Annotated in this window: 122 protein-coding genes, 4 tRNA genes and 3 pseudogenes (1 of these 129 running past the window's edge); 75 read left to right on the forward strand and 54 right to left on the reverse strand. The window is 68.3% G+C overall.

The features are described 5' to 3' along the window. A partial coding sequence (locus A5787_RS28070; RefSeq protein ID WP_231993897.1) for a hypothetical protein occupies window positions 1-98 on the reverse strand: 98 nt, incomplete at its 3' end. A 452-nt stretch (window positions 99-550) separates the two neighbouring features. Between A5787_RS28070 and A5787_RS07880 the strand changes: the two genes are divergently transcribed. The 7 genes from A5787_RS07880 (at window position 551) to A5787_RS07910 (ending at window position 9,319) form a co-directional block, all read left to right on the forward strand. After that, entirely contained in the window at window positions 551-1,519 is a 969-nt protein-coding gene (locus tag A5787_RS07880) for a DMT family transporter (RefSeq protein WP_066964177.1), read from the forward strand. Window positions 1,520-1,548: 29 nt separating this feature from the next. Next, on the forward strand, window positions 1,549-2,232 hold the full coding sequence (locus A5787_RS07885; protein ID WP_066964180.1) for a hypothetical protein: 684 nt from the start codon (window positions 1,549-1,551) through the stop codon (window positions 2,230-2,232). After that, window positions 2,229-3,182: a tRNA (adenosine(37)-N6)-dimethylallyltransferase MiaA gene (gene miaA / locus A5787_RS07890; protein WP_066964183.1), complete on the forward strand. Its 954-nt coding sequence runs from the start codon at window positions 2,229-2,231 to the stop codon at window positions 3,180-3,182. The genes A5787_RS07885 and miaA overlap by 4 nt, the downstream gene beginning before the upstream one ends. Before the next feature lie 4 nt (window positions 3,183-3,186). Then, window positions 3,187-4,059: a diaminopimelate epimerase gene (gene dapF / locus A5787_RS07895; RefSeq protein ID WP_066964186.1), complete on the forward strand. Its 873-nt coding sequence runs from the start codon at window positions 3,187-3,189 to the stop codon at window positions 4,057-4,059. 46 nt (window positions 4,060-4,105) lie between these two features. Then, window positions 4,106-5,533: a GTPase HflX gene (gene hflX / locus A5787_RS07900; protein ID WP_066964189.1), complete on the forward strand. Its 1,428-nt coding sequence runs from the start codon at window positions 4,106-4,108 to the stop codon at window positions 5,531-5,533. Between the two features lie 93 nt (window positions 5,534-5,626). Continuing rightward, on the forward strand, window positions 5,627-6,787 hold the full coding sequence (locus A5787_RS07905) for an acyl-CoA dehydrogenase family protein (protein WP_066964192.1): 1,161 nt from the start codon (window positions 5,627-5,629) through the stop codon (window positions 6,785-6,787). A 444-nt stretch (window positions 6,788-7,231) separates the two neighbouring features. After that, window positions 7,232-9,319: an LGFP repeat-containing protein gene (locus tag A5787_RS07910; RefSeq protein ID WP_066964195.1), complete on the forward strand. Its 2,088-nt coding sequence runs from the start codon at window positions 7,232-7,234 to the stop codon at window positions 9,317-9,319. A gap of 6 nt (window positions 9,320-9,325) precedes the next feature. Here A5787_RS07910 and lexA read toward each other — a convergent pair whose 3' ends face one another. Further along, complete coding sequence (gene lexA, locus A5787_RS07915) at window positions 9,326-10,015, reverse strand: transcriptional repressor LexA (RefSeq protein WP_066964197.1); 690 nt, start codon at window positions 10,013-10,015, stop codon at window positions 9,326-9,328. Window positions 10,016-10,307: 292 nt separating this feature from the next. Between lexA and A5787_RS07920 the strand changes: the two genes are divergently transcribed. From A5787_RS07920 to A5787_RS07930, 3 genes are all read left to right on the forward strand, one after another. Then, window positions 10,308-10,805, forward strand: a complete 498-nt coding sequence (locus A5787_RS07920; protein ID WP_066964200.1) for a LysM peptidoglycan-binding domain-containing protein — start codon at window positions 10,308-10,310, stop codon at window positions 10,803-10,805. Window positions 10,806-10,872: 67 nt separating this feature from the next. After that, window positions 10,873-11,352, forward strand: coding sequence for a transcriptional regulator NrdR (gene nrdR / locus A5787_RS07925; protein ID WP_066964202.1), 480 nt, complete (start codon window positions 10,873-10,875; stop codon window positions 11,350-11,352). 10 nt (window positions 11,353-11,362) lie between these two features. After that, entirely contained in the window at window positions 11,363-11,848 is a 486-nt protein-coding gene (locus A5787_RS07930; RefSeq protein WP_066964205.1) for a peroxynitrite isomerase, read from the forward strand. 8 nt (window positions 11,849-11,856) lie between these two features. Here the strand turns inward: A5787_RS07930 and A5787_RS07935 are convergent, their stop codons facing one another. The 3 genes from A5787_RS07935 to A5787_RS07945 are packed head-to-tail and all read right to left on the reverse strand — an operon-like array spanning window position 11,857 to window position 14,626. Continuing rightward, a complete protein-coding gene (locus tag A5787_RS07935) occupies window positions 11,857-12,543 on the reverse strand; it encodes a PhzF family phenazine biosynthesis protein (protein ID WP_066964207.1) in 687 nt (228 codons plus the stop codon). 33 nt (window positions 12,544-12,576) lie between these two features. After that, the gene (locus tag A5787_RS07940) at window positions 12,577-13,608 is read right to left on the reverse strand and encodes an alpha/beta fold hydrolase (protein ID WP_066964210.1); all 1,032 of its coding nucleotides are present in this window, start codon (window positions 13,606-13,608) and stop codon (window positions 12,577-12,579) included. 46 nt (window positions 13,609-13,654) lie between these two features. Then, a complete protein-coding gene (locus A5787_RS07945; RefSeq protein WP_066964214.1) occupies window positions 13,655-14,626 on the reverse strand; it encodes a proteasome assembly chaperone family protein in 972 nt (323 codons plus the stop codon). 155 nt (window positions 14,627-14,781) lie between these two features. Between A5787_RS07945 and A5787_RS07950 the strand changes: the two genes are divergently transcribed. After that, window positions 14,782-15,606, forward strand: coding sequence for a serine protease (locus A5787_RS07950; RefSeq protein ID WP_066964218.1), 825 nt, complete (start codon window positions 14,782-14,784; stop codon window positions 15,604-15,606). A gap of 1 nt (window position 15,607) precedes the next feature. On the opposite strand, the gene sthA is transcribed toward A5787_RS07950, so the two are convergent. Continuing rightward, a complete protein-coding gene (gene sthA, locus A5787_RS07955; RefSeq protein WP_156763828.1) occupies window positions 15,608-17,014 on the reverse strand; it encodes a Si-specific NAD(P)(+) transhydrogenase in 1,407 nt (468 codons plus the stop codon). Between the two features lie 114 nt (window positions 17,015-17,128). Here sthA and A5787_RS07960 point away from each other — a divergent pair, with 114 nt between their 5' ends. Beyond that, window positions 17,129-18,184 carry a DUF4192 domain-containing protein gene (locus A5787_RS07960; protein ID WP_066964225.1) on the forward strand — a complete coding sequence of 352 codons (1,056 nt, stop codon included), beginning with the start codon at window positions 17,129-17,131 and terminating at the stop codon, window positions 18,182-18,184. A gap of 15 nt (window positions 18,185-18,199) precedes the next feature. On the opposite strand, the gene A5787_RS07965 is transcribed toward A5787_RS07960, so the two are convergent. The 3 genes from A5787_RS07965 to A5787_RS07975 all read right to left on the reverse strand — a co-directional run bounded on the left by A5787_RS07965 (window position 18,200) and on the right by A5787_RS07975 (window position 20,622). Beyond that, the gene (locus tag A5787_RS07965) at window positions 18,200-18,895 is read right to left on the reverse strand and encodes a metal-dependent transcriptional regulator (RefSeq protein WP_066964228.1); all 696 of its coding nucleotides are present in this window, start codon (window positions 18,893-18,895) and stop codon (window positions 18,200-18,202) included. A 188-nt stretch (window positions 18,896-19,083) separates the two neighbouring features. Then, the gene (gene sigB, locus A5787_RS07970) at window positions 19,084-20,043 is read right to left on the reverse strand and encodes a sigma-70 family RNA polymerase sigma factor SigB (protein ID WP_066964231.1); all 960 of its coding nucleotides are present in this window, start codon (window positions 20,041-20,043) and stop codon (window positions 19,084-19,086) included. Between the two features lie 150 nt (window positions 20,044-20,193). Continuing rightward, a complete protein-coding gene (locus tag A5787_RS07975; RefSeq protein ID WP_156763817.1) occupies window positions 20,194-20,622 on the reverse strand; it encodes a DUF3099 domain-containing protein in 429 nt (142 codons plus the stop codon). A 45-nt stretch (window positions 20,623-20,667) separates the two neighbouring features. Between A5787_RS07975 and A5787_RS07980 the strand changes: the two genes are divergently transcribed. Beyond that, window positions 20,668-20,907: a DUF3039 domain-containing protein gene (locus tag A5787_RS07980; RefSeq protein WP_066964237.1), complete on the forward strand. Its 240-nt coding sequence runs from the start codon at window positions 20,668-20,670 to the stop codon at window positions 20,905-20,907. Here the strand turns inward: A5787_RS07980 and A5787_RS07985 are convergent, their stop codons facing one another. Continuing rightward, on the reverse strand, window positions 20,908-21,891 hold the full coding sequence (locus tag A5787_RS07985) for a YihY/virulence factor BrkB family protein (RefSeq protein ID WP_066964241.1): 984 nt from the start codon (window positions 21,889-21,891) through the stop codon (window positions 20,908-20,910). 65 nt (window positions 21,892-21,956) lie between these two features. Then, window positions 21,957-22,142 carry a hypothetical protein gene (locus tag A5787_RS07990; RefSeq protein ID WP_066910155.1) on the reverse strand — a complete coding sequence of 62 codons (186 nt, stop codon included), beginning with the start codon at window positions 22,140-22,142 and terminating at the stop codon, window positions 21,957-21,959. A 133-nt stretch (window positions 22,143-22,275) separates the two neighbouring features. On the opposite strand from A5787_RS07990, the gene A5787_RS07995 reads away from it, so the two are divergent. Further along, a complete protein-coding gene (locus tag A5787_RS07995; RefSeq protein WP_066964244.1) occupies window positions 22,276-22,641 on the forward strand; it encodes a DUF952 domain-containing protein in 366 nt (121 codons plus the stop codon). Here A5787_RS07995 and A5787_RS08000 read toward each other — a convergent pair. Then, window positions 22,587-23,003 (reverse strand): RidA family protein, encoded by a 417-nt coding sequence (locus A5787_RS08000; protein ID WP_066964246.1) that lies wholly within the window; start codon window positions 23,001-23,003, stop codon window positions 22,587-22,589. The two genes, A5787_RS07995 and A5787_RS08000, sit on opposite strands and share 55 nt — an antisense overlap. A gap of 91 nt (window positions 23,004-23,094) precedes the next feature. Between A5787_RS08000 and A5787_RS08005 the strand changes: the two genes are divergently transcribed. Beyond that, on the forward strand, window positions 23,095-23,517 hold the full coding sequence (locus tag A5787_RS08005; RefSeq protein ID WP_197506985.1) for a nuclear transport factor 2 family protein: 423 nt from the start codon (window positions 23,095-23,097) through the stop codon (window positions 23,515-23,517). Between the two features lie 3 nt (window positions 23,518-23,520). Here the strand turns inward: A5787_RS08005 and A5787_RS08010 are convergent, their stop codons facing one another. Both A5787_RS08010 and ppgK read right to left on the reverse strand, forming a co-directional pair. Continuing rightward, complete coding sequence (locus A5787_RS08010) at window positions 23,521-25,080, reverse strand: RNA polymerase sigma factor (protein ID WP_082977118.1); 1,560 nt, start codon at window positions 25,078-25,080, stop codon at window positions 23,521-23,523. 178 nt (window positions 25,081-25,258) lie between these two features. Beyond that, entirely contained in the window at window positions 25,259-26,065 is an 807-nt protein-coding gene (gene ppgK, locus A5787_RS08015) for a polyphosphate--glucose phosphotransferase (protein ID WP_066964255.1), read from the reverse strand. Window positions 26,066-26,178: 113 nt separating this feature from the next. On the opposite strand from ppgK, the gene A5787_RS08020 reads away from it, so the two are divergent. Then, a complete protein-coding gene (locus tag A5787_RS08020) occupies window positions 26,179-27,063 on the forward strand; it encodes an inositol monophosphatase family protein (RefSeq protein ID WP_066964258.1) in 885 nt (294 codons plus the stop codon). Between the two features lie 7 nt (window positions 27,064-27,070). Here A5787_RS08020 and cei read toward each other — a convergent pair whose 3' ends face one another. Beyond that, window positions 27,071-27,721, reverse strand: coding sequence for an envelope integrity protein Cei (gene cei, locus A5787_RS08025; protein WP_066964261.1), 651 nt, complete (start codon window positions 27,719-27,721; stop codon window positions 27,071-27,073). A gap of 181 nt (window positions 27,722-27,902) precedes the next feature. On the opposite strand from cei, the gene A5787_RS08030 reads away from it, so the two are divergent. Next, window positions 27,903-28,205 (forward strand): DUF4193 domain-containing protein, encoded by a 303-nt coding sequence (locus tag A5787_RS08030; protein WP_066964264.1) that lies wholly within the window; start codon window positions 27,903-27,905, stop codon window positions 28,203-28,205. A gap of 4 nt (window positions 28,206-28,209) precedes the next feature. Here A5787_RS08030 and A5787_RS08035 read toward each other — a convergent pair whose 3' ends face one another. Then, window positions 28,210-28,695 (reverse strand): DUF3093 domain-containing protein, encoded by a 486-nt coding sequence (locus A5787_RS08035; protein WP_066964267.1) that lies wholly within the window; start codon window positions 28,693-28,695, stop codon window positions 28,210-28,212. Between the two features lie 25 nt (window positions 28,696-28,720). On the opposite strand from A5787_RS08035, the gene dut reads away from it, so the two are divergent. Both dut and A5787_RS08045 read left to right on the forward strand, forming a co-directional pair. After that, window positions 28,721-29,197: a dUTP diphosphatase gene (gene dut / locus A5787_RS08040; RefSeq protein WP_066964270.1), complete on the forward strand. Its 477-nt coding sequence runs from the start codon at window positions 28,721-28,723 to the stop codon at window positions 29,195-29,197. Then, window positions 29,197-29,940, forward strand: coding sequence for a DUF3710 domain-containing protein (locus A5787_RS08045; RefSeq protein ID WP_066964273.1), 744 nt, complete (start codon window positions 29,197-29,199; stop codon window positions 29,938-29,940). Before dut ends, A5787_RS08045 begins: the two co-directional genes overlap by 1 nt. Window positions 29,941-29,943: 3 nt before the next feature. Here A5787_RS08045 and A5787_RS08050 read toward each other — a convergent pair whose 3' ends face one another. Further along, on the reverse strand, window positions 29,944-30,642 hold the full coding sequence (locus A5787_RS08050) for a hypothetical protein (RefSeq protein ID WP_066964276.1): 699 nt from the start codon (window positions 30,640-30,642) through the stop codon (window positions 29,944-29,946). 136 nt (window positions 30,643-30,778) lie between these two features. Between A5787_RS08050 and A5787_RS08055 the strand changes: the two genes are divergently transcribed. Beyond that, window positions 30,779-31,147, forward strand: coding sequence for an OB-fold nucleic acid binding domain-containing protein (locus A5787_RS08055; protein WP_066964279.1), 369 nt, complete (start codon window positions 30,779-30,781; stop codon window positions 31,145-31,147). Window positions 31,148-31,161: 14 nt separating this feature from the next. After that, on the forward strand, window positions 31,162-31,821 hold the full coding sequence (locus tag A5787_RS08060; protein WP_066964282.1) for a DUF3159 domain-containing protein: 660 nt from the start codon (window positions 31,162-31,164) through the stop codon (window positions 31,819-31,821). On the opposite strand, the gene A5787_RS08065 is transcribed toward A5787_RS08060, so the two are convergent. Together A5787_RS08065 and A5787_RS08070 are read right to left on the reverse strand one after the other, a co-directional pair. Further along, entirely contained in the window at window positions 31,818-32,492 is a 675-nt protein-coding gene (locus tag A5787_RS08065) for a TrkA family potassium uptake protein (protein ID WP_066964285.1), read from the reverse strand. The genes A5787_RS08060 and A5787_RS08065 overlap by 4 nt on opposite strands. After that, complete coding sequence (locus A5787_RS08070) at window positions 32,489-33,172, reverse strand: TrkA family potassium uptake protein (RefSeq protein WP_066964288.1); 684 nt, start codon at window positions 33,170-33,172, stop codon at window positions 32,489-32,491. Before A5787_RS08070 ends, A5787_RS08065 begins: the two co-directional genes overlap by 4 nt. Before the next feature lie 131 nt (window positions 33,173-33,303). Here A5787_RS08070 and A5787_RS08075 point away from each other — a divergent pair, with 131 nt between their 5' ends. Together A5787_RS08075 and A5787_RS08080 are read left to right on the forward strand one after the other, a co-directional pair. Beyond that, a complete protein-coding gene (locus A5787_RS08075) occupies window positions 33,304-35,298 on the forward strand; it encodes an APC family permease (RefSeq protein WP_066964292.1) in 1,995 nt (664 codons plus the stop codon). Continuing rightward, window positions 35,295-36,476 carry a class I SAM-dependent RNA methyltransferase gene (locus A5787_RS08080; RefSeq protein ID WP_066964295.1) on the forward strand — a complete coding sequence of 394 codons (1,182 nt, stop codon included), beginning with the start codon at window positions 35,295-35,297 and terminating at the stop codon, window positions 36,474-36,476. The genes A5787_RS08075 and A5787_RS08080 overlap by 4 nt, the downstream gene beginning before the upstream one ends. Before the next feature lie 7 nt (window positions 36,477-36,483). Here A5787_RS08080 and A5787_RS08085 read toward each other — a convergent pair whose 3' ends face one another. Then, window positions 36,484-37,773 carry an SLC13 family permease gene (locus A5787_RS08085; protein WP_066964297.1) on the reverse strand — a complete coding sequence of 430 codons (1,290 nt, stop codon included), beginning with the start codon at window positions 37,771-37,773 and terminating at the stop codon, window positions 36,484-36,486. Window positions 37,774-37,790: 17 nt separating this feature from the next. After that, window positions 37,791-38,234, reverse strand: coding sequence for a CBS domain-containing protein (locus A5787_RS08090; RefSeq protein ID WP_066964637.1), 444 nt, complete (start codon window positions 38,232-38,234; stop codon window positions 37,791-37,793). A 184-nt stretch (window positions 38,235-38,418) separates the two neighbouring features. Here A5787_RS08090 and dxs point away from each other — a divergent pair, with 184 nt between their 5' ends. Next, on the forward strand, window positions 38,419-40,332 hold the full coding sequence (gene dxs / locus A5787_RS08095) for a 1-deoxy-D-xylulose-5-phosphate synthase (protein ID WP_066964300.1): 1,914 nt from the start codon (window positions 38,419-38,421) through the stop codon (window positions 40,330-40,332). On the opposite strand, the gene A5787_RS08100 is transcribed toward dxs, so the two are convergent. The 3 genes from A5787_RS08100 to A5787_RS08110 form a co-directional block, all read right to left on the reverse strand. Then, window positions 40,329-41,615, reverse strand: a complete 1,287-nt coding sequence (locus A5787_RS08100) for a ribonuclease D (protein ID WP_066964304.1) — start codon at window positions 41,613-41,615, stop codon at window positions 40,329-40,331. The two genes, dxs and A5787_RS08100, sit on opposite strands and share 4 nt — an antisense overlap. A gap of 1 nt (window position 41,616) precedes the next feature. Next, entirely contained in the window at window positions 41,617-42,153 is a 537-nt protein-coding gene (locus A5787_RS08105; RefSeq protein ID WP_231993899.1) for a DUF3000 domain-containing protein, read from the reverse strand. Window positions 42,154-42,317: 164 nt separating this feature from the next. Continuing rightward, complete coding sequence (locus A5787_RS08110) at window positions 42,318-43,124, reverse strand: enoyl-CoA hydratase/isomerase family protein (protein ID WP_066964309.1); 807 nt, start codon at window positions 43,122-43,124, stop codon at window positions 42,318-42,320. Window positions 43,125-43,188: 64 nt separating this feature from the next. On the opposite strand from A5787_RS08110, the gene hemE reads away from it, so the two are divergent. The 5 genes from hemE to A5787_RS08135 all read left to right on the forward strand — a co-directional run bounded on the left by hemE (window position 43,189) and on the right by A5787_RS08135 (window position 48,033). Continuing rightward, entirely contained in the window at window positions 43,189-44,262 is a 1,074-nt protein-coding gene (hemE, locus tag A5787_RS08115; protein WP_156763829.1) for a uroporphyrinogen decarboxylase, read from the forward strand. After that, window positions 44,259-45,614, forward strand: coding sequence for a protoporphyrinogen oxidase (locus A5787_RS08120; protein WP_066964316.1), 1,356 nt, complete (start codon window positions 44,259-44,261; stop codon window positions 45,612-45,614). The genes hemE and A5787_RS08120 overlap by 4 nt, the downstream gene beginning before the upstream one ends. Window positions 45,615-45,619: 5 nt before the next feature. Next, window positions 45,620-46,315 (forward strand): hydrogen peroxide-dependent heme synthase, encoded by a 696-nt coding sequence (gene hemQ, locus A5787_RS08125; RefSeq protein ID WP_066964319.1) that lies wholly within the window; start codon window positions 45,620-45,622, stop codon window positions 46,313-46,315. Window positions 46,316-46,359: 44 nt separating this feature from the next. Further along, complete coding sequence (locus A5787_RS08130; protein WP_066964643.1) at window positions 46,360-47,067, forward strand: class I SAM-dependent methyltransferase; 708 nt, start codon at window positions 46,360-46,362, stop codon at window positions 47,065-47,067. A 117-nt stretch (window positions 47,068-47,184) separates the two neighbouring features. Beyond that, window positions 47,185-48,033: an endonuclease domain-containing protein gene (locus A5787_RS08135; RefSeq protein ID WP_066964321.1), complete on the forward strand. Its 849-nt coding sequence runs from the start codon at window positions 47,185-47,187 to the stop codon at window positions 48,031-48,033. Between the two features lie 63 nt (window positions 48,034-48,096). Here A5787_RS08135 and msrB read toward each other — a convergent pair whose 3' ends face one another. From msrB to A5787_RS08155, 4 genes are read right to left on the reverse strand one after another with little or no spacing between them, the layout of a single operon-like run. Next, a complete protein-coding gene (gene msrB / locus A5787_RS08140) occupies window positions 48,097-48,507 on the reverse strand; it encodes a peptide-methionine (R)-S-oxide reductase MsrB (RefSeq protein WP_066964326.1) in 411 nt (136 codons plus the stop codon). Window positions 48,508-48,516: 9 nt separating this feature from the next. Then, the gene (aftC, locus tag A5787_RS08145) at window positions 48,517-49,869 is read right to left on the reverse strand and encodes an arabinofuranan 3-O-arabinosyltransferase (RefSeq protein ID WP_066964329.1); all 1,353 of its coding nucleotides are present in this window, start codon (window positions 49,867-49,869) and stop codon (window positions 48,517-48,519) included. 19 nt (window positions 49,870-49,888) lie between these two features. Continuing rightward, window positions 49,889-51,448 carry an alpha/beta hydrolase gene (locus A5787_RS08150; RefSeq protein ID WP_066964332.1) on the reverse strand — a complete coding sequence of 520 codons (1,560 nt, stop codon included), beginning with the start codon at window positions 51,446-51,448 and terminating at the stop codon, window positions 49,889-49,891. A gap of 14 nt (window positions 51,449-51,462) precedes the next feature. Then, window positions 51,463-52,206, reverse strand: a complete 744-nt coding sequence (locus tag A5787_RS08155) for a pyrimidine reductase family protein (RefSeq protein WP_231993892.1) — start codon at window positions 52,204-52,206, stop codon at window positions 51,463-51,465. 3 nt (window positions 52,207-52,209) lie between these two features. Here A5787_RS08155 and zapE point away from each other — a divergent pair. Further along, window positions 52,210-53,281, forward strand: a pseudogene (gene zapE, locus A5787_RS08160) (cell division protein ZapE). Here the strand turns inward: zapE and A5787_RS26485 are convergent. The 3 genes and pseudogenes from A5787_RS26485 to A5787_RS08170 all read right to left on the reverse strand — a co-directional run. Then, a pseudogene (locus tag A5787_RS26485) lies at window positions 53,265-53,756 on the reverse strand (GNAT family N-acetyltransferase); the annotation flags it as partial. The pseudogenes zapE and A5787_RS26485 overlap by 17 nt on opposite strands. After that, window positions 53,744-54,253, reverse strand: coding sequence for a hypothetical protein (locus A5787_RS08165; RefSeq protein ID WP_066964349.1), 510 nt, complete (start codon window positions 54,251-54,253; stop codon window positions 53,744-53,746). The gene A5787_RS08165 and the pseudogene A5787_RS26485, both read right to left, overlap by 13 nt. A 21-nt stretch (window positions 54,254-54,274) precedes the next feature. After that, on the reverse strand, window positions 54,275-55,012 hold the full coding sequence (locus A5787_RS08170) for a Clp protease N-terminal domain-containing protein (protein ID WP_066964352.1): 738 nt from the start codon (window positions 55,010-55,012) through the stop codon (window positions 54,275-54,277). 119 nt (window positions 55,013-55,131) lie between these two features. Between A5787_RS08170 and A5787_RS08175 the strand changes: the two genes are divergently transcribed. The 5 genes from A5787_RS08175 (at window position 55,132) to A5787_RS08190 (ending at window position 59,006) form a co-directional block, all read left to right on the forward strand. After that, window positions 55,132-55,443, forward strand: coding sequence for a DUF732 domain-containing protein (locus A5787_RS08175; protein ID WP_066964650.1), 312 nt, complete (start codon window positions 55,132-55,134; stop codon window positions 55,441-55,443). A gap of 112 nt (window positions 55,444-55,555) precedes the next feature. Further along, window positions 55,556-57,040, forward strand: coding sequence for a sodium:alanine symporter family protein (locus A5787_RS08180; protein WP_066964355.1), 1,485 nt, complete (start codon window positions 55,556-55,558; stop codon window positions 57,038-57,040). A gap of 105 nt (window positions 57,041-57,145) precedes the next feature. Further along, window positions 57,146-57,283, forward strand: a complete 138-nt coding sequence (locus tag A5787_RS27660; RefSeq protein WP_197506986.1) for a hypothetical protein — start codon at window positions 57,146-57,148, stop codon at window positions 57,281-57,283. Window positions 57,284-57,659: 376 nt separating this feature from the next. Beyond that, entirely contained in the window at window positions 57,660-58,598 is a 939-nt protein-coding gene (locus A5787_RS08185) for a cytochrome c oxidase assembly protein (RefSeq protein ID WP_066964358.1), read from the forward strand. 48 nt (window positions 58,599-58,646) lie between these two features. After that, window positions 58,647-59,006: a DUF732 domain-containing protein gene (locus A5787_RS08190; RefSeq protein WP_066964361.1), complete on the forward strand. Its 360-nt coding sequence runs from the start codon at window positions 58,647-58,649 to the stop codon at window positions 59,004-59,006. Between the two features lie 5 nt (window positions 59,007-59,011). Here the strand turns inward: A5787_RS08190 and A5787_RS08195 are convergent, their stop codons facing one another. Next, window positions 59,012-60,034 (reverse strand): methyltransferase, encoded by a 1,023-nt coding sequence (locus tag A5787_RS08195; protein WP_066964365.1) that lies wholly within the window; start codon window positions 60,032-60,034, stop codon window positions 59,012-59,014. 118 nt (window positions 60,035-60,152) lie between these two features. Here A5787_RS08195 and A5787_RS08200 point away from each other — a divergent pair, with 118 nt between their 5' ends. Together A5787_RS08200 and A5787_RS08205 are read left to right on the forward strand one after the other, a co-directional pair. Continuing rightward, window positions 60,153-60,761 carry a hypothetical protein gene (locus tag A5787_RS08200; RefSeq protein ID WP_082977125.1) on the forward strand — a complete coding sequence of 203 codons (609 nt, stop codon included), beginning with the start codon at window positions 60,153-60,155 and terminating at the stop codon, window positions 60,759-60,761. Window positions 60,762-60,817: 56 nt separating this feature from the next. Then, window positions 60,818-61,696 (forward strand): alpha/beta fold hydrolase, encoded by an 879-nt coding sequence (locus A5787_RS08205; protein WP_231993893.1) that lies wholly within the window; start codon window positions 60,818-60,820, stop codon window positions 61,694-61,696. Here A5787_RS08205 and A5787_RS08210 read toward each other — a convergent pair. Beyond that, on the reverse strand, window positions 61,690-62,616 hold the full coding sequence (locus A5787_RS08210) for a cation diffusion facilitator family transporter (protein WP_066964374.1): 927 nt from the start codon (window positions 62,614-62,616) through the stop codon (window positions 61,690-61,692). The two genes, A5787_RS08205 and A5787_RS08210, sit on opposite strands and share 7 nt — an antisense overlap. Before the next feature lie 89 nt (window positions 62,617-62,705). Here A5787_RS08210 and A5787_RS08215 point away from each other — a divergent pair, with 89 nt between their 5' ends. The 8 genes from A5787_RS08215 to A5787_RS08245 all read left to right on the forward strand — a co-directional run bounded on the left by A5787_RS08215 (window position 62,706) and on the right by A5787_RS08245 (window position 69,347). Then, on the forward strand, window positions 62,706-63,872 hold the full coding sequence (locus A5787_RS08215; protein ID WP_066964377.1) for a glycosyltransferase: 1,167 nt from the start codon (window positions 62,706-62,708) through the stop codon (window positions 63,870-63,872). Between the two features lie 448 nt (window positions 63,873-64,320). Beyond that, a complete protein-coding gene (locus tag A5787_RS08220; RefSeq protein WP_066964380.1) occupies window positions 64,321-64,821 on the forward strand; it encodes a hypothetical protein in 501 nt (166 codons plus the stop codon). 154 nt (window positions 64,822-64,975) lie between these two features. Next, window positions 64,976-65,269 (forward strand): hypothetical protein, encoded by a 294-nt coding sequence (locus A5787_RS08225; protein WP_066964384.1) that lies wholly within the window; start codon window positions 64,976-64,978, stop codon window positions 65,267-65,269. Window positions 65,270-65,689: 420 nt separating this feature from the next. Beyond that, complete coding sequence (locus A5787_RS08230; RefSeq protein WP_066964387.1) at window positions 65,690-66,844, forward strand: PPE family protein; 1,155 nt, start codon at window positions 65,690-65,692, stop codon at window positions 66,842-66,844. A gap of 165 nt (window positions 66,845-67,009) precedes the next feature. Beyond that, a complete protein-coding gene (locus A5787_RS27250; protein WP_197506987.1) occupies window positions 67,010-67,153 on the forward strand; it encodes a hypothetical protein in 144 nt (47 codons plus the stop codon). A gap of 183 nt (window positions 67,154-67,336) precedes the next feature. Beyond that, complete coding sequence (locus A5787_RS08235; RefSeq protein ID WP_066964389.1) at window positions 67,337-68,449, forward strand: site-specific integrase; 1,113 nt, start codon at window positions 67,337-67,339, stop codon at window positions 68,447-68,449. A 176-nt stretch (window positions 68,450-68,625) separates the two neighbouring features. Continuing rightward, window positions 68,626-68,796: a helix-turn-helix domain-containing protein gene (locus A5787_RS08240; protein ID WP_369829093.1), complete on the forward strand. Its 171-nt coding sequence runs from the start codon at window positions 68,626-68,628 to the stop codon at window positions 68,794-68,796. Between the two features lie 8 nt (window positions 68,797-68,804). Beyond that, a complete protein-coding gene (locus A5787_RS08245; RefSeq protein ID WP_156763820.1) occupies window positions 68,805-69,347 on the forward strand; it encodes a hypothetical protein in 543 nt (180 codons plus the stop codon). A gap of 858 nt (window positions 69,348-70,205) precedes the next feature. Here the strand turns inward: A5787_RS08245 and A5787_RS27255 are convergent. Both A5787_RS27255 and A5787_RS08250 read right to left on the reverse strand, forming a co-directional pair. Next, window positions 70,206-70,976 (reverse strand): hypothetical protein, encoded by a 771-nt coding sequence (locus A5787_RS27255; RefSeq protein ID WP_156763821.1) that lies wholly within the window; start codon window positions 70,974-70,976, stop codon window positions 70,206-70,208. A 79-nt stretch (window positions 70,977-71,055) separates the two neighbouring features. Beyond that, the gene (locus A5787_RS08250) at window positions 71,056-71,373 is read right to left on the reverse strand and encodes a hypothetical protein (protein ID WP_066964397.1); all 318 of its coding nucleotides are present in this window, start codon (window positions 71,371-71,373) and stop codon (window positions 71,056-71,058) included. A 322-nt stretch (window positions 71,374-71,695) separates the two neighbouring features. Here A5787_RS08250 and A5787_RS27260 point away from each other — a divergent pair, with 322 nt between their 5' ends. The 8 genes and pseudogenes from A5787_RS27260 (at window position 71,696) to A5787_RS08280 (ending at window position 76,856) form a co-directional block, all read left to right on the forward strand. Further along, window positions 71,696-71,917 (forward strand): hypothetical protein, encoded by a 222-nt coding sequence (locus A5787_RS27260; RefSeq protein ID WP_156763822.1) that lies wholly within the window; start codon window positions 71,696-71,698, stop codon window positions 71,915-71,917. 257 nt (window positions 71,918-72,174) lie between these two features. Next, entirely contained in the window at window positions 72,175-72,519 is a 345-nt protein-coding gene (locus tag A5787_RS27265; protein WP_156763823.1) for a hypothetical protein, read from the forward strand. A gap of 207 nt (window positions 72,520-72,726) precedes the next feature. Continuing rightward, window positions 72,727-73,032: a hypothetical protein gene (locus tag A5787_RS08255; protein ID WP_066964401.1), complete on the forward strand. Its 306-nt coding sequence runs from the start codon at window positions 72,727-72,729 to the stop codon at window positions 73,030-73,032. Continuing rightward, the gene (locus A5787_RS08260; protein WP_156763824.1) at window positions 73,025-73,534 is read left to right on the forward strand and encodes a hypothetical protein; all 510 of its coding nucleotides are present in this window, start codon (window positions 73,025-73,027) and stop codon (window positions 73,532-73,534) included. The genes A5787_RS08255 and A5787_RS08260 overlap by 8 nt, the downstream gene beginning before the upstream one ends. A gap of 537 nt (window positions 73,535-74,071) precedes the next feature. Continuing rightward, window positions 74,072-75,058 (forward strand): annotated as a pseudogene (locus A5787_RS28075) (phage major capsid protein). A 783-nt stretch (window positions 75,059-75,841) separates the two neighbouring features. Beyond that, window positions 75,842-76,228 (forward strand): hypothetical protein, encoded by a 387-nt coding sequence (locus A5787_RS08270; RefSeq protein WP_066964410.1) that lies wholly within the window; start codon window positions 75,842-75,844, stop codon window positions 76,226-76,228. Continuing rightward, window positions 76,225-76,467 (forward strand): DUF4258 domain-containing protein, encoded by a 243-nt coding sequence (locus tag A5787_RS08275; protein ID WP_066964413.1) that lies wholly within the window; start codon window positions 76,225-76,227, stop codon window positions 76,465-76,467. Before A5787_RS08270 ends, A5787_RS08275 begins: the two co-directional genes overlap by 4 nt. A 35-nt stretch (window positions 76,468-76,502) precedes the next feature. Beyond that, window positions 76,503-76,856, forward strand: a complete 354-nt coding sequence (locus A5787_RS08280; protein WP_066964416.1) for a DUF2283 domain-containing protein — start codon at window positions 76,503-76,505, stop codon at window positions 76,854-76,856. Window positions 76,857-76,988: 132 nt separating this feature from the next. Here the strand turns inward: A5787_RS08280 and A5787_RS08285 are convergent. The 3 genes from A5787_RS08285 to A5787_RS08295 form a co-directional block, all read right to left on the reverse strand. Beyond that, a tRNA-Val gene (locus A5787_RS08285) sits at window positions 76,989-77,063 on the reverse strand. Between the two features lie 13 nt (window positions 77,064-77,076). Beyond that, window positions 77,077-77,150: transfer RNA gene (locus tag A5787_RS08290), tRNA-Cys, on the reverse strand. Between the two features lie 28 nt (window positions 77,151-77,178). Then, window positions 77,179-77,251, reverse strand: a tRNA-Gly gene (locus A5787_RS08295). Between the two features lie 177 nt (window positions 77,252-77,428). Here A5787_RS08295 and A5787_RS08300 point away from each other — a divergent pair. From A5787_RS08300 to A5787_RS08310, 3 genes are all read left to right on the forward strand, one after another. Continuing rightward, window positions 77,429-77,500 (forward strand) — tRNA-Val (locus A5787_RS08300). Window positions 77,501-77,685: 185 nt separating this feature from the next. After that, window positions 77,686-77,979, forward strand: a complete 294-nt coding sequence (locus A5787_RS08305; protein WP_066964420.1) for a hypothetical protein — start codon at window positions 77,686-77,688, stop codon at window positions 77,977-77,979. Window positions 77,980-78,028: 49 nt separating this feature from the next. Next, window positions 78,029-78,856 carry an enoyl-CoA hydratase/isomerase family protein gene (locus A5787_RS08310; RefSeq protein ID WP_066964422.1) on the forward strand — a complete coding sequence of 276 codons (828 nt, stop codon included), beginning with the start codon at window positions 78,029-78,031 and terminating at the stop codon, window positions 78,854-78,856. Between the two features lie 40 nt (window positions 78,857-78,896). Here A5787_RS08310 and A5787_RS08315 read toward each other — a convergent pair whose 3' ends face one another. Continuing rightward, the gene (locus tag A5787_RS08315) at window positions 78,897-80,438 is read right to left on the reverse strand and encodes an AMP-binding protein (protein ID WP_066964425.1); all 1,542 of its coding nucleotides are present in this window, start codon (window positions 80,436-80,438) and stop codon (window positions 78,897-78,899) included. A gap of 117 nt (window positions 80,439-80,555) precedes the next feature. Here A5787_RS08315 and A5787_RS08320 point away from each other — a divergent pair, with 117 nt between their 5' ends. The 3 genes from A5787_RS08320 to A5787_RS08330 are packed head-to-tail and all read left to right on the forward strand — an operon-like array spanning window position 80,556 to window position 83,095. Continuing rightward, the gene (locus A5787_RS08320; protein WP_197506988.1) at window positions 80,556-81,353 is read left to right on the forward strand and encodes an SDR family NAD(P)-dependent oxidoreductase; all 798 of its coding nucleotides are present in this window, start codon (window positions 80,556-80,558) and stop codon (window positions 81,351-81,353) included. Between the two features lie 17 nt (window positions 81,354-81,370). Continuing rightward, complete coding sequence (locus A5787_RS08325) at window positions 81,371-82,288, forward strand: catalase family peroxidase (protein WP_066964436.1); 918 nt, start codon at window positions 81,371-81,373, stop codon at window positions 82,286-82,288. A gap of 36 nt (window positions 82,289-82,324) precedes the next feature. Then, entirely contained in the window at window positions 82,325-83,095 is a 771-nt protein-coding gene (locus A5787_RS08330; protein WP_066964438.1) for a sulfite exporter TauE/SafE family protein, read from the forward strand. Here the strand turns inward: A5787_RS08330 and A5787_RS08335 are convergent. Further along, complete coding sequence (locus A5787_RS08335; RefSeq protein WP_066964443.1) at window positions 83,082-84,197, reverse strand: glutamate--cysteine ligase; 1,116 nt, start codon at window positions 84,195-84,197, stop codon at window positions 83,082-83,084. The genes A5787_RS08330 and A5787_RS08335 overlap by 14 nt on opposite strands. Window position 84,198: 1 nt before the next feature. Continuing rightward, the gene (locus A5787_RS08340) at window positions 84,199-84,642 is read right to left on the reverse strand and encodes an anti-sigma factor antagonist (protein ID WP_066964447.1); all 444 of its coding nucleotides are present in this window, start codon (window positions 84,640-84,642) and stop codon (window positions 84,199-84,201) included. 152 nt (window positions 84,643-84,794) lie between these two features. Between A5787_RS08340 and A5787_RS08345 the strand changes: the two genes are divergently transcribed. After that, a complete protein-coding gene (locus A5787_RS08345; RefSeq protein ID WP_066964450.1) occupies window positions 84,795-85,418 on the forward strand; it encodes a TetR/AcrR family transcriptional regulator in 624 nt (207 codons plus the stop codon). Here the strand turns inward: A5787_RS08345 and A5787_RS08350 are convergent. Both A5787_RS08350 and A5787_RS08355 read right to left on the reverse strand, forming a co-directional pair. After that, window positions 85,415-86,080: a DedA family protein gene (locus A5787_RS08350; protein ID WP_066964453.1), complete on the reverse strand. Its 666-nt coding sequence runs from the start codon at window positions 86,078-86,080 to the stop codon at window positions 85,415-85,417. The genes A5787_RS08345 and A5787_RS08350 overlap by 4 nt on opposite strands. Then, window positions 86,077-86,916: an SGNH/GDSL hydrolase family protein gene (locus tag A5787_RS08355; protein WP_066964498.1), complete on the reverse strand. Its 840-nt coding sequence runs from the start codon at window positions 86,914-86,916 to the stop codon at window positions 86,077-86,079. Before A5787_RS08355 ends, A5787_RS08350 begins: the two co-directional genes overlap by 4 nt. Before the next feature lie 71 nt (window positions 86,917-86,987). Here A5787_RS08355 and A5787_RS08360 point away from each other — a divergent pair, with 71 nt between their 5' ends. Both A5787_RS08360 and A5787_RS08365 read left to right on the forward strand, forming a co-directional pair. After that, the gene (locus A5787_RS08360) at window positions 86,988-88,625 is read left to right on the forward strand and encodes an acyl-CoA synthetase (RefSeq protein WP_066964501.1); all 1,638 of its coding nucleotides are present in this window, start codon (window positions 86,988-86,990) and stop codon (window positions 88,623-88,625) included. A gap of 189 nt (window positions 88,626-88,814) precedes the next feature. Then, on the forward strand, window positions 88,815-89,612 hold the full coding sequence (locus tag A5787_RS08365) for an IclR family transcriptional regulator (protein ID WP_066964502.1): 798 nt from the start codon (window positions 88,815-88,817) through the stop codon (window positions 89,610-89,612). Here the strand turns inward: A5787_RS08365 and A5787_RS08370 are convergent. The 6 genes from A5787_RS08370 to A5787_RS08395 form a co-directional block, all read right to left on the reverse strand. Next, window positions 89,600-90,430: a polysaccharide deacetylase family protein gene (locus tag A5787_RS08370; protein WP_066964656.1), complete on the reverse strand. Its 831-nt coding sequence runs from the start codon at window positions 90,428-90,430 to the stop codon at window positions 89,600-89,602. The two genes, A5787_RS08365 and A5787_RS08370, sit on opposite strands and share 13 nt — an antisense overlap. Before the next feature lie 85 nt (window positions 90,431-90,515). Beyond that, window positions 90,516-91,229, reverse strand: a complete 714-nt coding sequence (locus A5787_RS08375; RefSeq protein WP_066964654.1) for a class II aldolase/adducin family protein — start codon at window positions 91,227-91,229, stop codon at window positions 90,516-90,518. Then, the gene (hcaB, locus tag A5787_RS08380; RefSeq protein ID WP_066964504.1) at window positions 91,222-92,019 is read right to left on the reverse strand and encodes a 3-(cis-5,6-dihydroxycyclohexa-1,3-dien-1-yl)propanoate dehydrogenase; all 798 of its coding nucleotides are present in this window, start codon (window positions 92,017-92,019) and stop codon (window positions 91,222-91,224) included. The genes A5787_RS08375 and hcaB overlap by 8 nt, the downstream gene beginning before the upstream one ends. After that, the gene (locus A5787_RS08385) at window positions 92,003-92,245 is read right to left on the reverse strand and encodes a dihydrodiol dehydrogenase (protein ID WP_066964506.1); all 243 of its coding nucleotides are present in this window, start codon (window positions 92,243-92,245) and stop codon (window positions 92,003-92,005) included. Before A5787_RS08385 ends, hcaB begins: the two co-directional genes overlap by 17 nt. Next, window positions 92,242-92,757 carry a 3-phenylpropionate/cinnamic acid dioxygenase subunit beta gene (locus A5787_RS08390; protein ID WP_066964508.1) on the reverse strand — a complete coding sequence of 172 codons (516 nt, stop codon included), beginning with the start codon at window positions 92,755-92,757 and terminating at the stop codon, window positions 92,242-92,244. Before A5787_RS08390 ends, A5787_RS08385 begins: the two co-directional genes overlap by 4 nt. Beyond that, the gene (locus tag A5787_RS08395) at window positions 92,754-94,031 is read right to left on the reverse strand and encodes an aromatic ring-hydroxylating dioxygenase subunit alpha (protein ID WP_066964510.1); all 1,278 of its coding nucleotides are present in this window, start codon (window positions 94,029-94,031) and stop codon (window positions 92,754-92,756) included. The genes A5787_RS08390 and A5787_RS08395 overlap by 4 nt, the downstream gene beginning before the upstream one ends. 285 nt (window positions 94,032-94,316) lie before the next feature. Here A5787_RS08395 and A5787_RS08400 point away from each other — a divergent pair, with 285 nt between their 5' ends. The 5 genes from A5787_RS08400 to A5787_RS08420 are packed head-to-tail and all read left to right on the forward strand — an operon-like array spanning window position 94,317 to window position 98,265. Continuing rightward, window positions 94,317-95,255 (forward strand): Rieske 2Fe-2S domain-containing protein, encoded by a 939-nt coding sequence (locus A5787_RS08400; protein ID WP_066964513.1) that lies wholly within the window; start codon window positions 94,317-94,319, stop codon window positions 95,253-95,255. Then, complete coding sequence (locus A5787_RS08405) at window positions 95,252-95,737, forward strand: hemerythrin domain-containing protein (protein WP_066964514.1); 486 nt, start codon at window positions 95,252-95,254, stop codon at window positions 95,735-95,737. The genes A5787_RS08400 and A5787_RS08405 overlap by 4 nt, the downstream gene beginning before the upstream one ends. A gap of 59 nt (window positions 95,738-95,796) precedes the next feature. Further along, complete coding sequence (pcaH, locus tag A5787_RS08410) at window positions 95,797-96,537, forward strand: protocatechuate 3,4-dioxygenase subunit beta (RefSeq protein WP_066964518.1); 741 nt, start codon at window positions 95,797-95,799, stop codon at window positions 96,535-96,537. Next, window positions 96,530-97,057, forward strand: a complete 528-nt coding sequence (pcaG, locus tag A5787_RS08415) for a protocatechuate 3,4-dioxygenase subunit alpha (RefSeq protein ID WP_066964657.1) — start codon at window positions 96,530-96,532, stop codon at window positions 97,055-97,057. The genes pcaH and pcaG overlap by 8 nt, the downstream gene beginning before the upstream one ends. After that, window positions 97,054-98,265, forward strand: a complete 1,212-nt coding sequence (locus A5787_RS08420) for a lyase family protein (protein WP_066964525.1) — start codon at window positions 97,054-97,056, stop codon at window positions 98,263-98,265. Before pcaG ends, A5787_RS08420 begins: the two co-directional genes overlap by 4 nt. On the opposite strand, the gene A5787_RS08425 is transcribed toward A5787_RS08420, so the two are convergent. Next, entirely contained in the window at window positions 98,252-98,899 is a 648-nt protein-coding gene (locus A5787_RS08425) for a TetR/AcrR family transcriptional regulator (protein ID WP_066964528.1), read from the reverse strand. The two genes, A5787_RS08420 and A5787_RS08425, sit on opposite strands and share 14 nt — an antisense overlap. Before the next feature lie 205 nt (window positions 98,900-99,104). Here A5787_RS08425 and A5787_RS08430 point away from each other — a divergent pair, with 205 nt between their 5' ends. Then, complete coding sequence (locus A5787_RS08430; protein WP_066964531.1) at window positions 99,105-99,386, forward strand: DUF1876 domain-containing protein; 282 nt, start codon at window positions 99,105-99,107, stop codon at window positions 99,384-99,386. A 25-nt stretch (window positions 99,387-99,411) separates the two neighbouring features. Continuing rightward, window positions 99,412-100,215: an HPF/RaiA family ribosome-associated protein gene (locus A5787_RS08435; RefSeq protein WP_066964534.1), complete on the forward strand. Its 804-nt coding sequence runs from the start codon at window positions 99,412-99,414 to the stop codon at window positions 100,213-100,215. On the opposite strand, the gene A5787_RS08440 is transcribed toward A5787_RS08435, so the two are convergent. Both A5787_RS08440 and A5787_RS08445 read right to left on the reverse strand, forming a co-directional pair. Beyond that, window positions 100,208-102,049: a long-chain fatty acid--CoA ligase gene (locus tag A5787_RS08440; RefSeq protein ID WP_066964537.1), complete on the reverse strand. Its 1,842-nt coding sequence runs from the start codon at window positions 102,047-102,049 to the stop codon at window positions 100,208-100,210. The genes A5787_RS08435 and A5787_RS08440 overlap by 8 nt on opposite strands. 81 nt (window positions 102,050-102,130) lie before the next feature. Continuing rightward, window positions 102,131-102,394 carry a hypothetical protein gene (locus A5787_RS08445; protein WP_066964539.1) on the reverse strand — a complete coding sequence of 88 codons (264 nt, stop codon included), beginning with the start codon at window positions 102,392-102,394 and terminating at the stop codon, window positions 102,131-102,133. A gap of 214 nt (window positions 102,395-102,608) precedes the next feature. Between A5787_RS08445 and A5787_RS08450 the strand changes: the two genes are divergently transcribed. From A5787_RS08450 to A5787_RS08460, 3 genes are all read left to right on the forward strand, one after another. Beyond that, a complete protein-coding gene (locus A5787_RS08450; protein WP_066964542.1) occupies window positions 102,609-103,586 on the forward strand; it encodes a GNAT family N-acetyltransferase in 978 nt (325 codons plus the stop codon). A gap of 125 nt (window positions 103,587-103,711) precedes the next feature. Next, window positions 103,712-104,962, forward strand: coding sequence for a S9 family peptidase (locus tag A5787_RS08455; RefSeq protein WP_066964544.1), 1,251 nt, complete (start codon window positions 103,712-103,714; stop codon window positions 104,960-104,962). Window positions 104,963-104,972: 10 nt separating this feature from the next. Beyond that, a complete protein-coding gene (locus A5787_RS08460) occupies window positions 104,973-106,382 on the forward strand; it encodes a wax ester/triacylglycerol synthase family O-acyltransferase (protein ID WP_066964546.1) in 1,410 nt (469 codons plus the stop codon). Here A5787_RS08460 and A5787_RS08465 read toward each other — a convergent pair. Then, window positions 106,379-106,585 carry a hypothetical protein gene (locus tag A5787_RS08465; protein ID WP_369829096.1) on the reverse strand — a complete coding sequence of 69 codons (207 nt, stop codon included), beginning with the start codon at window positions 106,583-106,585 and terminating at the stop codon, window positions 106,379-106,381. The two genes, A5787_RS08460 and A5787_RS08465, sit on opposite strands and share 4 nt — an antisense overlap. Before the next feature lie 331 nt (window positions 106,586-106,916). On the opposite strand from A5787_RS08465, the gene A5787_RS08470 reads away from it, so the two are divergent. Genes A5787_RS08470 through A5787_RS08480 form a run of 3 tightly spaced genes read left to right on the forward strand, consistent with a single transcriptional unit; the run spans window position 106,917 to window position 109,345 of the window. Further along, on the forward strand, window positions 106,917-107,369 hold the full coding sequence (locus A5787_RS08470) for a hypothetical protein (protein ID WP_369829094.1): 453 nt from the start codon (window positions 106,917-106,919) through the stop codon (window positions 107,367-107,369). Window positions 107,370-107,408: 39 nt separating this feature from the next. Then, on the forward strand, window positions 107,409-108,557 hold the full coding sequence (locus A5787_RS08475) for a site-2 protease family protein (RefSeq protein WP_066964550.1): 1,149 nt from the start codon (window positions 107,409-107,411) through the stop codon (window positions 108,555-108,557). Then, window positions 108,554-109,345, forward strand: coding sequence for a universal stress protein (locus A5787_RS08480; protein ID WP_066964552.1), 792 nt, complete (start codon window positions 108,554-108,556; stop codon window positions 109,343-109,345). The genes A5787_RS08475 and A5787_RS08480 overlap by 4 nt, the downstream gene beginning before the upstream one ends. Before the next feature lie 18 nt (window positions 109,346-109,363). Here A5787_RS08480 and A5787_RS08485 read toward each other — a convergent pair whose 3' ends face one another. Next, window positions 109,364-109,466, reverse strand: the end of a protein-coding gene (locus tag A5787_RS08485; RefSeq protein ID WP_066964554.1) for a universal stress protein. The gene runs 779 nt beyond the window's last position; only the last 103 of its 882 coding nucleotides appear in the window; its start codon lies beyond the right edge, outside the window; the stop codon is at window positions 109,364-109,366.

Raw genomic sequence — 109,466 nt, forward strand, 5'->3', positions numbered from 1 at the left:
GGTCGTGGCCCCGGGCTCACCGGGCGGGGGCCGGGACGTGGTCCCGGTCGCGGCACCGGCCTGGGAACGGCGGTGCTGCCTGGCTCGTCTGCCGTCATCCCCTCGTCACCACCCTTCTTTCGCGCGGACAGTGTCCCGCGCGCCTGCCGCGCGTAGCGGCGCCTTGTCAACCGGTTCCCACAGTATTCAAGCAGCTTGGCGGGCGGCGCGCGCCTACCAGTTCTCGGGGACCCCGCCCCCGGGCCGCCGGATGCATAACAGTTCGATTCCACCGCCGCTTCGGCCGTAGGGCACCGCGGCGCCGCCCGGTAGCGTGGCGGAAGCGAGTGGAGTTTCTGGTGGGATGAGCGGGGGGCGATGGATGCCACGGCCAGCCGTCGTTCGGCTGTACAACGGTTTGCTGCGGGCGCAGTATTGATGGACCGCCAGGGCCGCTGAGGGCCTCAGCCCGGCGCCGTCGCAGTACAGTGGTCGCTGAATTCTGATCGAACAGCGCGTGTACACGCAGCGTCAAGGGAATGCTGCCCGGAACGCCGGAGAGGGGGTTCGCATGACGAAAGTGGATGTCGCGGCGCTGATTGCCCTGTGCGCGGCGCTGGCTTCCGCCGTCGGTGACGTGATCCGGCAGCGCTCGGCGCAGGAGATCACCGACAAGGAAGTCGGGCACCTCGAGCTGTTCCGGATGTCGTTGCGGGACAAGCGGTGGTGGCTCGGTGGCCTCGCGGCGATCGTCAACTACAGCTTGCAGGCCGCCGCCCTGGCGTGGGGCTCGGTGGTCTTGGTGACGGCGCTGCAGGTGACCGCGCTGCTGTTCGCGCTGCCGATCTATGCGCGGCTGACCAACATCCGGGTGACCCGCTGGGAGTGGGTGTGGGCGCTGGTGCTGGCCGCGGCGCTGGCGGTGGTGATCATCGTCGGCGATCCGCGCTCCGGTCACGAACGGGCCTCACTGTCGACGTGGCTGATCGTGGCCGCGGTGATGGGCCCCACGCTGGTGCTGTGTGTGCTGGGGGCCCGGATCTGGAAGGGCCGTCCGGTCGCGGCGACACTGCTGGCGGTGGTGGCGGGTTCGTCGCTGGCGCTGTTCGCGGTGCTGACGAAGGGCGTCGTCGAGGTGGCCGAACGCGGCCCCGGCGCCGTGGTGCGCATGCCGGAGTTCGTTCCGTGGTTGCTGGTGGCGCTGTGCGGGATGGTTTTCCAGCAGTCCGCCTTCCGCGCCGGCGCGCTCACCGCGTCCCTGCCCACCATGACCGTGGCCAAGCCCGTGGTGGCCGGTGTCCTCGGGGTCACCGTGCTCGAGGAGACGTTGCGGGCCACCGGACCCGCGGCGCTCGCGCTGGTTTCGGCGGTCGCCTTAGTCATCATCGCGACGGTGGCGCTGGCCCGGGGCGAGGCCGCCTCGATGGCGGCCGGGACCGGGCGAGACCTGCACAACGACCCGCTGCCCGGCGACCCGCCGGCCCAGGAGTCGATTCCGGTTGCCCCGGCGGCGCCGGACCCGACCCAGACGATTACCTAGTCCGGTCCGCGTCCCGTTAGTTTTGTGGCGTGCTGGGCGCCATCGCGATCGTTCCCTCCGCGCCGGTGCTCGTTCCCGAGCTCGCCGGGGCGGCCGCCGCCGAGGTGGTTGAGCTCACCGCGGCGGTGCTCGCGGCGGCGGCCTTGCTGCCGCCGCGCTGGGTCGCGATCGCAACGGGCCGAGCCGACGACGTACTCGAGCCGGAGTCCCGCGGCACCTTCGCCGGCTTCGGGGTCGATGTCCGGGTCGGGCTGTCGCCGCGGGCCGACGCCCCCGCCGACCTCCCCGTGTGCGCGCTGCTCGCCGGGTGGGTGCGCGGGCAGGCGCGCCCCGACGGCGGCGTGCAGGTCCGGGTCTACCGCGGCGACCACGACGTCGACACCGCGCTGGCCCGCGGCAGGCGCTTGCGCGCCGAGCTGGACCGGACCCCGGACCCGGTCGGGGTGCTCGTCGTGGCCGACGGCGCGAACACCCTGACGCCCGCCGCGCCCGGCGGTCACCATCCAGGCGACGCCGACGCGCAAGCGACCCTGGACGACGCCCTGGCCAACGGCGACGTCGCCACCCTGGCCGAGCTGCCGCCGCAGATCCTGGGGCGGGTCGCGTTTCAGGTGCTCGCCGGCCTGGCGGGGCCGGGGCCGCGATCGGCCAAGGAGCTCTACCGGGGAGCGCCGTTCGGCGTGGGCTACTTCGCCGGCTTTTGGCAGCTATGAACCAAGGTGGGCGGCCGCTCGCCATCATCGGGCCGACCGGCACCGGCAAGTCGCAGCTGGCGCTCGACGTCGCCGAGCGCGTGGGCGGGGAGATCGTGAATGCCGACGCGATGCAGCTGTATCGCGGGATGGACATCGGCACCGCCAAGCTGCCGGTGCAGGCGCGCCGCGGCATTGCCCATCATCAGCTCGATGTTCTCGACGTCACCGAGACGGCCACCGTCGCCCGCTATCAGCGGGCCGCCGCGGCGGACGTCGAGGCGATCGCGGCCCGGGGCGCCGTGCCGGTGATCGTGGGTGGCTCGATGCTCTACATCCAATCCCTGCTCGACGACTGGTCGTTTCCCGCGACCGACCCCGCGGTGCGCACGCGCTGGGAGCGGCGGCTCGCCGAGGTCGGGGTGGGGCGGCTGCACGCCGAGCTGGCGCGCCGCGACCCGGCGGCGGCCGCGGCGATCCTGCCGACCGACGGCCGGCGCACGGTGCGCGCGCTCGAGGTCGTCGAGCTCACCGGGCAGCCGTTCGCCGCCTCCGCCCCGCGCATCGGCGCCCCGCGCTGGGATACCGTCATCATCGGATTAGATTGCGACACAACAGTTCTCGACGAGCGATTGGCCCGGCGCACCGACGCGATGTTCGATCAGGGCCTGGTCGACGAGGTCCGGGGGCTGCTGGGCGACGGCCTGCGCGACGGGGTCACCGCCCCGCGCGCCCTGGGCTACGCGCAGGTGCTGGCCGCGCTCGACGCGGGCGGTGCAACAGGCCCTAGCCCGGACCAGCTGCGCGACGCGCGGGAGCAGACCTATGTCGGCACCCGGCGCTACGTGCGACGGCAGCGGTCGTGGTTTCGCCGGGACCACCGCGTGACCTGGCTGGACTGTGAAAAAGGGGGAGCCGAGGGCCCCGGGCTCGTCGACGACGCGTTGCGGGCCTGGCGACAAGTACCCTGAACAGGTGATCTTCGCCAAGGGCCACGGCACGCAGAACGACTTCGTGCTGCTGCCCGACCTCGACGCCGAGCTGGCGCTGACGGCCGCCCGGGTGGCCGCGCTGTGCGACCGGCGCCGGGGCCTGGGCGCCGACGGGGTGCTGCGGATCACCACCGCGGGCGCCGCCGTGCGGGTGGGTGTGCTCGAGCGCCTGCCCGACGGCGTCGGCACCGGCGACTGGTACATGGACTACCGCAACGCCGACGGGTCCACCGCGCAGATGTGCGGCAACGGCGTGCGGGTCTTCGCGCACTACCTGCGGGCCTGCGGCCTGGAATCGCGCGACGAGTTCGTCGTCGGGTCGCTGGCCGGCCCGCGGCCGGTCACCCTGCACCACGCCGGCCAGACCAACGCCGACGTCACCGTCGACATGGGCAAGGCGAACCGGGTCGGCAGCGGGGAGGCCACGGTCGGGGGCAGTCGGTTCACCGGCCTGGCGGTCGACGTCGGCAACCCGCACTTGGCCTGCGTCGACCCGCAACTGGACGCCCAGGCGCTGGCGGCCCTGGACGTGGGCGCGCCCGTGCAGTTCGACCGCGCGCAGTTCCCGGACGGCGTCAACGTCGAGGTGCTCACCGCGCCGGTCGGGGGAGTGGTCCGGATGCGCGTCCACGAACGCGGCGTGGGTGAGACGCGCTCCTGCGGCACCGGAACGGTCGCGGCGGCCGTCGCCGCGCTGGCCGACGCCGGGGCCGACACCGGGACCCTCACCGTGCGGGTGCCCGGCGGCGACGTCGTGGTGACGATCACCGACGCCACGAGCTACTTGCGCGGACCGTCGGTGCTGGTGGCCCGCGGCGAGATCAGCGAGGAATGGTGGCGCGCCCAGGAGCGTTAAATCGGATGCGCTGCACCGATTTAACGTGCACTATTGCTAATTGCCTATGACACATCCCAAATCTCCCTTTTACGATCGGCCGGATCTCGAGCCCAGTGCGGGCGAACTCGCCCTCGAAGACCGATCGGCGCTGCGCCGGGTCGCCGGGCTGTCCACCGAACTCGCCGACGTTTCCGAGGTCGAATACCGCCAGCTGCGCCTGGAGCGCGTGGTGCTGGTGGGCGTGTGGACCGAGGGCAGCGCGGCCGACAACCAGGCCAGCATGTCCGAGCTGGCGGCCCTGGCCGAGACCGCCGGCTCGCAGGTGCTCGAGGGGCTCATCCAGCGCCGCGACCGGCCCGACCCGTCGACCTACATCGGGTCCGGCAAGGCCGCCGAACTGCGCGAGGTGGTCCTGGCCACCGGCGCCGACACCGTGATCTGCGACGGCGAGCTGTCCCCGGCGCAGCTGACCGCGCTGGAAAAGGCCGTGAAGGTCAAGGTCATCGACCGCACCGCGCTGATCCTGGACATCTTTGCCCAGCACGCCACCAGCCGGGAGGGCAAAGCGCAGGTGTCGCTGGCCCAGATGGAGTACATGCTGCCCAGGCTGCGCGGCTGGGGCGAGTCGATGTCGAGGCAGGCCGGCGGCCGCGCCGGCGGCAGCGGCGGCGGCGTGGGCCTGCGCGGTCCCGGTGAGACCAAGATCGAGACCGACCGTCGTCGCATCCGCGAACGGATGGCCAAGCTGCGCCGCGAGATCAAGGACATGAAGCAGGCCCGCGACACCCAGCGCAGCCGCCGCCTGCACAGCGACGTCCCGTCGATCGCCATCGTCGGCTACACCAACGCGGGCAAATCCAGCCTGCTCAACGCGCTGACCGGGGCCGGGGTGCTGGTGCAGGACGCGTTGTTCGCCACCCTGGAACCCACTACCCGGCGCGCCGAGCTCACCGACGGCCGGCCGGCCGTGCTCACCGACACCGTTGGGTTCGTCCGGCACCTGCCCACCCAGCTGGTCGAGGCGTTCCGCTCGACGCTGGAGGAGGTCGTCGACGCCGATCTGCTGGTGCACGTGGTCGACGGCTCCGACGCCAACCCGATGGCCCAGATCAACGCGGTTCGCCAGGTGATCTCCGAGGTGATCGCGGACCATGACGGCAGCCCGCCGGCCGAGCTCCTGGTGGTGAACAAGGTCGACGCCGCGAGCGATCTGACGCTGGCCAAGCTTCGCCACGGCCTGCCCGGCGCGGTGTTCGTCTCCGCGTGCACCGGCGAGGGCATCGAGGACCTGCGGCGGCGGATGACCGAGCTGGCCGCGCCGACCGATACGGCCGTCGACGTGGTGATCCCGTACGACCGCGGCGACCTGGTCGCCCGGCTGCACGCCGGCGGGCGCGTCCAGCAGGAGGAGCACAGCGCCGACGGCACCCGGATCCGGGCGCGCGTCCCGGTGGCGCTGGCGGCCAGCCTGCGCGAGTTCGCCGCCCGCTAGCCAGGGCCCGCCCCGCCGACTGCCGACCAACCGGCTGGTTGGTATATCTTGGGCGGCAGAGTCCCATTCGCCGACGGTCAGCGGAGGTTGTCCATGAGCGGTGCCATCAAGTACGAGCGCACTCTTTTCGAGCCCGAGCACGAATTGTTCCGTGAGTCCTACCGCGGCTTCCTCGATCGCCACGTGGCGCCGTACCACGACGAATGGGAGAAGGCCAAGATCGTCGACCGCGGCGTGTGGCTGGAGGCCGGAAAGCAGGGTTTTCTGGGCATGGCGGTGCCCGAGGAGTACGGCGGTGGCGGCAACCCCGACTTCCGGTACAACACGATCATCACCGAGGAGACCACGCTCGGTCGCTACAGCGGGATCGGCTTCGGCCTGCACAACGACATCGTCGCGCCGTACCTGCTGTCGCTGACCAACGAGGAGCAGAAGCAGCGCTGGCTGCCCAAGTTCTGCACCGGCGAGATCATCACCGCGATCGCCATGACCGAGCCGGGCACCGGCAGCGACTTGCAGGGCATCAAGACCCGCGCGGTCAAGCAGGGCGATCACTACGTCCTCAACGGCGCAAAGACGTTCATCACCAACGGGATCAACTCCGACCTGGTCATCGTGGTCGCCCAGACGGATCCGGACAAAGGCGCGCAGGGCTTCTCGCTGCTGGTCGTCGAGCGCGGCATGGAGGGATTCGAACGCGGCCGGCACCTCGACAAGATCGGGCTCGACGCGCAGGACACCGCCGAGCTGTCGTTCAGCGACGTGCATGTCCCGGCCGAAAACCTGCTCGGCGAGGAGGGCATGGGATTCATCTACCTCATGCAGAACCTGCCGCAGGAACGGATCGGGATCGCCATCATGGCCGCCGCGGCGATGGAAGGCGTGCTGGAGCAGACCCTGCAATATACGAAGGAGCGCAAGGCCTTCGGCAAGCCGATCGGCAGCTTCCAGAACAGCCGCTTCGTCCTCGCCGAACTGGCCACCGAGGCCACCGTGGTGCGGATGATGGTCGACGAGTTCGTCCGCCTGCACCTCGACCACAAGCTGACCGCCGAGCAGGCCGCCATGGCCAAGTGGTACTCCACCGAAAAGCAGGTGCACCTCATCGACCGGTGCCTGCAGCTGCACGGCGGCTACGGCTACATGCGCGAATACCCGGTCGCCCGAGCCTATCTCGACGCCCGGGTGCAGACGATCTACGGCGGCACCACCGAGATCATGAAAGAGATCATCGGCCGCAGCCTCGGCGTCTAGGAATCATGTTGCGGCGCAAGGCAATCGCGGCTTCCTGCGCGGCCAGGACGCCGCGACGCGGGTGCCGCCGGCTAGCTAGTCCGCCAAATAATGAATGGCCTGATCGGCCATTTCGCCGGGTAGTTCGCTGACCAGCTAACGGCCTCGCGTACCGTCGGCGCATGTGTTTCTCGTATAGCGACTGCGTAGTCACACATCGCCACATCGGCGATCGCGGTGCTGGTGAGCGGGGTCGATTGCAATCCGGGCGCGCTCCGGCATCATTTCGACATCGGCGCGGTCTCCGTTTCCGTACTATTTCCAATTTGACTTCGCATTGCATGTCGGCCGGGGCAAAGTTATGCGAGCCCGGCGATAATGCGGTTCGTCACGGGTTTAGGTGCGGTCATGACCGGGGATAGGGGCCTATCCATCGGAGGCTTGGTGAACGGGCAGAGAGGTCGAATGCGCAAGCTGGTCGGGCGCGCGCTGGTCGGGATGGCGACCGCGGTGCTGGCGGCCGCACTGCTGGCGCCGTCCGTGTCCGCGTCGCCGATCGGCGACGCCGAGGCCGCCATGATGGCCGCGTGGGAGAAGGCCGGCGGCGACACCTCGCCGCTCGGTGCCCGCAAGGGGGACGTCTACCCCGCCGGCGACGGGTTCGCGCTGGACTTCGACGGCGGCAAGATGTTCTACACCACCGACACCGGTGCCAAGTTCGTCTACGGCCCCATCATGGACAAATACGAGGCGCTGGGCGGTCCGGTCGGCAGCGACCTGGGGTTCCCCACCATCAACGAAGTTCCCGGCCTGGCGGGACCAGACAGCCGGGTGGCCACCTTCTCGGCCAGCGACAAGCCGGTGATTTTCTGGACCCCCGACCACGGCGCCTTCGTGGTGCGCGGCGCGATGAACGCCGCCTGGGACAAGCTGGGCAGCTCGGGCGGCGTGCTGGGCGCGCCGGCCGGGGACGAAACCTACAACGGCGAGGTCACCTCCCAGAAGTTCAGCGGCGGCGAGATCTCCTGGAACAGGAAGACCAAGGAGTTCGCCACCAACCCGGCGCCCCTGGCCGACCAACTCAAGGGCCTGCAGGTGGCGATCGATCCGGCCGCCGCCATCAACATGGCGTGGCGGGCGGCCGGCGGGGCCAGTGGGCCGCTGGGTGCAAAGCAGGGCGCAACGTATCCGATCGGCGGCGATGCGATCGCCCAGAACTTCGCCGGCGGCAAGGTCTTCTTCAACCCGGCCACCGGCGCAAACGCCCTCGAGAGTGACATCCTCGCCAAGTACGAGTCGCTGGGCGGGCCGGCGGGCAGCGACCTGGGTTTCCCGACCGCCAACGAGTCCGACGGGGGCATCGGCCCGTCCAGCCGGATCGCCACCTTCGCGGCGGCCGACAAGCCGGTGATCTTCTGGACACCCGACCACGGCGCGTTCGTGGTGCGCGGCGCGATGAAGGCCGCGTGGGACAAGCTGCGCGGCCCCAGCGGCAAGCTGGGCGCCCCGGTCGGCGATCAGGCCGTGGACGGCGACGTCGTCTCGCAGCAGTTCACCGGCGGCAAGATCTCGTGGAACCGGGCGAAGAACTCGTTCGCCACCGAGCCGTCGAACCTGGCTCCGTTGCTGTCCGGCCTGCAAGTGTCGGGGCAGAATCAGCCGAGCACCGCGGCGATGCCCACCCACGGCAAGAAGTTCGCCTGGCAGCGGTGGTGGTTGCCGGCCGCCATCGGGGTCCTGGTGCTGATCCTGCTGTCGGGGTTGCTGACATTCGGATTGCGTCGGCGTCGCGCCCGCCGCGGCGCCGGCGACATCGCCGGGGCCCCCGCCTACGAGCCCGAGCGCGACGTGCACGTCGGCTACGAGGCCCCGGCCGACGCGCACTGGGGGCATGACGACGCTGGGCTCGCGACCGACCACTTCGCGGTCGAGGAGCAGCCGGCCCCCGACGCCGATTCCGTGGGGCGGGTCAGCTGGAGCCGGGGCCCCGAGGGCCCGGTTGCCGAGGAAGAAGATCCCGACGCGGTGGACACGGATTCCATCCCCATCGTCGCGGTGGCCGCCCTGTCGGAGGGGGGCTATCCCGGAGTTGACGACGAGGGCGTCTACGAGGACGCCGCCTACGACGACGTCGCCTACGAGGACACGGGCTACGAGCAGGCCGACTACGAAGAGCCCGGCTACGAGCGGGCCGGCCACCCGGACGCCGCGGAAGACGCCGAGCTACCCGAGACCGTCGGTCCCGAAGCCGCGGAGGCCTTGGCGATGAGCGCCGAGTCCCGCATCGGGCGGCACCACGCGGCCGCGGACGAAGAGGAACCGTCGGAGGGCGGGGAAACGGCCGCCGCGGCGCCCGTCGTCGGCGGGCGCCCGACGATCCGCATGCCGCTGGACGATCCTTACCAGGTGCCCGACGGCTACCCGATCAAGGCCAGCGCGAGCTTCGGCCTGTACTACACGCCCGAGAGCCCGCTCTACCACGACACCCTGGCCGAAATCTGGTTGGCCAGCGAAGAAGTCGCGCAGGCCAACGGCTTCGTCAAGGCCGACTGAGCGGCGCTAGACCTTGCGGATCACCGTGACGACTTTGCCGAGCACGGTCGCGTCGTTGCCGGGGATCGGGTCGAACGCCGGGTTGTGCGGCATCAGCCACACCTGACCGCCCGCGCGCTTGAACGTCTTGACGGTGGCCTCCCCGTCGATCATGGCCGCGACGATGTCGCCGTTGTCGGCGACGTGCTGCTGGCGCACCACCACCCAGTCGCCGTCGCAGATCGCGGCCTCGACCATCGACTCGCCCACCACCTTGAGCAAAAACAGCGTGCCCTCGCCGACCAGCTCGCGGGGCAGCGGGAAGACGTCCTCGATGGCCTCCTCGGCGAGGATCGGCCCCCCGGCGGCGATGCGTCCGAGTACCGGGACATAACTGGGTTCGGGCAGCGCGTCCGACCCGGCGACCTCGGTGACCGGCGCCGCGGCGCCGACGTCCTCGGCGCCCCGGACGTCCACGGCCCGCGGGCGGTTCGGGTCGCGGCGCAGGTATCCCTTGCGCTCCAGCGTGCGCAGCTGGTGGGCCACCGACGACGTCGAGGTCAGGCCGACGGCATCGCCGATCTCCCGGATGCTCGGCGGGTAACCGCGACTGGTGACCGAGGCGCGGATGACGTTCAGAATGGTGCGCTGCCGTTCGGTCAGCGAGGAGTCCACGGGGTGCGAGCTGCTTGATGGGGTGGCGTTGCTGTCGCTCATGCACCGAATGTAGCGGCACCGCGTCGAAGAATCAAACATGTGTTCGAGTAGCGTGTCGCGGTGGTGCGAATCCGGCCGGCGGCACGCGCCCGCCGGCGGAATAACAAACGTGTAACTCTTCGATCGATCGGGTACTTCAAGGCCATGTCAGTGGTCACGCCCACAAAGTTGTCGGTGGGGTGCTCTAGCGTTTTGCTCGGCCGACACGCTTCGCTCAAATGTTCGGGTATCGAACACACGAGCGACTATAGTCGAACACACGAGCGAGTATGAGTTGACCGGAGGAACGCAGATGACCATCATCCACACAGTCGCGCCGCGTACCGGCGGCGTTCGGCACCCGGTCAACGGGCCGGTGCCGGGGCTCCGCTACGGCCGGGATGGGCTGGCCCGTTCCCGCAGGCCGGGTCCGTCCAGGCCGGCGGGCGCGCCGCCGCGCTACCACGGCACGGGCGTCGCGATGTCCGTCGCGCCGCACCGCCCGCGTCGGCCCGTCACGCTGGCGACGACGGTCGGGCTGGCGCTGGTCGCCGGGATCATCACGCTGTGGCTGGGGCTGGTCGCCAACATCGGGCAGGCGGTCAACGGCGAGTCCCCGGGATCGGCCGCCGCCGTACCGGATCGGCTCGCCGTCGTGCGGGTCGAACCCGGCGAGTCCTTGCAGGATGTCGCCCACCGGGTGGCGCCGGACGCGCCGACCCGCCAGGTGGCCCAGCGGATTCGCGAACTCAACGACCTGAACTCGCCGTCCGTCGCCGCGGGTCAGACGCTGATCGCGCCGGTCGGCTGACCCGCCGAGGCGGGTACGCTCGGGGTGTTCTGCGACCCCGGGATGTGAGCACGGCGAAGGAGCGGTCATGCACTGTCCGTTCTGCCGCCATCCCGACTCCCGGGTGATCGATTCGCGGGAAACCGATGAAGGCCAGGCTATTCGGCGCCGCCGATCGTGCCCCGAGTGCGGGCGGCGCTTCACCACCGTCGAAACGGCGGTGCTGGCCGTCGTCAAACGCAGTGGTGTCACCGAGCCCTTCAGCAGGGAAAAGGTCATCAGCGGGGTCCGTCGGGCCTGCCAGGGCCGCCAGGTCGACGACGACGCGCTGAATCTGCTTGCCCAGCAGGTGGAAGACAGCGTGCGCGCCGCCGGGTCGCCCGAGGTGCCCAGCCACGAGGTCGGCCTGGCCATCCTGGGCCCGTTGCGCGACCTCGACGAGGTGGCCTACCTGCGGTTCGCCTCGGTGTACCGCTCGTTTTCGTCCGCGGAGGACTTCGAGCGCGAGATCGAGGCGCTGCGCGCGCACCGCAACGCGCCGACCGACCCGGAGCCGGCCACTCGCTAGGCTGGCGCTCATGCCGCCTGACTTGCATCCCGATCTCGAGGCGCTGGCACCCCTGCTGGGCACATGGGCCGGTCGGGGCACCGGTAAGTACCCGACGATCGCGCCCTTCGAGTACCTCGAGGAAGTCGTGTTCTCCCATGTGGGCAAGCCGTTTCTGGCGTATGCGCAAAAGACCAGAGCGGCGAGCGACGGCAAACCCATGCACGCCGAGACGGGATACCTTCGCGTGCCGCGGCCGGGCCACGTCGAGCTGGTGCTGGCCCATCCGAGCGGCATCACCGAAATCGACGTGGGCACCTATTCGGTGACCGGCGACCTCATCGAATTCGAGCTATCGACCACCGAGGTCGGGCGGACCCCGACCGCCAAAGAGGTGACCGCTCTTGGCCGTTCGCTGCGCATCAACGGCGACGAGCTGTCCTACTCCGTGCGGATGGGCGCCGTGGGGCAGCCCCTGCAGGACCACCTCGACGCCGTCCTGCACCGGCAGCGCTGAGCCGCGCGTCAGTCGACCTGCCTGGCACCGTCGTCGACGACACGCCCGGCCACCCCGACCCAGCCCTCGGCGTTCCACGTCGTTTCGATGACGGAGCCCTTGCCCTGGGTGATGCGCAGGTCGCGGCTGAGGTAGTCGGTGAGCCGCATCGCCGCCGAGCCGGTCGCCTCGTCTTCCGGCACACCGAGGTTCGCGAAAAATCCCCGGGAGCGCACGGCGCCGGCGGCCCGATCGATCCAGGCCCACAGGTAGTGCGCGGTGTCGTCCGGAAAGTCCCCCGGATCGGCGGCGAGCACGTCGTCGGCCGAACCGAATTCGTGCAGGGCCAATTCCGGCGCCCATTCCGAGCGCGCGCTGATGCCCGTCACGTCGCCCTGATAGCTCACCTGCACCAGGCCGGGCGGCACCTGCAGCGTCTTGATCGGCCAGCCGTTCTCGCGCAGCCACCACGCGGCGCCGACAGTGGGGTGCCCGGCGAACGGAAGTTCGGTGCGGGGAGTGTAAATCTTGGCGTGCGCGGTGGTTGCGCCGGCGGCCGGAAGATCGATGAATACCGTTTCGCTGTAACCCAATTGGGTCGCGAGCCGCTGCCGGTCCCCGGGCCCCACCCGGGCCGCATCGACCACGCCGAGCGGATTACCGAAATTGCCGTCCGCGTCGGTGAACACCCGCAGCACCGTCACGTCGATACCCATGACCCGACTGTACGGGCCGGGTCAAAGCAATTGTCAGGTGGCGCTGCGCTCGTCGGAACCCATGGCGTTCAACACCGCGACGCGGGTGTCGGCCGGGCCGGTGACGGTCTTCTCCCCGCCCCCGGTGCGCAGCAACGCGCGCAGGGCGGCCTGGTCGTATTCGGCGGGTTGGGTGCTGTCGATGAAGCGCTGAACGACGTCGATGAAGCGGGCCGGGTCGTCATGGAACGGGAAATGGCCCGACCCTTCGAAGATCTCCAGGCGCGAGCCGGGCATTGCGGCGTGCGCCATCCAGGCGTGCCGGACGGGGACCACCACATCCTTGGTGCCCCAGACGATCTGCACCGGGATGGCCTCGGTCAAGTAACATCGGTCCAGCATCGTCACGATCTGCCCGCGCCAGTCCACCACCGCCCGCAGGGTCCTGCTGAACGCCGCCGAGGCCGTCGGCTCCGGCAGGTCGTCGAGGATGCGCAGCACGTTGGGCAGGTCGTGGCCCAGCGCGGTCGATCCGATCGCCAGCCCGGCCAGCTTCCCCGCCAACTGAACCGCCGGCAGCACCAGCGGCAGCCGCAGCAGGGCCAGCGCCTCGCTGCCCATCGGCAACGAGGCCAGCCGGAACACGACGTTGACGTCCTTGGTGACACCGCCCGCGGCGACCAGGATCAGCCGGTCAACCAAATGCGGGAACTGGTAAGCGAATTGCATGGCCACTCCGCCGCCCAGCGAGTGGCCGATGATCGTCACCCGCTCGATGTCGAGCACGGACAGCAGGTCACGCATCCCGTTGGCATAGGCGGCCGCCGAGTAGTCGGCGCGCGGCTTGTCGGATTTACCGTGACCCAGCAGGTCGGGGGCGATGACCGTGAACCGCTGGGCGAGCTTGGCCTGCACGGCATTCCAGGTGGTGGAGTTGTCGCCGATGCCGTGCAGCAGCAGGATCGCCGGGCCGGAACCGGCGATCCGGTAGGCCCGCTGGTAGCCGTGAATGGTGCGGAACTCGAGCGTGGGGGCCGTCACCTCGCGCACCGGGCGAAGGTTGCTCTTGCGCTTGCGCTCGGTCATCTCGCCAACCTTGGTGTCGGCCCGGGCTATGGGCGTTTTAAGAGTCTCAAGTTTGGTCGTCGTCGTTCTTCTTCTCTGCCTGCTGGGCAAGGAATCGCTCGAATTCGGCGCCAAGCTCGTCGCCGCTAGGCAGATCCTCGTCGTGAGTTAGTAACGACCTGTTCTCCTGAGCGTCGATGAAGGCATCGTACTGGCGCTCGAGCGCGGCCACCACTTGAGCGACTTCCGCGCTCGCCTGGACCTGTTCGTCGATTTTGGTCCGGATCTCTTCCGCGGCCTCGGTCAGCGCCGACAGCGGCAGCTCGAGCGATCCGCTCTTGGCGACCTGCTCGAGCAGCGCCTGGGCGGCGGCGGGGTAGTCGGTCTGGGTCAGGTAGTGCGGGACGTGCACGGTGAAGCCGACGACGTCGTGGCCGTGCTGGGCCATTCGGTATTCGAGCAGGTTGGACGCGCTGCCCGGAACCTGGATCTCCGAGATCCAGGGCTGGAAGTCGGAGATGAGTTCCTTGTTGTTGGAATGGGCCGTCAGCGTGATCGGGCGCGTGTGCGGGACGGCCATCGGGACGGTGCCCAGGCCGATGGTGCGCCGCACACCCAGCCGCTCGGCCAACAGGCGCACCGCGGTGATGAAACGCTCCCACTTCAGGTCCGGCTCCATGCCGGCCAGCAGCAGGAACGGGGTGCCGACGCTGTCGCGCAGCGCGTACAGGCTCAGCTCCGGGTCGTCGTAGTGGGTGAAGTGATCGGTCTTGAACGTCATCAGGGGCCGCCGCGAGCGGTAATCCAGCAGCTCGTCGATCGCGAACGACGCCACCAGCTCGGCGTCCAGCGCCGCCTTGAGGTGGGTGGCGGCCAGCCGGATCGCGTGACCCGCGTCGGAGAAGCCCTCCAGGGCGTGCACCATCACCGGGCCCTGGCCGTCGGCCGTCGACAACTGGGGCGCCGGGAACTCGAGCTCGTACATGCCGGGCTGGCCCGGCTGATAGTCGTCGTCGTCCGGACTGTGATGGCGCGCCATCGGGCTTCCTCCTCTCGGGAATCTCTCCAGGGTGCCCTAACCAAGTGTCCCCCGGATCAACGGGCACCCCTAACGAAACACCAAAGCGCGCGGAGAGCGTCCCCGGCGGGTTCAACCCTGCCCGGCGCCCCATGGTCGGGCATGATGGACCCCAAATGCGCATATCGAGGGTGTTGCTGTGCTCGGGGGTTGGCCTGGCGGCGTTGCTGACGTCGTGCACCAGGCCCGCCGACCCTGCCGCGCGCCCGGTCGTGTCCGCCGACGTGGCCACCGCGCCGGTGCAGCGCCTCAGCCAGCCCCAACAGAAGACCGTCGCGCGCCCCGTCGAGCCGGACCGGCGCGTCGGCGCGATCTTCATCAACGACGGCCCGCTGCACGTGTGCACGGGCGCGGTGGTGCATTCGGGGGCCGGGAACCTGGTGATGACGGCGGCGCACTGCCTGGCGGGAGCCGCCAAGATCACCTTCGTCCCCGGGTTCGCCGGCGACTCCGCGCCCCCGCCCGCGGACGTCTGGAAGGCCGACGCCGTTTACGTCGATCCGCGCTGGACCGCCGGCAAGGACCCGCACGCGGATTACGCGATCGCGCGGGTCAGCAACGACGCCGGTGGTTCGGTCGAGTCGCACGTCGGGTTGGCGCTGACGCTGGGCATCGCACCGCCTCCGGGCAGCCACGTCACGGTGCTGGGGTACGCGGCCGGGGTGGGCGGCTCGCCCATCGGCTGCCAGGCCACCACCTCGGTCAACGACAGCGGATTCCCGTCGTTGACGTGCGAGGGGTTGGTCGACGGCACCAGCGGCGCGCCGTGGGTCAGTGGCACGACGCTCACCGGGGTGATCGGCGGTTTCGAGCGCGGGGGATGCGCCGCCAACGTGTCGTACTCGGCGCCGTTCGACGCCCAGACCGCGCAGTTGCTGGCGCGCGCCGAGGCCGGCGGTCCCGGCGACCCGGTGCCCAACGACCTCGACGACAGCTGCTGAGTCAGCGCCGGAACTGGGACAGCGCCCGCATCTTGTTGGTCACGTCCAGCGCGGCGACCTTGTAGGCCTCGGAGAAGGTCGGATAGTTGAACACCGCGTCGACCAGGTAGTCGACGGTGCCGCCGCAGCCCATCACGGCCTGCCCGATGTGCACCATCTCGGTGGCGCTGGTGCCGAAGATGTGCACCCCGAGCAGCTTGCGGTCCTCGGTGGACACCAGCAGCTTGAGCATCCCGTAGGAGTCGCCGGCGATCTGGCCGCGGGCCAGCTCCTTGTACCGCGCGACGCCCACCTCGTACGGGACGGCGCTCTTGGTCAGTTCCACCTCGGTGGCCCCGACGTAGGAGATCTCGGGGATCGAGTAGATGCCGATCGGCTGCAGGTCGGTGATGCCCTCGCAGGCTTCCCCGAACGCGTGGTAGGCCGCCAGCCGGCCCTGCTCCATCGAGGTCGCGGCCAGCGCCGGGAAACCGATCACGTCGCCGACGGCGTAGATGTGCTCCACCTTGGTCTGGAACTTGTCGTCCACCCAGATCCGCCCGCGGCCCTCCACCTCGATGCCGGCGTTGTGCAGGTCGAGGTGATCGGTCTGCCCCTGGCGTCCCGCGGAGTACATGACCGTCTCGGCGGGGATCTGCTTGCCGCTGGCCAGGGTGGTGACGGTGCCCGAGGAGCCGACGTCGACCGCGGTCACCTCCTCGCCGAACCGGAACGTCACCGCCAGGTCGCGCAGGTGGAACTTCAGCGCCTCGACCACCTCGGGGTCGCAGAAGTCCAGCATGTCGTCGCGCTTCTCCACCACGGTCACCTTGGTGCCCAGCGCGGCGAACATCGAGGCGTACTCGATGCCGATCACCCCGGCGCCGACGACGACCATCGAGGCCGGCAGCGACTTGAGGTCGAGGATCCCGTCGGAGTCGAGCACGCGATCTTCGTCGAACTCGACCCCGGACGGCCGGGCGGGCCGGGTGCCGGTGGCGATGACGATGTAGTCGCCGGTGACGGTCGTCGTCTCCCGGCGGCCCGGGTCCTCGACGACGATGGTGTGCGGGTCGACGAATCGGCCGTGGCCGACCAGCAGGTCGATTCGGTTGCGCATCAATTGGTTGCGCACCACGTCGACTTCCTTGCCGATCACGTGCTGGGTGCGCGCCAGCAGGTCGGCCGGCGTGATCCGGTCCTTCACGCGGTAGCTGGCCCCGTACAGCTCGCGCTGGGCCATCCCGGTGAGGTAAAGGACCGCCTCGCGCAACGTCTTCGACGGGATGGTGCCCGTGTTGACGCACACGCCGCCCAGCATCCGGCCGCGTTCGATGATGGCGACCGATTTGCCCAGCTTGGCCGAGGCGATGGCGGCCTTCTGGCCGCCCGGTCCCGAACCGATGACGACGATGTCGTACTCCTGCATCGAACCCATGAGATAGACGATAAGGCCCACAGTCCAGACTTTCTCCACAGACGAGCGGCGGGATCTCGTTACGGGGGCACGGCCTGACGGTGCCGGCCGTCAGCGTGGGTGCCCATGACGACGCATCGAGCTGATTTCGAACTCAACCGCCCCGGCGCGCTGATCGCGGCGCTACCGGCCGTTCTCGGCTTCGTTCCGGAGAATTCATTGGTCTTGGTGTCTCTGGACCGCGGCGAAATGGGGTCCGTGCTGCGGGTCGACCTGTCCGAGGAGGTGACCGACCGGGTGGGGCACCTGGCCGAAATCGCCGCCGCCGCCGAGCCCGAGGCCGCGATCGCGGTGATCGTCGACGCCGACGGCGCGCACTGCCCGGGCTGCAACGAGGAACACCGGCTGCTGTGCGCGGCACTCGCAGACGCGTTGGCGCAGCACGACATTCAGCTGTGGGCCGCGCACGTGGTGGACCGGGTTGCCCTCGGCGGCCGCTGGCATTGCGTGGACCGCTGCGGCGCCGGCGGCGCCATCGACGATCCCTCGGCGTCGCCGCTGGCCGCGGCGGCGGTGCTGGACGGCCGGCGGCTCTACGCCCGGCGGGCCGACCTGCAGGCCGTGATCGCGGTCGACGCGGCGCGCAGCGCGGGGCTGGCCGACGCGCTCTGGCGCCAGGCGACGAAGCGGGAGGCGGCGCAGCGCGACGATCCCGTGGGTTGCGCCCGCCGCGACGTGCGGCGCGCGCTGGCCATCGCGAAGCGCGTCGCCGCCGGCGAAACGCCGTCCGCCACCCAGCTTGGGGCGCTGGGCTGCGCGCTGGGCGACGCGCAGGTGCGCGACACGCTGTATGCGCTGGCGGTCGGCGAGCGCGCCGACGACGCCGAGTCGCTGTGGGCGCTGCTGGCGCGCTCGCTGCCCGAGCCGTGGCGGGTGGAGGCGCTGGTGTTGCTCGCGTTCAGCGCGTACGTCCGCGGCGACGGCCCGCTCGCGGGCGTGTCGCTGGACGCCGCGCTGCGCTGCGACCCCGAGCATCGGATGGCGGGGATGCTGGACAGAGCCCTGCAGTCCGGTCTGCGGCCCGAGCGCATCCGGGAGCTGGCGGACACCGGCTACCGGCTGGCCAAGCGGCTGGGGGTGCGGTTGCCGCCGCGGCGGTCGTTCGGGCGCCGGGCGGGGTAGGTCAGACGGATAGGGTCAGACCTTCTCGACCTTCACGGCATGGGCCATCTCGTGCGGCAGGGTGACGTTCTCGTGGCCCGGGATGAGTATGGTGACCCCGACCCCGCCCGGGCTGGTCTCGACGGTCACCCGCGCGTTGGGCACCACGCCGGCGTCCTTCAGGCGGGTGATCAGGTCGATGTCCCCCTGGACGTGTTCGGTGAGCTGCCGGACGACCACCGCGACCGGCGACCCGGCGGGCAGCTCGGTCAGCCGGACCAGGTTGACCTCGCCGGAGGCGGAATCCGGGCCGACGCCGAGGTCAAGCAGACCCGGAATCGGGTTGCCGAACGGGGACGTGGTCGGGTGGTTGAGCACCTTGACGAGCCGGCGTTCGACTTCCTCGCTCATCACGTGCTCCCACCGGCATGCCTCGGCGTGCACTTCCTCCCACGGCACCCCGATGACGTCGACGAGCAATCGTTCGGCCAGGCGGTGCTTGCGCATCACGGCGATGGCCAGCGCCCGGCCCTTGTCGGTGAGCTCCAGGTGGCGGTCCCCGGCGACGTGGAGGAGCCCGTCCCGCTCCATGCGGGACACGGTCTGGCTGACGGTCGGACCGCTCTGCTCGAGACGTTCGGCGATCCGGGCGCGCAGCGGCGTCACGCCCTCTTCCTCGAGGTCGTAGATGGTTCGCAGGTACATCTCGGTGGTATCAACCAGCTCGTTCATCCAGCACCCTCCATTGACGCCGAGTCTACTTGGCAAGCTGCGCGAATGGGTGTAACGCGTCCCCGGCAAGCAGTATGCCCGCCGCGTGACGCGGCGGGCATACCGTCTTGCTACCTGGCTCTGGCGGCGATCGCACGCGCGGCGTGAGCCGGGCGCCGCGGGTCGCCGCGATCTATCTGGTTGGGACCTCAGCTGGCATACGACCGCAGCCGGTCGGCGCGGTCGCCGTTGCGCAGCTTGGACATCACGTCGCGCTCGATCTGGCGGACCCGCTCGCGGGACAGCCCGAACAGCTTGCCGATCTGGTCCAGGGTGCGCGGCTGGCCGTCGTCCAGGCCGAAGCGCAGCCGGATCACCTGATGCTCGCGCTCGTCGAGAGTGGCCAGGACGCTGCGGATGTCGGTGTGCAGCAGCTCGGCGATCACCGCGTTCTCGGCGGACATCGCCTCGGCGTCCTCGATGAAGTCGCCCAGCGGGGCCTCTTCCTCGGAGCCGACGGGCATGTCGAGGCTCACCGGGTCGCGGCTGTGCTCCAGCAGGTCGTTGATCTTCTCGATCGGGATGCCGGATTCCGCGGCCAGTTCCTCGTCGGTGGCCTCACGCCCCAGGTTCTGGTGCATCTCCCGCTTGATCCGCGCCAGCTTGTTGACCTGCTCGACCAGGTGGACGGGCAGGCGGATGGTGCGGCTCTGGTCGGCCATCCCGCGGGTGATCGCCTGACGGATCCACCACGTCGCGTAGGTGGAGAACTTGAATCCCTTTGTGTAGTCGAACTTCTCCATCGCGCGGATCAGGCCCAGGTTGCCCTCCTGGATGAGGTCCAGCAGGGGCATGCCGCGGCCCGTGTAGCGCTTGGCCAGCGAAACCACCAGGCGCAGGTTCGCTTCCAGCAGGTGGCGCCGGGCGGCCTGGCCATCGCGGACGACGGCTTCGAGATCGCGTTTGCGGTTCTCGCCGAGGCGCTTACGGGTCTCGAGCAGATGCGCGGCATACAGACCGGCCTCGATGCGCTTGGCCAGTTCGACTTCGCCCGCCGCGTTGAGTAGCGCCGTCTTACCAATGCCATTGAGGTATACGCGCACTAGGTCCGCTGCGGGGCTCTGAGCATCCAGATCGCCGTCGATCCTGCTTGTGCCGGCATTCGCCATAGCGACCCTCCCGTTCGGCTTTGTACTGTCAAGTCGTTCAACGACAGACCCAGCCTGGGAGTTCCCGCCCCGTCGCGATCTCACACGCTTTGACGTGCAGAAATGTGCCGACGACCTGAGAATGTCCTGAGAAGTGCGGGTAGCGGGGACTTATCGGGAACCGGGGTCGGGGTGGTCCCAGCTCGGCGAGTGCGTTTGCGGCTCGGGGGCGCGGCGCGGTTCGAGCGCCCGCTGCCCGGCCCGGGGGAACAAGGGCGTCCGCCGGCGGCCCTCGTCGAAGCGCCGCGGTTCGTCGTCGCGGCGCGGTGGGCGGTCGTTGGCGATCAGCACCGCCATCCACGGCAACGGCACCGAGACCGCCACGATCGCCACGGAGATCAGACCGTTGTGCCAGGCGCCGTACGCAACGGCGGCCAGGATCAGCGCCGGAATCCGAAACGCCATCAGGGTCAGGTACTTACGCACCCGCGCGCGGTGCTCCTCCTCGTACGAGGGGGCGGCGGAGGTGATCAGGACCGGACGGCCCGCGTCGTCGAAACCCAGCTGGTCGCCGCGCTTCATACCTCCACTGTCCCACACGTCATCGATTCCGGTAACGGCGAGTCAGGAGGCACAATGTGAGGCATGCGCACCCAGACGATCGAACGCACCGAGACCGACGAACGCGTCGACGACGGGACCGGTAGCGATACCCCGAAGTACTTCCACTACGTCAAGAAGGACAAGATCGCCGAGAGCGCGGTCATGGGCAACCATGTGGTGGCGCTGTGCGGCGAGGTGTTTCCCGTCACCCGGGCGGCCAAACCGGGCTCGCCGGTCTGCCCGGAGTGCAAGCGGGTCTACGAGCAACTCAAGAAGGGCTGATCAGGCCGGCGGGTCCGCCGTCGCGACGGCGGGTGGTGCGGGGTTAGCCGGTGTGTCCACCGTGTGTCTGGGGCCACGCGTGCGCGCCAGCACCCAGTTGCGCAGCCGGTGGGCGTGCGTCTTCGGCGCGGGGAACTCCTCCTGGATGGCCGCATTGAGTTCGGCGCCGATCATGATCGCGAAACCGCCGAAAAACGCGAACAACAGGAACGCGATCGGCGTGGACAGCGCGCCGTAGGTGTAGCCGGTGCTGGTGATCCACGTCAGGTAGAACCGCAGGCCCAGTGTGGCGATCACGAAGACCGCGGTCGCCAGGATCGCACCGAAGATCAGGCGATGCGACGGCAGCGGCACGGGCAGCGACACCCGGTACAGGATCATCACCGCCAGCGTCAGACCCAGGATCAGCGCCGGGTAGTACCCGTAGCGCAGCACGTTGGCCAGCCCGACCGGGATGTGCTCGGAGATCTTGCGCGGGCCCACCGCCACCAGCGGCGCGGTGACCACCACGACCACCAGCCCCACCACATAAAGGAACAGCGCGAAGAACCGCTGCCGCACCGGATGACGCAGCGGGGTCTGGTCGTGTGCCTCGACGACGGAATCCACCAACGCCGAGATCGCCGACGACCCCGCCCACAGCGAGATCAAAAAACCCAGCGAAATCACCTCACCGCGAGCGTTGTTGGCGATGTCGCGGATGGTCGGCTCGATGATCTCGTTGACGACGCTGGGGGAGAACACGCTGTGGGCCATCGAAATCACCTGGTGCTCGATGCTGGGCAACATGTCCGGCCCGAACAGCGGCGCCACGTAGGCCAGGACGCCCAGCAACCCCAGCAGCAGCGGGGGCAGCGACAGCGCCGACCAGAACCCGGCCTGCGCCGACTCGGAGAAGATCGAGTCGTCCCAGCTTTTGCCCAAAGTCCTCAGACTGATTCGCCAGATGTGGTGGCGGGACGGCTTTGCGACCTGATCGCTCATACCCGTCCAGCATTACCGATGACTGCCCGCACCGCCCACATTGCCGATGGGTGAGTTCGGTGAAACTAGCTGGCGCTGGCCTCCAGCACGGCGTCCTGCTCGGTCAGTTTCGCCTCGTGCTGGTTCGCGTGGTGCTGGCAGAAGAGAAGCTCAAGTCCGGAAGACAGCTTGGCGCGGACTCGAGCCGCGGCGCCGCAGCGATCGCAGCGGTCCGCCCTTGTCAGCTCGGGACTGGTCAGAGTTGCATTCATGGCTTCTCCGTTCTCGTTCATTCACTCTCTCAGACGTATGGGGTTTTCGCCTTGTTCCCCGATCGTTCTCGGGTGTGTCGTTTCTCACGAGCCGCAGCGGTTTGTGCGGCGGGCCCGGTTAGGGTGGCCGACTGTGGCCTTCGCTCCCGGCGTCTTAGTGCACTTATGCGGGCGCCAGGAGTGGTCCCGGGCCCGCGATCGCGGCGGAATTTACCCCGGCGCGCCCGGCGCGGAATTCATCCATCTGTCGACGCCCGGTCAGGTGCACCTGCCGGCCAACCGGCTCTACCGCGGCCGCGACGACCTAGTGCTGTTGCACATCGATCCGGCCGTGCTGGACTCACCCGTGCGTTGGGAGCCGGGGGTGGCAACGGATCCGGACTCGATGCTGTTCCCGCATCTGTACGGCCCGCTGCCGGCGAGCGCTGTGGTCGGCGTCACCGACTATCCGCCCGGACCCGACGGCACCTTCGGCCCGGTATCCGGGTCCGCGACGTAGGCGTCGGCCTCGATCTCCACCATCAGCTCGGGTGCGATCAGCGCCGACACCTCCACCATGGTGGCCACCGGCCGTATCTCGCCGAAGATCTCCGCGTGCACCGCCGCAACCTCCGGCCAGCGTGCGATGTCGGTGACGTAGATGCGGGTGCGCACCACATCGGTGAGCGCCGCGCCCGCCTGCTGCAGCGCAATCTCGATGCGGCGCAGGGCGTCTCGCGCCTGCGCGGCGATGTCGCCGGCGGGTCCCGCGCCGGTGGTTCCGGCCACCGCAACGTGGGGGCCGACCCGCACCGCGCGCGAATATCCCACCGCCGACTCGAAGTCGGACCCGGACGAGACCACTATGCGGTTGGCTGGCATGCGGCCACAGTACGACGGCGGCACGGTACGGCACACCCGAATTTGCCTCGACTTGACTTGGGCACCAACGCGTTCGGTTAGCATGCTGTCGATGACCACGCCCGGCATCTCCGAGGACGCGCTGCGCGCACAAGAGGAGTGCTTCACGCGGGCGTTCGCGGCCCGCGATCCGGCGCTCGCGCGCGACCTCTATCGGCCCGACGTGGTGTACGTGAGCCCGACGGTGCGCCTCTTCGATTGGCCCGACCGGATCGACGGCATCGAGCGCACGCTCGAGTTCATCGCGCTCACCATCCGTGGTTGCGACGACATCCGCTACGAGGCGACCGACCTTGCCGTCACGCCCGGCGCCGACGCGGCGTTCGTGCGCGTGCAGTTCGACTGGACCCAGGGCGGGCGGCGCATGCGTTCGACGTACGTGGTCCGCTACCGCTACCGCGACGGCCAGATCGCCCGTCAGGAGCTGTATTACGACCCGAGCGGACGGCTGGAAGTACTCGGCGTCGAGGGCTGAATCTCAGTCGAGGTAGTCGCGCAAGACCTGGGAACGGCTGGGGTGGCGCAGCTTCGACATCGTCTTGGACTCGATCTGGCGGATGCGCTCGCGGGTCACGCCGTACACCTGCCCGATCTCGTCGAGGGTGCGGGGCTGGCCGTCGGTGAGCCCGAAGCGCAGCCGTACTACGCCGGCTTCGCGCTCCGACAGCGTCTCCAGCACGGACTGCAGCTGATCCTGCAGCAGGGTGAACGACACCGCGTCGACGGCCACCACCGCTTCGCTGTCTTCGATGAAGTCGCCGAGCTGGCTGTCGCCCTCGTCGCCGATGGTCTGGTCCAGCGAGATCGGCTCGCGCGCGTACTGCTGGATCTCGAGGACCTTCTCGGGCGTGATGTCCATCTCCTTGGCCAGCTCCTCGGGCGTGGGCTCACGGCCCAGATCCTGAAGCAGCTCGCGCTGGATGCGGCCCAGCTTGTTGATCACCTCGACCATGTGGACCGGGATGCGGATGGTGCGCGCCTGGTCGGCCATGGCCCGGGTGATGGCCTGGCGGATCCACCATGTGGCGTAGGTGGAGAACTTGTAACCCTTTGTGTAGTCGAACTTTTCGACCGCGCGGATCAGGCCCAGGTTGCCTTCCTGGATGAGATCGAGGAACGCCATGCCGCGGCCCGTGTAGCGCTTGGCCAGCGAAACCACCAGCCGCAGGTTGGCTTCCAGGAGATGGTTCTTCGCGCGGTCGCCGTCGCGGCAGATCCACATCATGTCGCGGCGCTGGGCGGCGGGCAGCTTGTCGCCCCGCTCGGCGTGCTCGCTCATCAGCTGCGTGGCGTACAGGCCGGCTTCGATCCGCTTCGCGAGTTCGACCTCTTCCTCCGCGTTGAGCAGCGCCACCTTGCCGATCTGCTTCAGGTACGCGCGAACCGAGTCCGCCGACGCGGTGAGCTCGGCGTCCTTGCGGGCCTGCCGCAGCGCCTCGGACTCGTCCTCGTCCCAGACGAAATCGCCGGAGGCCTTGTCCTTTTCGGACGGCTCGGCGATGTCCTCGTCCTCTTCGACCGGCGTCGCGGCCTTGGCGGCGGGCTTCGCGACCGCGTCCTCCTCGCCGTCGGCGTCGCCCGCCTCGAGTTCGGGGTCCTCGGCTTCGGCGACCACGTCGTCTTCGAGGTCGTCGAGATTGAGTTCCTCGGCGTCGATCTCGAGATCTTCGCCGGGCTCACCCTCGAGGTCGGGTTCGGCGTCGAGTTCCTCGACCGCACCGTCGGTGTCGAGGACCTCCACGTTGCCGTCGGCTTCGTCCGGAGCGGCTTTGGCCGCCTTCGTTCCGCGGGTGGACGGCGCCTTCGCGCCCGGGGCCTTGGCGGGGGTGCGGGTCTTCTTGGTCTCGGCCGCGGCGGCGGGGGCCTCGTGCGCCTTGGTGGCCTTGGTGGCCCGCGGCGCCGTCTTGGTGGCACGTTTCGCGGGGGCGGCGCCGTTGGCGGCCTTCGCGACCGGTCGCTTAGCGGGGGACGACGGAGACTTCGTGGCGGTGCGCTTCACCGGCTGGTCGGTTGCCGCACTTGCCTTGCTCGGTGCCACTTACACCCCTTCGTTTGGACGCACTTTCGTGGGTATGGGCATGGAGAACCGAAAGTGTCTGCTATGTCGAATGTCGGCGTTGATATCGGCGTGTGTGTGTTTGCACGCTTTCAGTCGGGCGGTCGCCGAGCACCATTGTAACGACAGCGGCCGCCCGTACCCGGCTACCGGCCAAAATTCAGTGGGTCACATCCGAAGTGGCCGCCATCGCCGCGCCCACGATGCCGGCGGTGTTCTGCAAGGCGGCGGCCACCACCGGGGTCCGGTTTTCCAGCAGCGGGAGCCACTTGTCGGCCTTGCGGCTGATCCCGCCGCCCGCGATGAACAGGTCCGGCCAGATCGCGTTCTCGATGGCCACCAGCACCCGTGTGACCTGCTTGGTCCACTTTTCGTAGCTCCAGCCGTTGCGCTCCTTGACCGACGATGCCGCCCGCAGTTCGGCCTCCTTGCCGCCCACTTCGAGGTGACCGAACTCGGTGTTGGGTATCAGGGTCCCGTTGTGAATGACCGCGGAGCCGATCCCGGTGCCGAACGTCAGCAGCACCACCAGGCCGGACTGGTTCCTGCCCGCGCCGTAGTGCTCCTCGGCGAGCCCGGCCGCGTCGGCGTCGTTGAGGATCACGACCTCCTGGCCGCCCAGTTCGGCGCTGATGACGTCGCGCGCGTTGGTCCCGATCCAGGCCTTGTCGACGTTGGCGGCCGTCTGCACGACGCCGTGGGTGACGACGCCGGGATAGGTCACCCCCAAAGGACCGGTCCAGTCGAACCCGCGGACGACCTCGGCGATGGTCTTGGCGACGGCCGACGGGGTGGCCGGTTGCGGGGTCAACAGCTTGATCCGTTCGCCGATCAGCAGCCCGGTGTCCATGTCGACGATGCCGCCCTTGATGCCGCTGCCCCCGACGTCGATGCCGAACCCGCGCCGCTGCGGCTTGCCGGTGACCGGTGTGGGTGGCGCGGCCGTGGTCGAGTCGGTGCTGGTCATGGAAACTCCTCGGCGAGAGTTGGCCTGTCCGCCCACCTTAGCCCGGCCGGGCCAGGCGACGACGCCGGTTGCGGGTGTCTGCGGGGTCGTGGCGTCTGTGATGCGATGGACCGGTGACGCGACCCGACAACGACCCCGCGCAGCTGCGTTCGGTGGCCGAAGAACTGGCCGTCGAGGCCGCCGAGTTCGTGCGGCGCCGCCGCGCCGAGGTGTTCGGTGGCCGGGCGGCGAGCCTTTCGGCGGCGGGCAGCGGCGCGGTGCGGTCGAAGACCACCCCGACTGATCCCGTGACCGTGGTCGACACCGAGACCGAGCGGCTACTGCGGGATCGGTTGGCCCAACTGCGCCCGGGTGACCCGATCCTCGGCGAGGAGGGCGGTGGGCCCGCCGGTGCGGGGGGCGCGCCCGCCGGCGCGGTCACCTGGGTGCTCGATCCCATCGACGGCACAGTGAATTTCGTTTACGGCATCCCCGCCTACGCGGTGTCGGTGGGCGCCCAGATCGACGGCGTGTCGGTGGCGGGCGCCGTCGCCGACGTCGTCGGCGGCCGGGTGTATTCGGCCGCGACCGGCCTTGGTGCGCACGTCAGCGACGAGCGGGGGACGGAATCGTTGCAGTGCGCCGCGGTCAACGATTTGTCGATGGCGTTGCTGGGCACCGGTTTTGGCTACTCGCGACGGCGCCGCGTGAGCCAGGCGGCCTTGGTGGCGCAGCTGCTGCCGGTGGTGCGCGACGTCCGCCGCATCGGTTCGGCGGCGCTGGACCTGTGCATGGTCGCGGCGGGCCGGCTGGACGCCTTCTACGAACACGGGCTGCAGGTGTGGGACCGCGCGGCGGGCGCGCTGATCGCGGCCGAGGCAGGGGCCCGCGTGGTGGTGACCGAGCCGGACGGCCCGTCGGGCAGCGCCGGGTTGGTGGTGGCCGCCGCCCCCGGAATCGCCGACGAGCTGCTGGCGGCCCTGGATCGGTTCGGCGGCCTGCAGCCGCTGCCGGAGTGAGCGGGTATCAGCAGCTGCTGGAGTGAATCTTTTGCAGCAGTGCGGGATCCGACGGCTCGGTGGCACCGGGCTTCAGGCTGGCGAGCACCGCATCGACGTCGTCGCTGTGGGCCAGCGCGCTGAACTCGGTGCCGACGGCCAGGTCGACGGAATCGTCGGCGCGGTTGTCGTTGAACAATTCCGTGCACGGCGCCACCAGCCAGACCGCGGCCGCGGTGGCCTGCCCGGCCGTGCCGAAGCGGATCTGCCCTTGGCAGTTCAGCCTGGTGCCGGCGTAAACGGGGTCATTGGCTGCGGTGGGCTGCGCGAAGCCCAGGTCCTTCATGGCGCCGGCGACATCGCCGGCCTGGCCACCGCGACCGCTGGCGTTGAGGACGCGGACCTTGGTGTCGGCGAGTTTGGCGGGGGTGACGTCGGTCATGGCGCTGCGCGACACCTGCTCACCGAGTTGCGGGGCCGTCGACCCGGGCGGCTGCGGCGGCGGGTTGCACACGACGGCCTCGTGCACCTTCGCCGGTCGCGTCAGCGCCACGGTCCACACCACGCCGGTGGCTACCACCAGGAGGGCGAGCACCACGAACGCGGGCCGGGGATTGCGCCGCCGGAATGGTCTACCGTGCTTGTCAAAAGCGGTACCTTCGGTAATCTGTGCGACCACATGTGCACTCTAAAGGCACTGTTTAAGACTCGAGGCAAGTGTCAATCCGCCGGTGTGACGTAAATCACACACTAATGGCGCGCGATACGGGCACGAATCGTTTGGTGGATGCGTTCGACGCTGGTACAAAGCGTTGCTTGGGATAAACGAGGCCTGTTAGAGGGGATGGGGCAGGGGAGATATGCCTACCGACTACGACGCTCCGCGGCGTACCGAGACCGACGACGTCTCGGAAGACTCGCTGGAGGAGCTCAAAGCACGACGCAACGAGGCGGCCTCGGCCGTCGTCGACGTCGACGAATCCGAAACTGCGGAGAATTTCGAACTGCCCGGCGCCGACCTTTCCGGAGAAGAGCTGTCCGTACGCGTCATCCCGAAACAGGCCGACGAGTTCACCTGCTCGAGCTGCTTTTTGGTGCAACACCGCAGCCGTCTCGCCAACGAGAAGAACGGCGTGATGATCTGTACCGACTGCGCAGCCTGATCGGTCAGCTGCGCAATGCCGACAGCACCCGCTCCGGGTGACGGCAGCTCACCAGCCAGTACGGCGTCGGGTCGTCTGGGTCATCGAGGACCACCAGCACCATCGGGCCGACCCATGCCCGGTGCAGCACGTAGGCGGCCGGGTCGAGCTGACGGCCCAGGGCTGCCGACTTTGCCGACGGAGCTATCTCGGCGGACCGGGCGATCACGTTGACCGGTAGATGCGCGTCGCCGGCCCACAGCTCCACCCCGCCCGGGGCGGACGGGTCCGCGGCGACGCGGATCTCGACCCGGCCCAGCCACAGCAGCGCACCGGTGGCCACCACGAACAGCGTTGCGTACGGCAGCCAGTCGGGCAGGGAGCGAACGCCGAGGTTGACTTCGAACGCGATCAGCGCCGCCAGCCCGAAAGCCAGTGGCCACCACCACCATGGCACCCACAGCCGTTCGCGATATCGCACGCTGTGCGGCGCGACGCGCGTTGCAGACACGCGGTCAAGGGTAGTCTGTGGCCCCGTGTCGACCAGTCTGGCCTCGCAAGTCAAAGTTGTCCGCCTCGATCCCGAACTGCCGCTGCCCGCCCGCGCCCACGACGGCGACGCCGGGGTCGATCTTTTCAGCGCCGAAGACGTCGAGTTGGACCCGGGGCGGCGCGCCCTGGTGCGAACGGGCATCGCGGTGGCCATTCCGTTCGGGATGGTGGGTCTGGTGCACCCGCGCTCGGGATTGGCTGCGCGCGTTGGGCTTTCGATCGTCAACAGCCCGGGTACCATCGACGCGGGCTACCGCGGCGAGGTCAAGGTCGCGCTGATCAATCTCGACCCGGACGAGCCGATCGTGGTGCACCGCGGCGACCGGATTGCCCAATTGCTGGTGCAGCGGGTCGAGTTGGTGGAGCTGGTCGAGGTGTCGTCGTTCGACGAGGCCGGGCTGGCCGAAACATCCCGTGGCGACGGTGGTCACGGTTCCTCCGGAGGACATGCGAGTTTGTGATGGCGGCATTCGGTAAGCGCTCAGACAAAGGCGACGGCGACCCCACGGACGACGTCGAGGCCCAGGGTTCCCCCGAGGAGTCCGAAGAGCTCGAGGGTCCGTTCGACATCGACGACTTCGACGATCCCGCGGTGGCCGAACTGGCGCGCCTCGACCTGGGTTCGGTCCTGATTCCCATGCCGGAGGCAGGCCAGCTGCAGGTCGAGCTGACCGAGACCGGCGTGCCCAGCGCGGTGTGGGTCGTCACGCCCAACGGTCGTTTCACGATCGCCGCCTACGCCGCGCCCAAGACGGCCGGCCTGTGGCGCGAGGTGGCCGCCGAGCTCGCCGACTCGCTGCGCAACGACTCGGCCAAGGTCAGCATCAAGGACGGCCCGTGGGGCCGCGAGGTGGTCGGCACCGCCACCGGCGTGGTGCGGTTCATCGGGGTCGACGGCTACCGGTGGATGATCCGCTGCGTGATCAACGGCGCGCACGAAACCATGGAAGCGTTGGAGCAGGAGGCGCGTGCGGCGTTGGCGGACACCGTGGTCCGCCGCGGCGACACCCCGCTGCCGGTGCGGACGCCGTTGCCCGTGCAGCTGCCCGAGCCGATGGCCGAACAGCTGCGGGCGGCCGCGGCCGCGCAGCAGGCCCAGGTGCCGGGGGACCAGCCCCAGGGGGAACAGCCGCCCGAACCGGCCGCGCGCCGCAGCGCCGAGGGATCGGCCATGCAGCAGCTGCGCACCACGACCGGCGGCTGACTCCTACAGCTCGGCGAGGGCGGCCAGGCAGGCCGCGCCCAGCGCGGCGGGGTCCGCGCCGAGCTGATCGAGCGTCACCGTCCGCAGTGCCGCACGCGGCGCGGCGGTGACCCAGTCGACCGCCACCTGCAACGGGTGGATCGGATCATCGACCGCGGCGGCCACCGCCAGCGGCGTGTCCAGCCCGGTCAGGTCCGCGTAGCTGGGCGCGACGTAGGCCGCCGCCTCCTCCATCGCGTCCGGCAACTGCGGCCACTGGGCGCGCCACGACCGGGTCAGCTCGTCGGCCAGCCACGGCGGGCTGGAGGCCCGCATCTGCGTCGTCGTCGCCGCCAGGCCGTCGGCGCGAAGCTGGCACGCCGAATACCGCGCGGCCAGCGCCGCGGGTGCGGTACCGGGAGCGCCGGCCCAGGCGGGCAGCGCGGCCAGGACGGCGACGGCGCGGTCGGGATGGGTCAGGGCCCACGCGGCCGCCACCGCGGCGCCGATCGAGACGCCGCCGACGCCGATCGGGCCTTCGCGCGCGGCGTCGTCCAACGCGGACAGGTAGCCGTCGATCAACCGATCCGGCCGGGGCGGCGGGGCGACCAGCGTGGCGCCGACCTCGCGCAGCGGGTGAGAAAACGCCCGGTAGACGTAGTCGTCGTCGGAGCCGGTGCCCGGCAGCAACACGGTCGCGACGCCCCGCAGATCGACAGCCATCCCTCGATAGTGCCCGGCCCCCGGGAGCGGTCCAACATCACGTTTCATTCGGTTGGCGCCAGGGAACCAACAGGTCTACGGTGTCCGTTGGCATGGAGGAAGCACCGAGGCTTTAACAGCACTGTCAGGAGTGGCCATGGGGGCCCAAGGATATTTGCGCCGGCTCACCCGTCGGTTGACGGAGGACCCGGAGCAGCTCGACTCCGAAGAATTGTCCGACGAAATCGCGAGTACCGGCGCGCAGCGCGCGATCGACTGCGAACGTGGCCAGGAAGTCACCATGGTCGGCACGCTGCGCAGCGTGGAAACGAACGGCAAGGGTTGCTCCGGCGGGGTCCGCGCCGAACTGTTTGACGGCACCGACACCGTCACCCTGGTGTGGTTGGGCCAGCGCCGCATTCCCGGTATCGACTCGGGCCGCACGCTGCGGGTCCGGGGCCGGCTGGGCAAGCTGGACAACGGCACCAAGGCGATCTACAACCCGCACTACGAAATTCAGCGGTGACGTCCCCCCGCCGCATGGGGGGCACGCCCGAGACCACTAACCGCATGAGCCCGGAGCGCCTGCTGGAACAGGTGGGCGGGCTCAGTGGTGTCATCTACTCGTCGCTGCCCGTGGTGATCTTCGTGGCGGTTTCCGGCCTGTCCGGGCTGCTGCCCGCCATCGGCGCCGCGCTGGGCGCGGCCGCGCTGGTCTTGCTGTGGCGCCTGATCCGGCGGGAGTCCACCCAGCCGGCGTTCTCCGGGTTCATCGGCGTCGCCGTCTGCGCGCTGATCGCCTACGCGGTGGGGCAGTCCAAGGGCTACTTCCTGGTGGGCATCTGGATGTCGCTGCTGTGGGCGGTGCTGTTCGCGGCGTCGGTGCTGATCCGTCGGCCGCTCGTCGGCTACGCCTGGAGCTGGGCCACCGGGCGCGATCGCGCCTGGCGCGACGTGCCGCGGGCCGTCTACGCGTTCGACATCGCCTCGCTGTGCTGGGTGCTGGTGTTCGGCGCCCGGTTCGTGGTCCAGCGCATCCTCTACGACGCCGACCAGACCGGTTGGCTGGGCGTGGCCCGCATCGGGATGGGCTGGCCGCTGACGGTGCTGGCCGCGCTGGCGACATTCGCGGCGATCAAGGCCGCGCAGCGCGCGATGCCCGCCGGACAGAGCGCCGGCGCCGACACCGTGACCGACTAGTCGCCGGGCTCGCTGGCCGGCAGCAGCAGCTTCTGCAGCTCCTCTTCGGCTTCGGCGACCGCCACGAAGAGGAGTTCGTCACCGCCCTCGAGCGGCTCGTCGGCCTCCGGCACGATGACGCGCGGGCCGCGCAGGATGGTCACCAGCGTCGCGTCCCGGGGCAGCTGCAACCGGCGCACCGGCTTGCCGCCCCATGGCGTGTCGTCGGGCAGGGTGATCTCGACCAAGTTGGCCTGACCCCGGCGGAATTCCATGAGCCGCACCAGATCACCGACGGCGACGGCCTCCTCGATGAGCGAGGCCAGCATGCGCGGCGTGGACACGGCGACGTCCACCCCCCACGCGTCGGTGAACAGCCATTCGTTGCGGGGATCGTTGACCCGGGCGACCACCCGGGGCACCGCGAACTCGGTCTTGGCCAACAGGCTGAGCACCACGTTGACCTTGTCATCGCCGGTCGCGGCGACCACCACGTCGAAGCCCTCCAGGTGCACCGACTGCAGCAGGCTCAGCTCGCAGGCGTCGCCGAGGCGCCAGTGCGCGGCCGGGATGGCGTCGACGTCGACGTGCTCGGGGTTGCGCTCGATCAGGGTCACGTCGTGGCCGTTGCCGACGAGTTCGCGGGTGACCGATCGGCCGACGGCGCCGGCCCCGGCGACAGCTACCTTCATTTGCGCGGTCCCGACTCGAGGTCCTCAGCCGGGGGCAGCGCCGCGATGGCGACCGCCTCGGCGGCGCGGCCGGATATCGCCGCGATGTAGACCTTATCGCCGGCCTGGATCACGGTCTTCGGTTCGGGCAACACCCCGGTGCCGAACCGGATCAGAAACGCCACCCGCGCGCCGGTGGCCTGCTCCAGGTCGGTGGCCCGGTGCCCCACCCAGTCCTCGTGCAGATCGACCTCGGCCACCGCAACGGTCCCGGTCGGATCGCGCCACTTGGCGGTCTCGCTTTCCCGGGTGAGGGTGTTGAGCAGGCGGTCGGTGGTCCAGGGGACGGTCGCGATCGTCGGGATGCCGAGGCGCTCGTAGACCTCGGCGCGCTTGGCGTCGTAGATCCGGGCCACGACGCGCTGTACGCCGAAGGTCTCCCGCGCCAGCCGGGCCGAGATGATGTTCGAGTTGTCCCCGGACGACACCGCGGCGAAGGCATCGGCCCCCTCGATGCCGGCGCTGAGCAGCACGTCCCGGTCGAATCCCTGGCCCAGCACCCGCTCGCCGGAGAACTCCGGACTCAGCCGGTTGAAGGCGGTGCTGTCGCGGTCGATGACGGCCACGTCGTGGCCGATGCGGGAGAGCGCGTCGGCCAGCGAAGAGCCCACCCGCCCGCAACCCATCACAACCACGCGCACTTGGGGTCCTCTCGGCTGCGTCCTGCGCTGTTCAATCGGCAACCCGGGGCTGGCCAGCCGATTCGGTCCGTCCGCGAACATTCTTGCCTACGAAACGCTAGCAAGCCCGGGTGGGCTTACTCTTGGCTCTCGTGTCCAAACTTTCGACCGCTGCGCGCCGGGTGCTCATCGGCCGGCCGCAACGCAGCGACCGGCTGAGTCACACCCTGCTGCCCAAGCGGATCGCCTTGCCGGTGTTCGCCTCCGACGCGCTGTCCTCGGTGGCCTACGCGCCCGAGGAAGTCTTCCTGATGCTCTCGGTGGCGGGGGTGAGCGCGTACGCGCTGACGCCGTGGATCGGCCTGGCCGTGGCCGCGGTCATGTTGGTCGTGGTGGCCAGCTACCGGCAGAACGTGCACGCCTATCCGTCGGGCGGCGGCGACTACGAGGTGGTCACCACCAACCTCGGCGATACCGCGGGCCTCGTGGTGGCCAGCGCCCTGATGGTGGATTACGTTCTCACCGTTGCCGTTTCGACGGCGTCGGCGATGTCGAACATCGGCTCGGCGATCCCGATCGTCGCGCACAACAAGGTGTGGTTCTGTGTCGCCGCGATCCTGTTGGTGATGGCGTTGAACCTGCGCGGGGTCCGCGAGTCCGGGCTGGCGTTCGCCATTCCGACCTACGCGTTCATCGTCGGCGTGCTGGTCATGATCGGCTGGGGCTTGTTCCGGATCTTCGTGCTGGGCAACCCGCTACGCGCGGAATCGGCCGGTTTCGAGATGCACGCCGAGCACGGCCAGATCGTCGGCTTCGCTTTGGCTTTCCTGGTGGCGCGGTCGTTCTCGTCGGGGTGCGCGGCGCTGACCGGTGTCGAGGCGATCAGCAACGGCGTGCCGGCGTTTCAGAAGCCCAAGTCGCGCAACGCGGCAACGACCCTGCTGATGCTGGGTGGCATCGCGGTGACCCTGCTGATGGGCATCATCGTGCTGGCCGAGAAGATCGGGGTCAAGCTCGTCGAGGATCCCGCGCGCCAGCTGACCGGCGCCCCGCCGAACTACTACCAAAAGACGTTGGTCACGCAGTTGGCGGAGACGGTGTTCGGCAGCTTTCATGTCGGGTTCCTGCTGATCGCCACGGTGACCGCGCTGATCCTGGTGCTCGCCGCCAACACCGCGTTCAACGGGTTCCCCGTGCTCGGCTCGATCCTGGCGCAGCACAGCTACCTTCCGCGCCAATTGCACACCCGCGGTGACAGATTGGCGTTCTCCAACGGAATCCTGTTTCTGTCCGGGGCGGCCCTGTTGGCGATCATCGCGTTCCGTGGCGAGGTCACCGCGCTGATCCAGCTGTACATCGTCGGCGTGTTCATCTCGTTCACGCTGAGCCAGATCGGCATGGTCCGGCACTGGACCCGGTTGCTGCGCACCGAGACCGATCCGCGGGCGCGGGGCAAGATGATGCGCTCGCGGGTGGTCAACACGGTCGGATTGCTGTCCACCGGCGCCGTGCTGCTGGTCGTGCTGGTCACCAAGTTCGCCGCGGGGGCGTGGATCGCCCTGTTCGCGATGAGCTTGCTGTTCATCATCATGAAGATGATCCACCGGCACTACCACACCGTGAGCCGGGAATTGGAGGAGCAGGAGGCGGCCGAGCACGACGTGGTGTTGCCCAGCCGCAATCACGCCTTGGTGCTGGTGTCCAAGCTGCACCTGCCGACCCTGCGCGCGCTGGCCTACGCGCGCGCCACCCGTCCCGACGCGCTCGAGGCCCTCACGGTCAGCGTCGACGACGCCGAAACCCGCGACCTGGTGCACAGGTGGGAGGAAAGCGATATCAGTGTGCCGCTCAAGGTCATTGCGTCGCCGTATCGCGAGATCACCCGGCCCATACTCGATTACGTCAAACGGGTCAGCAAGGAGTCACCGCGCACCGTGGTGACGGTGTTCATCCCCGAGTATGTGGTGGGCCACTGGTGGGAGCAGGTGCTGCACAACCAAAGCGCGCTGCGGCTCAAGGGCAGGTTGCTGTTCATGCCCAATGTGATGGTGACTTCGGTTCCCTGGCAACTGAATTCGTCGGAACGACTCAAGGCCTTCCAACCGCACGCGGCGCCCGGCGACGCCCGTCGCGGCATCTTCGATTGAGCACCGAACTGACGCTGGTCACCGGCCCCCCGGCCAACGGGGGGAGCTGCGTGGCGCACCACGAGGGCCGGGTCGTGTTCGTCCGCTACGCGCTGCCCGGCGAGCGGGTCCGCGTTCGGGTCACCTCCGAGCGCGATTCCTATTGGCACGCCCAGGTTGTCGAGGTGATCGAGCCGTCGGACGACCGCGTCGCGTCGCTGTGCCCTATCGCCGGGCCCGAGGGCGCGGGCTGTTGCGATCTGGCTTTTGCCGCCCCCGAGGCGGGGCGGGCGCTCAAGGCCCACGTCGTGGCCAACCAGCTGTCCCGGCTGGGCGGGCATGACTGGAGCGGCGAGGCGGAGCCGCTTTCCGACGCCGGGCCCGCCGGCTGGCGCACCCGGGTCCGGCTGGAGGTGGGCCAGGACCGTCGGCCCGGCTTCCACCGCTATCACAGCGACGAGTTGGTCACCGACCTGCGTTGCGCGCAGCTGGCGCCCGGCATGCTGGACGGACTTTCCGGGGCCGAGTGGCCCCCGCGGGCGCAGCTGCACGTCGCCTTGGACGACGACGGCGAGCGCCACGTCGTGTGCGCCCTGCGGCGGGGGCGGCGGACGGAGACCACGGTGGTCGAGGGCGGCTACGAGGCGGTGCAGCGGGTGGGCGGGCGCAGCTGGCGGGTACCGGTCACCGCGTTCTGGCAGGCGCATCGGGATGCGGCGCGCGTCTACAGCGGCCTGGTGGTCGACTGGGCGCAACCGGGTGCGGGCATGACCGTGTGGGATCTCTACGGCGGCGCAGGGGTTTTCGCCGCCGCGTTCGGCGACGCGGTGGGGTCCTCGGGGCGGGTGGTGACCGTCGACACCTCGCGCTCGGCGACGCGGGCCGCGCGCGCCGCGCTGGCCGACCTGCCCCAGGTGAGCGTCATCACCGACTCGGTCCGGCGGGCGCTGACGGCGCAACGCGCGAGCGCCGGGGTCGCCGTGCTGGATCCGCCGCGGGCCGGCGCCGGGCGCGAGATCATCGACCTGCTGGCCGCCGCCCAGGTGCCGCGAGTGGTCCACATCGGTTGCGAGGCGGCGTCTTTCGCGCGCGACATCGGCCTCTATCGCGCGCACGGCTACGCCGTCGAGAAGATCAAGGTGTTCGACGCGTTCCCGCTGACCCATCACACCGAATCCGTCGCGCTGCTGACCTGTTAGGGGCGGTTCAGCCAAAGACGAAGTAGCGCAACCAGAGATAGGCCGCGGCCAGCCCGGCGGACATCACGGTGACGATCGCGCCCTTGCGGGTGAATTCCCCGAATGAGATGGGATTGTCGGAGCGCGCGGCGATCCCGAGCACAACGACGTTGGCGCTGGCGCCCACGGCGGTGAGGTTGCCGCCGAAATCGGTGCCGAGCGCAAGCGCCCACCACAGGGCGCCGGGATTGACGTGGTCCCCGAGAGCCGGGACCAAGTCCGCGACGACCGGTGCCATCGTGGCGGCGTACGGAACGTTGTTGACGACCCCGCTGATCACCAGCGACGCGGCCAAGATCACCATGGTGGCCAACAGGGTGTTGCCGCCGGTAGCGGTGATCGCCAGATGCGCCAGTTGCTTGACGACGCCCGTCTTGACGAGCGCCCCGACCATGATGAACAGACCGGCGAAGAACAGCAGCGTCTCCCACTCGACGCTGGACAAGTAATCGTCGTGCTCCAGCCGCGACACCACGATCAGGATGCCTGCCCCCAACATCGCCACGATGGAGGGCGCCATGTGCAGCGCGGAGTGGGCGATGAACGCGGCGAATACTGCCAGCAACACGACGCCGCACGCGATGAGCAACCGGCGATCGCGAATCGCCTCCTTCTCTTCCAACGACATGACGTCGGCGACCCGCTCGGGGTCGACGGCGAAGGAACCACGAAACAGCCGCGGCAGCAATGCGATCAGGACGACCATCACGATGATCACGATGGGTGCCAGATGGATCAGGAAGTCGTTGAAGGTCAGACCGGCCTTGCTGGCGATGATGATATTGGGCGGGTCGCCGATCAACGTCGCCGTCCCGCCGATGTTGGACGCGAACGCCTCGGCCATCAGGAACGGCGCGGCGTTGATCGCCAGCCGATCACACACCAACAGGGTTACCGGGGCGATCAGCAACACCGTGGTGACGTTGTCGAGCAGGGCCGACGCGATGGCGGTGACCAGCACCAGCAGGATCATGACGCGCAGGGGGGAACCGCGGGCACGTTTGGCGGACCAGATCGCGACGTACTCGAACACACCGGTTTGGCGCAGCACGCTGACGATGATCATCATGCCCAGCAGCAAAAAGAGGACGTCCCAGTCGATTCCGGTCTCGTGCGAGTAGAAGACATCATCGGAATTGATGACCGGCAACGCGACGACGATCGCGGCGCCGGTGAGCGCCACCAAGGTCTTGTTGACGCGGTCGCTGGCGATCAGCGCATAGGCGACGACGAATACAACGATCGCGACGACGCTCATCTATTCACCTGTGGGAATCAATGCCGTAGCGCCGCCTCGAGCACACGCGATGCCGTGATCACCCCGATCAACTTGCCGCCCTTGACGACCGCGACGAGCGGGCTTCTCTCGCGCGCCATGAGGGCCGCGACCTCGATGATGGTGTCGTCGGCGTCGGCCGGCGGCACGTCGAGCAGGTGCTCAGGCAGCACGTCACGCACCTTCTTGCCGCTCAATTTCTCCGCGCACCGGTCGGCCGTCGATTCGTTGAGCACCCCGGCCAGCGAGGGATCGTCCTGCACGTAACGGGGCACGATGAAGCGGACGACCTGCGAGGCGGGCAGTACCGCGTAAGGATGCCCCGAGGTATCGGTGACCAAGAGGCCTGGCAGCCGGTGCTCGGCGAGCAACCGGGCGGCGTCCAGCGCGTCCCCGTCGATGCTGACGATCGGAAAATCTTCGGCGATCTGCTCGGCGCGCATAGTGCGAGAATACGGTGGCGCGGTCAACGCGAAGCGGTCGACGGCGATGAGCACGGTGAGCTCCGGGGTCGGGGACAACCAGGGACAACTTGCCGACCAGGCTTCCCGGCACACCGCGGTCCGAGGTTACCAAAGTCTCGTCGCGGACTCTGATCTCCGCGGCGGTGCTGCGTAGACTAACGGGATGCTGGAACAGATCCGCGGGCCCGCTGATCTGCAGTACCTCTCCCAACCGCAGCTCCGGGATCTGGCGACCGAGATTCGCGAGTTCCTGATCCACAAGGTGGCTGCCACCGGGGGGCATCTGGGGCCCAACCTGGGCGTCGTCGAGCTGACGCTCGCGCTGCACCGCGTGTTCGACTCACCGCACGACCCGATCGTCTTCGACACCGGCCACCAGGCCTACGTCCACAAGATGCTGACGGGCCGCTCGCACGACTTCGAGAGCCTGCGCAAAAAGGGCGGCCTGTCGGGGTATCCGTCGCGCGCGGAGAGCGAACACGACTGGGTGGAGTCCAGCCACGCCAGCGCGGCGCTGTCGTACGCCGACGGGCTGGCCAAGGCGTTCGAGCTGAGCGGGCACCGCAACCGGCACGTGGTCGCCGTCGTCGGCGACGGCGCGCTCACCGGCGGCATGTGCTGGGAGGCGCTGAACAACATCGCCGCGTCGCGCCGGCCGGTGATCATCGTCGTCAACGACAACGGCCGCAGCTACGCGCCCACCATCGGCGGGGTCGCCGACCACCTGGCCACGCTGCGGCTGCAGCCGGCCTACGAGCACATGCTGGAACGGGGTCGCGACGCGGTGCGCTCGCTGCCGCTGTTCGGCCAGATCGCCTACCGCTTCATGCACAGCGTCAAGGCCGGCATCAAGGACTCGCTCTCACCGCAGCTGCTGTTCACCGACCTCGGCCTGAAGTACGTCGGCCCGGTCGACGGCCACGACGAGCGCGCGGTGGAGGCCGCGCTGCGCCACGCCCGCGGCTTCGGGCGGCCGGTGATCGTGCACGTCGTCACCCGCAAGGGCATGGGCTACGCGCCGGCCGAGGACGACGAGGCCGAGCAGATGCACTCCTGCGGTGTGATCGACCCGGCCACCGGCCTGGCCACCAAGATCCCCGGCCCGGGCTGGACGGCGACCTTCTCCGACGCGCTCATCGCCTACGCGCGCAAGCGCCGCGACATCGTGGCCATCACCGCCGCGATGCCCGGCCCCACCGGGCTGACCGCGTTCGGGCAACAGTTCCCGGACCGCCTGTTCGACGTCGGCATCGCCGAGCAACACGCGATGACGTCGGCGGCCGGGCTGGCGATGGGCGGCATGCACCCGGTGGTGGCGATCTATTCGACGTTTCTCAACCGGGCCTTCGACCAGATCATGATGGATGTCGCGCTGCACAAGTTGCCCGTCACCATGGTGCTCGACCGGGCCGGGGTCACCGGTTCCGACGGCGCCAGCCACAACGGGATGTGGGACCTGTCGATGCTGAACATCGTGCCCGGCATCCGGGTGGCCGCGCCCCGCGACGCGGCCCGGCTGCGCGAGGAGCTCGGCGAGGCGCTCGACGTCGATGACGGTCCGACGGCGATACGGTTCCCCAAAGGCGATGTGGGCGAGGACATTCCGGCGCTCGAGCGGCGCGACGGTGTGGACGTGCTGGCGGTCCCGGCCGACGGGCTGAACCACGACGTGCTGCTGGTCGGGGTTGGCGCGTTCGCGCCGATGGCCCTGGCTGCGGCCAAGCGGCTGCACAACCAGGGCATCGGGGTGACGGTGATCGACCCGCGCTGGGTGTTGCCGGTGGCCGGCGGCGTGCTCGAGATGGCGGCGCAGCACAAGCTGGTCGTCACCCTCGAGGACAACGGCGTCAACGGCGGGGTGGGGTCGGCGGTGTCGGCGGCGCTGCGGCGCGCCGAGATCGACACGCCCTGCCGCGACGTCGGGCTGCCGCAGCAGTTCTACGACCACGCGTCGCGCGGTGAGGTGCTCGCCGATCTGGGTATGACCGACCAGGACGTGGCCCGCCGTGTCACCGGATGGGTCGCGGCCCTGGGGTCGTCGGTTCCCGAAGCCGAGATCCGGGAGCACCTGGACTAGTCGCCGTCCTCCGGCGGCTGCAACGCCCGGGCCAGCACCGGGTCCACGAGCTCCCGCTGCCACGCGCGCGCCTGTCCGGCGCGCAGGAATTCGTCGACGGCCCCGTCGGGGTCGCGCGCGGCCTGCCAGTCCCAGCACAGCCGCCGCACCAGGTCGGGCGAAACCAGGTTCTCCGTCGGGACGCCGACCCGCTCCGACACGTCCCCCAGCGCCGCGCGGGCCGCTTCCAGGCGTGCCGCGGCCTCCGGTTTGCGCCTGCTCCAGCGCGCCGGCGGCGGCGGCCCGTTCGGCGGTTCGGCGTCCTCCGGCTGATTGCGGCTTTCGCGGGCCGCTTCCAGCGCCCCCAACCACACCGCGGCGCTGCGGCGCTGGTTGCGCCCGCCGAACACCGGCAGCTTGACGAGTTCCTCGACCGTCTTCGGGTCGGCGAGGGCGGCGTCGATGATGGCCGAATCCGGCAGAACGCGTCGGGGCGCGATGTCGCGGCGCTGCGCGATGCGGTCGCGCGCCGTCCACAGTTCGCGCACCGCGGCGAGGCCGCGCCGGTCGCGCACCCGATGGATGCCCGATGTGCGACGCCAGCGGTCCCGTCGTGCGGCCGGGCCCAATTCCCTGACGCCCGCGTTTCGCAGGTAGTCGAATTCCTCTGTGGCCCAACCGGTCTTGCCCTGCCCGGCCAGCACCTCGGAGATCGCCGAGCGCAGCTCGATCAGCAATTCGACGTCCAGGGCCGCGTAGTTGAGCCAATCGGGGGGCAGCGGGCGCTTGGACCAGTCCGCCGCGCCGTGGCCCTTGGCCAACCCGAACCCCAGCAGCCGCTCGACCATGGTGGCCAGGTTCACCCGGTCGAACCCGGCCAGCCGCCCGGCGAGCTCGGTGTCGTACAGGGCGGGGGGCCGCATGCCGACCTCGGCCAGGCACGGCAGGTCCTGATCGGCCGAGTGCAGAATCCACTCGTCGGAGCCCAGCACGTCGGCGACCGGCCGCAGCGCCGTCACCGGGTCGGCGCCGTGGCTGACCGGGTCGATGAGCACCGTGCCGGCGCCCGCCCGCCGGATCTGAATCAGGTAGGCCCGGTTGGAGTAGCGGAAACCCGACGCCCGCTCGGCGTCCACCGCGAACGGTCCGCGCCCACGATCCAGGAGCCGTGCGGCCGCCTCGATCTCACGCACGCTCACGGCGAGATCGGGAACTCCGTCGGCCGGGTGCAGCAGCGGGCAGGGTTCGGGCGGGTCGCTGCCGGGCACGGCGCTGTCGGGCCCGTCGGCCCCAGCTTCGCCCATGTCAGGCGCGTGACCGGGAGCTCAGGTCGGTGACCCCGGTCGGCGGTAGGCCCGCGGCGTGCTCGAGCACTTCGCAGAACGCCTCGACGTGCGCGCCGACTTCGGGGGTGGTCGCCGTCCACGACGCCCGCAGCTCCAGCTGGTGTGCGCGGGGCGGCCCGGAGATGTCGCCGTAGCGCACCGACGTGGTGGCGGTCACGGTGCCGCCCAGCGCGGTGGTGTGTTCGAGGCGCGACTCCAGCGCGTCGACCAGCCAGCTCCACGCCACCTCAGGCAGCAGGGGGTCGACGGCCTCGGTGGGGTCCAGGTCGGCCTGGATGTAGGCGACCAGGCGGATGGTGCCGTCCCAGGCGTCGGCGCCGTCCGGGTCGTACAGCAGGATCAGCCGGCCGAACGCGTCGCCCTCGGATCGCTCCGGGACGATCTCGAGGTCGGGGTGCTTGACCTCGGCCCCCAGCGCGTAGCTGAAGGGCGCCAGGCGCTGCGGCGGTCGGATCGGGCCCAGCTCGATTTCCGGCCGCACGGCGACGGCGTTCATCGCCGCTACCGCCTCGCGGAAGGGGGCCGGTTCAGCTGACGTCACAGCGTTCGACGCTAGACCCATCACCCGACACGCCGAAACAGGCGCGCCGAATTTCGCGCCCGTCGCGACCAAGCCGTTACCAGCGCCGATCGGGGCCCGCACCGGGCCGTCTTGCCTGCTCAGGGCGCGGTTCCCCCGTCGAATCGGGCCGGCCGCTTCTCCCGGTGCGCGGCGAGGCCCTCCCGGACGTCGGGGCCGCCGAAGCTGAGGAATTCCAGGCCGAGCGACGTTTCGAAGGTGGGACCGAACATGCGGTACCAGTAGTTGAGGCTGTGCTTGGTCCAGCGGATGGCGGTTTGCGCGCCCTGGGCCAGGTTCTCGGCGATGCGGGTGGCCGTCGCCAGCACGTCGTCGTCGTCGACGCAGGTGGAGACGAGGCCGATGCGTTCGGCCTCCTCGCCCAGCAGGGTTTCGCAGGTGAGCAGGTAGTACTTGGCCTTGGCCATGCCGACCAGCAGCGGCCAGCAGATCGCGGCGTGGTCGCCCGCGGCCACCCCGAGCTTGGTGTGCCCGTCGATGAACCGCGCGGTGCGGCCCGCGACCGAGATGTCGGCGAGCAGCGCCACCACCAGGCCGGCGCCGACGGCGGGGCCCCGGATCGCCGAGACGACGGGCTTGTCGAAGTTGACCATGTTGAGCACCAGGTCGCGGGCCTCCCGCATGATGCGGATCCGGCCCTCGTAGTCGCCGATGGTTTCGTCGATCAGGTCGAAGCTGCCGCCGGAGGAGAAGGCCTTGCCCTCGCCGCGGACCAGGATGACGCGCACGGCGGGGTCGCGATCGAGCACCGGCCAGACGTCGGCGAGGTCGCGGTGCATCTGCGGCCCGACGGAGTTCAGGCCGGGGGAGTCGAGCACCAGTGTCAGCACGCCGTTTTCTGCGGGTTCGAAGCGAAGGCTGGGAAATTCGTCGTAGCTGATCGGCACGGGCTCGATGTTACGCAAGCGCCGATCGGCACTCGTGGCAGCATTGAGGCTGATGAACACCCCTGTGCGTGCCCGCCGTGACCTGCCCGAGTCGCCGTATCTGGCCGCCGTCAGCGGACGCAAGCCCGGCCACGTGCCGGTGTGGTTCATGCGGCAGGCCGGGCGCTCGTTGCCCGAATACCGGGCGCTGCGGGAACGGCACAGCATGCTGGCGGCCTGCTTCGAGCCCGAGGTGGCCTGCGAGATCACCCTGCAGCCGGTGCGCCGCCACGGCGTCGACGCGGCGATCCTGTTCTCCGACATCGTGGTACCGCTGCGCGCCGCGGGCATCGAGCTGGACATCGTCGCCGACGTCGGGCCGGTCATCGCGCACCCGGTGCGCACCGACGCCGACATCGAGGCGATGAAACCCCTTGAGCCGCAAGCGATTCAGCCGATCACCGAGGCGGTCTCGCTGCTCGTGGGGGCGCTGGGCGACGTCCCGCTGATCGGTTTCGCCGGCGCGCCGTTCACGCTGGCGTCCTACCTCGTCGAAGGCGGCCCCAGCCGCAACCACGCCCGCACCAAGGCGATGATGCTGGCCGAGCCGCACAGCTGGCATGCGCTGATGTCGAAGCTGACCGACCTCACCGTCGCGTTCCTGCAGGGGCAGCTCGAGGCCGGGGTGGACGCGATCCAGGTGTTCGACTCGTGGGCGGGGACGCTGTCGCTGGCCGACTACCGCCATTACGTGCTGCCGCACAGCTCGAGGGTGTTCGCCGCGCTGTCCGACTACGGCGTGCCCATGACGCATTTCGGGGTGGGGACCGCCGAACTGCTGGGGGCGATGTCGTCGGCGCTGAAGTGCGGCATGAAGCCGCGGCAGGCCACCGCCGTCGGGGTGGACTGGCGCACCTCGCTGGCCGACGCCGCCGCCCGGGTCGAGCCCGGCACGGCGCTGCAGGGCAACCTCGACCCGGTGGTGCTGCAGGCGGGCTGGCCGGTGGTGGAACACGCCGCGCGGGTCGTCATCGACGACGGACGCCGCGCGGTCGACGCCGGCGCGACCGGCCACGTGTTCAACCTGGGCCACGGGGTGCTGCCCGAGACCGACCCCGCCATCCTGACCGACCTGGTTGCGCTGGTCCACTCGCTATGACGGGCCGCTTGTATTGCGTTGTGGGCGGCGGTGTTTCGGGGCTTACGGCGGCGTACCGGCTGCGCGCGGCCGCCGGTGACGACGCGACGATCACGTTGTTCGAGCCCGCCGACCGGCTCGGCGGCGTGTTGCGCACCGAGCAGGTCGGCGGCCAGGCGATGGACGTGGGCGCCGAGGCGTTCGTGCTGCGCCGGCCCGAGATGCCGGCGCTGCTGGCCGAACTGGGCCTGTCGGATCGCCAACTGGCCACCACCGGAGCCCGGCCGTTGATCTACAGCCAGCGGCAATTGCACCCGCTGCCCACCGGGACCGTCGTCGGGATTCCGGCGTCGTCCGCGTCGGTGGCCGGATTGGTCGACGCGGCGACGGTCGCGCGCATCGACGGCGAACCCAGCCGAAGTCTGGCATGGCGGCCCGGCAGCGATCCGGCCGTCGCCGGACTGGTCGGCGACCGGTTCGGCGCGCAGGTGGTGGCGCGGTCGGTGGATCCCCTGCTGAGCGGGGTGTACGCGGGCTCCGCGGCGACCATCGGCCTGCGCGCGGCGGCCCCCACCGTCGCGGCGGCCCTCGACCGCGGCGCCACCAGCTTGACCGAGGCCGTCGCCAACGGGCTGCCCGCGAACACCGGCGCGCCGGTGTTCGGGGCGATCGACGGCGGCTACCGGGTGCTCGTCGACGAGCTCGTCGCGCGCGGCCGGCCGAACTGGGTGCGCGCCGCGGTGCAACGGCTCGAACCCGCCGGGCCCGGCTGGGCGCTGCTCGACGACGCCGGCGCGCGCTGGCACGCCGATGCGGTGGTCTTGGCCATCCCGGCCCCGCGGCTGGCGGCGCTGGTCGCCGAGGTGGCGCCGCACACCGCCGCCGCCGCGCGCCGGATCGAGAGCGCGTCTGCGGCGGTGGTGGCGCTGGCGGTGCCCGCCGACACCGCGTTCCCGCACTGCTCCGGCGTCCTGGCCGCCAGCGGGGAACCCCTGCGGGCCAAGGCGATCACGCTGTCGTCGCGCAAATGGGGCGGCCGCGGCGACACCCAGCTGCTGCGGCTGTCATTCGGGCGCTTCGGCGACGACGTGGCCGCCGGCACCCCCGATGACGAACTGCTGGGATGGGCGTTGAGCGACCTGGTCGACGTGTTCGGGCTGACCGTCGACCCCGTCGACGCCCGCGTGCAGCGCTGGATCGACGCGATGCCGCAGTACGGTCCCGGCCACGCGGACGTGGTCGCCGAGGTACGGGCCGGGCTGCCGCCGGGGCTCGCGGTGGCCGGCAGCTACCTCGACGGGATCGGCGTGCCGGCGTGCGTCGGGGCGGCCGCCCGGGCGGCCGAGGCACTGCGGGCGGAAGTGGCACGATAGATGCCATGGCCAAACTCGATTACGAGGCGCTGAACTCGCAGCTGCGCTACCTGATGTTCTCGGTGTTTTCCGTGCGGCCCGGCGAGCTCGGTGACGAGCGCGATGCCGTGATCGAGGACACCGCCCGGTTTTTCAAGGAGCAGGAGGCACGCGGCGTCGTGGTGCGCGGCCTCTACGACGTGGCGGGTCTGCGCGCCGACGCCGATTTCATGATCTGGACCCACGCCGAGCGCGTCGAGGCGCTGCAGGCGACCTACGCCGACTTCCGGCGTACCACCACCCTGGGGCGGGCCAGCGCGCCGGTGTGGAGCAGCGTGGCGCTGCACCGGCCCGCCGAGTTCAACAGGAGCCACATCCCGGCGTTTCTGGCGGGCGAGGAGCCCGGCAACTACATCTGCGTGTATCCCTTTGTGCGGTCCTACGAGTGGTACCTGCTGCCGGACGAGGAACGGCGGCGCATGCTCGCCGAGCACGGCATGGCCGCGCGCGAATACAAGGACGTCCGCGCCAACACCGTCCCGGCGTTCGCCCTGGGCGACTACGAATGGATCCTGGCCTTCGAGGCCCCCGAGCTGGATCGCATCGTCGACCTGATGCGTGAGCTGCGGGCCACCGACGCGCGCCGCCACACCCGCGCCGAGACGCCCTTTTTCACGGGGCCGCGGGTGCCCGTCGAGCAGTTGGTGGCGGCGCTGCCGTGACGACCGCACCGTTCGACCCGACCGACCCCGCCCGCTTCGAGGAGATGTACCGCGACGACCGGACGTCGCACGGCCTGCCCGCCGCCACGCCGTGGGACATCGGCGGTCCGCAGCCGGTGGTTCAGCGGCTGGTCGCGCTGGGCGCCATCAAGGGCGAGGTGCTCGACCCGGGCACCGGCCCCGGTCACCACGCGATCTACTACGCCTCGAAGGGCTACTCGGCGACCGGCATCGACGGGTCGGCGGCTGCCGTGGAACGGGCCCGGGAAAACGCCCAAAAGGCCGGTGTATCAGTCAATTTCGAGCTGGCCGACGCCGCCAAGCTGGAGGGGTTCGACAACCGGTTCGACACCGTCGTCGACTGCGCCTTCTACCACACCTTCAGCACCGACCAGGACATGCAGCATGCGTACGTGCAGGCGCTGCACCGGGCGACCAAGCCGGGGGCGCGGCTCTACATGTTCGAATTCGGCGAGCACGACGTCAACGGCTTCAAAATGATGCGGTCGTTGTCCGAGGACGACTTTCGTGACGTGCTGCCGGTCGGCGGGTGGGAGATCACCTACCTCGGCCCGACGACCTATCTGGTCAACATGAGCACCCAGACGATCGAGCTGATGGCCGCGCGCAACCCGGACATGGCGGACCAGGTGCAGGCGCTGCTGGACCGCTTCCGGGCGATGGAGCCGTGGCTGGAGGGCGGCCGGGTGCACGCCCCCTTCTGGGAGGTGCACGCGACGCGGGTGGACTAGTGGACTAGCGCCGTGCGGCGTTTCGCGACACATAAACGTCTGCGACGACACGCCGAGATGTGTCGCAACGGTTTATGTCTGGGGGATCCAGTCGCCGGGTAGCGACGTCTTCCGTTTGTGGACGAGGTGTTCATCGGCAGCGAGGCGGTGCGCCAGGGGCGGCTAAGTCCCTACCAATTGCGCACCGAATTCCGCGCGATCTATCCCGATGTTTACCTGCCGGCCCACGCCGCCCCGTCGCTGCGAACCCGATCGGTCGCGGCGTGGCTGTGGTCGGGCCGGCGCGGCGTCGTGGCCGGCCTTGCCGCGGCGGCGCTGCACGGCGCGCGCTGGATCGACGACGACGTGCCCATCGAGTTGATCTGGCGCAACCAACACGCTCCGACCGGCGTGATCACCCGTAATCAGCGAGTTCGGCCGGATGAGGTCACCCGCGCCGTGGGTCTGCCGGTGACCACTCCTGCGCGCACGGCGTTCGACCTGGCCAGGCAATTGCCCACGGGCGAGGCGGTGGCGCGACTCGACGCGTTGATGCGGGCGACACCGTTTTGCGCCGAGCAGGTGTGGCTGCTGGCCAAGCGGTACCCGGGTGCGCGCGGCCTGCGACGGCTACGCACCGCGCTTCCGCTGGTCGATGCGGGCGCCGCGTCGCCCAAGGAGACGTGGCTGCGCCTCTTGCTGATCGACGCCGGGCTGCCGGCTCCCGAGACACAGATACCGGTAAATGAGAATTGGCGAACCGTCGGCGTACTCGATATGGGCTGGGAGAGATACAAAGTGGCCGCCGAGTACGACGGTGACCAACACCGCACCGACCGCCGCCAGTATGCCCGTGATCAGTGGCGGACACGCAGGCTCGAGGCACTCGGCTGGATCGTTATCAGGGTGATCGCCGAGGACAAGCCGGCGGAAGTCGTGCGATGCGTGCGCGAAGCGCTCGCCCGTAGGGGGTTTCGCGAGACGTAAACGATTGCGATGCGTGTCGGCGTGTCGTCGCAACTGGTTATGTGTCGCGGACCGGGAAACGCGCTAGGCGCCCGTCGGCACCAGCCGCAACGAGATCGAGTTGATGCAGTAGCGCTGGTCGGTCGGGGTGGGGTAACCCTCGCCGGCGAACACGTGGCCCAGGTGGCTGTGGCAGTTCGCGCACAGCACCTCGGTCCGCGTCGTCCCCATCGAATGATCGGGGCGCAGAATCACCGCGTCGGAGTTCGCCGGGTCGAAGAACGACGGCCAGCCGCAGTGCGACTCGAATTTCTCTGTGCTGCGGAACAATTCGGCGCCGCACGCCCGGCATTGGTAGACGCCCTCGGTCTTGGTGTCGGTGTACTCGCCGGTGAACGGCCGCTCGGTGCCGGCGCGGCGCAGCACGTCGAACTCCTGCGGGTTCAGCTTTCGGCGCCACTCGTCGTCGGACAGTTGCACCTTCGGACTCGTCATGCCTCCACGCTAGCTCGGATGGCGCTGACCCGCTGCGCCCGGCTCCGCCGCGTTTGCGATCAGCGCGTCGTCATCCGGCTTGGCCGTCAGCCACGCCGGGTCGATGCCCTCGTCCAGCCGGTTCTCGGCCTTGGCGTCCAGATACCGGAAGTAGAGCACGGTGAACGCCACGATCAGCAGCAGCGACCAGCCGTAGGTGATCTTCAGGTAGTGCAGCGCGCGGCCATACCTCATGTACCGGTAAATCAGCCAGTCGTCCAGCGCCAGGAAGCCGTAGATCCCCAGCCACGCCGGCCAGTTGCGGATCAGCGAATTGGGCAGCACGACAGTCATCAGGAACGGGAACAGCATCATCGAGTAGTAGCCCTGGGCCAGCGGCAGCACCAGCCAGGAACACAGCAGCAGCACGCCCGAGGAGCTGGTGTACCAGAGCAGCGGGTCGCGGGTGCGGTAGTAGCGGTAGAGCAGCCACAGCGCCGCGATGGCCAGCACAGTGAAGAGGATCCGCAGGAACACGATCAGCCAGGTGGGCAGCCCGAAGTACACGCCGTTGCCCTCGATCGAGCTGTTGAAATAGTCGCGGACGCCCCCGATGTAGGGCAGCGTGCGGGTGACGAAGTCCATCGGGTCGCTGACCAACGGCCACGCGGCCGCGTTGATGACGATCGGGACGACCAACGCGGGCACCAGCGTCCGCCACTGGCGGTTCAGCAGCGGCAGCAACAGCAGCGGGCCGAGCACCGGTTTGAGCGTCAACGTCAGCCCGATGACGAGGCCGGCCCACCACTGGTGCCCGACTTTCCCGTCCAGCAGCCAGCGCAGGAACAGCACCTCCGCCAGCAGTACGCAGCCGTTGATGTTGGTGAACACCAGCGTGCTGGTCACGCTTTCCGTGCAGAACATGGCCAGCAGCAGCGCGGGGGCGGCCACCGAGGACAGCGTGTAGTTGAACAGCCGCAGCAGCAGGTACCAGGCGATCAGGATGGCCACGGTGTTGATCAGGATGAACAGATAGCGCGACGGCGTGAAGGACAGGTACCCGAAGGGCGCCATCAGCAAGGTGCCGCCGGGCGGGTAGAGGTAGTGCGGGTCGACGTAGTCGAAGTGCTCGTTGTAGATGTCCCAGCCCTGGCGGAAGTTCAGCACCGCGCGGTACACCGGTTTGAAGTCGTCGGTGATGTTGCCGTTGAGGGTGAGGATGATGCTGCGGTGCAGGACCGACATGATGGCCACCGGCCACAGCACCGATCGCAGTATCGTCGCGGTGCTCGGGGCGCCGGTGCGGGGACGAAAGGCGGCCAGGATCCCGTCGCGCAGGCCGGTTCGGGGCGAGTCAGCTGCGGTCACCAGCGCACCGTACACCGGGACAAGCCGCGAAGTGTCAGGCGGGACAGTAGGTGTCGGTCCCGGGCAGCTTGCCGCTGTTGAGGTAGCCGATCAGCGGCGGGACCGCACAGGGCGAATAGATGCTGGCGCCGTGACCGATGCCCTGCCACATCACCCGCTTGCTGGCCGCGTTGGCGTTGATGATGGTGGCCGCCGTCTGAGCCACCCCCTCGGTGCCGACGATCGGGTCGTTCTGCACGCCCGCCAACAGGATGTCGACCTTGAGGTTCTTCGGCGGGGCCGGCGGCGCAATCGTGGGCCAGTGCACGCATTTGACCAAGCTCAGTGCGGCGACGGTGCCGAACTGGGGATAGAGCTTCGCCCACGCCACGACGAGCTCGCGCACCCGGTCGGGGGTGGGGCGGTTGACGGCGTCGCTGCAGGAGCTGACGAACTGGCCGTCCGAGTCGGTGACGGCGTACGCGTGGTTGATCAGGTTGTTCAGCTGGTTGGCGTCGCCGGAGCGGGCGGCGGCCAGCGCGTTGGCCAGGCTCGTGGTGGCGCCGACGCGGCCGCCGGACGGGAAGCCCAGCGCGACGGTGAGGGCGTTGGCGATCCCGGCCACCGGCGCGCCGCCGGGTCCCTTGCCGCCGCGCGCGTCGGCGAGCAGCGCGCTGACGGCGCCCTTCGGGTCGGGACCCAGCGCGCAGTTGACGGCGACGCACTGGGCGGCGAACGCGTCGAGCGCGGCCTGCTGGCCCTTGACCTGTTGCTCGGCGGCCGCTTCGGCGTTGACGCCCAGGGCGATCGGGGAGTCGAGGATCAGCCGGGCGACCCGGTCGGGCCGCGACGCGGCGTAGGCCAGCGCCACCTGGGCGCCGTTGCCGACCCCGATCAGCGCGACCGCGGGCACGTCCCACAGCGAGCGCAGCCGCTCGATGTCGGACGCGGCGTGCGAATTGTCGTAGGAGGACGCGCCCGGAGAGATGGCGTCGGTGCAGTTCGTGGTGGCGGTGTTGGAGATGTCGGAAAGGTTGGCGACCGGGTCGTCGCCGGCCTGGAATTGCGCCTGGTCGCGCATCGACTGCCGGTCAAGCTGGTCGCGGCAGTCGATGGGGCTCGACATGCCCATGCCGCGCCGGTCCACGGCGACGACGGGGTGGGTTTGCAGCACGTCGGCGCCCGAGCGGGCCAGCCACACCGGCAACTGCGTGGACGACGGCAGGTCCGAGCCGGTGGTGAAGACGAGCGGTCCCGCGTCGTGCGGCGTCTGGTTCGAGCGGGCGCGCACCACACCGATGGTCAGGTTTCCGCCCTGGCCGTTGACGGGGTCGAGGTCGCTGTCGTAGGTCGCACAGTCCAGCTGCACACCCGGCGCCGCAGGGACGGCCGCGTCGCCGAAGACCTTCGACGTGCAGTCATGCCAGGCCAGGTCGTTCTTGGGCGCCGCGATCGGTGGCGGACCGCTGGGGGGCGGCTTGCTCGGGGCCACGCCCTGCGGGCGGGCGCCGGAGTCGGTCGCGAAGCGCGGGTCCGCGGCCAGGCCGGGAACGCAGCCGGCCACCAGCGCGGTCACCGCGAGCAGCACCGTGGCCGATGCGATCTGCCGACTCATGCCGACCACAGTAGCTAGGCCTTGACGTAGCGGCCGTAAAGGTAGCCGGCCTCGTCGGTGAGCAGGTGGGCCGGGCGCATCCGGGTGAGCGCCTGGGCCGGGCCCGCCGCGATGCGCCGCGCCAGGCCGCCGACGAGGTACGGCGCGATCGTCAGGCACAACTCGTCGAGCAGGTCGCGCTCGATGAACGCCCCGAGCAGCGTCGGCCCGCCCTCGGTCAGGATGCGGCGCATTCCGCGCGCCGCGAGCGCGCCCAGCAGGGCGGCCTCGTCGACCGTGCCGGGATCGTCGCCGGAGCAGTCGAGCACCTCACACACGTCGCCGATCAGGCTTCGGGTCTCGTCGGCCGCCGCCGTGCAGGTGAGCACCAGGGGCGGCACCTCGGTCCGGGTGAACACCGCCAGGTCCGGATCGAGGCGACCCGACTGGGTGACGACCGCCAGTTGCGGGACCTCGCTTTGCCCGCGGGCCTGGCGCACCTGTCGCTGCGCGACGGCCACGTGCGCGCCGGAATACCCCTCGATGCGCACCGTGCCGGCACCGACCACGATCACGTCGGCCAGTTCGCGCAGCAGGTTGAAGATGTGCCGGTCGCCGGGCCCGCCCATCGCTCCGCTGCTGCCGTCGGCGGTGGCGCCGCCGTCGAGGCTGGTGATGAAATTCGCCCGCACCCAGACGCTGTCGCGGTCCGGATAGCCGTAGAGCCCGGCAAGTTCGCCGTCGTCGAGTTCGCGGGCGGACCCGAGCAGCGTCAGCATGGCTTGATTGCAGCACGCCACTACAGTTCGGTGCATGCATGGGTCCCCCGTGCCCCGGTTGGTGGATCGGCATCCGAGCGTGTCGCCGGAGCGACTCATCGCCCAATTGCGGCCGCCGCCAACGTTCGCCGACGTGAGCTTCTCGACGTATCGCCCGGATCCGGCGGAACCGACCCAGGCGGCCGCTGTCGGGGCCTGTCAGGACTTCTGCCGGCAGGCCGTCGAGCGCCGGGCCGGCCGCCGAAGACTGTTCGGAAAGCGGGCGGTGCTGCCCGGGGTCGGGCTCTATCTCGACGGCGGCTTCGGGGTGGGCAAGACCCACCTGCTCGCCTCGGCCTATTACCAGTTGCCCGGCGGGGGACCGGAATCACCAACCCCCAAGGCGTTCGCCACCTTTGGTGAACTCACCCAGCTCGCCGGGGTGTTCGGGTTCGCCGAATGCATCGAGATGCTGGCCGATTACACCGCGGTGTGCATCGACGAGTTCGAGCTCGACGACCCCGGCAACACCACCCTCATCTCGCGGCTGTTGTCGTCGTTGGTCGAGCGGGGCGTGTCGGTGGCCGCGACCTCGAACACCCTGCCCGAGCAACTCGGCGAGGGCCGCTTCGCCGCCCAGGATTTCCTGCGCGAAATCCACACGCTGGCAAGCATTTTCAACACCGTACGGATCGATGGGCGCGACTACCGGCACCGCGGCCTGCCGCCGGCGCCCCAGCCGCTGTCCGACGAGGAGGTGGGCGCGCGCGCCCGGCAGGCCGACGGGGCGACGCTGGACGACTTCGACGCCCTGTGCGCGCACCTGGCCACCATGCATCCCTCGCGGTATCTGACGCTGATCGAGGGCGTGACGGCGGTGTTTATCACCGGCGTGCACGGCATCGACGACCAGAACGTCGCGCTGCGGTTGGTGTCGCTGACCGATCGCCTGTATGACGCCGGCATCCCGGTGGTGGCTTCGGGCGCGAAGCTGGACAGCATCTTCAGCCAGGAGATGCTGGCGGGCGGCTTTCGAAAGAAGTATCTGCGGGCCACGTCACGGCTGGTGGCGCTGACCCAAGCTCGCGAACCATGAGGTAATCGTTCTCGGTGCGGCTGCCCACCCGAAAGGTCCTGGTGCCGTTGATCGTAAAGCCGCTCTTGGCGTAAAAGCGTTGTGCGCGTTGATTCGCCTGGTTGACGCCCAGCCACACCCGCCGCGCGCCCCAGCGCTGGGCGGTGGCCAGCGCCCGGTCCATCAGCGTCGTCGCTGCCCCGCCGCCGTGGTGGTCGGGCAGCACGTAGATCTTCGACAGCTCGGCGGTGTCGGTGCCGTCGCGAATGAGCATGGCGTAGCCGATGATTCGGCCGCCCCGCGCCGCGGCGATGACCGCGCGGTCCGGATCGGCCAGGTATTCCGCGAAGCGCTCCGCCGACAGGTTGGCGTCGATGAACGAGGCGATGTCTTCAGGAGCCGTCGAGGGCGGACAGGCTAGCGGAAAGGTTTGCGCCGCAACGGCAGCCAACTCCCCGGCGTCGACGCAACCCGTCGCGAGCGTCAGAGATTCCATTGGGCGAGGTGATAGCCCGTCTTCTTGTCCAGCAGGACGACGGTGGAGACCGGGTCGCGGTAGGCGTCCCAATACACGCCACCGCGCACGACCGCCCCGTTCGGTGCGTTGACGAGCACGTTGTCCAGCGCGTCGGGCGCGTCGGTGGCACGCGGTTTGTAGGCGTCGGCGAACGGGGTCACGCCGTCGAAGCTGAAGTCGGTCGCCATGATGTACGGATTGGGCACCCGGATCGCGCGCACCGTCACGTCGGCGCGGTTGGGGGTGCTGCCGGGGAAGCTTTTGATCGGCACGCCGCTGCGCGTGTAGCCGAATCCCGGGGGCGGGTCGCACGGTGTCACGCTGCTGACGGTGACGTCGGCGATGTAGGTGCCGGTGTCCACCCGCAGCGTGTCACCGATGTGGCCGATCGGCGCGTCGCCGGCCCAGGCGCGCGGCGCCGAGATATTCGCGGCGGCGACCAGCAAGATTGACAGGGCGATCAGCCAGCGGTGCATCCTCGCATGATCGCACACGCGCTACGGCGAGGGGGAGGGGTTCTTGCCGCTGGCCAGTGCTTCGAGCGCCGCCGCGGCATCGTCATCAACCCGGTCCTTGTCGACGCCGCATCGGTGCAGCGGCCCCGCGCCGTCCTCGAGTTCGAGCAGCGCCAGCAGCAGGTGTTCGGTGCCGATGTAGTTGTGGCCCAGCCGAAGCGCCTCCCGGAACGTCAGCTCCAGCGCCTTGCGCGCCGGGCCGCTGAACGGGATGAGTTTGGGAGGCTCACCGGTGGACGGGGGCAGCGTTATGGTGGCCCGAAGTGCCTCGACGTCGACCTGTTGCCGTTGCAGCAGCAGCGTGGCCAGCCCGGCCGGATCGCTGATGACGCCGAGCAGCAGATGGTCGGGGGTGATCTCATTATTGGCGGCTTCGTGGGCGGCATTCTGTGCCGCCACGACGGCATTGCGCGCCCGCGGCGTGAAGCGCCCGAAGCCCTGCTCGGGGTCCAGCGTGGTGGCCTCGGCCCGGGGGACGAACCGCTTCTGGGCGGCCTGTTTGGTGACGCCCATGCTCTTGCCGATGTCGGTCCAGGAAGCCCCCGAGCGGCGGGCCTGATCGACGAAGTGCCCGATCAGGTGGTCGGCGACCTCGCCCAGATGCTCGGCGGCCAGGACCGCGTCGGCGAGCTGATCCAGCGCGTCCGTGTGCACTCGTTTGATCGCGTTGATCAGCTCGTCGAGGCGGACGGGATAGGAGATGGGCGTCGGTTCGGACATGCCGTCAACACTAGGTTGACGCTAGCCGATGTGTCAACCGAAGGTTGACGACGATTTGGGCTGCGGCGCGGCCTTCGTTCTGCGACGATCAGTGGACCGTGAAACCGCTGCTCCTGACGATGCTGAGCCTCGCGGCCCTGGTCGGCGTGGCCGGTCCGGCGCGGGCCGACAGCGACGACGACGCATTCCTCGTCTCGCTGCGGGCGGCGGGCATCACCTTTCCGGACCCGGGCCCGGCCATCGCGGCCGGAAGATGGGTGTGCCAGGCGGTGGGCAAGGGGACGCAGATGGCGGACGTCGTCAAGACCGTGCAGTCCCAGAACCCCGGACTGCACGGCGATAACGCCGCCAGGTTCACGGCGATCGCGGCCAACGTGTACTGCCCCCAATCCCTGACGGTCACCAGCACTAAGGTCGACGGCGGCGCCTAACGCCCGTCATTGTTTTTTTACATTCGCGTCCGCCAACGCCGGGTTAACGAAACCTGTCGTCAACATTTCGCATCTACGCTGCTGCAAACAACGGCCCAGCTAAGGATGCAATTTGGACTTCGTTCAGGCGCAGCTGATCGACCCGCTGAGCAATGCCCTGAATGGCCACGTCCTCGTTTATCTGCTTCTCGGCGTTGGCATCTATTTCACGGTGCGCACCCGATTCATTCAGATCCGCTACTTCGGACGCATGCTTCGCCAGCTCCGCCGATCCCACCGCCAAGACGGTGGGATCTCTTCTTTTCAGGCCTTCTGCGTCGGCCTTGCTTCGCGGGTGGGCACCGGGAACATCGCCGGCGTCGCGATAGCCCTCACCGTTGGCGGGCCCGGTGCGATCTTCTGGATGTGGGTGGTGGCCGCGGTCGGCATGGCCACGGCGCTGATCGAGGCGACGCTCGCCCAGATCTTCAAGGTCCGATCCGCCGACGGCGCGTTCCGTGGCGGCCCGGCGTTCTACATCCAGCGCGGCCTGGGCTCGCGGACGGGCGGCGTCTTGTTCGCCCTGTTGCTGGTGGTCGCGTTCTCCACCGCGTTCAACATGGTGGAGACCAACGCGATCAGCGGCGTCTTGAAGTCGTCGCATGGTGTCGACGTCGGTTGGACGACGGCGGCTTTGGCGGTGCTCGCGGCGTCGGTGCTGTTCGGCGGGGTGCGCAGGGTCGCCAAGGTCGCCGAACTGGTCATCCCGGTCGTCGCGGTGTTGTATGCGCTGCTGGCGCTGACGATCGTGGCGGTCAACATCACGGCGCTGCCGGCCGTCATCGAGGAGATCGTCGGTGGCGCGTTCGGAATCCGCCAGTTGGCAGGCGGTTTCGCCGGTGGCATCGCGACGGCGATGCTGACCGGGGTCAAGCGCGGGCTGTTCGCCTGCGAGGCGGGCATGGGCAGTTCACCCAACATCGCGGGCGCCGCGACGGTGTCACATCCGGTGGAGCAGGGGCTGATTCAGTCGCTCGCCGTCTTCGTCGACACCATGGTGATCTGCACGGCGACCGCGTTCATCGTGCTGATGTCGGGCCCCGGCGTTTACGATCCGGCCCACACCGGTTCGGTGGCCGGCGCGAGCCTGACCGAGTCGGCGATCGCCGTCGGCCTCGGGTCGTGGACCACCGTGCTGATGACGGCAGTCGTCTTCGTCTTCGCGTTCGCCTCGGTGCTCAGCAACTACGTCTGCGCGGAGGCCAACCTGTTCTTCCTGGGCGGCCGCCACGTGGCGATCAACGTCCTGAAAGTCGTGACGCTGCTGGCCATCGCTTTCGGCGCGATGTCTCAGCTGACGGTGGTCTGGGCGCTCGCCGATCTCGCGATGGCGCTGATGGCCATCGCCAACCTGGTCGCGATCTGCCTGTTGGGCAAGTGGGCGTTCGCGGCGGTGCGCGACTTTCATCGCCAGGCCGCCCAGGGCGCAAGGCCGGTCTTCGTCGCCAGCGCGGCCGGACTGCCCGGCGATCTCGACGGCGACATCTGGGAAATCCCGGAGCGCCGCCCGGTCGGCGCCCTGCCCGACTCGTTGCGGATGAGCCGCCCGGCGGCGTAGTCGTCGACTGGGGATGGCCGGAAACCGGCCTCCCACGACGGGGGACACCAGGGCGTAAGGTCAGGGCATCGGGACCACAAAGGCCCCCACGATCAAGGGGCGACCATGTCTGACAAATCTCCGCGGCAAACGATGACGAAGAAGTCCGGAAAATCTCTGAAAGAGAAGCGCGCCGCCAAACACGCCAAGGCGGCGACTCGTGTCACGTCCACCGAGGCCCTACTTCACGACAAGAAGCGCTGACGCGCAAGGCCTTCGCTAGGCCGGTGGCTCGCTCATGATGCGGCCCACGTTTCAGCGTGGCGGCTTAGCCGAGGAATCGCTCGCGGGCCGGTCCGAAAAAGTGGGAAGTTGAACCGGTTCCGGGTCACGACCATTGTCGGACACCACCTCGGGCTCGTAGCGATGTGAAAACAAATCCGATGAATTCATCGGGCGGGTCCTTAAATTGGTTGGGTCTGGGCGGAAATGTTGATCTGTCGAGAGAAGACGATCGGTTCTGAGCTGCTCATCTGCTGGACAAAATGTCCAAGGTGGCAGGCCCAACACGAACGGCCTACCAACCAATCTACACGCGAGCCCGCGGGCGATGGCGCGCGCCGCAATAGGCTAACGGGCTATGAGCACCAATCCAGGGCCGCTGACGTGGGCCGCCCTGGTCCAGACCTGGCGTCTGGATCTGGTCTCCGCGGCGGTCATTGTGGTGGTGGCCACCGCATATGCGTGGTGTTACCGGCGCGGCCCAAGGGCGGAGCCACCGGTCGGGCCCGCGCAGGCCAGCTGCTTCGGGGTCGGCGTCGCGCTGTGGGTGCTGGCGACGATGAGCGCGGTCGGCGCCTACGCCTACGCCCTGTTCTGGATGCGTGCACTGCAGGTGCTGGTGCTGCTCTACGTCGCGCCGTTCTTCCTGGCGCAGGGTAAGCCGGTCACCGTCGTGCGTGGCGCGCTCGAATCAGCCGGGCGCGACCGCATCGACCGGCTGTTGGCCACCCGGTTCGCGCGCGTGCTCGCCCACCCGTTGACCACGTCGCTGGCGATGCTGGGCACGCCGTGGCTGCTCTACCTGACCCCCTGGTGCACCATGTCCCTCGCCAACGAATGGATCGGTGCACCTACGCGTATCATTCTGGTGGCCATCGGTTTTGGCTATTTCTACGCCCGGCTGCAAGCGGATCCGGTTCCCCGCAGGTACTCTCAGGCGATCTCGTTGCTCATCACCGTCGCCGAGGCGCTTGGCGACGGCGTGCTGGGATTGGTCATCTGGCAGGGTTCGTTGATCGGCGCGGCGTACTACGCGGCGTTGTACCGATCGTGGGGGCCAGATCAGCGGCTCGACCAGACGATCGGCGCCGGCGTCTTATGGATCCTCGGGGACCTGGTCGGCTGGCCGTTCGTACTGTTGCTGATGCGCGCGTTGACGCGCGACGAGAAGGCGCACGCGGTTGCGGTCGACGCCGAGTTGGACGCGGCCGAAGCGGATCAGGGCGAAACCGCAGCACCGTCGGGATTGTGGTGGGAGAACGATCCCGCGCTGCGCGAGCGGTTCCGGCGCCGCTAGGTTGCCCGCAATGCGGGTCCGGCGCGAGTCTGGCACGATCACGAGGTCATGAAATCGCTACAGGGGGTGGCGGCGGTCGTCGCCATGGTGTGCCTGGCCGCGCCGGCGCACGCCGACCAAGGCCCCGAGACCGACCCGGCGACCGACGCCGACTTCCTCGCCGGACTCAGATTCGCGGGGATCACCTACCAGGATCCCAACGCCGCGATCTCGGCCGCCAAGACGCTGTGCCAGTTGGAGGACACGGGATCGTCCGAGGACGAAGTCATCGGAAACCTCCAGCAGCGCAACGGGTTTAGCGAGAACGGCGCGGCCAAGTTCACGGTGATCGCCCTCGGCGCGTACTGCCCGAAGTACATCACCGGCGAGGGTCGTGGCCCCAAGCCCGAGGGCGCGGTCGGCGATTAGCCCCGCTAAACCGCGCGGCCCTCGATGATGCTGAACCGCGATGCGGTGTCGACCACGCCGACGAACTCGAAGCCGGCCGCATCGAACAGGCGGCGGTACTCGTTGGCGGTGCGTTCGCGTCCGTTGTTGATGATCAGCATCTCCATGTCCGTCCACTTGCCGATCGACCCGCTGTCGTCTTCGGGGATGACCGTCTCGATGAGCAGCAGCGCGGCTCCGGCGGGAGCGGCCTTGCGCACGTTCCGCAGGATCCGCACCGACGCGTCGTCGTCCCAGTCGTGGATGATGTGCTTGAGGACGTACGCGTCGGCGCCGGTCGGGACGCTGTCGAAAAAGGAACCCTCGGCAAGCCGGACCCGTTCGGCATGGGTTTCCCGCAGCAGGGCCGGGGCTCCCGCGATCACTTCCGGCAGGTCGTACAGCACGCCTTGGGCGTCGGGCGCCGATGCCAGGATCGCGGCGAGCAGCCGGCCGTGGCCGCCGGCGACGTCGACGATGGTGGCGAACCGGTTGAAGTCGTAGGCCTCGACGACGGGTCCGATCGACACCCCGGACAGGCCGGTCATGGCGTCGTTGAAGATCTGGCCGAATTCGGGCTCGTCGCCCAGGTAGTCGAAAAAGTCCTTGCCGCGCAACCCAGGAACGACCGAGGTGCCGGTTTTGATGGCCTCCGTCAGCAGGCTCCAGTGCTCGCGGTGTTGCCGCGCGCCAATGAAGCGCGCCATCGGCGCCATGGACACCGGGGCATCGGAGCGCAACAGTTCGGCCAGCGGGGTCAGCTCGTAGCGACCGTCATCGCGTTGCGCGAAGATGCCCTGGCTGATCAGCGCCCGCAGCAACCTGCCCAGCGCGTCGGGATTGGCCCCGACCTTGCCGGCCAATTCGTCGATCGGCAGCGGTCCCGCGGACAGCGCGTCCGCGACGCGAAGGTCGGCGACCGCGGTGATGCCCTGCGAGACCCACGCGGCGAGGATGAGCTCCTGCATCACCTCGGCCGGGGAAGCGGCCTGTGCGTCTGGGGAAGTCATCTGCGGAGTCTCGCACGTTTCTCGGGTAGCCAAGGCCGCGGGCGGTCCGCTATGTTGCGCGAGACGTCGGCGGTGGCCGGCGCGCCGGAAGGAGCCAATGGTGATCAAGGTATCGGTCATGGCAGCCGGTCTGGCGGCGAGCGCCCTGGTAGTCGGTGTTGCGGGGTGCGGAAGCGACAAGTCGTCGCCGCCGAGGCAAACACCATCGGCCACGTCGACCTCCGCCGCGCCGTCGTCGGCCGCGTCACCGACATCGAGCACCGGTGCCGCCCAGCCGTCCGACTACAGCAACCTGCTGATCAAGGCCACCGACATCGTGGTGCCCGGCGACACCTTCACCCTGACGCAGACGCTGCCGGTTCCCAACCCCGCGGGAACCGAAGGCGTATTCATGAATCAGGCCGCCTCCCGCAAGGTCGACGACACTATCTACGTCTATCCCGACGCGGGCGCGGCGTCGCAGGCGCTCGACCAGAGCGCCAAGGGGATTCAGGAGCTCAGCGTCAAGGCCGCCCCGACGCCGGCCGACGTGGGTACGGGCGGCCAGATGGCGGTGGGGCCGTCGCCGGACGGTTCGAAGTCGAAAGCGATCGTGATGTTCACCGAGGGCAAGGTCTTCGTGGTCCTTGAATTCGAAAGCGCGCCAAACGATCCGCTGCAACCGGACTTCGTTCTCGATCTCGCGAAGAAGCAGGATGCGGCGATCAAGAACGGGTTACCGTCCTGAGGGTCGTCACGGCGCTCGGCGCGGCCGGATTGCTGGGCTGGGGAGCCGCGCGGGCGGTGACGGCGCGGATACGGCGCAACCCGGATCCTTTTCCGCGCGAACGGCTTACGGCGGAACCCGAGGGTGAGCACGTCTTCATCGAGCGCCCCGACGGGACGGTGCTCAGCGCAGTGGCCGCGGGGCAGGGGCCGCCGGTGATCCTCGTCCACGGCTACACCGCCCGCGTCCTCGAGTGGAACCTGGTGTGGGAAGAGCTGCAGGCGCGCGGGTTTCGCGTCATCGCCTTCGATCAGCGCGGCCACGGGCGTTCCACGCTTGGCTCCGACGGAATCGGATCGGAACCGATGGCGGCCGACATCGCCGCGGTCCTCGAGCACTTCGACGTTCACGACGGCGTGCTCGTCGGCCACTCGATGGGCGGGTTCGTCAGCATCCGTGCGGTGCTCGACCACGCCGACGCGGCGCGGCGGCTGCGCGGGCTGGTGTTGTTCGCGACGTGGGCGGGCCGGATCCTGGACGGCGCGCCGCAGAACCGGCTGCAGATCCCGCTGCTCCAACTCGGCATCCTGCAATTGCTGATGCGCAACCAGACCGTCGCGGCGCTGTTCGGTGCCGCGCAGTGCGGGACGCGCCCGTCGCCGCTGATGGTGTCGGTCTTCATGGAGGCGTTCAACCAGCACCTGGACGAACACGGGCCCCTGCTGCCGATCGTGCGGGCTTTCTCGCGGGAGGATCGATACCCGCGGCTCGGCGAGATACGGGTGCCGACCGTGGTCATGGTCGGCACCGCGGATCGCACTACGCCGCAAAGCCATTCGCGCCGGCTCGCCGACGGTGTCCCCGGGGCGCGGCTGGTAAGCGTGCCCGACGCCGGACACCTACTGAACTGGGAAGCCCCCGACGAGCTGATCGAGGTCGTCGAATCGTTTCACTGAGTCGCCGCGCGCGCACTCCAGGTGAAGCTGTGCATCTCGGGGATCTGTGGTGACAGCGCGGCCGCCACGCTGCGACCGATCCGATCGGCTTCTGCGAGCGGGGTTTTCGGGTCGAGGAAGCCCTCCACCTCAACCCGCAGGGTCCGCCCGGTCCAGCGCGCGCGGGCGTGCGCGTGCAGCACACCGGGAACCGCCGCCGTCGCCGTTTCGGCCGTCGTGATGATCTCGGGGTCTACCCCGTCGAGCAGGCGGTGAGCGATGTCGGCGGTCACCTCCCAGCCGACGTGGCAGATGAAGGCGGTGACGACGATTCCGGCGACCGCGTCCGCCCACGCCCAGCCGAGCGCCACACCGATCAGGCCCAGCATCGCGCCGGCGGAGGACAACGCGTCCAGCCAGGAATGCTTCGCGTCGGCCACCATGGTCGCCGAGCGAATCCGCCGGCCCACCACCAGCTTGTAGCGGGCCACCAGCTGATTGCCCGCGATGCCGATCGCCGCGGCGGCGATGCCCCAGCCCAGGTGCCCGGTGCCGCCGTGGCGCAGCAGCTTCGTGACGCTTTCAAAACCGGCGACCAGCGCGCTGCCCCAGATCACCAGGGCCACACCGATCCCGGCGAGGTCCTCGGCGCGTTCGTAGCCGTACGGGTAGCGCTCGGTGGGGACCTTGCGGGATGCCCGGAAACCCACGAACACCAGGGCGCTGGTCGACACGTCGGACAGGTTGTGCAGCGCGTCGCCGAGCAGGGCCACCGATCCGGACAGCAGCGCGATCGCCAACTCGACGAAGCCCGTCAGGGCCAGGCCGACGGCGCTGACCGCCACGGCGCGGTTGGCCTGCCGTCGCTCGTGCGCGTCGTCCGCAACCGTATCGAGGGGGAAACTCGCCGCCGGGTCGCGGACTCCGCTGATCACATGCATACCGCCTAATATGCCCGCGTCAGCGGTGCCGCTCAAGCGGGGCTCGGGTAGCGCTGTGCTGCAACGGCTTTAATGTTACGGTTCCGCCGATGAAGCTCGTGCTGGCCGGCTACGGAAGTCGTGGCGACGTCGAGCCCTGTGCCGCCCTCGCCCGGGAGCTGCTGCGCCGGGGTCACGACGTACGGATGGCCGTCTCGCCCGACAAGATGGCCTTCGTCGAGGCGGCGGGGGTCACCGCGGTCGGCTACGGACGCGACACGCGCGGGCAAATGGACTCGGCCGTGGACTTCGTCCGCAAGGTGGTCAACCCGCTCAACGCGTTGCCCGCGGTGATGGAGCGCCTGACGCAGGTCTGGACGGAGAAAACCGCGACGCTCACGTCGCTGGCCGAGGGCGCCGACCTGCTCGTGGCGGGCATCAACGAGCAGGAGCTCGCCACCGCCGTCGCGGAGTACTGCGGCATTCCGCTGGTCGCGCTGCACTTCTTCCCGGCGCGGTTGTTGTCCAGCGGTGCGCTGTATGCGGGCATGATGAAGGACGTTGCGGCGGCCCAGCGAACTGCGCTCGGCTTGCCGGAGGCCGGGTCCTCCGGTGAAGCGCTGGAAATCCAGGCCTACGACGAGCTCTGCCTGCCCGGACCCGTCGCCGAATGGGTGGAACCGGACGGCAGAAGGCCCTTCGTCGGCGCGCTGACGCTGGAGTTGCCAACGGACGCCGACGACGAGGTCCTGGGGTGGATCGCCGACGGACCGCCACCGATCTGCTTCGGCCTGGGCAGCACGCCGATCTCGTCTCCGGCGGACCTGGTCGCCATGATCGGCGCGGCCTGCGCGGAGTTGGGGGAGCGGGCGCTCGTGTGCGCCGGCCCCAACGACTTCGCCGGGGTCCCGCGCTTCGACCACGTCAACGTGGCGGGCGCGGTGAACCACGCGGCCGTCCTCCCGGCCTGCCGCGCGGTCGTCCACCATGGCGGCGCCGGCAGCACCGCCGCGGGGCTGCGGGCCGGAATTCCCGCGCTGGTGCTGTGGCTCTGGCTCGACCAGCCCTTCTGGGCGACGGGCCTCGAGCGGCTGAAAGTCGCCGCGGAGCGTCAGTTCGTGGCCACCACCCAGGAATCGCTGGTCGCCGACCTGCGTCGCATCCTCGCGCCGGACTACGCGGCCCGAGCCCGCGAGGTGGCCGCCCAGATGATCACCTCCGCCGACAGCGTTGCCCGCGCCGCCGATCTGGTGGAAGACGCCGCCCGCCCTGGCTGAGTCGGCCATCGTGCCCAAGTTGCGCCTGGCCGTCGCCTATTTCAGGCTGGGAGTCAGCTGCCCGGCGGGGCGGCACTTTGATGGGGGACACCATGGCTGACCGCCCGATTCGTCCGGGATTAGTGGCCGGAATGATGGCGGCCCTGATCTTTACCGCCGGTTCGCCCGCTGTGGCGCCGCTCGCGTGCGGGATCACCTGGACGCGGACGGGCGGCGTATGGATCTTCGAACCGGACTGTCCTCGCCAGCCGCCGCCTTCGCAGCCCTCTCCGGCCGAGCAGCCGCCTGATCCGGGAACGCCGCCGCCGACTCCGTAGCCGCCGAGCCGCGACGGACCCGCAGGTCAGGCACTTACGTGGCGCGATGGCGCGGCATATGGTGAGAGATCGGGTATACGTCCGCGAAATTGTGGCACCGCAGAACCTTTGCGGACCCAGAGGAGAAACCGATGGCCCCGAACGGTCTTTATAAATTCGTCGGTTCAAGCGCCGCACCGCTCGTCATCGCGGTGTCGCTTGCCCCCACTGCCTTCGCCGACAATCCGTCCTGGAATGGCCAGTACGCGGTCACGTTCATGGTCGCTCCGAAGGCCGGAACCAGCATGGCCGTCGGCGACCCCGAGGTGCAGCACACCCAGACCTATGGGTTCAGCTCGAGCTGTTCGAACGGAAAGTGCGTCGCCACCATCGTCAGCGGACCCCCGCCGAGCAATCCGACGGTCCCGCAGCCGGTCCAATTCACCTGGGATGGCTCGTCCTGGAAGCAAGACAGCGAGTTTCAGTGGGACTGCATGATGCCCGACACGACGATCCAATGGAATCCGGCGAAAGCCGAGGTGCGCTACACGCCCCAACCCAACGGGTCGCTCTCCGGTGTCATGCACGCCGACATCTTGAGCGGGGCGTGTCAGGGCTGGGTCGAGGAGTACATGACGGCCGATCGGGTGTGAACGTGCGTTGGTCTGCGAACCGTAGCAAACTAGCAAAGCGTTGCGCCGCAACGCAATTCATGTAACCGGTTGCTCAGCGCGACAACGCATTTCATTGGCGCGGAAATGGTGAAAGGCCCTTTGTCTCCGGCATGTTCGGGGATATTATCCGAGCATGCGTTTCAGCTCTGTTGCGGCCGTCGCCGCCTTGGTTATCGCCCCGATGCTGTCGGTGGGAGCGCCGTCCGCGCACGCCGACCTCAGTGGCTATCGGCGCTGCGTGGCGAACATTACGCAACTTCCGATAACCGAACCCGACCCGCAGAACATGAACCGTGTTGGGCTCATCGAGCAGGATCTCAAGTCGGGCGCCACCCCTGCCGCCGAAGCTCAGAAGGTGGCGGGGATGGGGTTCGATCAGCGCGCGGCCGACACGATCGTGCAGTGCGTGCTGGAGGAAAACCCGTAGCGGAGATATATAGCGGGAAGCCGCGAGGGTCGACGACGAAATCGACGATTCCTGGATGGTGTCCAGATAGCGCGAACCGCCGGCGCCTTCTTGGGCGGCTGCCGCGTCGTGACCTAAATCAGATCCAGTCGTTTTAGCAGCTCGGCAGTATCTTTTTTCAATCGGAATTCATAGGGTTTACACGAGATAGTCACCGAAGCCGCAAACTGAGCCAGATTCGCCTCGCCAGTTTCGGGACAGCGCAATCAAAGGTGGCTGGACATGTCCAGTGCGCGTGGCCCGCCCAGAACTCCACTAAGCCGCCGGTGCCCGGAAAACCCGGACCGGCCGCGGTAACCAATCTGTTCCATTTCAGCGGGCGCGCCGCGCGCCGTTACAGGGGGGATTGCCAACGAAGTCAATTTAAGGAGCTGTGACACAATGGATTTCGCGATCTTACCCCCGGAGATCAACTCCGCCCGGATGTACACCGGCCCAGGGTCGGGCTCGCTGCTCGCCGCCGCGGGCAGCTGGGATTCCCTGGCCGCCGAATTGACCACCACGGCCGAGACCTACCAATCAGTGGTTTCGGGCCTGAGCACGTTGAACTGGCGGGGCCCCGCTTCGGAGTCGATGACGGCCACCGCGGCCCCCTACATTGGCTGGCTGTACACGACCGCCGAGCAGACCAAGCAGACGGCCATGCAGGCCAGGGCCGCCGCGGCGGCCTTCGAGCAGGCGTTTGCGATGACCGTGCCACCGCCGGTGATAGCGGCCAACCGCACCCAGCTTGCCTCGCTGATTGCGACGAACTTCTTCGGGCAGAACACCGCAGCGATCGCGGCTACCGAGGCGCAGTACACCGAGATGTGGGCCCAGGACGCCGCCGCGATGTATGGCTACTCCACCGCCTCGGCCGCCGCGGCGACGTTGGCGCCGTTCACCCAGCCGAACCAGACCACCAATCCGGCGGGCGCGGCCGCCCAGTCGGCGGCGGTCGCCCGGGCCGCCGCGTCCCTACCTAACCCGCTGCAAGGACTCGCGACTGGGCCGATCGGTCAATCGCTCGAAAACATTTGGGCAAACTTTTTGCAGGACATCGAATCCCTAGGGCCTGACACCGCACTTGGCAACCTGATTGGGCCCGACGCCAACATCTGGGGCGACCTATCCTCGAGTGGAGTCTTCCAGCTACCGACCGCGCTCAACATTGCCAGTTTTGTAGGCAAAGACGCCATCGACGCAGACACCATTGCAAACGGCATCGGTAGCTTGAATGAGCCAATTCCTATCGTGCTGCGTGGGAGCACGAGCGCGTTGAGCGGCGGCGGAGGTGGGGTCTCCGCGGTGCTTACCGGGGCCAAGTCGATCGGGCCGATGTCGGTTCCGGCGAACTGGGCCACCCCGGCGGTCAGCCATATATCGGCCATGTCGGGCACCGGCCTGACCACACTCCCGGGAACCGAAGAGGCGGTCGGGGCGGGTATGCCCGGCGTACCCGGGATGCCAGCCGGGACCCTATCGCGAGCCTCGGGCGTCATACCCCGATACGGGACTCGACTCACGGTGATGCCACGCCCGCCGGCGGCCGGGTGACACGGGCCCCTGTTCAGCCGCGGTAGCCGCCGGGCAGGTCGTTGACATCCACGACGGCGCGCGCCAACTAGCAAAAACCTGCAGCATGAGCAGTTTCACTGGCGTTGACTGGTGGGTGTGCCCCTACGACGTGTGGACGAACTGGAGCCGGGAGACAGGATCCGGATGAAGATCGGGCACGCCACCGTCGTAGCGACCGAACCCCTTGACGGGGATCGCACCCTGCTCACGTTCCTCTACGGGACGAAAGGGCCCGCCGACAACGATCTGACCGTCGATGTCCTGGACGATGACGAGTGGGGTTGGTAGTGGTGGCCAAAATGCCTGAATGCACCAACTATGGTGCGCGATACTGGGATTGAATTAGAAAGTTAGTACCGCGCTGACATGCAGTAGAGCGCTCTGAACTGCTCAGACGGTGCTACTCTCGTGTAGTCTCATACAGCGTCATAAACTGCTATTGTTAGCGACATCGTTAGCAGGAGGCGGGCAATGGCAGCACGCGCAAAGCGAGGATTCGCGACAGTCGTGCACGAGAAATCGGGCCGCTACAGTGTGCGCTTCACAGCGCCCGGTGGTATCCGCATGTCCGCTGGTAAGACGTTCCCGCGCAAGGCTGACGCTGAAGCATGGGCGGCTGACAAGCGACGCGAGATCGACAAAGGAGCGAAAGCGCAATACGAGCGCGTCCTCTTCAGCGACTACGCAAAGGACTGGCTCGAACATCGACAAGTCAACGGACGACCCATCAAGCCGCGCACTCGCGAGCATTACCAGTCGATCCTTGACGAACACCTGGTACCCGAGTTCGGCAAGAAACAACTCGCAGCGATCGCAGCGAAGGATGTCCGCGATTGGTACGCCGACACGTTGACTGACAAACCGACTATGCGGTCACATGCCTACTCACTACTGCGGACGATCCTCGGCAGCGCTGAACGCGACGAGTACATCAGCAAGAATCCGTGCAGCATCGTCGGCGCTGGTTCTGCGAAACGCGCGAAGAAGATCCGGCCGGCCACCGTCGAGGAGCTTGCGGTGCTGACTGACGAGATGCCTGAGCGGCTGAAACTAATGGTGCTGCTCTCGTCATGGTGCGCGCTCAGGGTCGGCGAAGTCATCGAACTCCGACGTGGCGACATCGACTTAGACGATGAGGTGATCCGTGTGCGTCGCGCAGCGATACGCGTCAAAAAAGACGGCCACTACCGGTTCGAAGTGACGACGCCGAAGAGCGACGCAGGTGTGCGCGACGTTGACATACCACCGAACATCATTCCCGCGATCGAGACGCATCTCGCGAAACACGTTGCTAAACCACAAGGCTCGTTGTTGTTCCCGAATGCCACAGACGGACATCTTCAACCTTCGACAGTGATGAGGCATTTCTACGCAGCACGTGCGAAGGCGAAGCGGACCGACTTGCGGTGGCACGACCTGCGACACACGGGCGGAACGATGGCCGCGGTCACCGGCGCGACCCTCGCTGAACTCATGCAGCGCCTCGGTCACTCGACCCCACAGGCTGCATTGCGCTACCAACACGCGACCAGGAGCCGCGGCAAGGAGATCGCCGCGTTGCTGTCGAAGCTCGACGCAAAATAGTTTCGCTGCACGTTGCTCTTTTTCGTGCAACGTGATCTACGGTGTATCACACGAGCTGAGCCAGATGGCACGCAGCGACCCGTCTGTGGAAGTACCAACCCGTTCGTCACGTTGGAAGGGTTTACTTCGACATGCCTCCAAGGGCTTTCGCTAAATCAATCGCTAAACCATCGACTGTGCGGCGCTGGGCGACGATTAAACAAGCCGCCGAATACATCGACGTCAACGCTGTCACGATCCGAAAGCTGATCGCCGAAGGGAAACTCCCCGGGTACACCGGCGCGAGCTGGCGCATCCTGCGCGTCGACCTCAACGAACTTGACGCCTTGATGGAACAAGGCGCATGAGTAAGTCAATGACCGTCTCTGAGGCGCGCGCCCTCACCGACAAGCTGAAGAAGACTCTCGCCGACGGCGAGAAGATGGTCCGCCAGCTTTACAGCGCGCGGGCTGACCGCCTACTCGACTACACGTCGTGGGATCTATACGTGCACAGCGAATTTGGTGGATGCATGCTGCGGGTGCCCCGGGAAGAACGTGGCGAGCTGGTCAGGTCGCTGAACCTAACGATGGGTTTGCGCCCAATCGCCGCCGCGTTGGGGATCAGCCTTGCGACAGCGCAGCGCGCCGCAAGTGGTGTTTCAAATGAAACACCAGGGGCCCAACCGAAGGCAAAACCTGTCCCGAAGCCCGACAGGTTCGTGCAGCAGTACGGCGCAGCTTGTACGCAAGTGATCGAAGACCTCCTTGAAGTGCTACGCCTATCGAAAGGCCAACGCTTCTTGATGCATCGCGACGCTCTCGTGAAAGCGCACCGCGAGAACATGACGTGGGGGGGCGAGCTGTGGTTGAAACTGCTGCCGCACTTCGAATCAGACGTCACGCTGCTCGACGAATGAAAAAGCCGGGGTGCAGCGCGCCCCGGCCTTCCCGCTGTCGTAGTTGCCACACCCAACAGGCATCCCCAACACCACGGAGACGAGAGCAGTTTAACGGATGAGCCACACACTGATGAAAGAACTCCACGACGCGTACAACGCTGGCTATCTTTCGATGCTGAAACAGACCGAAAGGTCGGTGCTGCTCTGGATGTGTGAGACGTGCCACCGCGATTCACGAATTGCGTCGATCAGCGAGACCGAGCTAATGCGGCTGGTCGGTTTGTCGCGCGACCGGATTACGAAAGCGATCAAGGCGTTGGTTGACTATCGGATCATCCGTCGGCACGGTCACGGTAATCAGCACCGGTGCTGTAGGTACGAATTGCTGCCACTGTCGCAAGACGCCGCTTGCATTGCTGGCACTGCAAGCTCCGACGCCGCTTGCAGTGCTGACGAGTCAAGCTCAGACGATGCCGCTTGCATTGCTGACACTGCAAGCTCAGATCCGCTTGCAGTGTTTCGGGCATCCGCTTGCAGTGCTAGCACTGCACATCCCTTAAGTACTTCCCGAAGTACAGACCTTGGGAACCTCGCTCCGCTCGGTTCCCAAGGTCACCGACATGGAGCCTCGCTGCGCTCGTTCCATGTCGACCAACTGAAGATGCCTACCTTGACTACCTGGTCAAGCAACGTGACCCACTAACCGGGTACGTCACCCGCGACGAAGGGAAAACCAATGACATGTCCCGCATGTGGGCGCCCAATCCCGTTACGCCCCGGCCCGTCTCAGCGACTCTGCGACGACTGCTGGCGCGATCGACTCCACGTCATAGCACAACGACTCGACAAACTCCCCGAAAAGACAGCCCTGCGCGATTAGGCACTCCAAGGCTTCACTTCGCTGTAGCCCAATGGGCGGCCAATCCCGTAATGCTCTACTGGCGGGGTGTCGAGCTGCTCCAGGTTGCCGGTCGGCACACGCCTGATCCAATGTCGACCCGCTCCATCGGTGAAGGCTACTTCCAGGCCGAGCCGACCCGCCGGCACCATACTTGTCGGACCGGCCAAGGGCAGCCAATACGTGTTGGGCGGTAGCACCTGAACGACCGCTCGCATTCGGTCCGGAGGTTCACCGGGTCGCGGATTTCGATAGTGGGCTTCGATTTCCTCACCCGTGCGGGGCGCAGCGCCTTGGATCCAGACGATGTGTACGACCACTTCGTACACTGCTTCCGCTGAACTGTTGGCGAGGTGGACAGACTGCGCGTTTTGGCAAGGTCCAAATGCGGGGGGAAAGATGTCTGCTCGCGGAATGGAAGGAGGAAGCGGAGTCGTCCATCCGGAGATCTGTCGGGCCTGAGCGAGCCGCTTCTCGCGGTTCGCCTGTGCCATCAAGTAGAGGCCTTGCCCAACACCCCACGCCAGGGTTCCGACGGTGCCGACGGCAGCGAAGCACGCAGCCGCGGTGCCCCACTCCCAGTGCTCGAGATGACGGGTGTTGAGCTTCAGGGTCTGGACCACCGCCAGGAAGCCCAAGTAAGCCCCAATAGCGAGAAATACCAATCCGAGCCAGCTCGCCTTCGCCGACCACCTTCTCCAAATCCAGGCGATCGCATTGCCGAGCGACTTAAACCATTTAGCGGTCATCGGCGTGCAGCTTATCCGGGAGTAGGTTCACCGAGAAAGCCCCTCAGTTGATCTGAGGGGCTTTCTCTAGCTCTGGCGCTTACACGAACACACGGTGCAGGCGCAGATGCCCGACGTGGCTGAGATGAGCAAAACGCGCTACACGCATAAGAGGCAGCCCTGAGAGAGCCAGCGCGACGATCATCGTGTCAACGACAAGCATCGAAGGGCAGTCTCGACGCTTGATCGCGCAGACGATTCTCACCCCGATCTCGAAAGCGAAGAACAGCAGAATCGTCGTGTCGATGCGCTCGGCGATCTCATCGCGAGTCATCTCAGCCCATACGGCAACCGGGATGTTGATCAGAATCGCTGACGTGACGACGCGCTCAGCGAGAACATGCACGCAGGCGCTCATGACCGATCCTCGTCGTACGCGTCGAATGGGGCTTCGACGTTCCACCAGAACGTCAATTCGGATGTCTCGTACGCAATCATCGCCCGACCGCCTTCACAGTGGCGAACAGAACACCCGCGATGAACAGCGTCGCGAGCAACACAGCAGCGATAACGATGGACATAGTCGTTCCCTTCAAGGAATTGGAATTTGGAATTCGTGCGCTCAAACGCACAAACACTATTATAGTCAACTGAACTCGATTGCGACACAGCATCATTGGAAGTACAAAGGCGAAATTCGCTACGTGGCAACGTGTTCAAAGATGCGTACTCTTGCGTGCGTGCCAGAGAACCGTCACCGCCTTTGCAACGCCTGCTACAGCGCCCCCGCAGAACCCGCTGGCTGGCGCTGCACCACCTGCGCGCGTGCGCGCCCCAACCCGAGCGCACCCAACGCGCTGCGCACCGCAGCCGCAGCGCTCGGCGACACACCTAACACACCCGACGTGCTCACGGCGAGTTGGCAGGCGGACGACGACGTATTCGACGACGGCGTGATCTAGTCGCGCGAGCTTCTACCTGCAAGCAGCACAACACGCACCGACCTGAGCTGCAGCAATGCGCCCAAATGAACACTCCCAGCACCTAAACACTCACCGTCGCAATATATTTCAGATCAGCGACATGTCAGTCGCACGCGCTTTGGGGGGGAGGGTCGGCCAGGGAGCCAGAAGTCACGACGACTGCAAGGCACTTCGAAATCCTGCTGGCAGCGGCTCATCCATTTTTTTAAGGGGCTTTGGCGCTCTAAAATTGATGGATGCCAGCGCCGCGTGGTCTCAATTCGCGAGGCCGCGCGTTCTGGAAAGCGGTCACAGAGCGCTATGAAATGAATCCCGCTGAGGCGCTGATCCTGCATGAATTGTGCCGTGTGGCTGATGAACTCGATCGCGTGGATTCGGAGTTGAAAATAGCGGGTGAGCTTGTGGTTAATGGTTCGACTGGTCAGCCGCGTGCGCACCCGTTGCTGGCGGTGCGCGTCGAGTTGGAGAAGACCGCTGACGTGTTGTCGAGGCGGCTTGCGCTGCCCGACGATCGGCTCGCGGTGAAACGCTCCAACAATGCGGCGCAGGCCGGTAAAGCGCGGTGGAGTAGGGGTGCTTGATGGCGGGAATGCGGAGTTTTGCGCCAGTTTGGCCGAAGGATCTGGTCGAATTTGACCCCGATCGGCTCTATGTCGTGTCGCGTGACGGGTCAGCGTTCACGGGTCGAAAGTCATGGCATCTGCACCGCGCTCGTGTCGCGAAAGCTCTGGGAATGTCCGACCGCGTTGTGTTGGATGAGATCATCGCCGGAACGAATCGAGTGGTGGATGTTTGACGTATTCGCCCGTGAGGCTTGCGCGTTCTTGAACGGCTTCGACGCGCTGGAGCTGGACGACCGCGCTGATTTCGTGAATTTCGATGACAGCGAGAAGGCGAAAGTTCGCACCGTCATCGGACAGGCGGAGTGGTTCCGTGATCAGCGGAACTCCCCATTCGCAGATCTCACATTGCCCCAGTTGCTGGTGATCGATCTCGGTGACTCGTTTCTCAGGTGGTGCGCCGATCGGACGAACAACGAGCGGTTGGCTGAAATGTTCGATTGCCGCTGGTCGATCGAGGCGCTCGATGACTGACGCTCCTGCTGAATTGACGGCGCTGATCCGCGCCGCGCAGACCCTCGATGACCCCAATGTCAGCGTGGAGCAGATCGAAGCGGTCGGCCGTCTCATCGCGGTGCTGCTGAACAACATCAACTACAACTCGGACGCCGGCACCGCTGATGTGCTGACTACCGGGTTGCTGTGGAGCACCCGCGAGTGGTGTGCCGAGCTGCAGGGTGAAGTCGATGACTGGGCGCCCAAATCGTGTGACGTGACGGTCCGAAGCGCCGACGGGGGCGTTGTCAGCGGTTGGCCCGCCGTCGTCTCGTCGCGCACGTCCCGGCGGCGCGAGATGTGGCTCCGGGATCGCATCGACGCTGAGCGGTACGTGTACGGTGAGGTCCGTTCGCGGTCGCTGATCGAGCACACCACCGCTGAGCCACCCGGTGAGACACGAAGAGCGGTCGACCCAACTCACGACACGGCCGAGTCGCGCATACCGCCTGATGCAGATCAGACGGTGGTTTTCGTGTAACACTTGATGCGGCGCAGATAGTTGTTGCGCCGCACCATAATTCAATACCGCACCCGTTTTCCCGATCTCGATTCGAAGGATCTCCGGGACCTCAAGCCGCCACCTGGGATGGGTTGGCCGCCGCACGTAGCCCCGTCGAGCACCGAGAAGAAAGACGAAGAATCCGGGACCCCCAAACATTCGTGGCCCTGAACGCACGATCTGTTTGTGCTGCCTTCAGGGCGCATAGGGAGGTTCCCAAACATGTTGAATCAGATGCAGATTCATGCACGCCAAAAATCACTTCAGACCGACGTCGATTCCGCGTACGCCGACCTGGTCGCTGGCCGCATCTCGCAGTCCCGCTTCGACCACGTGATGAATCGAGCCGAGGCTGAGCTGGGCAAGCTGAAAGACGCCAGCGCTGCTCGCGGCAAGGCCCTCGGCTTCGCGTCGTGTGCGTCACCGGATGAGTATGACCCGTCGAGCGAGCGTGCACGCGGCGTGAAGCAGAAGAACTTGACACCGGCCGACATGCCGCAGCACGAGCTGGAGAATATGTTCCACGCGGCGCAACGCCGACAACCGTACCGCTGTGAAATCAACAGCAAGGCGTTCGGCCCCGACGCGCTGGGTGTGCGCAGTAAGGCACCGGGTTCGCCTGTGTTTGAAGGCAATCCGCTGTCAGGTGGGTTGCTGCCACCGGTCAACATCCCCGGCTTGACGATGGGCCTCCGATACGAAAGCACGGTGGTTCGTATCTCTGACCATCTGCCCACGATCACTGTCGATGCCCCCGCTATCGAGTACGTGGCTCACGTTGGTGACACCAACATCCCGCAAGTCACCGTCGAAGGCGGCGTGAAAATCGACATCGGAGAGCAGTGGACCACCAAGACGTGCTCACCGATCAAGCTGGCGGCTCTGGCGAGCGCCTCGATGGAAATCCTCAACGATTTTTCGGAGTTCGCGGGCTACGTGCAACGAGACCTAGTGAATGCCGTCGCCGACGCTGAGAATGATCAGATCGTTTTGGGCACGGGTGCACCCGGTATGAACGGTTTGGTTACCACGTCGGGTGCGCTTTCACGCTCTTACAACGGCTCGACAGACACTTCGGGTATCGACACCATCGTGCAAAGCTTCACCGATATCCGTGTCGGGTCAGCAAAGGGCAAGGCGGATATGGTTTTGATCCACCCCCGCACGTGGGATTTCCTGCGCCGCACCAAAACCACGACGGGCGCTTACGTTTAGAGCATGATGGATCCCACCGGAATTGGTGACCTCTCTACCATCTTTGGGGTTCCCGTCCTGGAAACCCGTTGGGTGCCTGAAGGAACTGCGATCACGCTGGATTCGAACCTAGCGGCGAGATTCTATGTGCGACAGTCACTCACGGTCGAGACGAATCCGTGGGGGGATGTTGAATGGTCTCAAAACTTGGTGTCCTTCAGATGTGAGGAGCGGGCGAACTTAGCGGTGCTCTATCCGCAAGCCATCTGCATTGTCGTTGGGTTGAGCAGCGATTCGGGTGCGTCGTGACTGGTGGTCCTCCTGAGTTGTTGCCCGAAGGTACACCGCTACCCGGTGGGGTGGGTGTCGCAGGCAGCAGACTCGTCACGTGGACGTACCCACCACGTGTCATCTGGGAGGGTTGGGTTGCACCAGGTGGGCAACCACCCGACCTTGAATGGTCGGGGCCGGGGACACTTTCGGCGATTCCGAGTACGCCACCGAGTGATGCGGGACCGCCTCCGCAGCAGGGCGCGACGTACGTGCAGGTGAAACCGCTTGGTTTGGGTGGTTGGATATCTCAGTTGTCAGAGAGATGTCCGTAATATGTTGAGGCGTGGTGAGATTCAGCCCGGCGGGGCGTGTCAGCTGGTTCTCACCCGGCGACCCCGGGAGTCTGCTGTGTTGGGGACGGACAACCCCCACTCTCGGCAGCGGACGACCGGGGTCGCCACCCCTTCGGGGCTGTTGCGTTCGGAACCCTGTTTTCTCCGTTTTCCGGGGTGATGACGTTTTGGTCACGCTGATCTGGCCCGCGTTGGCTGCCCCAGCGCGAACAGCCCCGAAGGGCCCCGAATCCTGAAAGGGAGCCAGCCGTGAGTGCACGCGTTGATCTTGAGCGACTAGCCGCGCAGCTCGGTGACGGTCACCGCGTCGAGCAAGGCGACGACGGCTTGTGGGTGGTGCGCACCAACAGCGACGGGGCGAGAGTGCCTGTGGCGTTCATGCCCCCCGCAGAATCAACGCAGAGCGGCGAAACCAAACGCGGTTTGATACGAGTCTCGCCGAGCAGCGCGGGTATCGTGCGCTGTTGTGGCTGAACTCGACTACGCCTTCCTCGCCGAGTACGCGCAAATTACTGACGGTAACCTCACCGTCGTCAATGCCAGTTTCATCCACGTAAAGGTTCCCGTTCCCACGGTCTTCCAGTTGGCGATCGCCGGGCGAGTCAGGGCTCCCGCAGATGCTGGCGAGGTCAGGGTAGATATCCAGTTCAACGGACCCGATGAAAACGCACCCACCGTCAAATTTCAGATGAACCTCAATACCGAAGGTCATCCCGTGTACGACAACAAGGTCGGGATCTTGTTTGCCGTTCGTGCCGGGGTGTTCATAGCCACGCATGGCCTCTACGTGGCCACAATCGACGTGGACGGCAAGAAAGCGAGGACACTCGCGTTCGAGGCCCTCCCACTGTGAACATATACCTGACCAGGCACGCCCAGGAGCAGATGCAGGAGCAGGAGGACGACGTCACCGAGGAGCAGATCAAAGCAGTCCTGGACAACCACCACAGCATCCATCACGGAAGTCAGCCATCCACCATCCGTTACCTCGGTTCCATCGGCGCGCGAGAACTAAACGTTGTGGCAGAGCGGCCTGGGATCGCTCGCGAACCTGTCAAAATCGTTACGGTCTACTGGGAAGACGAAGAGTGATCGAACATGACAGCTGTTCAAGCTAGGATTAGAACGTGACGAACCCCGACCACGTGCCCCTGTTTGAGCCGTCGGCGTTCCAGGTCAAGATCGACTTCGACGCGGATGCGGCTTATCTCCGTCTCAGTCATGAGCGTGTAGCTCGTACGCGTCGGTTCGACGGGTCCGAGGCGGTGCTCGTGAAATTAGACGCCAGCGGTAGGCCGGTCGGCATCGAAGTAATCGGACTCAAGACAGAACTCCCCCTTGACCGCCTCGCGCAGGTCTACAACTTCTCAGATTCCCTCATCATCGCGCTGAAGAATTTCCAGCAGCAGCTGTGGGATGCTGCGTACTCGCACTCGACAGGGATCGGTGACGCGCTAGTCGCGCCGTCGCGCCCGGCCTGACCAGAGAGAACCAGGCTGCAGCCAAGCGCACAGGCTTTCAAGCCAACATGCACGCATACGTGCACCCAGGCACGTGGTTGTCAGCATATCGTTAGCGGCTGCCGCTAAAGGCACCGTCGATGCAGCTAGATGTGGTGCGCGATACTGGGATTGAACCAGTGACCTCTTCCGTGTCAGGGAAGCGCTCTCCCGCTGAGCTAATCGCGCCGGGGGTCAAATTTGGAGGTGGAGACGGGAATCGAACCCGTGTGCACGGCTTTGCAGGCCGTTGCCTCACCACTCGGCCACTCCACCGCTGGGATTGATGCCACTTGCACCTTCGAGCGGACGACGGGATTCGAACCCGCGACCCTCACCTTGGCAAGGTGATGCGCTACCAACTGCGCTACGTCCGCGCGCAACGGGCGAGATCGTCGCCCGTTGCGAAGGACGACGATAGTCCACCCGAGCGGGCCTGCACAAATCTCTTGGTTACGTTGCCGCTCTAGGCTAGCGCGCCCGGCGACGCCTGCGGCGAGTCGGGCTTGGACCGATTCGTGCTACCCTTCGACACCGTTCGCCCCTCGGCGCAGGGTCCCGTGGCTCAGTGGAAGAGCGTCCGCTTCACACGCGGAAGGTCGCTGGTTCGATCCCAGCCGGGACCACCGGAAGCTTCGCAGGTCAGGCGCTGGTTTAGCCGACCTCGTGCGCCACCAACTCGCCTTCGGTTCAGGCTTCCGCCCGGATAGCCCGACCACTCCGCGCGAATTCGTGATCGACTATTCCCACCACTACAACTCTTCAGTGTGCAATCGGCAGCAGCGGACCAAGACGCAAAGGACGGCGAACCATGGCAGCCAACCAAGAGGGGATCGGCGTGCTGAAACTCGAATGCCCGCAACGCCACCCCGTGGGCAGGATCCTCAAGGAGGCCCCGCATCAGGCGGTCCAATACGACCCCGGCGCCCAGGTCGGCTCGCGCCGGTTCTGGCCGGACGAACAGGACCAGCCGCAGTTCAAGATCCACTGTCGCTTCTGCGACAAATCGCTGGCAGAGGCCGCGGCCACCCTCCAGAACCAACTGGCCAGTCTCGTCGACGACACCGCGCAGACAATCCGAACCGCCACGATGCAGTACGCATAGCGGGCGTTACAGTCTTGGGGCGCGATGTCACGCCGACGAGAGGAGCCCCGTGGCGACCCAGGACAGCAGCCCCCGCCCTCCCGAACGCGATTGGCTGGGCACCCCCTACCTGAGATTCGAGCGCCAGGGACCGATCGCGGTGTGCACGATCGATCGCCCGGAAGCCAAGAACGCCTTCACGCCCGCGATGTATTTCGGAATCCGTTGTGCGGTAGGGCGTGTCAGCGAGGATCCGGACCTGGCCGGGCTGCTGATCACCGGGACCGGCGACATCTTTGCGCCCGGCGGCGACATGGGCGGCGGGGGAGGAACCGACGACTGGATGACCTTCGGCTCCGGGCTGGGCATGGACGTCACGCCGTTCGACACGGTGCGGACCTCGGCCAAGCCCGTCGTCTCCGCGGTCAACGGGCTGTGCCAGGGCGGCGGCATGCAGATCGCGCTGTGTAGCGACCTGTCCGTGGTCAGCGAGCGGGCGACGTTCCGCGTGCCCGAGCTGTTCCGCGGTTACGCCGACACCTACTACAGCCAGATGCTGGCCCGCCTCATCGGGCCGGTCCGCACCCGCGACCTGATGTTCACCGGCCGGGTGCTCACCGCGGTCGAGGCCCTCGACTGGGGGCTGGTCACCCGCGTGGTGCCCCACGAGACCCTGCTCACCGCCGCGAAAGACCTGCTTGCGCAGGCCTGCCGGACCGCGCCGCGCGCCCGCGCCGTCATCAAGTCCAGCATCGACAACTACCTCGGCCTGTATGACCGCATCGGCATGACCGCCAGCCTCAGCGACGCCGAGGCACGGGAGGGCTTCCGCGCATTCAAGGAGCGCCGCTCTCCGGACTGGGTGCATCCGGAGCTGCGCGCCGAGGGACGGCTATAGGTCGATCCACGCCGCCGCTCGTCAACCCTGCTGGCATCACTCACACGTTGCGGGCCCGCCCTTGCCAATGCGGTTCCCGCAGCGCGGTTTTGAGAATCTTGCCGCTCGGGTTGCGGGGGAGAGATGGCACGAAGTCGACGGTCCGCGGGCATTTGTAGCCGGCCAGGTGCCGGCGGCAGAACTCGATGATGTCTGTCGCGTCGACCTCGTCGGTGGCAACGACGATCGCCTTGACCGATTCGCCCCAGTAGTCGTCGGGAACGCCGATGATCGCGGCGTCGCCGACGGCGGGGTGCTCGATCAGCACGCTCTCCACCTCCGGCCCGTACACGTTCTCACCGCCGGTGATGATCATGTCCTTGAGCCGGTCCTCGATGTAGACGTAGCCCTCGGCGTCGAGGCGCCCGATGTCGCCGGTGCGCACCCAGTCGTCGCCCGTGATCGTCTCGGCGGTCGCCTCCGGCCGATTCAGGTAGCCGGTCATGTTCTGGTTGCTGCGCACCCAGATCTCGCCCGGCGCCCCGGCGGGCAGCACGTCGCCCGATTCGGGATCGACCACCCGAATCTCGGTGCCCAGCACGGCCTTTCCGGCCGACAGCTGCAGGTGGGGTCGCTCGGGGTCGCGGTGGTCGTCGTCGCCCAGCGCGGTGACCGCGCCGCACAGCTCGGTCTGCCCGTACACCTGGACGAAGCCCGTCTCGGGCCAGGTCGAAAGCGCCCGGTGCAGCAACGGCAACGGCATGGGGGCGGCCCCGTACACGATGTAGCGCAGGCCCGCGATCGCCGCGGTCGCCGTCTCGCCGGCCTCCAGGAACCGCGCGATCACGGGCGGCACGAAGAACGCGTGCGTCGCGCCGTCCCGGACCGCCCCGATCAAGGACGCGGCGTCGGGCTCGCGCGTCATGATCGTCGGCGCCCCCGCCCGGATGCCGAACAGCGCGTAGCCGATTCCACCTACGTGAAAAAGGGGCATACACACGAGGTTTGCGTCGCCGTCGTCGAACGGGAACGCCGGCGCGAGGTTGGCAGCGTGGTTGGCCAGGGCGCGCTGACTCAGCAGGACGCCCTTGGGCCGCCCGGTGGTGCCGGAGCTGTAGATCACCAGCGCGGTCTCGGTCTCGTCGACCTCCTCGGCCGGTGCGGGCGAGGCCGCGGCGAGCAGCGATTCGTATTCGTCGTCGACGACGACCACGCGGTCGAGGCCGGCGAGTCCTTCGACGGCAGGACGCAGTTCGGCACCGACGAAGAGCAGACGGGGACGGCTGTCGTCGAGCACGTGGGCGAGCTCGTCGCCGGACAGCCGCCAGTTGACGACGGTGGTCACCGCGCCGATCGACGCGGCGGCGAACAGGATTTCCAGGCAGGCCGGGTGATTCTTGTCCAGGAATGCCACGCACTGGCCCCGCCGCACGCCGGCGTCGCGCAGCGCCCCGGCCGCCCGCCGAATCCGCGCCGCCCACTGGGCCCACGACCACTGCCGATCGCGGAAGCGCATCGCGACGTCGTCGGGCCGCTGCAGGGCGTGGCGCTCGACGAACCCGGCAAGCGTCTCGGTCGTGGCATCGGTGTCGGTCTGTTCCACACACCGAGTGTGCCCTGAGGGCTTTGCGTGTGCGCACCGGGCGGAAATTCGGCAGATTTCCCACCACACGCTCACTATCAACGACGTGAGCACACACTGCGATGGCGCTGTGCCACCATGACTGCCATGGTGAACGCTGATCGTGCCCGGTCCCGCACCTTCGTCGTGACGGGCGCGGCGTCGGGCATCGGCCTGGCCACCGCGCGGCGGCTGCTCGCCGAGGGCGGCACCGTCATCGGCGCCGACGTGGCCGCCCCGCCCGATCTCGGTGCCGACTTCCACTTCGTCACCGCCGACGTCACCGACGAGGCCGCCATCGACGCGGTGCTGGCCGCGGTGCCCGGCCGCCTCGACGGCGTCTTCCACGCGGCGGGCGTCGCCGGCGGCGGCCCCGTCCACCTGCTCGACCGCACCGAGTGGGACCGGGTGATCGGCATCAACCTCACCGGCACCTTCCTGGTGGCCAAGGCGGCCCTGGCCAGGATGATCGAGCAACCCCGCGTCGACGGCGAACGCGGTTCGATCGTCACCGTCGCCAGCATCGAGGGCCTGGAGGGCACGGCCGGCGGCAGCTCCTACAACGCGGCCAAGGGCGGCGTCGTCTTGTTGACCAAGAACATCGCGCTCGATTACGGGCCCAGTGGCATCCGCGCCAACTCCATCTGCCCCGGCTTCATCGAAACCCCCATGGCCAACAACGTTTTCGGCCTGCCCGGGATGGAGGGACCGCTGGCCTCCATCACCTCCGAGCATGCTCTGCAGCGGCTGGGCCGGCCCGAGGAGGTGGCGGCGATGGCGGCTTTCCTGCTGTCCACCGACGCCTCGTTCGTCAGCGGCCAGGCCATCGCCGTCGACGGCGGCTACACCGCGGGACGCGATCACGGCGTCGTTAAACTCTTCGGCTTCCCGAAGTAGCGGCTTAAGATTCGCGCATGGTCACTCCAGACGAAGCGATCGACGCGATCCGAGGCACCGGCGGTGCGCAGCCGGGCGCCCGCGCGCTGCACGCCAAAGGCACGCTGTACCGCGGAACGTTCACCGCGACCCCCGATGCGTCCGGGCTGTCGCGCGCCAAGCACCTCGACGGCTCGGCCGTCCCGGCGGTGATCCGCTTCTCGAACGGATCGGGCAACCCGAAACAGCGGGACGGCCTGCCCGGGGTGCGGGGCATGGCGGTGAAGTTCACGCTGCCCGACGGGTCGAGCACCGACGTGTCGGCGCAGACCGCCCGGCTGTTCGTCGCCAGCACGCCGGACGGGTTCGTCGACCTGCTGAAGGCGATGCGGCCCGGCCCGACGACGCCGCTGCGCATGGCCAAGTACTTCCTGACCCACCCGCGACTGCTGGGCGCGTTGCCCATCCTGCGAGAGGCCAGCAAGGTACCGGCCAGCTACGCCACCATCGAGTACCACGGCCTACACGCCTTCCGCTGGATCGGCGCCGACGGCAGCGCCCGATTCGTTCGGTACCACTGGGTTCCCGCCGCGACCGGCAAGGCCGTCCAGGGCGATGGCCCGGATTTCCTCACCGACGAGCTCAACGCGCGCCTCGCGAGCGGTCCGGTGCGGTTCGACCTGCGCGTGCAGATCGCCGGGCCCGACGACTCGACGGTCGACCCGTCGGCACCGTGGCGCGGCACGCAGATCGTCACCGCCGGCACCCTGGAGATCACCGGCCTGGACACCGAGCGCGAGCACGGCGGCGACATCGTCGTGTTCGACCCGATGCGCGTGACCGACGGCATCGAGCCCTCCGACGATCCGGTTCTGCACTTTCGCAGCCTCGCGTATTCGGCGTCGGTCAAGCTGCGCACGGGCGTGGACCGCGGCCGCGAGGCGCCCCACATCTGACGGAGATTAAGCTCTTCGGAAGTGCTGCTCTCCCATATGGTTTTGATCGCCCTGGCCGGGTTCGGCGCCGGCGCCATCAACGCCCTCGTCGGATCGGGCACCCTCATCACGTTCCCGACGCTCGTCGCCCTGGGCTACCCGCCGGTCACGGCCACCATGTCGAACGCGGTCGGCCTGGTGGCGGGCAGCGTGTCCGGGACCTGGGGGTATCGCGCCGAGCTGGCGGGGCAATGGAACCGGCTGCGGTGGCAGATCCCCGCCTCGCTGGCCGGCGCGGTGCTGGGCGCCTTCCTGCTCCTGCATCTGCCCGCGACGGTGTTCACCGCGATCGTGCCGGCGCTGCTGGTGCTCGCGCTGGTGCTGGTGGTGGTCGGGCCGAAGCTGCAGTCGTGGGCCGCCCAGCGTGCCGAACGGGCGGGGCGTTCGCCCGAGCACATCACCCCGGCACGGATGGCCGTGCTGGTGCTCGGGACGTTCGCGGTCGGCGTCTACGGCGGCTACTTCACCGCGGCGCAGGGGATCCTGATGGTCGGCATGATGGGCGCGCTGCTGCCCGAGTCGGTGCAGCGCATGAACGCGGCCAAGAACCTGCTGACGCTGTTGGTGAATGTCGTTGCGGCGGTGAGCTACTCGCTAGTGGCATTCCACCGGATCAGCTGGCCGGTGGCCGGGCTCATCGCGGCGGGCTCGCTGATCGGCGGGCTGGTCGGGGCGCGCTATGGCCGCCGGCTCTCGCCGACCGCCTTGCGCTCCACCATCGTGGTGGTCGGGCTGATCGGGCTCTACCGCCTGCTCACCGTGGCTTGACGGTGACCTCGGCGACGACGTCCAGCACATCGTGGCGTCGCCGCCACGCCCGCCGCTGCCCCATCGCTCCGTTTCCCCGCGCGACGATGCGATCGAGTTCCGTTGCCGCGCGGTCGTATTCGCCCAGGGCTTCCAGCGCCGGGCGCACCGCCAGCACCAGAGCACTTAGCTGCTCGCGCGCCGGCACCGCCCCGCGGCCGTGGATCAAATCGAGCGTGTGCCCCGCGAGCCCGTCGTGGGCGGCCTTCCAGTACGCCGCCCGCAGCGCGCCGGGCGGCAGGCGCCCCAGCACGTCGCCCTCGTCGCGAGCGTCGAGCGCCGTCATCACCGCGGCCCGGATCAGCGTGGCGAGCAGCACGGTCTCGTCGACCGTCGCCGGCACGTCGGCAACCCGCACCTCGACCGTCGGGAAATCCGTCGACGGGCGCACGTCCCAATAGATCATGTCCCGGTCCAGGATCACCCCGGTGTCGACCAGCATGCGCACCGCGCGGTCGTAGTCGTCGGGCGATGGAAAGAACGGCGGCGGCCCCGCGGCCGGCCAGCGCCGCCACAGCACACTGCGCCAGCTCGCGTGGCCGCTGTCGGCGTTGCGGTATACCGGCGAATTGGCCGACAGCGCAAGCAAACACGGCAACCACGGCCGCAGCCAATTGCTGACGTGGATGGCGGCCGCGCGGTCGGGCACCTGCACGTGCACGTGGCATCCGCAGATGCCCTGCTCGTGGGCGATCATCCCGAACTCGGCACCGATCCGCCGGTAGCGCGGGGTGTCGGTGACGGGAAATTCGTGCGGCGTGGCGGGCGGAAGCCCCGAGGCCAGCAGCCGGACGCCCGCGGCCTCGGCGGCCGCCGCCGCGGTGCGCCGCAGCCGAGTGAGCTCCTCGGCGAGGTCCGCGCTGTTCGACGCCACGCTCGAGGCGGTCTCCACTTGGCAGCTGCTCAGCTCCAGCTGCAGCTCGACGCCCCGCCGCTTCGCCTCCTCGGCCACGTCCGCGTTGCGGGGGGCCGGTTCGCCCGTCCGCGGGTCGACGAGGAGGAACTCCTCCTCTACCCCGAAGGTCGGTCCGGAAGTTGGCCCGGAGCTGGGTGAGTCGCTCAGCTCACCAGCGAGCGGCCGAGGCGAGCGCGGCGTCCGCGGTCGGGTAAATGGGCAGCACGGCGTTGAGGCCGCAGGCGTCGACGATCCGGGCGACGAGCGGCTCGTGGCTCACCAGGCGCAGGTCGATGCCGCGGTCTCGACACCGGTGTGCCTCGTCGGCCAGCGCCGCGAAGGCGCAGCAGCCCATGAAATCCAGCCCCGTGACGTCGACCACGAACGGGCCGGGCGGAATGACCACGCTGGCCGCCTCGCTGACTAGCCGGCGCCAGGTGTGCTCGTTGCAGGCGTCGACCTCGCCGCCGGCGCTGATGAGTACCGCCGCGCCGTTGCGGTCGGTGGTCGCGCGCAGCGTGCTGTGTGGATCGCCCAGCTCGTAGACCAGCCGCGTGCTGAGCGTGAGAGGAGGTGGGCTGGACATCGGTTCGGCAACAATAACGGGGCTCATGGTGGACTCCCTAATCGACCGACGCTTGGCGTCGGGACGGTGCCCGTCCTGCTGACTTAAGACGAATTCTTCGCGACGTGCGAATCTCATTTGTATAACGAGACAGGGCGGTCTGTCTACATAAGACTGGTTAAGAGTATGGTAAGGCCGGTATGACCAGCCACGATGTCCCAACGACGCCGGTCACCTCGGCCCGTGAACGCATCTTGACCGCGGCTTATGAACTCTTCGGCCGGCGTGGAATTCGCGCTGTCGGCACCGACGAGGTGATCGAGCGGGCCGGCGTGGCGAAGGCGACTCTCTATCGTCATTTCGCGACCAAGAACGACCTCGTCCTGGCCGTGCTGCAGCGCCGCGAGGAAGTGTGGACCTACGGCCTGATCGACGAGCAGTCGCGGCGGCGGGGCGCCAGTCCCGAGGAACAGTTGCTGGCGATCTTCGACGTCATGCACGAGTGGTTTCAGCAGGGCGACGGCTTCGAGGGCTGCTCGTTCATCAACGTGTTGCTGGAGTTGGGGGCCGACCACCCGGCCGGACAGGCGTGCATCGTGCACATCGACCACGTCCGCGACATCGTGCGGCAGCGTGCCGTCGCGGCGGGGCTGCTGGACGTCGAGGACTTCGCCTTGTCGTGGCAGATCCTGATGAAGGGCGCCATTGTTCTCGCAGACGTCGGTGACCTGGACGCCGCGCTGCGCGCCCGCAAGATGGCCTGCGCGTTGATCGAGCAGCACCGGCCGGTGGCGCCGGAGGACGTCGGCGAGGCGGTCGGTTAGGCGGCCTCGGCCGCCGTGGTGCCGGTTTTGCGGTAGTGCTCTTCCTCGAGCTCGGCGATCATGCGCGACGTGCGCTCACGCAACGCGAAGGCGGCGATCAGGCCGAACACGATCGCGATGACCAGCGCCACCCAGGAGAACCGCTCCATCCAGCGCTCGGCGGCCATGCCGGCGTAGTAAACCAGTGCCGTGGTGCCGCCGGCCCAGCAGATGGCGCCCGACACGTTGGCCGCCAGGAACCGCGGGTAGTGCATCTTCAGCGCGCCGGCCAACGGCCCGGCGAAGATCCGCAGCAGCGCGATGAACCGGCCGAAGAACACCGCCCGGACTCCCCAGCGGTTGAACAGCTTTTCGGCCAGCGCGACGTGCCCGGGCCCGAAGTGCTTGGGGAAGCGCCGGCCGAGCCGGTCGAAGAGCGGCATGCCGAACCGCCGCCCGATCGCGTAGCCGATCGAGTCGCCGACGACGGCGCCGATCACCGCGGCGGCGCCGACCCCGACCGGGTTGACGGCCAGGTCGTGGTGCGACGACATCAGGGCCGCGCTGACCAGCACGATCTCGCCGGGAAGGGGGATGCCGAGGCTTTCCATCCCGACCACACCGCCGACGACCAGGTAGACCAGCAGGGGTGGGATGGACTGCAGCAGAGCCTCCACATTCATGGGTCAAGGATGCCTGACCGGCGGACGAACCGCGCCGTAATCTGTGCGCTCGGCGCGCTGAGGGGTTCCAGGCGCGGACGCTTGGGCACCCGCCCGTCGGCGGAAGACATGCCGCGCAGGCGTCGCCACACCCATGGCATGAATTTCTGCTGCGTCCAGCGCAACTGGCCGTACGTGCGGGATTTGAACGACAGCCGCGTCGGGCTGCCGCCGGATTCGGCCCAATCATGGTTGCTGCCAGGCAAATTGAGCGCTTCGGCGACCGCCTCGGCGAACAGGATGTGCCCCTTGGTGGACGCGTGCACGCGGTCGATGTCCCACGTGTCCAGGTCGCGCATCGAGGCCGCGTTATAGAGGTCCACCAGCCTGAAGTCGTATTGATCGGCCGCCGCCCGGATCGCGTCGTTGATGCGGGCGAGCCGCCCGGACACCAGCCGGCCGAGCGGGAGGAATTGCGCGACGTTCGGGAAGGTGGTGGTCACCACCGTCGCGCCCGATCCGGCGAGCGCCGCGTACAGGTGCTCGAGCTTGGCCAGGGCGCGGCCGAACGAGTTTCCCGGCTGGATGACGTCGTTCATGCCGACGCACACGGTGATCAAATCCGGCTGCATCGCCAGCGCCGGCGGCACCTGTTCGCGCAGCACGTCGGCCACCAGCTTGCCGCGGATCGCAAGGTTGGCGTAATGCAAGCCGGGGTAGAGGGCGTCGATCATGGCCGCGAGGCGGTCGGCAAACCCGAGGCAGCCGATCGCGTCGTTACCGTCCCACAACCCCTCGGTCTGGCTGTCCCCGATGGCGACGTATCGGCTGTATCCGGTCCCACTAGCCCCGTACACGATGCCGAGACTAACCGGTAAGTCCGTCCGCGTCGTTGTAGCGTGGCGCTGGCTCGCCGTGAGGAGATTCTGTGGAATTCAACCTGGCCCAGGTGTTCGGGGCGGTCGCCGCGGCCAACCCCGACCGGGACTGCATCGTGTTCGGCGATCGGCGCCTCACCTACGCGCAGACCGCCGACCGCGCCCGCCGGTTCGCCCGCGCGCTGCACGGCTGGGGGCTGGGCGCCCGTCGCGAGCGTGCGGAGCTGGCGCTGTACGAATCGGGCCAGAGCCACCTCGGGTTGTACCTGGCGAACTGCAACGAATTCCTCGAGGCCATGCTCGGCGCGTACGGGGCACGGGTCGCCCCGTTCAACGTCAACTACCGCTACGTCGCCGACGAGTTGGTGTACCTGCTGGGCAACGCCGGCGCCGATGCGGTCATGTATCACGCGCGGTTCGCGCCGACGCTGGCCGAGGCGCTGGTCAGGATGCCCGGTCCCGTTCGGCTGATCCACGTCGACGACGGGTCGGGCAACGACCCGCTGCCGGGGGCGGTGCGCTACGAGGACCTGCTGGCCTCGATGTCCGATGAGCCGCTCGACCTCGCGCCGTCGCCCGACGATCTGTATGTGCTCTACACCGGCGGCACCACCGGGATGCCCAAGGCGGTGCTGTGGCGGCAGCACGACATCTACGTCAATGCCATGGGCGGGCGGACGCTAGGCACCGGCGAGGTGGTGGGCAGCCTGAAGGAGATCGTCGAGCGATCGCGGCTGGAGGGGCCGGGCTCGATGACCCTCGCGCCGCTCATGCACGGCGCGGCGCAGTGGGCGGCCTTCATCAGTCTGTGCGGTGGGCGGCCGTTCGTGATGGCGCCGACGACCACCCACTTCGATCCGGCCGAGGCGCTGGCGCTGGCCGGCCGCGAACGGGTGATGTCGCTGTCGATGGTCGGCGACGCCTTCGGGCGGCCGCTGGCCGACGAGCTCGAGGCCGGCGACTACGACCTGTCCGGGCTGTTTGCGCTCGTCACCGGCGGGGCCGCGCTGAGCGCCCCGCTCAAGCAGCGGTTCGTCGAGCTGCTGCCTCAGGTGACGATCGTGGATGCGGGCGGGGCGTCGGAATCCGGCGCACAGATGATCCAGGCGTCCAGCCGGCTGCAGGGCGCGTCCGGCCGCTTCGCCCCGAACCCGGGGGCGGTGGTGGTCAGCGAGGACCTGACCCGGATCCTGTCGCCGGGCGACGAGCGGATCGGCTGGCTGGCCCAGCAGGGGCCGATACCGCTGGGCTATCTGGGCGATCCGGAGAAGACGGCGCGCACGTTCCCGGTGATCGAGGGCATCCGCCACTCGGTGCCCGGCGATCGGGCCCGCTGGCACGCCGACGGCCAGATCGAGTTGCTCGGCCGCGATTCGGTCACCATCAACTCCGGCGGCGAGAAGATCTTTGCCGAGGAGGTCGAAGCCGCGATCGCCGAGCACCCCGACGTGTACGACGTCGTGGTGACGAGCCGGCCCAGCACCCGGTGGGGCAACGAAGTCGTCGCGCTCGTCCAGTTGGCCAACGGCGCGTCCGTCGACGCCGACGGCATCATCGCCGAGGCCGCCCGCCATATCGCGCGGTACAAACTGCCGAAGGCGGTCGTCTTCTGCGACCGGTTGCAGCGCTCGCCGTCCGGTAAGGCCGACTACCGCTGGGCGAAAGAGCAAGTGGCGCAGGGCGGCTGAAACACCTGGCCCCATCCGCCACAGTGGTCCCCCCCGGGAAGGATGTGACGTTTTGTCCACCTCAAAGCGACAATCGCGGGCCCCTGGGCGCAAAGTCGATCTTTGTCGCTGTGAGGTGGACCAAAACTGTGCCCCGCCCCGAGCCGTGACGGATGTGGCAACTGGGGCCGGTGGCGCTACCGTGATGTCATGCAGAAGAAGCGGGAGCGGGCAGCCGGGAACGCCGATTCGCTTGCGCCCCAGTATCCGATCGAGTCGGTCGACAACGCGCTGAAGCTCCTGCTGTTGCTGGGGGAGCGGCCGGAGATCCGGTTGACGGAGGCCACCCGATACCTGGGTGTCGCGCCGTCGACCGCGCACCGGCTGTTGGCGATGCTGAACTACCGCGGGTTCGTCCGGCAGGACCCGGTGTCCAAGGCGTACCTGCCCGGTCCCTCGCTGACCGGCGTGGCGTTTGCGATACTCGGACGCCTCGACATTCAGCGATCCGCCGCGCCGATCATGCGCGGCCTCAGCGAACAACTGCGGGAAACGATTCACGTCGGAATGCTCGACGGCGCCAACGTCCATTTCGTGGCCGCGGTCGAGGGCCCGGCCGCGGTCCGGGTGGCTTCCCGGCTGGGACGAACCATGCCGGCGCATTGCACCTCGACGGGCAAGGCCATGCTGGCCCAGCTCGCGGAAACCGAACTGCGCCAGTTGTTTCCGGACGAGGAGCTGGAACGCGTCACCCCCCATTCGATCGGCGGCCGCACCGAATTGGAGGCCGAACTGGCCCGCATCCGCGAGCGGGGCTACGCGATCAATCGGGAGGAGAGCGAGGAGGGCGTCGCGTCGGTGGCGGTGCCCATGCCGACCCGGGCCCCGGGCCTGCGGCTGGCGCTCAACGCCGCCGCACCGCAGAACCGGCTGGACGGCGCGCGGTGCACCGCCGTGGCGGCCGCGCTTGTCAAGGCGGCCAAGGAGATTGGCGATCAGCTCGGGTGAGGTGTCCGATACGGGATTTCCGGTCGCAGGAAGACGTCGTTGAGCGTCACTGTGCGCAGCTTTCGTGACCGGATGATGTCGACCAGCTGCCCGTAAACGTGGGTGACCGCCGGGTGGTTGAGGTGGCCGATCACGATGTTCTGCGCCGTGAAGGACTGCAGCGCCATCCGCACGACCTGGTCTTCGCCGAGCACCGCGGAATCCCGTAGGTCACCGCTCCACAGGGTCGGAACCTGATAGCCCAACTCGGCGGCCACCCTGTCCACCACGGCGTTGTGATGGCCGTACGGCGGCCGGAAGTACGGGGCGGCGTCCACACCGTAGGTATTCCGCAGGAACGCATCGGTGCGGCTGAGCTCATCGGCGACCTGGCTCGCCGACAGTTTCGTCAGGTCGGGATGCGTCCACGTGTGGTTGGCGAGCTGAATCTGCCCCGATTCGACCAGCGGCCGCAGCACGGCGGCATTCTCGGTCCACGAGCGGTAGGCGCCGGTGACGAAATAGGTGAGCCGCACGCCGGTGTCCTTAGCGAATTGCGTGTAGAGCCGCACCACCTCGGTGTCGGCGCCGTCGTCGACAGTCCAGGCCAAGAGATCACCGTTGCCCGGGAGCTTGGTCAGGACCGTGCCGCCGGGCAGCAGGACGCGCGATGCCCGGTCCGGGGGCGACAGCAACGGCGACAGCAGAGGAGCGGCCGGGCTCGGCGCAGGCACCTCGGCGCGCGCCACCGTCTCCTTGGGCCCGCCCGCGGAGTACCACGAGACGCCCGTGACCGCCACGGTCGCGGCCACGGCGACCAGGAAGCGACGCCGGTCCAGTTCGCTCACCCGGGCAGGTTAATCCCGCCGAACGCCGTCTCCACCGAGCGGCACGCGGCGGATATGAAGCTGTGACATTGGGCTTTCAGCCGTCCAGCCGCGCGACCTCGTGCCGCCAGGCCGCGTCGGTGTTCAATCCCGGCCCCAGGTCCGGCAGCTCGTCCCAGTCGGCGTCCTCAATGTCGCGTAGCGTTCCGCCGGCCGCGCGTACGCGCAACGACATCCGCGCCAGCGCGTCGAGGCCGATCGCCTGCAGCACGGACTGCTCGATAGTGCCTGCGGCGCTGGTGATCCCGTGCCCGCGCAGGATCACCACGGGTCGGCCGCGCATCGCCGCCACCATGTCCTTGCCCAGCGCGGAGCTCCGGATCAGCACGGCCCGTTCGTAGACCGGCACGCCGCCGCGCGCCAGCCACGCGCCGGGAATGTCGTAGGCGCCGTAGATCGGCCTCAGCGTGACATCGGCGAGGTCGGCGGCGACCACGGCGGGCGGGTGCAGGTGCGCCACGGCCCGGTATGCCGGGTTGGACAGCAGGGTTTGGGCATGGATGGGCAGCTCGTTGGGGACGCGATAACCGTCGAGTTCTCCCGCGGCGCCTGCGGTTCCGTCGAACCTGACGAGCCGGATGTCGCTTGGCCGGGTGAAGGCCACTCCCGTATCGGTGTCGCTGCGGCAGCGGACGAGCAGCCGGTCGTCGTCGACGCGCAGGCTCAGGTGGCCGAGGACACCGTCGACCAGGCCGCGCGCCGCGGCGACGCGGCAGCCTTGCGCCAGCAACGCGCGCTGCTCGTCAAACACGTTCGCCCCCCAGCCCGAATCCGCCGTCGGGATGGACGGTTTCACCGGTGATGCCGCGGGATCGGTCGGAGGCCAGGAAGACGAAACTCCAGGCGTGGTCCGCGCCGGTGAGCGCGACGTTGAGCGTAGTGCGCGCCGCCATGTCGCGCGCCCGGTCGGGGGTGTCGTCGAGGCGGACGCCGTCGAGCCCCAGGCTGGCGAGCCCGCGCAGGTCGGTGTTGAGCGTGCCGCCCGGTGCCACCCCGTTGACCCGGATCTGTGGCGCGAGTTCGTGGGCCAGGGTTGCCACCAGCCCGCGGACGGCGAACTTCGACGATACGTAGAGCACCCCGCCGCGCCCGGGCTGGTACGACGACGTCGACTCGCACAAGACGATCGACGACCCGGTGCCGGCCCGCAGGGCGGGCAGGGCCGCCTTGACGGACTGCAGGTGGCTCAGCACGTTGGTGCGGAACATCTCGTCGAACGCGGGCGCGAGCGCCTCGGCGCCGATGTCGCCGATGCCCCGATAGAAATCGAAGACGCCGACGCAGTTGACCAGCGTGTCCAGCCCGCCGAACGCGTCCACCGCGGCGGCGACCGCGCGGTCGTTCGCCTCCGGGGTGATGGCGTCGCCCTCGATCACCGGGACGCCCGGCGACTCGTTCCGCAACCGTTCACACTTACCGCAATCCCGTTCCAGGGCAGCGACGTTGGCGCCCTCGGTGCGAAACGCGTCCAGCACGGCGCGGCCGATTCCCGAACCGGCGCCGACGATCAGGGCGCGCTTGCCCTCAAGCCATCCGGTCATCGCCGCCCTCCGCCTCGTCGGGCACCAGCGGCGCGCCGCAGTTGCCGACCATGGCCGCCAGGGTGCGGGCATTTTGCCAGGTCAGCGCCTCCAGTTCCAGAGCGTCCAGGCTGATCGACCGCCCGGTTTTGGGCGCGCTGATCAGCAGCCGCGTCCCGTTGCGGGTGTCCACCCGCCGCACCTCGACTTCGGCGAATTCGTTTGCCACCGTGATGGGTTCGTTCACAGGAACACCGCCAAATTCTGCATCCGCAAGACGGACTCGTCGACAACGATGGTGCGGCGCGCCAGCTTCCAGCGGCCGTCGCACCGGCGCAGCAGGTCCTCGCGTCCGCAGGACACCAGCGCGCTCTCGTTGACGTCGCCGCGGCTGCGAAACAGCAGCTCGGCCGATTCGACGACCAGGTGCATGTCGTCTTCGACGAACGTGCGCACGTTGGTGATGAAGTGCCGCAGCCGCGACGGCGGGTCCTCGGTCCAGGCGTGCTCGGTGGCGAAGCGAGCGACGCGCTGGGTCAGCGAGTACTTGTCCTCGTCGAAATGCGCCATCCCCGGTGACGTGTCGAACCCGGCGCCCCGCGCCGTGGTGACCCGAACCGGCATCACGTAGCGGATGTCGTCGGTCAGCGTATCCAGCCACGCGTCGTAGTCCTGGGCGTCGAGCAGATAGGCCTCGTCTACCAGGAACCGATGCGCCTCCAGGTGGCGAATGTCGTTGAAGGGGAGGGCTTTTCTCATGAGAGGTAATCCGCCCAGAGGTTCAACAGCGCGCGCTGGTTGTACTCGTTGTAGCCGACCTGCGCGCGGCCGGGCCCGTGGAAGGACTCGGCGGGCAGCGCCTCGACGACGGGGCGATCGTCGGCGAGCAACCCCATCCGGCTGTTGAGCAGCAGGCGGCGCGCCATCGACCCGCCCGCGGTGGTGGTCAGCGACACCCAATTCTCCACGTCGTCTTGTTCGAACATCCCGGTGGACCCGAAGCACATCAAATATGCCTGGTACGAATCACGTTTGTATTGCGGGGGAGCCGCGGAATCCACCGCAAACCACGAGCACACCTCGGTCTCGTTCGCGCTGATGGGCTGCCACAGCCGGATCGAGATGAACGGCAGCACCTGCTCGCTGCCGGGCAACTTGGGCCAGTTGTGCACGAAGCTCAGGTTCGGAAAGCAGGTGGCCGCCGAGATCATGAACCCGTCCTCGCCGACGACCCGCTGCTGCCGCGGCGTCCAGGCCTGCTTGATGCGGCCGATCATCTCGTCGGGATACCCGACGTAGCGCATCCGCTCGTCGAAGTCGCCCGGCGGAAGTTTGTAGGTGGTCCCCCCGCCGCGGTGCGCCCAGTAGGTCGCTCCGTCCTTGCGCTTCTGGGCTTTTGGCTCGCGGAACAGGCCGATGTCGACGATCGACGCGTGCGTGTGCGGGGTGTGGTACATGTCGCCGGCGAAGTTCTCGGCGCCGATCTTCCAGTTCGCCTTGATCCGCCAGCGCTGCGGGCCCCGCACCTCGAGGCCGCCGGCGCTCTGCTTGGTGTAGAAGTCCAGGTAGAACCGGAAGTCGCCGAGGTAGTCCTCCAGCGGTTCGGCGGCCGGGTCCATGCTGATGAACAGCAGGCCGTTGTAGCTCGCGAAATTCGGTGCGGGAAGCAGGCTTTGGGCGCGCCGGGGTAGCCCCTCGTCGCCGCCGTAGGCCTCGCGATGAAACGGCAGTCCGGTGAGCCGGCCATCGTTGCGATACGACCAACCGTGGTACGGGCAGCGGAAATTGGAGGCGTTGCCCATCTCCGCGCGGCACACCTGCATCCCGCGATGCAGGCACATGTTGAACATGGCCCGGATATCGCCGGCGCAATTGGTGATGATGAAGGAGTCGTCGAGAACCCGCCGCACCACATAGTCGCCATCGTGCGGGACCTCCGATTCGTGTCCCACGAACGTCCACGCCCGGCCGAACAGGCGCTCGCGCTCCAGCGCGAACAGCTCCCCGTCGTTGTAGATGTGGGCGGGGATCATCCCCCGCCGGACGCTGTCGAAAACTTCCCGATGCACGGAGACCTCTGCTCTACAGAAATATGTTCCGCTAAGTAGAATCCCGCACGCCATCCTCGTGGTCAATCAGCACCCGGTAAGGATCCTTTGGGCAAACTCACAGGTGGCAGACAACCGGGGATTCACCACGCGCGACTACGGTAGTCACGTCGGATCGGTTGCGCAGGTGAGCGCGAAATAATCCGGGATTTACGCCGAGTTCGCGCACAGTTCTGCCATTTGGCTCGGCATCTGAGGAAGGACGGTGTCATGGTGGATCGGTCCCGGGGGGCCGGCGTCCGGTTGCGGGAACTCGGACCGCGGGTGCTGTCAGCAATCGGGCGACAGGAGTGGCTGGATCGGCCGAGCTATCGACTCGAGCACCTGCTCAGCTTCGGCTACAACGCGCTGGGCGGCGCGCGCAACACCGTCACCAACGCGCTGCACGGCGTCTGGCTCGGGCACCCGGTTCATCCGCCGCTGGCGTCGCTGACGAGTGGGGCGCTGGGCACGACGGTGGCGTTGGATGCGCTCAGCCTGCTGCCCGGCCAGCGGCCGAGCGAGGTCCGCGACGCGTCACGATTCGCCACCCGCGCGCTGGGGGTGGGGATCCTGGCCAGCATCGGCTCGGCGATCACCGGCACCACCGATTGGCAGCACACCCACGAGCAGGACCGACGGGTGGGGCTGGTACACGGGCTCGTGAACCTCGCCGCCACCGCGCTCTACGCGCAATCCTGGTGGGACCGCCGCCACGGACGGCACGGCCGCGGGATCGCCGTGACGGCGCTCGGCTACGCCATCACCCTCGGCGGCAGCTACCTCGGCGGGGCACTGGTGTTCGAGTCCGGCATCGGCATCGACCAGTCGGGTGAGCGGCTGCGCACCACGGAGTGGACGCCGGTGCTGCCCGCGAGCTCGCTGAACGGCAAGCCGGTGCGCGTCGAGGTGGACGGCGTGGGATTGGTTGTGTGCCAGACGAACCCGGGGCAGGTGTCGGCGTTCGGCGAGTTCTGCCCGCACCTGGCGGCCCCGATGGCCGACGGCTGGGTGGATCGCGGCCGCGTGGTGTGCCCCTGGCACGGGTCGTGGTTCGCGGCCGGGTCGGGGGAGGTCTTGCGCGGCCCCGCGGCGGCCCCGTTGCCGTGCTACGAGGCCAGGTTGGTCGACGGAATGGTTGAGGTGCGTGCCGAGGAGGTAGCGAAGTGAACGCCTATGACGTGTTGAAAGAGCACCACATCGTGATCAAGGGGCTGGGCCGCAAGATCAGCGAGGCGCCGGTGAACAGCGAAGAGCGACATGCCCTTTTCGACGACTTTCTCGTCGAACTCGACATCCACTTCCGCATCGAGGATGACCTGTACTACCCGGCGCTGAAGGATGCCACCAAGCTGATCGCGGTCGCCCACGCCGAGCATCGTCAGGTGGTCGATCAGCTTTCCGTGCTGCTCAAGACGCCGCAGAGCGCGCCGGGCTACGAGGACGAATGGAACTCCTTCAAGACGGTGCTGGAGGCCCACGCCGACGAGGAGGAACGCGACCTGATTCCCGCGCCGCCCGAGGTGAAGATCAGCGACGCCGAACTTGAGGAGCTGGGCAGCCAGATGGAAGCAAAGATGGAGCAGTACCGCGGCTCCGCGCTGCATCGGATGCGCACCAAGGGCCGGGCGGCGCTGGTTCGCGGTCTCTAGCGCGACACCACGCGACTGACGGGGGGTCAGCCGCGTGATCGGGAGTAGCCTCACGGCTCATGACGTCCCAGGAGGACATCACCGCGGAGATCGCCGCCTTGAGCTCGGGTGAGGCTGCATGCGACCCGGGGCAGCCGCGGTTCGACTACCCGCCGTATCGCAGCACCGCCCTGCGTCACCCCGCGCGGCCCCCGCTGGTCGTCGACCCCGACGAGCTCGAGCTCGAGGGACCGTGTTTCGGCGGCGACGAGGTCGGCCCGCTCGACGCGGACCTGACGGCCGGCCATCCCGGCGAGCCGCTCGGGGAGCGGATCATCGTGACCGGGCGGGTGCTCGACGACGCCGGCGGGCCGGTGACCGGACAGCTGGTCGAGATCTGGCAGGCCAACGCGAGCGGCCGGTACCGCCACCAACGCGACCAGCACCCGGCCCCACTGGACCCGAACTTCGTCGGCGCCGGCCGGTGCCTCACCGGGCCCGACGGCTCCTATCGTTTCCTGACCATCAGGCCCGGCCCCTATCCGTGGCGCAATCACCACAACGCCTGGCGCCCGGCGCACATCCACTTCTCGGTCTTCGGAACGGCTTTCACGCAGCGGCTGGTCACCCAGATGTACTTCCCCGGCGACCCGCTGTTCGACCTGGACCCGATCTTCCAATCGATTCCCGATCCCGCCGCCCGAGGGCGGCTGGTCGCCCGCTACGACCACGGCGTCACCCAGCCGGAGTACGCAACAGGCTACCGCTGGGACATCGTGGTATGTGGCGGCCGCCGCACCTGGACCGCAGATGATGACTGAATTCCCTTGCACCCCCGGACAAACGGTAGGCCCCTTCCTCGGCCTCGGGCTGCCCTATCCCGGCGACAGCGATTTGATCGCCGCCGGGCAGCCACACGCCGTGCGGTTGCACGGGACGGTGTACGACGGCGCCGGCGAGGCGGTCCCGGACGCGCTGGTCGAACTGTGGCAGCGCGACGGCGACGGGCGCGTCCCGCGCCGGGCGGGCTCGCTGCGGCGCGAAGGTGCGGGGTTCACCGGGTGGGGCCGGTGCGCGACCGACGCCGCCGGGCACTACGGCTTCACCACGGTGGCGCCCGGTTCGGACTCCGGACGGCCGCCGTTCTTCGCGCTTGCCGTCTTCGCGCGGGGCCTGTTGCACCGGTTGTTCACCCGCGCCTACGTGCCCCACGACGAGGTGAACGCCGACCCTACGTTGTCCGCTCTGGTGTGTGTTGCCGAAAGCGGCCACGCCACCTACCGTTTCGACATCCACCTGCAGGGCCCGAACGAGACCGTGTTCCTGGAGTACCGCCGATGACCAATCTCCTGTGGCCCGGCGACGAGCGGGCCGGCGAGCACCTGACGGACCGGGCGCTGTTGCAAGCCATGGTCGCGGTGGAATCCGCCTGGCTCGGCGCCCTGGCCGCCGCCGGCCTCGCGCCGGGGGAAGGCGCGGAGCTGTCGAACCTGGTGGGCGACGGCGACCGCGAGGCGATCGCGGTCGCCGCGGAGGGCGGCGGCAACCCGATCATCGGCCTGGTCGAACTGCTGCGACAGCGCGCCGCACCGGCCGTCGCGCCCTGGATCCACCGGGGCCTCACCAGCCAGGACGTCCTCGACACCGCCCTGATGCTGGGCGTGCGCGCCGTCGTCGACGATCTGACAGCGCAACTGGCGCAACAACTTTCGACGCTGTCCGCCCTCGCCACGGCCCACCGGGGCACGCCGATGGTGGCCCGCACCCTCACCCAGCACGCGGCGCCCACGACCTTCGGCGCCAAGGCGGCCGTCTGGTTGAACGGGGTCGCCGACGCGTACGAACGGCTCGCCGGGCTGGTTACCCCGATTCAGATCGGCGGAGCCGTCGGGACGCGGGCCGCCGCCACCGAGCTCCTGACCGGCGCGGCCTCCGACCCCGCCAAGGTCGATCGGCTAGTGCACAGCGCCGCAACCACTTTGGGCTTGGCCGTCCGATCGCCGTGGCACACGACGCGCACGCCGGTCACCGCGGCCGCCGACGCCTTCGTCGGGTGCACCGACTCGTGGGGCCGCATCGCCTCGGACGTCGTGACGCTGGTCCGTCCGGAGATCGGCGAACTCGGCGAACCGGCGGGCCAGCGCCGCGGCGGATCGTCGTCGATGCCGCATAAGCGCAATCCGGTGTTGTCGATCCTGATTCGCCGCGCCGCCATCGCGGCGCCCCCACTTGCGGCCACCCTGCACACCGCCGCGGCGCTGGCCAACGACGAGCGGCCCGACGGCCCGTGGCACGCCGAGTGGGACACCCTGCGCACGCTGGCCCGGCGGACCGTCGTGGCGGGTTCCCAGAGCGGCGAACTGCTGGCCGGGCTGCGGGTGAATTCCGCGCGGATGGCCGAAAACCTGGCCATGACAGACGTATACGGCGAACAACGGGCGATCGCCGAGCTGGCGGGCAAGGCCGCGTCGGCGACCTACTTCGGGGCCGTCGACCGTCTGATTGACGAGAGCCTGGACCGCGCCGAGCGAATCCTCACAAACCGCTAGTCGCCACCGCCCTGCCGTCGGCCTCGTAGATGCTGGCCAGCCAGATGTGCACCAGCGTGTCGATCACGCGGTCTTCCGGGATCGCCGGCTCCTCGGTGGTGAACGTCGCGGCCATCACCCGCTCGCTCAACATGTTCAGCGCGACGGACAGATCCTCGGCCGGGTAGGTCTCGGGGGCCGCGCCGCGGCGGCGTTCGGCCTTGATCGCCGCCGTGGTGTGGGAGATCCACTTCTGCATGAGCGTCGACCACAGCTGGCGGACCTCGGGGTTGGTGGCTTTGGCCGCGGCGCCGGCCACCGCGACCGCCCGGTGCGAGCCCGACACCTCGAAGAACGCCTCGATGCGCGCCCGCCAATGCGTCGCGGGGTCACCGAACAGCTTGCCGCCCAGCGCCGTAAGCGCCGCGTGGGCCTTGCCGTTCATCTGGTCCAGCAGCGACAGCAACACCGCGTTCTTCGAGTGGAAGTAAAAGTAGAAGGTGGGGCGGGAAATGCCGGCGCCCTTCGCCAGGTCGTCTACGGAGAAGTCGGCCAGCGGCCGTTCCTGCAGGAGTCGCTCGGCCGTGGCCAGGATCGCTTGTTCGCGGTCGTCACCCGAATAATGCGACGAACGGCGGCCTCGGGAGGCGTGCATCTACTCGCCCTGCCTGGGGTCGGACACGAGAGTTACTTTATGGACGCGTCGATATACGTCAACGAAATTGTTGATTACAACCAACAATATTGTCGATTAATATCGACGGGATCTTTACCTGATGACTTTCGCCCCTACTTCGCGCCCGCCCGGTGATGGTCGCATCTAATCAGGCAAATCAGTCCGCAAGGCAAGGAGACCGGCGATGACGGGCGAGGGCGAAGGCACCAAGACCTGCCAGGTCGAGGTGGCGATCGAAGAGCACGAAGAGCGCACCCGGGCCAAGGCCCGGCTGTCCTGGGCGGGCAGGGAATTCGTCGGTGTCGGTCTGGCGCGACTCGACCCCGCCGACGAGCCGGTGGCCCGGATCGGCGACGAACTGGCGATCGCCCGGGCCCTCTCGGATTTGTCGAACCAGCTAATGGCCGTGACGTCCACCGATATCCAGGCCAGCACCCACCAGCCGGTCACCGGTCTGCACCGTTGATTTTGAAGGAGCGTGGCACCTAATCATGAGACAGAGACCCGATTTACCGTCCGTTTTGGACGTCCAGGTGACGACGCACGGTCAGCTGCCCGATGCCGAAGACTATGCGCGGACAAAGATCGGCGAGCTCGGTCGCCTCACCCACGAACCGGTGCTGCACGCGCACGTCAGGCTGAGCGAGCACGGCGATCCGGCGGTGGCCCGCCGCCTCGTCGCGCAGGCGAACCTCGACGTCAACGGCCGGTTAGTGCGCGCGCAGGTCGAGGGGGTCACCGCCCGGGAAGCGATCGATCGGCTCGAGGCGCGGCTGCGTCGTGGGCTGGAACGCGCCGCCGAACACTGGGAAGCCAAACGGGGTGGCGTCCCACGGAGCGCTCCGCACGAGTGGCGGCATCAGTCCGAGCCCGCCCATCGGCCGAATTACTTCCCGAGGCCCGACAGCGAACGCCGCATCATCCGGCACAAGTCGTACAGCCTGCCCGCCCGCACCGTCGACGAGGCCGCGCTCGAGATGGAACTGCTCGACTACGACTTCCACCTGTTCACCGAGCGGGGCACCGACCAGGACAGCGTGCTGTATCGCGAGTCGCCCACCGAATACCGCCTGGCGCAGGTCAATCCGGAACTGGTTGATGGGCTGGCGCCGTTCGGCACGCCGCTGACCATCAGCCCGCAGCCGGCGCCGCGGTTCACCGTGGACGAGGCGATCCAGCGGATAGGCCTGCTCGGCCTGCCGTTCCTCTTCTTCGTCGACACCTCCCGGGACCGCGGCAGCGTGCTGTATCACCGCTACGACGGGCACTACGGCCTCATCACACCGGCTAGCTGAGATAGAGGTCGCCCAGGCGGTCCGCGAACTTCTCGATGACCACCTTGCGGCGCAGCTTCATGCTCGGCGTGAGATCCCCGGATTCGACGGTGAGTTCGCGATCGAGGATCGCGAATCTCTTGATCTGCTCCCAGCGATTCAGTTCCAGGTTCAGCGCGTCGACGTATCCGGCGATCAATTCCTCCGTCTTCTCGTCGGAGGCGATCTCGGCGAACGACTCGTCCGCCAGCCCATTCTTGGCGGCCCAGTCGGCGATCGCCTCGCTGTCGAGGCTGACCAGCGCCACGCAATAGGGCTTGCCCTCGCCGTAGACAAGCAGCTCGCTGGCGTACGGGCACAAGCCCTTGAATTTCGCATCGATCGCCGACGGCGCCACGTACTTGCCCTGCGACGTCTTGAACATGTCCTTCTTGCGGTCGGTGATCCGCAGGAAGCCGTCCGCGTCGATCTCACCGATGTCACCGGTGTGAAACCAGCCGTCCCCGTCGAGCGCCTCGGCGGTGGCCTCGGGCAGATCGTGATACGAGGTCATCAAACCCGGCCCCCTGAGCAGGATTTCGCCGTCGCCGGCGATCCTGACTTCGGTGGACGGGAAGGGCCACCCGACCGTCCCGAAGCGATAAGCGTTGGGGCGGTTGATGAATGACGCCGCCGCGGTTTCGGTCAGCCCGTACCCCTCCAGCACGACGATGCCCACGGCGTCGAACCATTGCGCGACGTCCCGGTCCAGTGCGGCGGCCGCCGAGACGAAGAACCGCAGCCGGCCGCCGAACCGCTCACGAATGGTGGCGAACACCGCCCGGTCGGCCACCTGGTAGGCCAGGGAGGAAAACACCGAAGGCTTCTTGCCGGCCTGCCGGGTTTCCGACACCTGCACGCCCAGCCTGATCGCCCAGTCGAACAACATCTTGCTGAGCCTGCCCCGCTCGGCGACCACGCTCTCGATGTGGGCGTGCGCCTTCTCGAAGATGCGCGGGGCCGCGCCCATGATGGTGGGCCGCAGCGTCGCCAGGTTGTCCACGATCCGCTCGACGCGGCCGTCGATCGCGGTCGGGAAGCCGACCTGCAGCGGCAGCGCCAGCATCACCTTGCCGAAGGCGTGCGCCAGGGGCAACCACAGGAAGTTCAGGTCGTCGGGCCCGAGGATGCCCAGCGCGTCGATGGCCGCCGCGGTGTACGTCCACGCGCCGTGGGTCAGCCGCACGCCCTTCGGCCGCCCGGTGGTGCCGGAGGTGTAGATCAGGCTGGCGAGCTGCCCCGGGCCGATGGCGGCGACTCGGTCGTTGATGACGCCGGGGGAGTCGGCCAGCAGTTGCTTGCCCATCTGCTCCAGCTCGGCCAGCGTCATCACCCAGTCGCCGTCACCGTTCCCGTCGATGATCACCACCTTGCTGACATCGAGCAGTTCGGCGCGGTGCTGCAGCAATTTGTCGACCTGGCTTTGGTTTTCGGCGACCACCACCCGGCTGCCGGAATTGGCGACGATATACGCGACGTCGCCGGCGTTGGTCGTCGAATACACCGTGGTTGTTGCCGCGCCGGCGCACATCACGGCGAAATCGACGAGCACCCACTCGTAGCGCGTCGACGACGCCAGCGCCACCCGGTCCTCCGGGGCGATTCCGAGCGCGATCAGCCCGCCGGCGATGTTGTGGACGCGTTCACCCACCTGCTGCCAGGTCACGCTCTCCCAGCTGTTTTCCTGCGGGTACCGAAACGCCTCCGCGTCCGGCGTCGCGGCGACGCGGTCGAGAAACAGGTGCGCCACCGACGGCGCGCGCATCTCGATCTTGGTGAGGTCGGGCCTCTCCATCGAGGCGAGTGGTGTGTTCATGGTCAACCCTCGATCCTGCTGTGGCCTGGTGCGTCGGACTAGTGTCGAAAGTCCCGGAACGGCGGCCGGTGGCCGGCGGGCTCAGTCGGCGAGCACGATCCGAACGGACAGGCGCTCACCGATGGCGTACGCCCTGGCCCAATCGCCGCCCCGCACCGCGCGCTCGAAGTCGTCGACCAGCGGGCTGTGGGCGCCCAGGTCGGCCAGCCACGCGGAGACGGTGGCCGTGATCTCGTGAGCCGCCACCCGGGCGGTATGCCCGTCGTGCAGGCAGTCGGTCAGCTGATAGACCGTGGTCGCCGGGCCGCGCTGTGGCCAATGGGGCCGCCATGTCGCTGGGTACATTTTCTTCTCCCGGTTGTGTCCCGGTTTAGCCGTACCGATCCATCCGACCATCGCGGCGGGACGCGCCATAGAGACCAAGAGCACGACTGCCGCGGTGCTTTGGTCTCGCGCTCGACCCCCCGAAGTCCCCGCGCGACAGGGCCCTTTGTCACACCGACTGCCCGCGTATTGCCCCGGCGACCGCGGCGCCGGTCGCGTACCGTACCTCGGGGTGATGACGGATTTCGCGGAGTTGTCGGCGCTGGACGTGTTCGCCGGCATTCCGGCCCGGGACCTCACGGCCCTGGCCGCGCAATTGCAGCCGCTGCGCGCCGCCGCGGGCGAGGTCCTGATGCGCCAGGGGGAAAAGGCATCTTCGTTCTCGATCATCACGTCGGGCCGCGTGGAGATCCGGCACCTCGCCCCGGACGGCCAGGTCATGGTGACCGAGCTGTCGCCGGGGACGGTCATCGGCGAAATCGCTTTGCTGCGAGGCAAACCCAGAACGGCTACGGTGATCGCGACGGACGACGTGCGGGGCTACGTCGGATACGACAGCGCCTTCGAATGCATGCTGGCCATCCCCGTCGGCGCCGAACGAATGGTTCGCACCGCGCGGCAGCGGTTGATCGCCTACATCGACCCGATCCCGGTATCGGCAAAAGACGGCACCGAGTTCCTGCTGCGCCCGGTCCTGCCCGGTGACGCCGAGCGCTTCAAGAGCGAAGGTGCGTTCTCGCGCGAGACGCTGTACCGGCGCTACCAGGGTGGCGTTCCCAGTGCGGCGCGGCTGGCCTATCTGTTCGAGGTCGACTACGTCGACCACTTCGTCTGGGTCGTCACGACCCGCGCGGACGGGCCGGTCGTCGCCGACGCCCGCTTCATCCGCGACGAAGACGATCCCGGCTCGGCGGAGGTCGCGCTCACCGCCGCGGACGCCTACCAGAACCGCGGGATCGGGACGCTGCTGCTCGGCGCGCTGGCGATCGCCGCGCGCGTCGACGGCGTCGAGCGTTTTCATGCCCAGGTGCTCGCCGACAACCCGCCCGCCCGCGTGCTGGGGGACAAGGTCAACGCCCGCTGGGAGCCCGAGGAACCCGGGGTGATCACCACCACCGGGGAAATCCCGGACCCCGATGGATTACCCCTCGACCACGACACGCGCCTGAAGATTCAGCGCGTGGCCCGCCAGCTGATCCACGCGTTCGACTGACGCGACCAGCGCGGCTCGGCGACCCACACGAGTGACTAAAGCCCCTGCGTATCCGATCATTTCGCGCCGGCGCCCGGGCCGTAGGTCCCTAACACGCCGGATCGGCGGGATGTTAGCGTGCCGCAATGGCCACACCCGACAGCCACGACCGGGAGGGACCGGGCGCTCCCCGCTGGAGCGCGCCGGCCGTCGACGGTCTGGGCAGGGCCGTCCAGCCGTTCGCCGGCACCGGCCAATACGTCGCACAGTCGTGGCGCGACTACCTCGGAAAGGCGTCCGGCGAACTTCCGATCGCGCGGCCCACGCTCTCCCTGGCCGCCCAGGCGTTTCGCGACGAGATCGTCCTGATGGGCCTCAAGGCGCGCCGCCCGGTCAGCCGGCCCGACGTGTTCGAGCGCATCACCCGCGAGGTGCTCGCGGCGCTGGAGTTCTACGGCAAGCGGGGATGGCTGGAGCACCCGAAGCGATTCTTCGGCACCCCGCCGCCGCTCAGCGACGTCACGGTCCGAAAAGTCAAGGGGCGCACGCGCTCCCTGTATCGCATCTCGTTCGACAGCGGGTATCTGCCGCGGCCGGGCGAACCGGGCGCGGAGCGGTGGATGAGCTACACCGCGAATGACCGTGAATACGCTCTGGTGCTCCGCCATCCGGAACCGCGGCCGTGGCTGGTGTGTGTGCACGGAACGGAAATGGGCCGGGCCGCGCTGGATCTGGCCCTGTTTCGCTCCTGGAAGCTGCACGACGAACTGGGGCTGAACGTCGTGATGCCGGTCCTGCCGATGCACGGGCCCCGGGCCCGTGGGCTGCCCAAAGCCGCGGTGTTTCCGGGCGAGGACATCCTCGACGACGTGCATGCGACCGGTCAGGCGGTGTGGGACATCCGGCGGCTGTTGTCCTGGATCCGGCTACAGGAGCCCGAGTCGCCGATCGGGTTGAACAGCCTTTCGCTGGGCGGCTACATCGCGGCGCTGGTCGCCAGCCTCGACAAGGGCCTCACCTGCGCGATTCTCGGGGTTCCGGTGGCCGACCTGGTGCAGTTGCTGGGACGCCACTCCGGTCTCGGCGCCGACGATCCCCGCCGGCGCACGATGGAACTGGCCGAGCCCATCGGCCGGATGACGTCGCCGCTGTCGCTGACCCCGCTCGTGCCGAGACCGGGCCGCTTCATCTACGCCGGCGTCGCCGACCGGGTCGTGCATCCGCGTGAGCAGGTGGTCCGCCTCTGGGAACACTGGGGCAAACCCGAGATCGTCTGGTATCCCGGCGGCCACACCGGCTTCTTCCGGTCGCGGCCCGTGCAGAACTTCGTGTGGGACGCGGTGCGGCAGTCCGGGCTGCTGGACGAGCCGCAGACGCGCCGCGAACGCCCGGCTTAGGCGCGGCGAGATGGATCCGCTGGACCCACTGGACGTGGCGATGATGGCCGCGGAGTTGGTGGCCAGCCCGATGCACGTCGGCGCCGTGCTGATCCTGTCGCCACCGGACGGGGCCGGCCCCGACTACGCCGACGCCCTGCACCGCCAGACCCTCGCCGGCAACGATGCGATCGATCCCAGGCTGTGCCGGCATCCGCACCGCGGCGTGGACACCGGCGGCGTGTGGGTCTGGCGCTACTCGGACGACCTTGACCTGAGCCGACATTGCCAGCGCAGGACGGTGTCGGGCGGGCGCAACGGATTTTGGCGGCTCATCGGCGAACTGGACGCCGAGCGGCTCGACCGGTCCCGGCCGATGTGGATGTCGTATCTGATCGACGGCCTCCCGCGTGGCCGGTTCGCGTTCTACATCAAGGTGCACCACACCGTCGTCGACGGCGTGGCCGGTTTTCAGATGATCGCCGACGCCCTGAGCACCGACCCCGAACGCCGGTCCATGCCGCCCTTCTACGCCGACCGCCGTCATGGGTCCGCACCGGAGGCGGCGGCAAGCGGGCTGGCGTCCCGCCTCACCGCGCCGGTGCGGTCGGTGCTCGGCGCGGCGACGTCGAGTGTCGGGCTCATCGGGCGGGCCGTGGCGGGCGAGATATCGAACGTCTTCGACACCCTGGTCGGGCACACCACGGTGTTGCCCTTCGAGGCGCCCTACACGCGGTTCAACGGCCGTCTGGGACCCGAGCGCGCGGTCGCGGCCGGCAGCTGGGCGAAGGACCGCATCCAGGCGGTGCAACGGGCCACGGGTGTCACCGGCAACGACGTGGTGACCGCGATGGTGGCCGGCGCGGTGCGGCGCTGGCTGATGGAGCATGGCGAACTGCCCAAACAGTCACTGGTGGGCATCTGCCCCATCACGGTGCGCGACCGTGCGTACGACGCGTCAAATGACCTGCACGGCAACATGTTCGGGCTCTGGCTGTGCCCGTTGGGCACCGACGTGGACGACCCGACGGCGCGGCTGGATCTGATCCACCGCTCGATGTCGGAAGGAAAGCGCTGGGTCGCCAAGCGCGGATCCGCGGCGTCGCTGCTGACCACCGCACCCAGCATCGCCGCGACGGTGGTTGTCCCGCTGCTGTCGTTCGCGCCGAAGGTGCGCACCGGATACAACCTGCCCATCTCGCACGTCCCCGGCCCCGGTGCCGAAATGTATTGGAACGGCGCCCATGTCGACGAAATGTATCCGGTGTCGACGGTCTTCGACGGTATGGCCTTCAATGTGACGACGTGTTCTTACGCCGACCGGATCGGGTTCGGCTATGTCGCGGGCGCCGAGCTGATGCCCGACATCGACACCCTGATCCCACTCACCGAGGAGTGCCTGACCGAGCTGGAATCCGCCGTGGGTGTGCGCGGGTCCTAGGAGCTCGCCGCGGCGCTTACCTGAACCATGATGCGCTCCAGCACGATCACGGACAGGTCGCCATCGTCGGCCACCCGGGCAAGGCCCCGCCGCCGCAGGAAGGTGTCCAGGCGCCGATCGGGCGACCAGTCGGCATAAATGGGGCCGAGGTAGCGCGAGAGCAGAAATTCCCGCGCGAGAGTCTCCACGTCAGTATCGGTCAATAACAACGGTGGGTTGGGACCCATAACCGTCATACTCCTTTGTTCAGCCGCAACCGCCGCAGCCAAGTTACGTCAGACGAGGTCATTATTCCGTCACGCGCAGATTGCGGATAGGGCCCAAAGTCCTCGATAGCGCGCAGGGCACATTGGCGTCGGCGCAAGGACCATTGACTCTGTCGGACGGCGCGGCCGCCGACCCAGACTGGCCTCATGGCCAACGCGACGAGACGGATCACCGAGACCGCCGCGCTGACGGGGTTGCTCTATGCCGCGCGGCGGTATTACCGCAATTGGGGCGCGACCAACCCGGCCGTTCAGACAACCGAGGCGGTTGTACATCGACGCGCCGGTATCCGCGGTCTGGTCCGAACTGCTGCAGACGGGCCGGCGCCGCCGCGACGCCGATTCCCACCCGGGGTCGCCGCCACTTGCGGTCGGGGACGTGGTGCGCGTGGCGCCCGAGGGCTGGATGGGCCTCCCCGACGGGGTGACGTTGACTGTCGCCGAGCTCGTCGCCGAAAAGTACGTGGCGCTCAACGCCACGCTTGCGGATGGGCGCTGGAATGCGGTGTGGTCCTTCCATATTCAGCCGCACTGGGAAGACCGGGTGCGGCTCCTCACCCGCGTCAGGATCGCCCTGCGCCACCCCGGCGAGGTGTTCGCCATGGAACTGCTCAGGCCGGTGATCGCCCTGGGCACACGAGCTTTGCTGTTGGGCGTCAAGCACCGGGTCGAGCGGGCCGCGATAGCAACGCCGACGCGGTCCGCCGTTGAACTCGGCTAACCGAAACCCTTTCCCGTCAACGACTTTGGAGGTCAAAAAGTGCGCGATGCGATCCCGCTGGGGCGGGTCGCCGGTTTCCCGGTGAAGGTGCACTGGAGCGTGCTGGTCATCCTGTGGCTATTCACCTGGAGCCTGGCGAGCACGCTGCCGAGCACCGTCAAAGGGTATTCCATCGTGGCCTATTGGCTGGCCGGAGTGTGTGGCGCGTCGGTGCTGCTGGCGTCGCTGATGGCACACGAGCTCGCGCACGCGGTCGCCGCCCGGCGCGCGGGGGTGGCCGTGGACAGTGTGACGCTCTGGTTGTTCGGTGGGGTGACCAGTCTCGGCGGCGAGGCGAAGACACCGAAAGCGGCCTTCCGGATTGCGATCGCGGGCCCCGCCACCAGCCTGGCGCTGGCGGCGACGTTCGGCGGGCTGGTCGCGGCGCTGCGCAGCGTGGGGGCCGCGCCCGTCGTCGTCGGGGTCGCCTCGTGGCTGGCGGCCGTCAATCTGCTCCTGGGCCTGTTCAACCTGTTGCCGGGCGCCCCGCTGGACGGCGGCCGCGTCTTGCGGGCGTATCTGTGGCGCAGGCACGGCGACATCGTTCGTGCCGGGATCGGCGCGGCGCATGCCGGCCGGATCGTCGCCTTCGTCCTGATCGCATTGGGGTTGGCCGAGTTCGTCGCGGGTGGCCTCGTCGGCGGCGTGTGGCTGGCGTTCATCGGCTGGTTCATCTTCGCCGCCAGTCGCGAGGAAGAGACACGGATAACCACCCGGCAGCTTTTCGCCGGGGTGCGCGTCTCGGACGCCATGACCGCCCAACCCCACTCCGCTCCCGGATGGATCACCGTCGACGACTTCATCCAGCGTTATGTGCTGGGGGACCGCCACTCGGCGTATCCGGTGGCCGACCCGAACGGGTCGATCGTCGGGCTGGTCACGCTGAGCCAGCTGCGCGACGTTGCACCGGCCCGACGCGGCACCACCCGAGTGGTCGACATCGCCCTGCCGCTGGACGCGGTGCCGAGCGCGGCGCCGCGGGAGCCGCTGCCGGCGCTGCTCGAGCGGATGGCGCCGGTCGGCCCCCGCAGCCGCGCGTTGGTGATCGACGGCGGCGACGTGGTCGGCATCGTCACGCCCAGCGATCTCACCCGGCTGATGGATGTCTACCGGCTCGCCCAGCCGGGACCCGCAGTGGCGGGCTTATGAAACCGATCATTGTGGGCATAGATGGCTCGCCGGCGGCGATCGCGGCCGCGCTGTGGTGCGCCGACGAGGCCATCAGCCGCGGCGCGCCGGTGCGCCTCGTCGCGGTCATGAAACTGACACACCCGTCCACGGACGACTACGCCCGCGACCTCGCGCACGCCGAGAAGGCGCTGTGCGAGGCGGGATCAGCGATCGAAGCCAGCCGCAATACGGTCACCGTCGAAACCGACATCCTGCGTGGTCCGGCTGGGCCGCTGCTGGTGGAGGCATCCTGGAATGCCGAGATGATCTGCATCGGGTCCGTCGGGATCGGGCGCTACGCCCGCGCGATCCTGGGTTCGACGGCAACCGAACTCGCCGAGAAGGCGCATTGCCCGGTGGCGGTGCTGCGCACCGATGTCGAGCAGGCACCCCCCGACATCAACTGGATCGTAGTCCGGATGACCGACGCACCGGGCAACGACGTCGTCGTCAAATACGCTGTGGCGGAGGCGAAATTGCGCCGGGCACCCATGCTCGTGCTCGGCGGGCCGCCGGAGGAGCTCGGCGATCACGCCGACGGGGAGTTCGAACGGCGTGTGCAGGATTGGCGGCGGCGCCATCCCGAGGTGCGTGTCTATCCGATCACCACGAAGGACGCGATCGCCGGTTTCCTGGCCGCCAATGACGAGCGAGTGCAGCTCGCGGTGATCGGCGGCGACGAGGCCGGCCAGCTGGCGCGGCTCGTCGGCCCGTCCGGGCATCCGCTTTTCCGCCATCCCGAATGCTCGGTCCTCGTCGTCCGCTAGTCCGCACCAAAGGGAAAGCTAGGCGAGCGCCTCGCGCGCCACGATGACCGGCGCCGGTGCCAGTTGGGCGACGGTTTCGCCGACCGAGCCCACCAGCATGCCGGCGAATCCGCCCCGGCCC

Origin of the sequence: Mycobacterium sp. 852002-50816_SCH5313054-b, from assembly GCF_001667185.1 — a bacterium.
GTDB lineage: Bacteria > Actinomycetota > Actinomycetes > Mycobacteriales > Mycobacteriaceae > Mycobacterium.

Bases quoted from the DNA above. Each gene is read 5' to 3' on its own strand.
- sigB (WP_066964231.1), bottom strand. From the start codon at position 20,043: ATGGCGAATGCCGGCACAAGCAGGATCGACGGCGATCTGGATGCTCAG.
- A5787_RS08105 (WP_231993899.1), bottom strand. From the start codon at position 42,153: ATGAACGCCGTCGCCGTGCGGCCGGAAATCGAGCTGGGCCCGATCCGA.
- A5787_RS08345 (WP_066964450.1), top strand. From the start codon at position 84,795: ATGACCAGCCACGATGTCCCAACGACGCCGGTCACCTCGGCCCGTGAA.
- A5787_RS08250 (WP_066964397.1), bottom strand. From the start codon at position 71,373: ATGAGCGCCTGCGTGCATGTTCTCGCTGAGCGCGTCGTCACGTCAGCG.
- A5787_RS08005 (WP_197506985.1), top strand. From the start codon at position 23,095: ATGACCACGCCCGGCATCTCCGAGGACGCGCTGCGCGCACAAGAGGAG.
- A5787_RS08425 (WP_066964528.1), bottom strand. From the start codon at position 98,899: ATGCACGCCTCCCGAGGCCGCCGTTCGTCGCATTATTCGGGTGACGAC.
- A5787_RS07910 (WP_066964195.1), top strand. From the start codon at position 7,232: ATGCGCAAGCTGGTCGGGCGCGCGCTGGTCGGGATGGCGACCGCGGTG.
- A5787_RS27660 (WP_197506986.1), top strand. From the start codon at position 57,146: ATGTCTGACAAATCTCCGCGGCAAACGATGACGAAGAAGTCCGGAAAA.
- nrdR (WP_066964202.1), top strand. From the start codon at position 10,873: ATGCACTGTCCGTTCTGCCGCCATCCCGACTCCCGGGTGATCGATTCG.
- A5787_RS08220 (WP_066964380.1), top strand. From the start codon at position 64,321: ATGGCCCCGAACGGTCTTTATAAATTCGTCGGTTCAAGCGCCGCACCG.
- A5787_RS08175 (WP_066964650.1), top strand. From the start codon at position 55,132: ATGCTGAGCCTCGCGGCCCTGGTCGGCGTGGCCGGTCCGGCGCGGGCC.
- A5787_RS27250 (WP_197506987.1), top strand. From the start codon at position 67,010: ATGAAGATCGGGCACGCCACCGTCGTAGCGACCGAACCCCTTGACGGG.
- A5787_RS08185 (WP_066964358.1), top strand. From the start codon at position 57,660: ATGAGCACCAATCCAGGGCCGCTGACGTGGGCCGCCCTGGTCCAGACC.
- pcaG (WP_066964657.1), top strand. From the start codon at position 96,530: ATGACTGAATTCCCTTGCACCCCCGGACAAACGGTAGGCCCCTTCCTC.
- A5787_RS08165 (WP_066964349.1), bottom strand. From the start codon at position 54,253: ATGCACCGCTGGCTGATCGCCCTGTCAATCTTGCTGGTCGCCGCCGCG.
- A5787_RS08055 (WP_066964279.1), top strand. From the start codon at position 30,779: ATGGGGGCCCAAGGATATTTGCGCCGGCTCACCCGTCGGTTGACGGAG.
- A5787_RS08400 (WP_066964513.1), top strand. From the start codon at position 94,317: ATGGTGGATCGGTCCCGGGGGGCCGGCGTCCGGTTGCGGGAACTCGGA.
- A5787_RS08000 (WP_066964246.1), bottom strand. From the start codon at position 23,003: ATGCCAGCCAACCGCATAGTGGTCTCGTCCGGGTCCGACTTCGAGTCG.
- A5787_RS07930 (WP_066964205.1), top strand. From the start codon at position 11,363: ATGCCGCCTGACTTGCATCCCGATCTCGAGGCGCTGGCACCCCTGCTG.
- A5787_RS08120 (WP_066964316.1), top strand. From the start codon at position 44,259: ATGACGGGCCGCTTGTATTGCGTTGTGGGCGGCGGTGTTTCGGGGCTT.
- A5787_RS08155 (WP_231993892.1), bottom strand. From the start codon at position 52,206: ATGCTGACGCTGCTCGGGTCCGCCCGCGAACTCGACGACGGCGAACTT.
- A5787_RS08150 (WP_066964332.1), bottom strand. From the start codon at position 51,448: ATGAGTCGGCAGATCGCATCGGCCACGGTGCTGCTCGCGGTGACCGCG.
- A5787_RS08200 (WP_082977125.1), top strand. From the start codon at position 60,153: ATGGCAGCCGGTCTGGCGGCGAGCGCCCTGGTAGTCGGTGTTGCGGGG.
- lexA (WP_066964197.1), bottom strand. From the start codon at position 10,015: ATGAGCGACAGCAACGCCACCCCATCAAGCAGCTCGCACCCCGTGGAC.
- hemQ (WP_066964319.1), top strand. From the start codon at position 45,620: ATGGCCAAACTCGATTACGAGGCGCTGAACTCGCAGCTGCGCTACCTG.
- A5787_RS07965 (WP_066964228.1), bottom strand. From the start codon at position 18,895: ATGAACGAGCTGGTTGATACCACCGAGATGTACCTGCGAACCATCTAC.
- A5787_RS08340 (WP_066964447.1), bottom strand. From the start codon at position 84,642: ATGAGCCCCGTTATTGTTGCCGAACCGATGTCCAGCCCACCTCCTCTC.
- A5787_RS08170 (WP_066964352.1), bottom strand. From the start codon at position 55,012: ATGTCCGAACCGACGCCCATCTCCTATCCCGTCCGCCTCGACGAGCTG.
- A5787_RS08365 (WP_066964502.1), top strand. From the start codon at position 88,815: ATGCAGAAGAAGCGGGAGCGGGCAGCCGGGAACGCCGATTCGCTTGCG.
- A5787_RS08210 (WP_066964374.1), bottom strand. From the start codon at position 62,616: ATGCATGTGATCAGCGGAGTCCGCGACCCGGCGGCGAGTTTCCCCCTC.
- A5787_RS08325 (WP_066964436.1), top strand. From the start codon at position 81,371: ATGGTCACTCCAGACGAAGCGATCGACGCGATCCGAGGCACCGGCGGT.
- A5787_RS08395 (WP_066964510.1), bottom strand. From the start codon at position 94,031: ATGATCCCCGCCCACATCTACAACGACGGGGAGCTGTTCGCGCTGGAG.
- A5787_RS08320 (WP_197506988.1), top strand. From the start codon at position 80,556: ATGACTGCCATGGTGAACGCTGATCGTGCCCGGTCCCGCACCTTCGTC.
- sthA (WP_156763828.1), bottom strand. From the start codon at position 17,014: ATGCAGGAGTACGACATCGTCGTCATCGGTTCGGGACCGGGCGGCCAG.
- A5787_RS08195 (WP_066964365.1), bottom strand. From the start codon at position 60,034: ATGACTTCCCCAGACGCACAGGCCGCTTCCCCGGCCGAGGTGATGCAG.
- A5787_RS08030 (WP_066964264.1), top strand. From the start codon at position 27,903: ATGCCTACCGACTACGACGCTCCGCGGCGTACCGAGACCGACGACGTC.
- A5787_RS08445 (WP_066964539.1), bottom strand. From the start codon at position 102,394: ATGTACCCAGCGACATGGCGGCCCCATTGGCCACAGCGCGGCCCGGCG.
- A5787_RS08225 (WP_066964384.1), top strand. From the start codon at position 64,976: ATGCGTTTCAGCTCTGTTGCGGCCGTCGCCGCCTTGGTTATCGCCCCG.
- A5787_RS08305 (WP_066964420.1), top strand. From the start codon at position 77,686: ATGGCAGCCAACCAAGAGGGGATCGGCGTGCTGAAACTCGAATGCCCG.
- A5787_RS08330 (WP_066964438.1), top strand. From the start codon at position 82,325: ATGGTTTTGATCGCCCTGGCCGGGTTCGGCGCCGGCGCCATCAACGCC.
- A5787_RS08245 (WP_156763820.1), top strand. From the start codon at position 68,805: ATGACCGTCTCTGAGGCGCGCGCCCTCACCGACAAGCTGAAGAAGACT.
- A5787_RS08130 (WP_066964643.1), top strand. From the start codon at position 46,360: ATGTACCGCGACGACCGGACGTCGCACGGCCTGCCCGCCGCCACGCCG.
- A5787_RS07985 (WP_066964241.1), bottom strand. From the start codon at position 21,891: ATGAGCGATCAGGTCGCAAAGCCGTCCCGCCACCACATCTGGCGAATC.
- A5787_RS08350 (WP_066964453.1), bottom strand. From the start codon at position 86,080: ATGAATGTGGAGGCTCTGCTGCAGTCCATCCCACCCCTGCTGGTCTAC.
- A5787_RS08450 (WP_066964542.1), top strand. From the start codon at position 102,609: ATGACGGATTTCGCGGAGTTGTCGGCGCTGGACGTGTTCGCCGGCATT.
- A5787_RS07990 (WP_066910155.1), bottom strand. From the start codon at position 22,142: ATGAATGCAACTCTGACCAGTCCCGAGCTGACAAGGGCGGACCGCTGC.
- A5787_RS08065 (WP_066964285.1), bottom strand. From the start codon at position 32,492: ATGAAGGTAGCTGTCGCCGGGGCCGGCGCCGTCGGCCGATCGGTCACC.
- A5787_RS08435 (WP_066964534.1), top strand. From the start codon at position 99,412: ATGAGACAGAGACCCGATTTACCGTCCGTTTTGGACGTCCAGGTGACG.
- A5787_RS07920 (WP_066964200.1), top strand. From the start codon at position 10,308: ATGACCATCATCCACACAGTCGCGCCGCGTACCGGCGGCGTTCGGCAC.
- A5787_RS07945 (WP_066964214.1), bottom strand. From the start codon at position 14,626: ATGGCGCGCCATCACAGTCCGGACGACGACGACTATCAGCCGGGCCAG.
- A5787_RS07935 (WP_066964207.1), bottom strand. From the start codon at position 12,543: ATGGGTATCGACGTGACGGTGCTGCGGGTGTTCACCGACGCGGACGGC.
- A5787_RS07940 (WP_066964210.1), bottom strand. From the start codon at position 13,608: ATGACCGAGCGCAAGCGCAAGAGCAACCTTCGCCCGGTGCGCGAGGTG.
- A5787_RS08390 (WP_066964508.1), bottom strand. From the start codon at position 92,757: ATGAGAAAAGCCCTCCCCTTCAACGACATTCGCCACCTGGAGGCGCAT.
- A5787_RS08215 (WP_066964377.1), top strand. From the start codon at position 62,706: ATGAAGCTCGTGCTGGCCGGCTACGGAAGTCGTGGCGACGTCGAGCCC.
- A5787_RS08480 (WP_066964552.1), top strand. From the start codon at position 108,554: ATGAAACCGATCATTGTGGGCATAGATGGCTCGCCGGCGGCGATCGCG.
- A5787_RS08440 (WP_066964537.1), bottom strand. From the start codon at position 102,049: ATGAACACACCACTCGCCTCGATGGAGAGGCCCGACCTCACCAAGATC.
- pcaH (WP_066964518.1), top strand. From the start codon at position 95,797: ATGACGTCCCAGGAGGACATCACCGCGGAGATCGCCGCCTTGAGCTCG.
- A5787_RS08090 (WP_066964637.1), bottom strand. From the start codon at position 38,234: ATGCGCGCCGAGCAGATCGCCGAAGATTTTCCGATCGTCAGCATCGAC.
- A5787_RS08420 (WP_066964525.1), top strand. From the start codon at position 97,054: ATGACCAATCTCCTGTGGCCCGGCGACGAGCGGGCCGGCGAGCACCTG.
- A5787_RS08085 (WP_066964297.1), bottom strand. From the start codon at position 37,773: ATGAGCGTCGTCGCGATCGTTGTATTCGTCGTCGCCTATGCGCTGATC.
- A5787_RS08460 (WP_066964546.1), top strand. From the start codon at position 104,973: ATGGATCCGCTGGACCCACTGGACGTGGCGATGATGGCCGCGGAGTTG.
- A5787_RS08455 (WP_066964544.1), top strand. From the start codon at position 103,712: ATGGCCACACCCGACAGCCACGACCGGGAGGGACCGGGCGCTCCCCGC.
- A5787_RS08100 (WP_066964304.1), bottom strand. From the start codon at position 41,615: ATGGGCGAAGCTGGGGCCGACGGGCCCGACAGCGCCGTGCCCGGCAGC.
- A5787_RS07960 (WP_066964225.1), top strand. From the start codon at position 17,129: ATGACGACGCATCGAGCTGATTTCGAACTCAACCGCCCCGGCGCGCTG.
- A5787_RS08260 (WP_156763824.1), top strand. From the start codon at position 73,025: ATGACTGACGCTCCTGCTGAATTGACGGCGCTGATCCGCGCCGCGCAG.
- miaA (WP_066964183.1), top strand. From the start codon at position 2,229: ATGAACCAAGGTGGGCGGCCGCTCGCCATCATCGGGCCGACCGGCACC.
- A5787_RS08050 (WP_066964276.1), bottom strand. From the start codon at position 30,642: ATGGCTGTCGATCTGCGGGGCGTCGCGACCGTGTTGCTGCCGGGCACC.
- hflX (WP_066964189.1), top strand. From the start codon at position 4,106: ATGACACATCCCAAATCTCCCTTTTACGATCGGCCGGATCTCGAGCCC.
- A5787_RS08255 (WP_066964401.1), top strand. From the start codon at position 72,727: ATGTTTGACGTATTCGCCCGTGAGGCTTGCGCGTTCTTGAACGGCTTC.
- A5787_RS08235 (WP_066964389.1), top strand. From the start codon at position 67,337: ATGGCAGCACGCGCAAAGCGAGGATTCGCGACAGTCGTGCACGAGAAA.
- A5787_RS08190 (WP_066964361.1), top strand. From the start codon at position 58,647: ATGAAATCGCTACAGGGGGTGGCGGCGGTCGTCGCCATGGTGTGCCTG.
- A5787_RS08430 (WP_066964531.1), top strand. From the start codon at position 99,105: ATGACGGGCGAGGGCGAAGGCACCAAGACCTGCCAGGTCGAGGTGGCG.
- msrB (WP_066964326.1), bottom strand. From the start codon at position 48,507: ATGACGAGTCCGAAGGTGCAACTGTCCGACGACGAGTGGCGCCGAAAG.
- A5787_RS07980 (WP_066964237.1), top strand. From the start codon at position 20,668: ATGCGCACCCAGACGATCGAACGCACCGAGACCGACGAACGCGTCGAC.
- A5787_RS07880 (WP_066964177.1), top strand. From the start codon at position 551: ATGACGAAAGTGGATGTCGCGGCGCTGATTGCCCTGTGCGCGGCGCTG.
- A5787_RS27265 (WP_156763823.1), top strand. From the start codon at position 72,175: ATGCCAGCGCCGCGTGGTCTCAATTCGCGAGGCCGCGCGTTCTGGAAA.
- A5787_RS07905 (WP_066964192.1), top strand. From the start codon at position 5,627: ATGAGCGGTGCCATCAAGTACGAGCGCACTCTTTTCGAGCCCGAGCAC.
- hcaB (WP_066964504.1), bottom strand. From the start codon at position 92,019: ATGACCGGATGGCTTGAGGGCAAGCGCGCCCTGATCGTCGGCGCCGGT.
- A5787_RS27255 (WP_156763821.1), bottom strand. From the start codon at position 70,976: ATGACCGCTAAATGGTTTAAGTCGCTCGGCAATGCGATCGCCTGGATT.
- ppgK (WP_066964255.1), bottom strand. From the start codon at position 26,065: ATGACCAGCACCGACTCGACCACGGCCGCGCCACCCACACCGGTCACC.
- A5787_RS08230 (WP_066964387.1), top strand. From the start codon at position 65,690: ATGGATTTCGCGATCTTACCCCCGGAGATCAACTCCGCCCGGATGTAC.
- A5787_RS07950 (WP_066964218.1), top strand. From the start codon at position 14,782: ATGCGCATATCGAGGGTGTTGCTGTGCTCGGGGGTTGGCCTGGCGGCG.
- dxs (WP_066964300.1), top strand. From the start codon at position 38,419: ATGCTGGAACAGATCCGCGGGCCCGCTGATCTGCAGTACCTCTCCCAA.
- A5787_RS08060 (WP_066964282.1), top strand. From the start codon at position 31,162: ATGGGGGGCACGCCCGAGACCACTAACCGCATGAGCCCGGAGCGCCTG.
- A5787_RS08045 (WP_066964273.1), top strand. From the start codon at position 29,197: ATGGCGGCATTCGGTAAGCGCTCAGACAAAGGCGACGGCGACCCCACG.